Annotated in this window: 95 protein-coding genes, 1 tRNA gene, 1 pseudogene and 1 riboswitch (1 of these 98 running past the window's edge); of the genes and pseudogenes, 48 read left to right on the plus strand and 49 right to left on the minus strand. The window is 59.5% G+C overall.

The annotated features are described in order from the left end of the window. From GE543_RS17020 to GE543_RS17035, 4 genes are all read right to left on the minus strand, one after another. On the minus strand, window positions 1-6,742 hold a 6,742-nt coding region (locus GE543_RS17020; protein WP_153221948.1), incomplete at its 3' end, for a hemagglutinin repeat-containing protein. Window positions 6,743-6,782: 40 nt separating this feature from the next. Next, window positions 6,783-7,322 carry a toxin-activating lysine-acyltransferase gene (locus tag GE543_RS17025; protein WP_153221949.1) on the minus strand — a complete coding sequence of 180 codons (540 nt, stop codon included), beginning with the start codon at window positions 7,320-7,322 and terminating at the stop codon, window positions 6,783-6,785. 9 nt (window positions 7,323-7,331) lie between these two features. Beyond that, the gene (locus GE543_RS17030; RefSeq protein ID WP_256664773.1) at window positions 7,332-9,110 is read right to left on the minus strand and encodes a ShlB/FhaC/HecB family hemolysin secretion/activation protein; all 1,779 of its coding nucleotides are present in this window, start codon (window positions 9,108-9,110) and stop codon (window positions 7,332-7,334) included. 320 nt (window positions 9,111-9,430) lie between these two features. After that, a complete protein-coding gene (locus GE543_RS17035; RefSeq protein ID WP_003405437.1) occupies window positions 9,431-9,724 on the minus strand; it encodes a hypothetical protein in 294 nt (97 codons plus the stop codon). 452 nt (window positions 9,725-10,176) lie between these two features. Between GE543_RS17035 and argF the strand changes: the two genes are divergently transcribed. Beyond that, complete coding sequence (argF, locus tag GE543_RS17040; protein ID WP_153221950.1) at window positions 10,177-11,097, plus strand: ornithine carbamoyltransferase; 921 nt, start codon at window positions 10,177-10,179, stop codon at window positions 11,095-11,097. After that, window positions 11,094-12,167, plus strand: coding sequence for an ABC transporter ATP-binding protein (locus GE543_RS17045; RefSeq protein WP_153221951.1), 1,074 nt, complete (start codon window positions 11,094-11,096; stop codon window positions 12,165-12,167). Before argF ends, GE543_RS17045 begins: the two co-directional genes overlap by 4 nt. A gap of 8 nt (window positions 12,168-12,175) precedes the next feature. Here GE543_RS17045 and ybaK read toward each other — a convergent pair whose 3' ends face one another. Beyond that, window positions 12,176-12,646, minus strand: coding sequence for a Cys-tRNA(Pro) deacylase (ybaK, locus tag GE543_RS17050; protein ID WP_153221952.1), 471 nt, complete (start codon window positions 12,644-12,646; stop codon window positions 12,176-12,178). 353 nt (window positions 12,647-12,999) lie between these two features. Here ybaK and GE543_RS17055 point away from each other — a divergent pair, with 353 nt between their 5' ends. From GE543_RS17055 to GE543_RS17105, 10 genes are all read left to right on the plus strand, one after another. Continuing rightward, on the plus strand, window positions 13,000-13,857 hold the full coding sequence (locus GE543_RS17055; RefSeq protein WP_003418519.1) for an MIP/aquaporin family protein: 858 nt from the start codon (window positions 13,000-13,002) through the stop codon (window positions 13,855-13,857). Between the two features lie 60 nt (window positions 13,858-13,917). After that, window positions 13,918-15,423, plus strand: a complete 1,506-nt coding sequence (gene glpK, locus GE543_RS17060) for a glycerol kinase GlpK (RefSeq protein WP_003405430.1) — start codon at window positions 13,918-13,920, stop codon at window positions 15,421-15,423. A 99-nt stretch (window positions 15,424-15,522) separates the two neighbouring features. Next, window positions 15,523-16,278 (plus strand): DeoR/GlpR family transcriptional regulator, encoded by a 756-nt coding sequence (locus GE543_RS17065; RefSeq protein WP_003363617.1) that lies wholly within the window; start codon window positions 15,523-15,525, stop codon window positions 16,276-16,278. Between the two features lie 492 nt (window positions 16,279-16,770). Continuing rightward, the gene (gene glpD / locus GE543_RS17075; RefSeq protein ID WP_003412931.1) at window positions 16,771-18,309 is read left to right on the plus strand and encodes a glycerol-3-phosphate dehydrogenase; all 1,539 of its coding nucleotides are present in this window, start codon (window positions 16,771-16,773) and stop codon (window positions 18,307-18,309) included. Between the two features lie 346 nt (window positions 18,310-18,655). Further along, the gene (locus GE543_RS17080) at window positions 18,656-19,582 is read left to right on the plus strand and encodes a glutamate/aspartate ABC transporter substrate-binding protein (protein ID WP_153221953.1); all 927 of its coding nucleotides are present in this window, start codon (window positions 18,656-18,658) and stop codon (window positions 19,580-19,582) included. A 130-nt stretch (window positions 19,583-19,712) separates the two neighbouring features. Continuing rightward, complete coding sequence (locus GE543_RS17085) at window positions 19,713-20,459, plus strand: amino acid ABC transporter permease (protein ID WP_003418523.1); 747 nt, start codon at window positions 19,713-19,715, stop codon at window positions 20,457-20,459. Next, the gene (locus tag GE543_RS17090) at window positions 20,460-21,125 is read left to right on the plus strand and encodes an amino acid ABC transporter permease (protein ID WP_002554865.1); all 666 of its coding nucleotides are present in this window, start codon (window positions 20,460-20,462) and stop codon (window positions 21,123-21,125) included. Continuing rightward, window positions 21,122-21,856: an amino acid ABC transporter ATP-binding protein gene (locus GE543_RS17095; RefSeq protein ID WP_003412939.1), complete on the plus strand. Its 735-nt coding sequence runs from the start codon at window positions 21,122-21,124 to the stop codon at window positions 21,854-21,856. The genes GE543_RS17090 and GE543_RS17095 overlap by 4 nt, the downstream gene beginning before the upstream one ends. A 60-nt stretch (window positions 21,857-21,916) precedes the next feature. Continuing rightward, complete coding sequence (locus GE543_RS17100; RefSeq protein ID WP_046234965.1) at window positions 21,917-23,824, plus strand: ATP-binding protein; 1,908 nt, start codon at window positions 21,917-21,919, stop codon at window positions 23,822-23,824. 10 nt (window positions 23,825-23,834) lie between these two features. Next, window positions 23,835-25,163: a sigma-54 dependent transcriptional regulator gene (locus tag GE543_RS17105; protein ID WP_153221954.1), complete on the plus strand. Its 1,329-nt coding sequence runs from the start codon at window positions 23,835-23,837 to the stop codon at window positions 25,161-25,163. A 154-nt stretch (window positions 25,164-25,317) separates the two neighbouring features. On the opposite strand, the gene GE543_RS17115 is transcribed toward GE543_RS17105, so the two are convergent. The 3 genes from GE543_RS17115 to GE543_RS17125 all read right to left on the minus strand — a co-directional run bounded on the left by GE543_RS17115 (window position 25,318) and on the right by GE543_RS17125 (window position 28,025). Then, a complete protein-coding gene (locus GE543_RS17115; protein ID WP_153221955.1) occupies window positions 25,318-25,965 on the minus strand; it encodes a DsbA family oxidoreductase in 648 nt (215 codons plus the stop codon). 209 nt (window positions 25,966-26,174) lie between these two features. Beyond that, complete coding sequence (locus GE543_RS17120; RefSeq protein ID WP_003412945.1) at window positions 26,175-27,167, minus strand: alpha/beta fold hydrolase; 993 nt, start codon at window positions 27,165-27,167, stop codon at window positions 26,175-26,177. A 123-nt stretch (window positions 27,168-27,290) separates the two neighbouring features. Beyond that, window positions 27,291-28,025, minus strand: coding sequence for a 5-methyltetrahydropteroyltriglutamate--homocysteine methyltransferase (locus GE543_RS17125; protein WP_371927191.1), 735 nt, complete (start codon window positions 28,023-28,025; stop codon window positions 27,291-27,293). Window positions 28,026-28,131: 106 nt separating this feature from the next. Here GE543_RS17125 and metR point away from each other — a divergent pair, with 106 nt between their 5' ends. Continuing rightward, window positions 28,132-29,049 carry a transcriptional regulator MetR gene (metR, locus tag GE543_RS17130; RefSeq protein WP_003431263.1) on the plus strand — a complete coding sequence of 306 codons (918 nt, stop codon included), beginning with the start codon at window positions 28,132-28,134 and terminating at the stop codon, window positions 29,047-29,049. Window positions 29,050-29,119: 70 nt separating this feature from the next. On the opposite strand, the gene GE543_RS17135 is transcribed toward metR, so the two are convergent. From GE543_RS17135 to GE543_RS17145, 3 genes are all read right to left on the minus strand, one after another. Beyond that, entirely contained in the window at window positions 29,120-29,530 is a 411-nt protein-coding gene (locus GE543_RS17135) for an NUDIX domain-containing protein (RefSeq protein WP_046234969.1), read from the minus strand. Then, the gene (gene ddlA, locus GE543_RS17140) at window positions 29,527-30,618 is read right to left on the minus strand and encodes a D-alanine--D-alanine ligase (protein ID WP_153221957.1); all 1,092 of its coding nucleotides are present in this window, start codon (window positions 30,616-30,618) and stop codon (window positions 29,527-29,529) included. Before ddlA ends, GE543_RS17135 begins: the two co-directional genes overlap by 4 nt. A gap of 152 nt (window positions 30,619-30,770) precedes the next feature. Continuing rightward, window positions 30,771-31,052, minus strand: coding sequence for a type B 50S ribosomal protein L31 (locus tag GE543_RS17145; RefSeq protein ID WP_153221958.1), 282 nt, complete (start codon window positions 31,050-31,052; stop codon window positions 30,771-30,773). A 294-nt stretch (window positions 31,053-31,346) separates the two neighbouring features. Here GE543_RS17145 and GE543_RS17150 point away from each other — a divergent pair, with 294 nt between their 5' ends. Both GE543_RS17150 and GE543_RS17155 read left to right on the plus strand, forming a co-directional pair. Then, window positions 31,347-32,477 carry an OpgC domain-containing protein gene (locus GE543_RS17150; RefSeq protein ID WP_153221959.1) on the plus strand — a complete coding sequence of 377 codons (1,131 nt, stop codon included), beginning with the start codon at window positions 31,347-31,349 and terminating at the stop codon, window positions 32,475-32,477. Between the two features lie 155 nt (window positions 32,478-32,632). After that, a complete protein-coding gene (locus tag GE543_RS17155) occupies window positions 32,633-33,253 on the plus strand; it encodes a hypothetical protein (RefSeq protein ID WP_178118630.1) in 621 nt (206 codons plus the stop codon). A gap of 46 nt (window positions 33,254-33,299) precedes the next feature. Here the strand turns inward: GE543_RS17155 and GE543_RS17160 are convergent, their stop codons facing one another. Further along, window positions 33,300-34,049: a hypothetical protein gene (locus GE543_RS17160; RefSeq protein WP_178118631.1), complete on the minus strand. Its 750-nt coding sequence runs from the start codon at window positions 34,047-34,049 to the stop codon at window positions 33,300-33,302. Between the two features lie 403 nt (window positions 34,050-34,452). Here GE543_RS17160 and GE543_RS17165 point away from each other — a divergent pair, with 403 nt between their 5' ends. From GE543_RS17165 to GE543_RS17180, 4 genes are all read left to right on the plus strand, one after another. Further along, window positions 34,453-35,166, plus strand: coding sequence for a hypothetical protein (locus GE543_RS17165; RefSeq protein ID WP_153221962.1), 714 nt, complete (start codon window positions 34,453-34,455; stop codon window positions 35,164-35,166). Between the two features lie 172 nt (window positions 35,167-35,338). Next, complete coding sequence (locus GE543_RS17170) at window positions 35,339-38,458, plus strand: transglycosylase domain-containing protein (protein WP_178118632.1); 3,120 nt, start codon at window positions 35,339-35,341, stop codon at window positions 38,456-38,458. Window positions 38,459-38,545: 87 nt separating this feature from the next. Next, window positions 38,546-39,136 carry a PadR family transcriptional regulator gene (locus tag GE543_RS17175; protein WP_003418550.1) on the plus strand — a complete coding sequence of 197 codons (591 nt, stop codon included), beginning with the start codon at window positions 38,546-38,548 and terminating at the stop codon, window positions 39,134-39,136. After that, a complete protein-coding gene (locus GE543_RS17180; RefSeq protein WP_153221964.1) occupies window positions 39,133-39,900 on the plus strand; it encodes a siderophore-interacting protein in 768 nt (255 codons plus the stop codon). The genes GE543_RS17175 and GE543_RS17180 overlap by 4 nt, the downstream gene beginning before the upstream one ends. A gap of 15 nt (window positions 39,901-39,915) precedes the next feature. Here GE543_RS17180 and GE543_RS17185 read toward each other — a convergent pair whose 3' ends face one another. Both GE543_RS17185 and GE543_RS17190 read right to left on the minus strand, forming a co-directional pair. Continuing rightward, on the minus strand, window positions 39,916-40,575 hold the full coding sequence (locus tag GE543_RS17185; protein ID WP_153221965.1) for a Pr6Pr family membrane protein: 660 nt from the start codon (window positions 40,573-40,575) through the stop codon (window positions 39,916-39,918). Between the two features lie 53 nt (window positions 40,576-40,628). Beyond that, window positions 40,629-40,856 (minus strand): VF530 family DNA-binding protein, encoded by a 228-nt coding sequence (locus tag GE543_RS17190; protein ID WP_003363662.1) that lies wholly within the window; start codon window positions 40,854-40,856, stop codon window positions 40,629-40,631. A gap of 441 nt (window positions 40,857-41,297) precedes the next feature. Here GE543_RS17190 and GE543_RS17195 point away from each other — a divergent pair, with 441 nt between their 5' ends. Further along, on the plus strand, window positions 41,298-43,721 hold the full coding sequence (locus GE543_RS17195) for a glucose/quinate/shikimate family membrane-bound PQQ-dependent dehydrogenase (protein WP_003418556.1): 2,424 nt from the start codon (window positions 41,298-41,300) through the stop codon (window positions 43,719-43,721). 401 nt (window positions 43,722-44,122) lie between these two features. Here the strand turns inward: GE543_RS17195 and GE543_RS17210 are convergent, their stop codons facing one another. The 8 genes from GE543_RS17210 to GE543_RS17245 all read right to left on the minus strand — a co-directional run bounded on the left by GE543_RS17210 (window position 44,123) and on the right by GE543_RS17245 (window position 51,990). Next, window positions 44,123-45,319 carry a PotD/PotF family extracellular solute-binding protein gene (locus GE543_RS17210; protein ID WP_003412964.1) on the minus strand — a complete coding sequence of 399 codons (1,197 nt, stop codon included), beginning with the start codon at window positions 45,317-45,319 and terminating at the stop codon, window positions 44,123-44,125. Further along, window positions 45,316-46,323, minus strand: a complete 1,008-nt coding sequence (locus GE543_RS17215) for a GTP-binding protein (protein ID WP_153221967.1) — start codon at window positions 46,321-46,323, stop codon at window positions 45,316-45,318. Before GE543_RS17215 ends, GE543_RS17210 begins: the two co-directional genes overlap by 4 nt. Continuing rightward, complete coding sequence (locus GE543_RS17220) at window positions 46,320-46,619, minus strand: hypothetical protein (protein ID WP_003405362.1); 300 nt, start codon at window positions 46,617-46,619, stop codon at window positions 46,320-46,322. The genes GE543_RS17215 and GE543_RS17220 overlap by 4 nt, the downstream gene beginning before the upstream one ends. A 22-nt stretch (window positions 46,620-46,641) precedes the next feature. After that, window positions 46,642-47,391 (minus strand): SDR family NAD(P)-dependent oxidoreductase, encoded by a 750-nt coding sequence (locus GE543_RS17225; protein WP_003412971.1) that lies wholly within the window; start codon window positions 47,389-47,391, stop codon window positions 46,642-46,644. Between the two features lie 127 nt (window positions 47,392-47,518). Further along, complete coding sequence (locus tag GE543_RS17230) at window positions 47,519-48,280, minus strand: SDR family NAD(P)-dependent oxidoreductase (RefSeq protein WP_153221968.1); 762 nt, start codon at window positions 48,278-48,280, stop codon at window positions 47,519-47,521. 10 nt (window positions 48,281-48,290) lie between these two features. Continuing rightward, a complete protein-coding gene (locus GE543_RS17235; protein WP_003412976.1) occupies window positions 48,291-49,631 on the minus strand; it encodes an MFS transporter in 1,341 nt (446 codons plus the stop codon). Window positions 49,632-49,658: 27 nt separating this feature from the next. Then, window positions 49,659-50,540, minus strand: a complete 882-nt coding sequence (locus GE543_RS17240) for a polysaccharide deacetylase (protein ID WP_002554892.1) — start codon at window positions 50,538-50,540, stop codon at window positions 49,659-49,661. Window positions 50,541-50,616: 76 nt separating this feature from the next. Further along, the gene (locus GE543_RS17245) at window positions 50,617-51,990 is read right to left on the minus strand and encodes an amidase (protein WP_153221969.1); all 1,374 of its coding nucleotides are present in this window, start codon (window positions 51,988-51,990) and stop codon (window positions 50,617-50,619) included. A gap of 348 nt (window positions 51,991-52,338) precedes the next feature. On the opposite strand from GE543_RS17245, the gene GE543_RS17250 reads away from it, so the two are divergent. Further along, window positions 52,339-53,331, plus strand: coding sequence for a GntR family transcriptional regulator (locus GE543_RS17250; protein WP_003412982.1), 993 nt, complete (start codon window positions 52,339-52,341; stop codon window positions 53,329-53,331). Between the two features lie 304 nt (window positions 53,332-53,635). On the opposite strand, the gene GE543_RS17265 is transcribed toward GE543_RS17250, so the two are convergent. The 4 genes from GE543_RS17265 to GE543_RS17280 are packed head-to-tail and all read right to left on the minus strand — an operon-like array spanning window position 53,636 to window position 57,968. Continuing rightward, window positions 53,636-54,064 (minus strand): group 1 truncated hemoglobin, encoded by a 429-nt coding sequence (locus GE543_RS17265; RefSeq protein ID WP_153221970.1) that lies wholly within the window; start codon window positions 54,062-54,064, stop codon window positions 53,636-53,638. After that, the gene (locus GE543_RS17270; RefSeq protein ID WP_153221971.1) at window positions 54,064-54,939 is read right to left on the minus strand and encodes a DUF3034 family protein; all 876 of its coding nucleotides are present in this window, start codon (window positions 54,937-54,939) and stop codon (window positions 54,064-54,066) included. Before GE543_RS17270 ends, GE543_RS17265 begins: the two co-directional genes overlap by 1 nt. Window positions 54,940-54,942: 3 nt before the next feature. Next, window positions 54,943-57,297: an EAL domain-containing protein gene (locus GE543_RS17275; RefSeq protein ID WP_003412991.1), complete on the minus strand. Its 2,355-nt coding sequence runs from the start codon at window positions 57,295-57,297 to the stop codon at window positions 54,943-54,945. Beyond that, window positions 57,294-57,968: a hypothetical protein gene (locus GE543_RS17280; protein WP_074907356.1), complete on the minus strand. Its 675-nt coding sequence runs from the start codon at window positions 57,966-57,968 to the stop codon at window positions 57,294-57,296. The genes GE543_RS17275 and GE543_RS17280 overlap by 4 nt, the downstream gene beginning before the upstream one ends. Before the next feature lie 182 nt (window positions 57,969-58,150). Here GE543_RS17280 and lon point away from each other — a divergent pair, with 182 nt between their 5' ends. The 4 genes from lon (at window position 58,151) to cmoB (ending at window position 63,178) form a co-directional block, all read left to right on the plus strand. After that, on the plus strand, window positions 58,151-60,568 hold the full coding sequence (lon, locus tag GE543_RS17285) for an endopeptidase La (RefSeq protein ID WP_003412995.1): 2,418 nt from the start codon (window positions 58,151-58,153) through the stop codon (window positions 60,566-60,568). 417 nt (window positions 60,569-60,985) lie between these two features. Further along, window positions 60,986-61,378 carry a protease inhibitor I42 family protein gene (locus GE543_RS17295; protein ID WP_046234984.1) on the plus strand — a complete coding sequence of 131 codons (393 nt, stop codon included), beginning with the start codon at window positions 60,986-60,988 and terminating at the stop codon, window positions 61,376-61,378. Window positions 61,379-61,478: 100 nt separating this feature from the next. Beyond that, window positions 61,479-62,222: a carboxy-S-adenosyl-L-methionine synthase CmoA gene (gene cmoA / locus GE543_RS17300; RefSeq protein ID WP_003413000.1), complete on the plus strand. Its 744-nt coding sequence runs from the start codon at window positions 61,479-61,481 to the stop codon at window positions 62,220-62,222. Beyond that, complete coding sequence (gene cmoB, locus GE543_RS17305) at window positions 62,219-63,178, plus strand: tRNA 5-methoxyuridine(34)/uridine 5-oxyacetic acid(34) synthase CmoB (RefSeq protein ID WP_003405349.1); 960 nt, start codon at window positions 62,219-62,221, stop codon at window positions 63,176-63,178. Before cmoA ends, cmoB begins: the two co-directional genes overlap by 4 nt. A gap of 8 nt (window positions 63,179-63,186) precedes the next feature. On the opposite strand, the gene pdxJ is transcribed toward cmoB, so the two are convergent. The 11 genes from pdxJ to rpoE form a co-directional block, all read right to left on the minus strand. After that, window positions 63,187-63,927: a pyridoxine 5'-phosphate synthase gene (pdxJ, locus tag GE543_RS17310; protein WP_003425294.1), complete on the minus strand. Its 741-nt coding sequence runs from the start codon at window positions 63,925-63,927 to the stop codon at window positions 63,187-63,189. Window positions 63,928-63,987: 60 nt separating this feature from the next. Next, the gene (recO, locus tag GE543_RS17315) at window positions 63,988-64,671 is read right to left on the minus strand and encodes a DNA repair protein RecO (protein WP_003413003.1); all 684 of its coding nucleotides are present in this window, start codon (window positions 64,669-64,671) and stop codon (window positions 63,988-63,990) included. Between the two features lie 60 nt (window positions 64,672-64,731). Continuing rightward, the gene (gene era, locus GE543_RS17320; RefSeq protein WP_153221974.1) at window positions 64,732-65,634 is read right to left on the minus strand and encodes a GTPase Era; all 903 of its coding nucleotides are present in this window, start codon (window positions 65,632-65,634) and stop codon (window positions 64,732-64,734) included. Then, window positions 65,627-66,316 (minus strand): ribonuclease III, encoded by a 690-nt coding sequence (gene rnc, locus GE543_RS17325; RefSeq protein ID WP_002554906.1) that lies wholly within the window; start codon window positions 66,314-66,316, stop codon window positions 65,627-65,629. The genes era and rnc overlap by 8 nt, the downstream gene beginning before the upstream one ends. Next, window positions 66,313-66,690 carry a DUF4845 domain-containing protein gene (locus GE543_RS17330; protein WP_003363709.1) on the minus strand — a complete coding sequence of 126 codons (378 nt, stop codon included), beginning with the start codon at window positions 66,688-66,690 and terminating at the stop codon, window positions 66,313-66,315. Before GE543_RS17330 ends, rnc begins: the two co-directional genes overlap by 4 nt. A 114-nt stretch (window positions 66,691-66,804) precedes the next feature. After that, window positions 66,805-67,659, minus strand: coding sequence for a signal peptidase I (lepB, locus tag GE543_RS17335; protein ID WP_003363711.1), 855 nt, complete (start codon window positions 67,657-67,659; stop codon window positions 66,805-66,807). A 9-nt stretch (window positions 67,660-67,668) separates the two neighbouring features. Then, window positions 67,669-69,465: a translation elongation factor 4 gene (gene lepA, locus GE543_RS17340; RefSeq protein WP_003413009.1), complete on the minus strand. Its 1,797-nt coding sequence runs from the start codon at window positions 69,463-69,465 to the stop codon at window positions 67,669-67,671. A 171-nt stretch (window positions 69,466-69,636) separates the two neighbouring features. After that, window positions 69,637-71,067, minus strand: coding sequence for a DegQ family serine endoprotease (locus tag GE543_RS17345; RefSeq protein ID WP_226487942.1), 1,431 nt, complete (start codon window positions 71,065-71,067; stop codon window positions 69,637-69,639). A gap of 299 nt (window positions 71,068-71,366) precedes the next feature. Beyond that, window positions 71,367-72,326, minus strand: a complete 960-nt coding sequence (locus tag GE543_RS17350) for a MucB/RseB C-terminal domain-containing protein (RefSeq protein ID WP_046234987.1) — start codon at window positions 72,324-72,326, stop codon at window positions 71,367-71,369. Between the two features lie 8 nt (window positions 72,327-72,334). Then, a complete protein-coding gene (locus GE543_RS17355; protein WP_153221975.1) occupies window positions 72,335-72,925 on the minus strand; it encodes an anti sigma-E factor RseA C-terminal domain-containing protein in 591 nt (196 codons plus the stop codon). 33 nt (window positions 72,926-72,958) lie between these two features. Beyond that, on the minus strand, window positions 72,959-73,540 hold the full coding sequence (gene rpoE, locus GE543_RS17360; RefSeq protein WP_002554912.1) for an RNA polymerase sigma factor RpoE: 582 nt from the start codon (window positions 73,538-73,540) through the stop codon (window positions 72,959-72,961). A 497-nt stretch (window positions 73,541-74,037) separates the two neighbouring features. Here rpoE and nadB point away from each other — a divergent pair, with 497 nt between their 5' ends. Continuing rightward, window positions 74,038-75,654: an L-aspartate oxidase gene (gene nadB / locus GE543_RS17365; protein ID WP_153221976.1), complete on the plus strand. Its 1,617-nt coding sequence runs from the start codon at window positions 74,038-74,040 to the stop codon at window positions 75,652-75,654. On the opposite strand, the gene GE543_RS17370 is transcribed toward nadB, so the two are convergent. Continuing rightward, window positions 75,623-76,087, minus strand: coding sequence for a protein YgfX (locus tag GE543_RS17370; RefSeq protein ID WP_371927192.1), 465 nt, complete (start codon window positions 76,085-76,087; stop codon window positions 75,623-75,625). The genes nadB and GE543_RS17370 overlap by 32 nt on opposite strands. After that, window positions 76,071-76,325, minus strand: coding sequence for a succinate dehydrogenase assembly factor 2 (locus GE543_RS17375; RefSeq protein WP_153221977.1), 255 nt, complete (start codon window positions 76,323-76,325; stop codon window positions 76,071-76,073). Before GE543_RS17375 ends, GE543_RS17370 begins: the two co-directional genes overlap by 17 nt. A gap of 152 nt (window positions 76,326-76,477) precedes the next feature. Between GE543_RS17375 and GE543_RS17380 the strand changes: the two genes are divergently transcribed. Both GE543_RS17380 and GE543_RS17385 read left to right on the plus strand, forming a co-directional pair. Then, window positions 76,478-77,419, plus strand: coding sequence for a folate-binding protein YgfZ (locus GE543_RS17380; protein WP_178118626.1), 942 nt, complete (start codon window positions 76,478-76,480; stop codon window positions 77,417-77,419). Window positions 77,420-77,530: 111 nt separating this feature from the next. Then, complete coding sequence (locus tag GE543_RS17385; protein ID WP_032703140.1) at window positions 77,531-78,352, plus strand: HDOD domain-containing protein; 822 nt, start codon at window positions 77,531-77,533, stop codon at window positions 78,350-78,352. A 10-nt stretch (window positions 78,353-78,362) separates the two neighbouring features. On the opposite strand, the gene GE543_RS17390 is transcribed toward GE543_RS17385, so the two are convergent. Further along, window positions 78,363-79,745 (minus strand): sensor histidine kinase, encoded by a 1,383-nt coding sequence (locus tag GE543_RS17390; protein ID WP_003413020.1) that lies wholly within the window; start codon window positions 79,743-79,745, stop codon window positions 78,363-78,365. Then, the gene (locus GE543_RS17395) at window positions 79,738-80,409 is read right to left on the minus strand and encodes a response regulator (RefSeq protein ID WP_003363740.1); all 672 of its coding nucleotides are present in this window, start codon (window positions 80,407-80,409) and stop codon (window positions 79,738-79,740) included. The genes GE543_RS17390 and GE543_RS17395 overlap by 8 nt, the downstream gene beginning before the upstream one ends. Window positions 80,410-80,872: 463 nt before the next feature. Between GE543_RS17395 and GE543_RS17400 the strand changes: the two genes are divergently transcribed. The 4 genes from GE543_RS17400 to GE543_RS17415 all read left to right on the plus strand — a co-directional run bounded on the left by GE543_RS17400 (window position 80,873) and on the right by GE543_RS17415 (window position 84,920). Continuing rightward, entirely contained in the window at window positions 80,873-81,856 is a 984-nt protein-coding gene (locus tag GE543_RS17400) for a tripartite tricarboxylate transporter substrate binding protein (RefSeq protein ID WP_170963816.1), read from the plus strand. A gap of 62 nt (window positions 81,857-81,918) precedes the next feature. After that, complete coding sequence (locus GE543_RS17405; RefSeq protein WP_003413025.1) at window positions 81,919-82,377, plus strand: tripartite tricarboxylate transporter TctB family protein; 459 nt, start codon at window positions 81,919-81,921, stop codon at window positions 82,375-82,377. A gap of 1 nt (window position 82,378) precedes the next feature. Continuing rightward, window positions 82,379-83,893, plus strand: coding sequence for a tripartite tricarboxylate transporter permease (locus GE543_RS17410; RefSeq protein ID WP_153221979.1), 1,515 nt, complete (start codon window positions 82,379-82,381; stop codon window positions 83,891-83,893). Beyond that, complete coding sequence (locus GE543_RS17415; RefSeq protein ID WP_153221980.1) at window positions 83,886-84,920, plus strand: AbrB family transcriptional regulator; 1,035 nt, start codon at window positions 83,886-83,888, stop codon at window positions 84,918-84,920. The genes GE543_RS17410 and GE543_RS17415 overlap by 8 nt, the downstream gene beginning before the upstream one ends. Window positions 84,921-84,944: 24 nt before the next feature. Here GE543_RS17415 and ung read toward each other — a convergent pair whose 3' ends face one another. Further along, complete coding sequence (ung, locus tag GE543_RS17420; protein WP_153221981.1) at window positions 84,945-85,637, minus strand: uracil-DNA glycosylase; 693 nt, start codon at window positions 85,635-85,637, stop codon at window positions 84,945-84,947. A gap of 222 nt (window positions 85,638-85,859) precedes the next feature. Then, complete coding sequence (locus GE543_RS17425) at window positions 85,860-86,246, minus strand: hypothetical protein (protein ID WP_161632673.1); 387 nt, start codon at window positions 86,244-86,246, stop codon at window positions 85,860-85,862. A 478-nt stretch (window positions 86,247-86,724) separates the two neighbouring features. Beyond that, window positions 86,725-86,827: riboswitch (guanidine-I (ykkC/yxkD leader) on the plus strand. A 63-nt stretch (window positions 86,828-86,890) separates the two neighbouring features. Between GE543_RS17425 and GE543_RS17430 the strand changes: the two genes are divergently transcribed. From GE543_RS17430 to GE543_RS17485, 12 genes are all read left to right on the plus strand, one after another. Then, window positions 86,891-87,958 (plus strand): putative urea ABC transporter substrate-binding protein, encoded by a 1,068-nt coding sequence (locus GE543_RS17430; RefSeq protein ID WP_153221982.1) that lies wholly within the window; start codon window positions 86,891-86,893, stop codon window positions 87,956-87,958. A 27-nt stretch (window positions 87,959-87,985) separates the two neighbouring features. Next, window positions 87,986-88,801, plus strand: a complete 816-nt coding sequence (locus GE543_RS17435; RefSeq protein WP_153221983.1) for an ABC transporter permease — start codon at window positions 87,986-87,988, stop codon at window positions 88,799-88,801. Next, complete coding sequence (locus GE543_RS17440; protein ID WP_024660702.1) at window positions 88,798-89,580, plus strand: ABC transporter ATP-binding protein; 783 nt, start codon at window positions 88,798-88,800, stop codon at window positions 89,578-89,580. The genes GE543_RS17435 and GE543_RS17440 overlap by 4 nt, the downstream gene beginning before the upstream one ends. Beyond that, window positions 89,577-90,302: an urea amidolyase associated protein UAAP1 gene (locus tag GE543_RS17445; RefSeq protein WP_153221984.1), complete on the plus strand. Its 726-nt coding sequence runs from the start codon at window positions 89,577-89,579 to the stop codon at window positions 90,300-90,302. The genes GE543_RS17440 and GE543_RS17445 overlap by 4 nt, the downstream gene beginning before the upstream one ends. A gap of 11 nt (window positions 90,303-90,313) precedes the next feature. Further along, window positions 90,314-90,931 carry an urea amidolyase associated protein UAAP2 gene (locus GE543_RS17450; protein WP_003413046.1) on the plus strand — a complete coding sequence of 206 codons (618 nt, stop codon included), beginning with the start codon at window positions 90,314-90,316 and terminating at the stop codon, window positions 90,929-90,931. Between the two features lie 109 nt (window positions 90,932-91,040). Then, a complete protein-coding gene (locus GE543_RS17455) occupies window positions 91,041-95,363 on the plus strand; it encodes a 5-oxoprolinase/urea amidolyase family protein (RefSeq protein WP_153221985.1) in 4,323 nt (1,440 codons plus the stop codon). Between the two features lie 35 nt (window positions 95,364-95,398). After that, window positions 95,399-97,213: an allophanate hydrolase gene (gene atzF, locus GE543_RS17460; protein ID WP_153221986.1), complete on the plus strand. Its 1,815-nt coding sequence runs from the start codon at window positions 95,399-95,401 to the stop codon at window positions 97,211-97,213. 129 nt (window positions 97,214-97,342) lie between these two features. Beyond that, window positions 97,343-100,678 carry a dermonecrotic toxin domain-containing protein gene (locus GE543_RS17465; protein WP_153221987.1) on the plus strand — a complete coding sequence of 1,112 codons (3,336 nt, stop codon included), beginning with the start codon at window positions 97,343-97,345 and terminating at the stop codon, window positions 100,676-100,678. Window positions 100,679-100,718: 40 nt separating this feature from the next. Beyond that, on the plus strand, window positions 100,719-100,955 hold the full coding sequence (locus tag GE543_RS17470) for a cysteine-rich CWC family protein (protein ID WP_153221988.1): 237 nt from the start codon (window positions 100,719-100,721) through the stop codon (window positions 100,953-100,955). A gap of 35 nt (window positions 100,956-100,990) precedes the next feature. Then, on the plus strand, window positions 100,991-101,683 hold the full coding sequence (locus GE543_RS17475) for a pseudouridine synthase (protein WP_153221989.1): 693 nt from the start codon (window positions 100,991-100,993) through the stop codon (window positions 101,681-101,683). A 126-nt stretch (window positions 101,684-101,809) separates the two neighbouring features. Continuing rightward, window positions 101,810-102,691: an alpha/beta fold hydrolase gene (locus tag GE543_RS17480; protein WP_153221990.1), complete on the plus strand. Its 882-nt coding sequence runs from the start codon at window positions 101,810-101,812 to the stop codon at window positions 102,689-102,691. A gap of 158 nt (window positions 102,692-102,849) precedes the next feature. Next, window positions 102,850-102,923, plus strand: a tRNA-Gly gene (locus tag GE543_RS17485). Window positions 102,924-103,284: 361 nt separating this feature from the next. Here the strand turns inward: GE543_RS17485 and GE543_RS17490 are convergent. Further along, window positions 103,285-105,630, minus strand: a complete 2,346-nt coding sequence (locus GE543_RS17490; protein WP_178118627.1) for a DUF4214 domain-containing protein — start codon at window positions 105,628-105,630, stop codon at window positions 103,285-103,287. 357 nt (window positions 105,631-105,987) lie between these two features. On the opposite strand from GE543_RS17490, the pseudogene GE543_RS17495 reads away from it, so the two are divergent. Further along, window positions 105,988-106,119 (plus strand): annotated as a pseudogene (locus tag GE543_RS17495) (drug/metabolite exporter YedA); the annotation flags it as partial. A 779-nt stretch (window positions 106,120-106,898) separates the two neighbouring features. Here GE543_RS17495 and GE543_RS17500 read toward each other — a convergent pair. The 3 genes from GE543_RS17500 to GE543_RS17510 form a co-directional block, all read right to left on the minus strand. Beyond that, window positions 106,899-108,164 (minus strand): right-handed parallel beta-helix repeat-containing protein, encoded by a 1,266-nt coding sequence (locus GE543_RS17500; RefSeq protein ID WP_153221991.1) that lies wholly within the window; start codon window positions 108,162-108,164, stop codon window positions 106,899-106,901. A 234-nt stretch (window positions 108,165-108,398) separates the two neighbouring features. Next, window positions 108,399-109,547 carry an L-threonine dehydrogenase gene (gene yiaY / locus GE543_RS17505; protein WP_153221992.1) on the minus strand — a complete coding sequence of 383 codons (1,149 nt, stop codon included), beginning with the start codon at window positions 109,545-109,547 and terminating at the stop codon, window positions 108,399-108,401. A 151-nt stretch (window positions 109,548-109,698) separates the two neighbouring features. Beyond that, on the minus strand, window positions 109,699-110,919 hold the full coding sequence (locus tag GE543_RS17510) for an SAM-dependent methyltransferase (RefSeq protein WP_153221993.1): 1,221 nt from the start codon (window positions 110,917-110,919) through the stop codon (window positions 109,699-109,701). 295 nt (window positions 110,920-111,214) lie between these two features. Here GE543_RS17510 and GE543_RS17515 point away from each other — a divergent pair, with 295 nt between their 5' ends. Together GE543_RS17515 and GE543_RS17520 are read left to right on the plus strand one after the other, a co-directional pair. Continuing rightward, a complete protein-coding gene (locus tag GE543_RS17515) occupies window positions 111,215-112,426 on the plus strand; it encodes an alpha-xenorhabdolysin family binary toxin subunit A (RefSeq protein ID WP_153221994.1) in 1,212 nt (403 codons plus the stop codon). Between the two features lie 4 nt (window positions 112,427-112,430). Next, a complete protein-coding gene (locus tag GE543_RS17520) occupies window positions 112,431-113,447 on the plus strand; it encodes an alpha-xenorhabdolysin family binary toxin subunit B (protein ID WP_371927195.1) in 1,017 nt (338 codons plus the stop codon). A gap of 55 nt (window positions 113,448-113,502) precedes the next feature. Here the strand turns inward: GE543_RS17520 and GE543_RS17525 are convergent, their stop codons facing one another. Together GE543_RS17525 and GE543_RS17530 are read right to left on the minus strand one after the other, a co-directional pair. Next, window positions 113,503-114,120: a TPM domain-containing protein gene (locus GE543_RS17525; protein ID WP_003413191.1), complete on the minus strand. Its 618-nt coding sequence runs from the start codon at window positions 114,118-114,120 to the stop codon at window positions 113,503-113,505. Between the two features lie 25 nt (window positions 114,121-114,145). After that, window positions 114,146-114,838 carry a YgcG family protein gene (locus GE543_RS17530; RefSeq protein ID WP_046237510.1) on the minus strand — a complete coding sequence of 231 codons (693 nt, stop codon included), beginning with the start codon at window positions 114,836-114,838 and terminating at the stop codon, window positions 114,146-114,148. 320 nt (window positions 114,839-115,158) lie between these two features. On the opposite strand from GE543_RS17530, the gene bglX reads away from it, so the two are divergent. Beyond that, on the plus strand, window positions 115,159-115,343 hold the start of the coding sequence (gene bglX, locus GE543_RS17535; RefSeq protein ID WP_003418637.1) for a beta-glucosidase BglX. It continues 2,113 nt past the right edge of the window; the window shows 185 of its 2,298 coding nt (coding positions 1-185); the start codon lies at window positions 115,159-115,161; the stop codon falls past the right edge of the window.

Below are 115,343 nucleotides of genomic sequence, written 5' to 3' on the forward strand. Positions count from 1 at the left end.
TCGCCACCGCGCCTTTGATCTGCGTGTCCCCGCCAGACGCCAGCAGCAACTGGTTGCCAGCTTCCACTTTGGTGTTGGTATGGGTCAGCTCGTCACCGTCGGCCTGGCCCTTATTGCCGGTGACACCCAAGTCCAGGGTAAAGCCGTTTTTGGTGCCGCCCAGCGAGAAGCCGATACCCACGCTGGCGCTGCTGCCTTTGCTGTCGGTGTTTTGTTGGCTGGTGTTGTTGGCGGCCAGCAGGTTGATGTCGCCGTCGGCCATCAGGCTGGCGTCACGCCCGGCCTTGATCTGGCTGCCTTGTACCGTGATGTCGCTGTCTGCACCTGCGCCGGTCGCGCGCAGACGCACATCTTGACCGGCGGTGATGGTCGATCCGGCGGCGCTGTCGCTGGTCTGGGTGGTTTTGCTTTCATTCTTTTTGGTGCCCAGTGACAGGCTGATGTTGAGGCCGCCCGCCATGTCGGGGTTCATTGCCACCGCCGTGGCGGCGTTGTTACCGCCCAGCAGTACCGTTGCTGCCGCCAGCGCTTTCATGCGCCCGTCGTCGGTGTTCTCCGACGCATGCTTCATCTGTTGAGTGGTCTGGATGGCGCTGATGACCGGGTTGGTCACGGTCAGGGTAAAACCGGTCTGCTTGAACAGCGTTTCGCGTTCGCGCTTGCTGCTGTTACGTGCCTCGACGACATTGATGGTTTGCCCGGTGATGTCGACGCTGCCTTCAGGCGCGCTAACCTGGCTGCCCACCTGGCGGTAGCCTTTGCCCGCTTCGATCAGCACATCGCCCTTGGTCGAGCCCACCGTACTCGCCGCTGCCGTCTGGCTGGTGGTGAGGTCCTTGACGCTTTGCTGCTGAGTGCCGAGCGTCAGTGCAATGCCGCCACCGCTGAACAGGCCGCTTTTCTTCACCGACTTGTCATGACGTTCGCTGCTGCTCTCGGTCGCGGCTTCGATGTTGATGTTGTTGTCAGCCGCCAGAATGGTCTGGTTGGTAGACACCACGTTGCTGCCGCTGACGTTAATGTCGCGACCGGCCTGGACATAGGTTTGCTCGCCACTCAGCGTCGAGCCCTGCGCCTGAGTCTGGTTGACAGTGTCACGTGTGGTGGTGGTCTTGCTGGAGAACAGACCGTTGCTGCCCTTGAACTTGTGCGCCTCATCTGCAAACTGGGTGTTTTGCGCAGCAGTGAGATTCACGTCGCGCCCGGCGTCGGCAATGATCGCACCTTGCTGGCTGGTGACACTCGCGCCTCGGGCGTTGATGTCCTGCGCTGCGCTCAGGCGAACGTCGCCCTGCCCTTGAATGGTCGAGCCGACTTCGGTCTGACTGGCATCCTTGCGCCAGTTGCTGCCGTTCCAGTTAACCGATTGCTGATGGGCTTCGCCGACAGTCGTCAGGTTGATGTTATTGCCAGCCTGCAACGATGTGCTGCCGCCAGTACCTGCGTTGACCACCTGAGCGCCGGTCAGGTTGAGGTCTTTGCCCGCGTTGACGTCCATGGTGCCGCCAGCGCCGCTAACGAACAACCCGGCCACTCGCGACAGGTTGGTACGAGTGCCTTGAGCGCTACTGCTATCACGACTGCTGGAGATGACATTGACGTTCTGACCGGCATTGATCGCCAGGCTGTCTGTAGCGCCGATCAGCCCACCAAGATTGTCGAGGTTTTCCCGAGCGGTCAGCGAGACCTTGTCAGCCTGGATGCGACCACCGAGGTTTTCGATGTTCTGCGCGGTAATCGCCATCACACTGCGCCCGGCCAGGCTACCGCTGTTGACCAGGTCGCCTGCGATGTTCAGGTTCAGGCGTTGTCCGGCAATCAGCGAGCCAGAGCCGTTGAGGTCGCTTTCCTGCACGCGCACGTAGACCTGAGGCACCAGCACGTCGCGTGTTTCGCCATTGGCGAGGGTGACTTTCTTCTGCACCAGCCAGACGATATCGCTGGTCAGCTGCGCCATCTGCTCGGGGGACAGCTCGACGCCAGGCACCAGTTGCCATTGATTGGCGAGGGTCACAGCGTTGTCGATCAGCGCCCGGTACTGGGCTTCGTCATTCGCATAGCCATCAAGGAAGCGTCGACCGGTGAGTTGCGCGACCTGTTCGCGAATCAGCTTCTGCTCGTAGAAACCGTCACCGAGGCGTTGCTGGGTCAGGGCCGGGTCGACTTGCAGGCGCTCAAGCATGTAATCCGACGACAACCAGGTACGGTAACTGGCAAAGCGCGGATCGGTTTCGATCAGGTAGCTGCTGCTGGGCTGCGGGTTGGTGGTAAACAGACTGTTATTGGGCAACTCAAGAGACGGGCCACCGGTGCGGATCTGTTCGGCGACGCCTTGGGCGTTTTGCGTAGTTTGCGCAGCGACCTGCACGATAGGGGCGACCTGAAAGGTTCTGGCCGCTGGCGCATTCACCGCGCCGGTGGACGCAATCTGCTGGGCGACTGCCTGGGTCCCGCGCGCGCTGATCTGCGTGCCGGTGCCAGCGACGGCAGAGTTTTGTGCGAAGACAGTTGGTTGCAGGGATATCTCCTGGATCAACGGCGCAGGAGTGTAAGCCGCCGTATTCGAGCCTTGCCGGTCGCGACCCTTGCGCTGGATACGATAGAAGTTGGTCACCGTCCCGCTGTCGACCGTAGTGCGCTGGCCGGACAGTTCGGTGTTGGTCAGACTGGTAACGTCCGCCTGCAATAGCCCACCGGCAATGATGCGACTCTTGTCGTTGAGCACATCGCCAGCGCTGATCAGCATCGTTCCACCGGACAGTATCTGCGCGGGTGCCGAGGTGGCAATCTGGGTTTCATTGACTACGCGGGTGTAGTCGTAGCGATTCCAGTTGTCGCGCTGGCCCTCAGGGGTGACCAGATAATTGACCTCATCGTTACGCAGGGAAATCTCATTGGCCTGATAGCGATTGGTCGAGCCAGTGAGCTGAAATTCCTGCTCTGGCGTACGGCTGACTTCCACTTCACGAGTGCTGAAATGTTCGTTGGTGTTGCGCGCGCTTTGTACGTTCAGCGAGAGATTGCCGAGCGCTTCGATCGTTGCGCTGGCATTGGTCAGCAGTTGAGCACGACCCTGTGCAGTATCTGCGGCGCTCAAGCCGCCGCCGATGGCGAGGTCGCCAGCACTGAAAATCAGCGATTGCTCGCGGTTGTTAACGGTGCCTGCACCGATGTTCAACGACTCTCGTGCTGCGAGCGTGGCCGCAGTACCGTTTTCGTCGAGGTTGTTCAATGTGGTAGTGGCAATCGCCAGTTGGTCACCATACAGACGCGCAGTCCCAAGATTGTTGAGCGTCGTGGCCTGCACGCGCACCTGCTGGCCATCGATAAGGCCACGGTTGGTCAGCGTGTCAGCGACGTTCAGGCGAACCTGGCCTGCGCTGATTTCGGCATTGGCGCTGTTGTCGAGCGTCTGTGCGCTGACCAGCAGCGACTTGCCCGCCAGTAAACGCCCGGTGTTGTTGAGCGCCCCGGCGGTGCTCAGATCAACGTTATTGTTGGCCTGAATCTGCCCGCTTAAATCAAGGCCGCTCTGCAACCTGAACGTGATGTCACCCAGGCTCAAGGCTCGGCCAGTACCGCTGTAGTAAGCCGCGTTGAGCGACAACAGCTTGCCCGCAATCAAGGTGCCGTCGAGGTTGTTGACCGACAGCAGTTTGCCCGCCATCAGCGTACCGTCGAGGTTGTTTGCAGACTGGCGACGCTGTGCCGTACCGCGGTCGCTGATGGTCAGGTCGCCGGTCGAAGAGATCAGGCCATTCTGGTTATTCAGCGTCTGGCTCACGCCCAGCAACAGACCTTCATCGGTGCGTACGGCACCGCCCTGGTTGTTGAGGGTGTTGACCGCCAGGCTCGTGCTGCGGCCTTCAAGGCCTTGGTTGGTGCCCTGCGTGGCGCTGTTGTCGAGCACGTCGGTGCTCAGGCTCAACGCGCCCGCACTGCGGACCAGCCCACCCTGATTGTTGAGGGTCTGACCCAGCACCAGCTCGACGTCGCCGAGGCTTTGCAACTGGCCGCCACGGTTGTTCAGCTGTGAGCCTTCGATGTGTACGGTTTTCTCACCAATGATCTGGCCGCCGTCGGTGTTGGCCACGTCGCTGGCGTTGAGCAACAGGTTGCCCTTGGCGCTCAAAAAGCCTGCGCTGTTGTTGAGGCTGGCGCTACGGATTTCCACGGCATCCTGGCCGCTGATGCCTTTGGTAGTACCGGATTGCAGGTTGTTCAGCGCCTGGCTGCCGGTGTCGATGAACAGCTTGCCTTTGGCTTGAATCAAGCCGGCAGCGTTACGCAATTCGCCACTGCGCAGGTCCAGGGTGGCACGGGCGTCGAGTGTGCCGTCGCTGTTGTCGGCCAGATTACCGTTGCTGTTGAGGTCCAGTGCCTGACCGCTGATCACACCACTGCGGTTATCCAGACCCTTAGCTGCAACAGTGATGTCACCCTGGGCTTCCAGGCGTCCGCCATTGTTGTTCAGAGCGCCATTGCTTACGTTGACCGAAAGGCCGGACTGCACCGAACCCAGCACACCATTGGTGTTGTTGAACTGCCCGGCGATGATCGCCATGCGTTGGGTCGACGCCAGCGTGCCACCAATGTTGTTCAGTTGGCTGAACTGCGCTTGCAGCTCGCCACCGGCGCTGACCGTGCCTTTGGAATTTTCCAGACGTGCGCCGTTCAGTTGCGCGGTGCCGCTGGCCGCCAGCGTACCGCCGCTGTTGTCGATCAGATCGCCCGCAGTAACGGTCAGCAGGCCGCCGTCAGTGGCGATGACTTTGCCACTCTGGTTATTCAGCGTACCGACGTTGAGCGCCACAGCGCCCGGGCTGCTGACCTGTCCGTTCTGATTGTCGAACTGCTGGCTGGCGTTGATCTGCAAAGGCTGAGCACCGGTTTGCAGAATGCGACCACGCTGGTTGGACAGGTTGGTGGTGTCGAGCGTGATCTGCTGGCCCTGGGTCAGGCCATCATCAACCACCGCGTCAGCAGCCTTGATCGACAGACTGGCGTTGCTCGCGATCTTGCCTGCGTTGCCATCCAGCCGGTTGGCCTGGATATTCAGCGAGCCCTTGCCTGCGTGCTCGATAGTGCCACTGCGGTTATCGACATGGCTGGCGCTGAGCCGGGCATTGTCAGCGTTGGAGGCGATACGACCGCTACGGTTATCGAGGGTCCCTGCAGCCTTGATCGAGGTATCGGCAACGCCGGTCTGCACCAGTTCGCCACCGACGTTGGACAAGTCGCCTGCGTTCAGTTGCAGGTTGTCAGCGTTGACGGTGGCGCTGTCGGTGCGCAAGGTTTTCGTCGCGCTGGCCATGAGTGTCTGGCTGGCATCGACCTTGCTGCCGCTGAGATTGGCGTCGCCGTTGTTGGCGGTCAGGGTGACATTGCGACCTTGAGTCTGGCTGCCGCTGAGGTCCAGATCATCGGCCTGAAGATTGATGTCACCCGCCGCCAGATTCTGGCCTTGGGCCGTGACAGTAGCTGCCTGTACCGTGAGGTTGCCACTGCTACCCAATTTGCCGTCCGTAGCTGCGCCCGCCGCCAGTGCCGAGCCCTTGGTACTGCGAATTGCCTTGCCGGTGACAGTAGTGTTGTTCTGGCTGGCTATCGTCCCGCTGTTATCGATATCGCCGGAGGTGATGAGTCCAAGGTCGCCCTTGGCGTAAAGCGAGCCGCTGTTATCAACGCTGGTCGCATTGATAAGGGCCGTCGTTGCACTGCTGATAGCCCCCTGGTTTTGCAGCTTGCCATCGGCGCTGATCACGACTTCGCCGGCCATCGCACCGATCTGCCCGGCATTGCGCATGCCGACGCCTGATTCAGTACCCACCAGCATGATCTTCCCGGCATACATGCCACCCAGCTGCGCCACATCAATGGCAACGGTCGGCTTGTCGCCATCAGCTCCGGCCTGAGGTGTGGCCTGCGTGTTGTCGGCGTTGACCTGATTGCGTCCGGCAGTCACTTTCAGGTCATTGGCCCAGATGCCTGCATTAACCTGCACGGTGCGGGCGATCAGGTCTGTGTAGTCGGCGTCACGGGTATCAAGGCCTTTGCCCTGAATGTTGATAGCGCCGCGATTCACCGTGTAGCCGGTGATGCGGCCGTTCTCCAATTGCGCCTGACCGGTGCTCAGGGTTGCACGGTTGGCGTTGATGAAGCCACAACCGTCGCAGGTAATACCGGCCGGGTTGGCGATCACCACCTGGGCGCGCTGCCCGGCGACTTCGACATAACCGCGCAGCTGGCTGGGATTGCTGGCGTTGACTTCGTTGAGGATGACCCGCGCGTTGCCATTGGCCAGCGCCGCGTTGCCTTCGATCCAGCCACCCAGCTGAGTCTGAGAGTTCACCCCGCTGTTGTTGAGAATAACTCCACGGTTGTCGACATCGAACTGGTTGTACGTATTGCGCGAAACACCGGCGGCGCTCGGCGTCTGAATATTGACCTGTGGCGTGCCATTGGCGCTTTCAATCACGGTCGGACGCTGGCCGGCTGCGGCAGAGGGATCAGCGACTATGGTGCCAGCGGCCCAGACCGGTCCTGCGCTCAAGGACACCAATCCGATCGCAGTCATCAACGCGAAACGCAGCGCGCCCAGCGTCGCTACGCAGCCGGGCGCTACCGCCACTTGGCTGGCGCGAGTACCGGGTGCCTTGACCTGGCTGGCGACGTTCTCCGCCACGACCATCAACAAACCACGTGCCTTGTTGAAAACGATTCGGTAAAGGTGCTTGTTCATAGCAATTCCATCTGCGGAGCCAGCCCCGCGAAACTAACGTTTATAAAGGCGAAGTCTTGAATGCCATAGCGGTGGCGACCGGGTGCGCAGCGAACCAGGCTTTCGCCTGTTCAGGGATCACACCAATGCCCTGAAATGTCTTGATCCGTAGCCCGCGCTCTTCACCACGGTGATAGAGCGCGCGCCCGCATTTGTTGGCGAACAGCCGGCGGTGCAGTACACGTGACAACGCGGCGGTATGCCCAAAAGGCGCTACCCAGTCGTTAAGCCAGATTCGCTCGCCGCAGTTCCAGTCGGCTTCGCTCAGGGCCAAAGGTGATTGCTGGAGATAGCGCTGCTCCGCAGCCTCGTCGAGGTTAAGCCAGGACAGGTAGCACACCGGCTTACCGTCCTCGCTGCCAAGTACGAACTGACGATGCTTGAGCGCTGGCAGCAGCAGCGTGGGCAAAGTGTGCAGCGGTGCATCGCGATGAGCGTTGGAGTGCATCCACAGCCAGGTCACCGAACCGAGTACCGCGGCTTCGTTCCAGGGCTCGTCGATCAGGCCAGGGGCCGTTATGTCTAGCGATTCAAAGCGCATGGCATGACCTCAGAATGACCAGATAACGGTAAAAGCCGTGGTGACGTTGGCCGTCTCGAAACCATCGGGTTTCTTCAGAGGCGTGCCCACCGACCAGTCATAAGACAGGCCTTTGTAGCCACCACGGACACCGATCACAGCGCCGGCCAGGCGTTTACCGATCAGAAATTCGCTGGCCTGACCGCTGACTTCGCCGTAGTCGATCCCGGTGTAAAGCTCCTGGCCGGTTTGCCCCAGCGCCAGACCGAGTTCGTTGCGCAATGTCCAGCCGCGATCCGCAGACAGAATATTTTCCCCGTCAAAGCCGCGCACGCTGTAGCGTCCGCCGATCGAAAAGCGGTCCTGCGGCACTAGCGGCGTCCGGTTCCACTGCGACCGCCAGCTGCCGATGTAGCGCAGGCGCTGGTCACTGAGGGTGAATGGCACTTGCAACTGGGCGTCGGCGGTGATGATCTGCGAACGTGATGTGCCTGCACCCAGCGCGTCTTCAGGCGCCTCAAGCGAGTCATGGGCTCCGGTGCCACGACGATAGGCGACCCCCAGGTCAAGAATCGACGCGCCAATGAACTCGCGATGATCCAGACCGAACTGCCAGCCGGCCATGCGTCGGTCCTGGTTGCCGATCTCGGTATCATCAATGAAGTTTTCCGAAGAACGCGTCCACAGCCCGCCCCACGCCGTGGTCTTGCGCACCGCATCGCGATACAACAGGCGCGACAGGCGCAGGTCGTTATTACGACTTTCGCCGCGATACTGGTAGGTCTGCGTGGTGCCGGCTACCGACTGCTCGTAGTTGTACTCGCTGGTGGTGAACGCCAATTGCCAGTAACCGAATGGCAGTGAATAGTGAAACGTATTGCCGTCGGAGCCACGTCGGCCGGATTCACCACCGCCCAGATCGTGGTTGAGGCTCGCGTAGAACAGATCGTTAAGCGAAAGCAGGTTGTCCAGCGAAAGCGAGACGTTGCCTTGGTATTTGCCTGTGGTCTTGCTGCCTGAGTTATCCAGCGACAGGCTGACGCGGGCCGGGAACTGCTGGCTCCATTTGATCACCACGTCGCTTTCGCCAGGCTTGGCATCTGCTGCGCGGGCTGGCGTGATCTGAATATCGGCCTCGGCTGTAGGCACGCGCTTGAAGTTTTCCAGCGCCTGTTCGATGTCACGCAGGTTGAGCAGATCGCCAGGGTTGGCGGGCATCGCATTCCACAGGTTGGCGCGACGACTGGTGCCTTCCGCAAAACGAATTTCGCGAATGCGCCCGGGCACTATTGTCAGTACCAGAACACCACTGTTCAAATCCTGGGCTTCGGCGAGGACGCGCGTCGTGACGTAGCCTGCCTCGATGATCGCATTCTGCATGCGCTTCATCGTCATGTTGATACCCGCGCCCCCCAGGCAACGACCGACAGCAGGATCATCCTTGGGGTTGGCAGCCTTGAGTGCCCATTGAAACTGTTCCGACGCCTCGCCAATCAGGCGAATGTCCTCAATCGCAAAGCAGGGCGTCTCCTTGGCAGGGAGACGTGAGCCACCTTCGTCGAGCGTTGGCGACTGCAAGCGCACATCGGGGCGTGTTTCCAACTGATCACGCAACGCGCGCTCGCGATCCTGCTGGCGCAGCAGCTCTTCTTCGGGGCCTGCAGCGTGAGCGACTGTGCTCGCCAGCAAGCTCCAGACGGCCAGTGCCAGCGCGATATGCCTGGTATTCACGGATGACAAACGTATCACCTCCACAAAACGTCGAGCGGGGCTTGGCTTGAGCGACAGGCAACGAGCATCCGGGTGCATTTCACATCCTTGTGGACAGAATCAGAGGCGCAATAAGTGCCCCGCCTGGAACGGCAGTAGCACTGACAGAATTAGAAATACGTAATGATTTTGACGTGCAGAAAAAGAACTTTCCTACATGGCGTCGGAGATTTCAGATAGCGGAAGGTGGCAAAAGTTTCGCAGTGAGTAAGCAATTTGTTACAAAGTTCAAAGAATGTGACAACTTTCACACGTCCAGGCTGGCTGGAGCGCGCGTTCAAGGCAGATAGAGAGTGCGGCCCACGCCATGTTCCGTACCGCAGCGACCGGGGCTGAAGCTGTAGCAGCCCCTTGCCGAATCAACCGCCGATAGGCGTGACGACCTTGCGCTGTTGCTGGATTTCAGCCACGGTTTCGATCTGTTCCTGCGCCAGGTGGACGCCGGTCAGATCGCCGATCAGGCGCCAGTGCTCGTCGAGGCCTGAGCTGATGGTGGCCATGCGATCGATCATGCGCCGCCCCGCCGTACGCGTGACTTCGTCCTCGCTGCGCAGCAGCTCGAAAGACATCGAGGTCATCGAAGCTGTCAGATGGGTAAGCGTGCGGGCGGTGAGCCCGAGCAACTCCGTTAATTGATGCTCTTTTGAGTCCATTCCCCCACCCCTTGATCAGTAATGTATCGGCAACGATTTATAACCCACGTCCGGGATTAAAGAAACGGTCCTTGTTTCAAGCCCGTGAAGCGCATCCCATCAGGCAACGCCCGCGCAAACGTGGACTGTTACAGGATTGGTACTAATTGCCAAGCGCTATTTGGGCAGTGTACAAATGCTGCCTTCGGAAAACGTGCAGATGGCTATCAACCTTCTCAGCGTAGCCAGTTTTTGCCCCGTCAACACAGAATAACGGCGTCCCCTCTATCCGGGACGCAGTCGTACACATGTTTCAGAAAAACGCATGCTATTGGTAAGACGCGACATTTTTTTATACTATCGCGCCTTTCTTATTCGTCGCCCCGTGCGGCTTCCGCCGCAGGTCTCGCCCGTTTTATCGATAAAAACCGGCTTTGATAACCTGCGGTCTGTTGCAGAAAAGGTAGTTAATCATGAACGCCAGGCACTTTCTCTCGATGATGGATTACACCCCGGATGAACTCTTGGGCTTGATCCGTCGTGGCGTAGAGCTTAAAGACCTGCGAAATCGCGGTGTACTTTTTGAACCGCTGAAGAACCGGGTATTGGGGATGATTTTCGAGAAATCCTCGACACGTACCCGTCTTTCTTTTGAAGCAGGGATGATTCAGCTCGGTGGCCAGGCCATCTTTTTGTCGCATCGAGACACCCAGTTGGGACGTGGAGAGCCGATTGCCGACAGTGCAAAAGTGATGTCGCGCATGCTGGATGCGGTCATGATCCGTACTTATGCGCACAGCAATCTGACCGAATTCGCCGCCAATTCACGCGTGCCGGTCATCAACGGCCTGTCCGATGATCTGCACCCGTGCCAGTTGCTCGCCGACATGCAGACCTTCCTGGAGCATCGCGGCTCGATCAAGGGCAAGACCGTCGCCTGGATCGGCGATGGCAACAACATGTGCAACAGCTATATAGAAGCGGCGATTCAATTCGACTTCCAGTTGCGTGTGGCCTGCCCTGCCGGCTACGAGCCAAACGCCGAGTTTCTGGCATTGGCTGGCGATCGTGTCACTGTGGTCCGCGATCCGAAAGCCGCAGTTGCCGGCGCCCATCTGGTCAGCACCGATGTGTGGACTTCCATGGGACAGGAAGAGGAAACCGCCCGGCGCAAGAAGTTGTTCGCGCCCTTTCAGGTCACGCGCGCCCTGCTCGACCTGGCTGACAAGGATGTTCTGTTCATGCACTGCCTGCCTGCTCATCGCGGCGAAGAAATCAGTGTCGACCTGCTGGATGATTCACGCTCGGTCGCCTGGGATCAGGCAGAAAATCGCCTGCACGCGCAGAAAGCGTTGCTGGAGTTTCTCGTCGCGCCGGCCTGCAAGCCCGCATGAACCCGTTGCTGCTGAATCTGCGCAACCTCGCTTGCGGCTATCAGAACCAGCGCGTGGTGCAGGATTTGAACCTGCACCTCAACGCGGGTGATATCGGCTGCCTGCTGGGCTCGTCGGGCTGCGGCAAGACCACCACACTGCGCGCCATTGCCGGTTTCGAACCGATCCATGCAGGCGAGATCACCCTGGCGGGAGAAGTGATCTCCCGTCCGGGCTGGAGCCTGCCGCCGGAGAAACGCCGCATCGGTATGGTGTTTCAGGATTACGCGCTATTCCCGCACCTGAGTGTCGCTGAAAACATCGCATTCGGCATTCGCAACCACCCGCGCCTGGATCAGGTGATCGCCGAGTTGCTTGAACTGGTCAACCTCGGCGCGCTGGGCAAGCGCTATCCTCACGAGCTGTCCGGTGGGCAGCAACAGCGAGTGGCGCTGGCCAGAGCCTTGGCACCCGAGCCACAACTGCTGTTGCTCGACGAGCCGTTCTCCAACCTGGACGGCGAGTTGCGTCGGCGCCTGAGCCATGAGGTGCGCGATATTCTCAAGGCGCGTGGCACCAGCGCGATTCTGGTGACTCATGATCAGGAAGAGGCTTTTGCCGTCAGCGATCACGTAGGCGTATTCAAGGAGGGACGCCTGGAACAGTGGGACACGCCTTACAATCTCTACCACGAGCCGCGCACGCCATTCGTTGCCAGCTTCATCGGCCAGGGCTATTTCATTCGCGGGCAGATGATGGACCCGCAATCGGTGCATACCGAACTCGGCGTACTGCGCGGCAACCGGGCATACCCGGGCGTCAGTGGCGCCGCCGTGGATGTCTTGCTACGTCCTGACGATATCGTCTACGCGCCGCACAGCGACCTGAAAGCACGGGTCATCGGCCGAACCTTTCAAGGCGCCTCGACGCTGTATCGCCTGCAACTGTCGACCGGCAGTCAGCTGGAAGCCATTTTCCCCAGCCATGCCGACCATGGCCAGGGTGAGGAAGTCGGTATTCGTGTGGCAGCAGACCATCTGGTGCTGTTCCCGGCGCCCGGCAGCGTGGCCTTGCATACGCTCAATAACTGAGGCGCAGGTTATTCCCTGCCGATCAGGGCGAACCTGGCCTGGGTATGTTCAGCCAGCACCGCTGGCGACAGCTCGACCTCAAGTCCCCTCCTCCCGGCACTGACATAAATGCTGTCAAAGCGCTGGGCAGTTTCGTCGATAAAGGTGCGCAGACGCTTTTTCTGGCCCAAGGGACTGATGCCACCCAACAGGTAACCCGTCGAACGTTGCGCCGCCGCAGGGTCAGCCATTTCGGTTTTTTTCGCCCCGGCAGCCTGCGCCAGCGCCTTTAGATCAAGTGTTCCGACGACCGGCACGACGGCGACCAGTAACTCGCCTTTTTCGGTACTGGCGAGCAGCGTCTTGAAAACCTGTGCAGGCTCCAGACCCAGCTTTTCCGCTGCCTCCAGTCCATATGACGGCGCTTTCGGATCATGTTCATAACTGTGAATGCGATGTTCGGCGCGATTTTTTTTCAGCAAATCCAGTGCGGGTGTCATGCAGCGCTCCAAAAGGTTCCGAATGCCCATCACTTTAAGCGAAGTAAAGTGAACATGCCTTGATTCACGCCACCTGCGACACTGATGGCCTTTTGGCAACAGCCTGAATTCCCCGGTATAAAGCGGTCTTGCCGGGTCCTTGCGGGGTCCTGGCGATTTACTGACCGTTCGGTTCCGACCTTTGACAGCGTTGTTTCTTGTCTATATTTTTTCGTTTACGAATATTATCGAAAGCGATTTTTCGGTATAACTCGCAACGGCGATCAGAAATGGGGTTTTTTCTGAGACGCACGAATAACGAGCACCCACACCTGTCTCAGGGTGCCGAGACAAAAACAAAAAATGAGGTATCCATGTCCATCGCACTGAAACAACCGACGCTCACCGGGCAATGTGTGGCTGAATTTCTTGGCACCGCCCTGATGATTTTTTTCGGCACAGGATGCGTTGCAGCGCTCAAGGTCGCGGGAGCCACCTTCGGCCTTTGGGAAATCAGCATCATCTGGGGCATTGCCGTCAGCATGGGGATCTACCTCAGCGCCGGCATTTCGGGTGCCCACCTCAACCCGGCCGTCAGCATCGCGCTGAGTCTGTTCGCCGGTTTTGAAAAACGTAAATTGCCCTTTTATATCTCGGCGCAAATCGCGGGCGCGTTCTGCGGAGCGGGTCTGGTGTACCTGCTGTACATCAGCCTTTTTTTCGACTTCGAACATGCTCACCACATCGTTCGCGGCAGCGAGCAGAGTCTTGAACTGGCCTCGGTGTTCTCGACGTATCCCAACCCGGCCATTTCGGTCGGTCAGGCCTTTCTGGTCGAAGTGGTCATCACCACCATTCTGATGGGTGTGATCATGGCCTTGGGCGATGACAGCAATGGTTTGCCGCGCGGCCCGCTGGCACCCTTGCTGATCGGCCTGCTGGTAGCCGTGATCGGCAGTTCGATGGGCCCGCTGACCGGTTTCGCCATGAACCCGGCGCGCGACTTCGGTCCGAAGCTGATGACGTTCTTCGCTGGCTGGGGTGAAATGGCCTTCACCGGCGGTCGCGACATTCCTTATTTCCTGGTTCCGATTTTTGCGCCCATTCTGGGTGCCTGCCTTGGTGCTGCTGGCTACCGCGCATTGATTGCGCGTCATCTGCCAAGCGCCGCTCCTGTTGAAAATGAAAAAGAGGCTCCTGTGGTTCGCGGCAAAGTTCAGGTTTCATCTTGAATGTCACTCAATTTGAAACTCACACAACTGAATCCCACCCAATAATGCAAGGCAATCGACATGACTGACACACAGAACAAGAACTACATCATTGCTCTTGACCAGGGCACCACCAGCTCGCGCGCCATCATCTTCGACCGCGACGCCAACGTGGTGAGCACTGCCCAAAGCGAATTCGTCCAGCATTACCCGCAGGCAGGCTGGGTCGAACACGACCCGATGGAAATCTTCGCCACCCAGACGGCGTGCATGACCAAGGCACTGGCACAAGCCGATCTGCACCACAACCAGATCGCCGCTATCGGCATCACCAACCAGCGTGAAACGACCGTCATCTGGGAACGCGACACCGGCCGCCCGATCTACAACGCCATCGTCTGGCAGTGCCGCCGCAGCACCGAGATCTGCCAGCAGCTCAAGCGCGATGGTCTTGAGGAGTACATCAAGGACACCACAGGTCTGGTGATTGACCCGTACTTCTCCGGCTCCAAGGTCAAGTGGATCCTGGACAACGTTGAAGGCAGCCGCGAGCGAGCACGCAAAGGCGAGCTGATGTTCGGCACCATCGATACCTGGCTGATCTGGAAATTCACCGGCGGCAAGGTGCACGTCACCGACTACACCAACGCCTCGCGGACCATGCTGTTCAACATCCATACGCTGGAATGGGATCAGCGCATGCTCGACGTGCTGGACATCCCGCGCGAGATGCTCCCAGAGGTCAAAGCCTCCTCCGAAGTTTACGGCCACAGCAAGAGCGGCATCCCGATCGCCGGTATCGCAGGCGACCAGCAGGCAGCGTTGTTCGGCCAGATGTGCGTCGAACCCGGCCAGGCCAAGAACACCTATGGCACTGGCTGCTTCCTGCTGATGAACACCGGCAAGAAAGCCGTGAAATCGGCGCACGGCATGCTCACCACCATCGGTTGCGGCCCGCGCGGTGAAGTGGCCTATGCGCTGGAAGGCGCGGTCTTCAACGGTGGCTCGACCGTGCAGTGGCTGCGCGACGAACTCAAGCTCATCAACGACGCGCTGGACACCGAATACTTCGCCGGCAAGGTCAAGGACAGCAACGGCGTGTACCTGGTGCCGGCGTTCACGGGTCTGGGCGCACCTTACTGGGACCCCTACGCACGAGGCGCATTGTTCGGTCTGACCCGTGGCGTGAAAGTCGATCACATCATTCGTGCAGCGCTGGAATCCATCGCCTATCAAACCCGCGACGTGCTCGACGCTATGCAACAGGACTCCGGCGAACGCCTCAAGTCGCTGCGTGTGGACGGTGGTGCAGTGGCCAACAACTTCCTAATGCAGTTCCAGGCAGACATTCTCGGCACCCACGTCGAACGCCCGCAAATGCGTGAAACTACGGCACTGGGTGCAGCCTTCCTGGCCGGTCTGGCGATTGGTTTCTGGAGCAGCCTGGACGAGTTGCGTAACAAGGCCGTGATAGAGCGTGTGTTCGAGCCGTCCTGTGAAGAAGCGCATCGCGAAAAACTTTACGCAGGCTGGCAGAAAGCAGTCGCGCGTACTCGTGACTGGGAACCGCACGAAAACGAAGAGTGACAGTGCTGTTGTAAGGAGGGGAGCAGGATTCCGGCTGACAGGTTGCACTTTCCTGCGGCATGATGGGCGCCATTTGTAGAGGGCGCCCAAGGAAAAACAATGAACCTGCCTCCCCGCCAACAACAGATCCTCGAACTGGTCCGTGACCGTGGTTATGTCAGCATCGAGGAGATGGCGACGCTGTTCGTCGTGACCCCACAAACCATTCGCCGTGATATCAATCAATTGGCGGAAATGAACCTGTTGCGCCGCTACCACGGCGGCGCAGCCTACGACTCCAGCATCGAAAATACCGCCTACGCCATGCGTGCGGACCAGATGCGCGACGAAAAACAACGGATCGCCGAGGCCATCGCCGCGCAGATCCCGGACAACGCCTCGTTGTTCATCAATATCGGTACCACCACCGAATCCATCGCACGTGCGTTGCTCAACCACAACAACCTGAAGATTATTACCAATAACCTGCATGTGGCGTCGATCCTGAGCACCAAGGATGATTTCGAGGTGTTGATAGCAGGCGGTAATGTGCGGCGTGATGGCGGCGTTGTGGGCCAGGGCAGCATCGACTTCATCACCCAGTTCAAAGTGGACTTTGCCTTGGTGGGCATCAGTGGCATCGACGAAGACGGCAGCCTGCTGGATTTCGATTACCAGGAAGTGCGGGTGTCCCAGGCGATCATCGCCAACGCTCGCAAAGTGCTGCTGGCGGCTGACTCCAGCAAGTTCGGACGCAACGCCATGGTCCGTCTGGGGCCGATCACCCTCATTGATTGCCTGGTCACCGACCAGCCCCCCGTCCCTGCCCTGCAGCAGTTGCTGAATCAGCACAAGATTCGTCTGGAAGTGGTGTGATTGTCAGGCGCGGGTTGTGTTCGCGCGGCGGCCCGCAGTGCTCATGAAGACGGTGCATCGAGCGCCCTATTTTCTGGAGTCTGTACCGGCCTCTTCGCGAGCAAGCTCGCTCCCACAAGACTCGTGGATGTATGGCGCGGCATGCATCTCCACGCTGGAGCGTGAGAAACGATAGGTGTACGCAAGAACACCATCGTACCCATGCTCCGCGTGGGTATGCCGTTCCGGACGCTCTGCGTCCTCTGCTGCCTCAGCGATGCAGCGCAGACCTGTGAGCCAGAGCAATTTCGTACAGGCTGTGCATCCCTCCTCCCGGCAATAAATCCCGCCCTACAATGTTCATATTTGTTCTTTTCCTGACTCAGTCATCAGTATTTTCAATCGATACGCGCTAGCAAGGGTCATTTTATTGAGCTATTATTTTCGAAAGTGAACATTAATGTTCAGATTCGCCTTTCGAGCACTGCTCACGAATTGTCCAGGAGGCCACCAATGCCCCACACCAACGTGCCAACCCCGCCCCTCTCAGAGGTCTACGACATTGCCGTTATTGGCGGTGGCATCAACGGTGTCGGTATCGCAGCGGATGCCTCCGGTCGCGGCCTTTCGGTTTTTCTGTGCGAAAAGGACGACCTGGCCAGCCACACGTCCTCGGCCAGCAGCAAGCTGATCCATGGTGGCCTGCGCTATCTGGAGCACTACGAGTTCCGCCTGGTGCGTGAAGCCCTGGCAGAACGCGAAGTGCTGCTTGCCAAAGCGCCGCACATCGTCAAGCCAATGCGCTTTGTGCTGCCTCATCGTCCGCACCTGCGTCCGGCCTGGATGATTCGTGCCGGGATGTTCCTTTATGACAACCTCGGCAAGCGCGAAAAACTGCCAGCATCCCGAACCATCCATTTCGGTGCAGACAGCCCGCTCAACTCAAGCATCACCCGCGGTTTCGAATATTCCGACTGCTGGGTCGACGACGCGCGTCTGGTCGTGCTCAACGCCATGTCCGCTCGTGAAAACGGTGCGCACATTCATACTCAGACCCGCTGTGTCAGCGCCCGTCGTATCAAGGGCATGTGGCATCTGCATCTGGAGCGCAGCGACGGCAGCCTGTTCTCGATCCATGCCAAGGCATTGGTCAATGCGGCAGGCCCATGGGTGGCCAAGTTCATCCGTGAAGACCTCAAGCTCGACTCGGCTTACGGCATCCGCCTGATTCAAGGCAGTCACCTGATCGTACCGAAACTGTACGAAGGTGAGCACGCGTTCATTCTGCAGAACGAAGACAAGCGCATCGTGTTCACGATTCCGTACCTGGAGCACTTCACCATCGTCGGCACCACCGACCGTGAGTATCAGGGCGATCCGAACAAGGTGGATATCACTGAAGGCGAGATGGATTACGTGCTGAAAGTGGCCAACGACCACTTCAAGAAACAGTTGAGTCGCGCAGACGTGCTCCACACGTTCTCGGGCGTGCGCCCGTTGTGCAATGACGAGTCCGATAATCCGTCTGCCATCACCCGTGACTACACGCTTTCGTTGTCAGGCGGTGCAGACGAAGCGCCGATTCTGTCGGTGTTCGGCGGCAAGCTGACCACCTATCGCAAACTGGCCGAGTCGGCGATGGCGCAGTTGGCACCGTTCTTCAAACAGATGAAGCCAAGCTGGACGGCCAAGGCTGCCCTGCCGGGTGGCGAAGACATGACCACCGCCGAAGCGCTGGCAACAGAAATGACCCGTCGCTGCAGCTGGCTGCCCGCGCCTATCGCCAAGCGCTGGTCGATTACCTACGGCAGCCGCAGCTGGCGCTTGCTGGAGGGCGCGCAAAGCCTGGAAGACCTTGGTCAGCATCTGGGGGCAGGCCTGTATACCCGCGAGGTCGACTACCTGTGCGACCAGGAATGGGCGACCAGCATCGAAGACATCCTGTGGCGCCGCACCAAGCTCGGCCTGTTCACGACGCCTGAGGAACAGGCCGCCGTGAGCAGCTACCTGGAAACAGTCGTGCGCAATAAAGCTTCTTTCGAAGCTGCCTGATAATACGCCTGCAACCTGTTCACCCATCGTGCGGTGAACAGGTTTCCCTCCTTGCTGCCCTCCTCCCGCGCACTCCATTCCATTCGGTTTTCCGAACAATCGACCCCGCCTTATTCGGCTTCCCGGACGCCTTGGTCCGCGACACTACAGCCAACCTCAAAAAATCCCTTTTAAATCAGCATGTTGAATTCTTAAAACTGCTTGGCACGACTCATGCTCTACATTCTGAACCGAGCGTTTCGACAAGAGCGTGTGTCTGGATGTGGACGCCGTTGAAGCATTCGCCAAGAAGCGGGCCGACTCTGATTACGGCCCCATCAATAAAAATGAAATCAAGGACTCAACCATGCGCATCGTTCCCCACCTGTTGGGCGCAGCCATCGCTGCCGCTCTGATCAGCACGCCGGTTTTCGCCGCCGAACTCACTGGCACTCTGAAGAAAATCAAGGAATCCGGCACCATCACGCTGGGCCATCGTGACGCCTCCATCCCGTTTTCCTACATCGCTGATGCCTCTGGCGTGCCGATGGGCTACTCCCACGATATCCAGCTGAAAATTGTCGAAGCTATCAAGAAAGACCTGGACATGCCTGACCTCAAGGTCAAGTACAACCTGGTGACTTCGCAGACCCGTATCCCGCTGGTTCAGAACGGCACCGTCGATGTGGAATGTGGCTCGACCACCAACAATGTCGAGCGTCAGCAGCAGGTCGATTTTTCCATCGGCATCTTTGAGGTCGGCACGCGCCTGCTGTCGAAAAAGGATTCCAGCTACAAGGATTTCGAAGACCTGAAAGGCAAAAACGTCGTCACCACGGCTGGCACCACTTCCGAGCGCATCCTCAAGGCGATGAACGCTGACGAGCAGATGGGCATGAACGTGATCTCCGCCAAAGACCACGGTGAATCCTTCCAGATGCTCGAGTCCGGCCGTGCAGTCGCCTTCATGATGGACGACGCGCTGCTGGCAGGCGAAATGGCCAAGGCCAAAAAGCCGGACGACTGGGCAGTGACCGGCAAAGCACAATCCTACGAGATCTACGGCTGCATGGTTCGCAAGGGCGATGCCCCGTTCAAGAAGGCAGTGGATGACGCAATTGCTGCCACCTTCAAATCCGGCGAAATCAACAAGATCTACACCAGGTGGTTCATGTCCCCTGTCCCGCCTAAAAATCTGAATCTGGAGTTCCCGATGAGCGCCGAACTCAAGAAGCTGATCGAGAACCCGACCGACAAAGCTGCTGACGACAAAGCTGACGACAAGAAAGCCTGAGTGCCCGGTTCAGCCAGCCTGAACTGATCGCATCCCGAGCAGGCAAAAACTGTTCGGGACCGGCCCATCACTCTCGAAGTCCGACAGTGCGTGCATCTCGATATAAATAGAAAAAGAGGGGGAGACCCTGATGAATTACAACTGGGACTGGGGCGTATTCTTCAAGTCCACCGGCGTCGGCAGCGAGACCTATCTGGACTGGTTCATCTCCGGTCTGGGCTGGACCATCGCCATTGCTGTCATTGCCTGGATCATTGCCCTGATACTGGGTTCGGTGCTGGGCGTCATGCGCACCGTGCCAAACCGTCTGGTGTCGGGCATCGCCACGGTATACGTGGAAATCTTCCGTAACGTGCCACTGCTGGTGCAGCTGTTCATCTGGTACTTCCTGGTGCCCGACCTGCTGCCGGAAAACCTGCAGGAGTGGTACAAGCAAGACCTGAACCCGACCACCTCCGCGTTCCTCAGCGTAGTGGTCTGCCTTGGCCTGTTCACCGCTGCACGGGTCTGCGAACAGGTGCGTACCGGCATCGAAGCACTGCCAAAGGGCCAGGAATCGGCCGCACGCGCCATGGGCTTCAAGCTGCCACAGATCTACTGGAACGTGCTGTTGCCGCAGGCTTACCGGATCATCATTCCGCCGCTCACCTCCGAATTCCTGAACGTGTTCAAGAACTCGTCGGTCGCGTCGCTGATCGGCCTGATGGAGCTGCTCGCGCAGACCAAACAAACCGCCGAGTTCTCCGCCAACCTGTTCGAGGCCTTCACCCTCGCGACGCTCATCTACTTCACGCTGAACATGAGCCTGATGCTGCTGATGCGTGCGATCGAGAAGAAAGTCGCCGTACCGGGACTCATCTCACTGGGGGGCAAATAAATGGACTTCACTGGAATCGTTCCGGCCATTCCCGGCCTGTGGAACGGCATGGTCATGACCCTCAAGCTGATGGCGATGGGTGTCGTCGGAGGCCTGGTGCTTGGTACGCTGCTGGCATTGATGCGCCTGTCATCGAACAAGCTGCTGGCCAATGTGGCCGGTGCCTATGTGAACTACTTTCGTTCGATCCCGCTGCTGCTGGTGATCACTTGGTTCTATCTGGCCGTACCGTTCGTGCTGCGCTGGATTACCGGTGAAGACACGCCCATCGGTGCGTTCGCCTCCTGCGTCGTGGCCTTCATGATGTTCGAAGCCGCGTACTTCTGCGAAATCGTCCGTGCCGGCGTGCAGTCGATCTCCAAGGGACAAATGGGCGCTGCTCAGGCGCTGGGCATGAACTACTCGCAGATGATGCGACTGATCATCCTGCCCCAGGCGTTTCGCAAGATGACCCCGCTGCTGCTGCAACAGAGCATCATTCTGTTTCAGGACACCTCTCTGGTGTACACCGTCGGCCTCGTCGATTTTCTCAACGCATCGCGCTCCAGTGGCGACATCATCGGGCGCGCCAACGAGTTCCTGATCATTGCCGGTCTGGTGTATTTCACGATCAGCTTTGCCGCCTCGCTGCTGGTGAAGCGTCTGCAAAAAAGGTTTGCCGTATGATTTCCATCAAAAACGTCAACAAGTGGTATGGGGACTTCCAGGTACTGACCGATTGCAGCACCGAGGTCAGCAAGGGCGAAGTAGTTGTGGTGTGCGGCCCGTCCGGCTCCGGCAAATCGACCCTGATCAAATGCGTGAACGCACTGGAGCCGTTTCAGAAAGGCGATATCGTCGTCGACGGCACATCGATCTCCGATTCGAAGACCAACCTGCCCAAGCTGCGCTCGCGGGTGGGCATGGTGTTTCAGCACTTCGAACTGTTCCCGCACCTGAGCATTGTCGAAAACCTGACCATCGCGCAGATCAAGGTGCTGGGCCGCAGCAAGGCCGAAGCCACCGAGAAGGGTCTGAAGCTGCTGGACCGCGTCGGGCTTTCCGAGCATGCGCACAAGCATCCCGGGCAGCTTTCCGGTGGGCAGCAACAGCGTGTCGCCATCGCGCGCGCACTGGCGATGGACCCGGTGGTCATGCTGTTCGATGAACCCACGTCCGCGCTCGACCCGGAAATGGTCAATGAAGTGTTGGATGTGATGGTGCAACTGGCCCATGAAGGCATGACCATGATGTGCGTGACCCACGAAATGGGTTTCGCCCGCAAAGTCGCCAACCGGGTGATTTTCATGGACAAGGGACAGATCGTCGAAGATTGCGCCAAGGAAGAGTTTTTCGGTGACGTCAGCGCACGCTCGGAACGCGCCCAGCAATTCCTCGCCAAGATCCTTCAGCACTAGGCAATAGCTTGACGGCTGTCCGCCTATCAGCGGGCAGCTGTTCGGTCCAGGACGACTGTGATGAAATGCGACCCCACTCTTTATCGCGCCGCGCCGCCATCACTCGCCGTGAAACCCCGCCTGATCCGTCAACTGTTTCTGCCACCGCTGATCCTCATGCTGATGATCGGGCTGGGCTATATCGCCTATCTGGTCAGTGAACACAGCGCCATCAAGGGCCTGCGCGAAACCGGCGAACGCCAGCTCGAGCTGCACGCCCGCACGGTCGAGAGTGAAATCAGCAAATACACCTACCTGCCCAGCGTGCTGGAGCTGGAATCCAGTGTGTCGCAGTTGCTGAACGAACCGGGACCGGAGCTTCAGCAGCAGGTCAACCGCTACCTCGAAGGGCTGAATCGACGCAGCCGCAGCCGTGCCATTTACGTGATGGACACCACCGGACGCGTGCTGGCCACCAGCAACTGGCGCGACTCCGACAGCTATCAGGGTGAAGACCTGTCTTTCCGTGCCTACTTTCAGGACGCCGTGCGCGGCCTGCCCGGGCGCTTTTACGGCATCGGCACCACCACCGGTGAGTCGGGCTATTACCTGGCCCATGGGCTGGAAGACAAAGGCCGCATCATCGGCGTTGCGGTGATCAAGGTACGCCTCGAAGCACTTGAAGAACGCTGGCAGCGGGCACGGCTGGAGGCATTTGTCAGCGACGAGAATGGCATCATCATCCTCTCCAGCGACCCGGCCCGGCGGCTGAAATCAGTGCGCCCGCTCACGGCTGAGGTCAAGGAGCGTCTGGCTCGCAGCCTGCAATATTACTGGTGGCCGCTCAACGAACTGGTGCCACTGGAACGGGAAACCTTGTCTGAAGGCGTCGAAACACTGGTTTTCCCCGCCAACATCAGTGTCGACCGCGAACACAAAAAGGTCAGCTATCTGGCCCAGAGCCGCCCGCTGAGTGACACCGCCTGGCACCTGACACTGCTTACCCCGCTGGAGGATCTGCGCCGTGAAGCGGCCAATCAGGGCATGCTGGTCGCCGTGGCCTGCGCGCTGGTGACCTTTCTGCTGATTGCCTGGAACGAGCGGCGCAAGGTGATCTCGACCCGGCTTGCTGCCAGGGAAGCGCTGCAGGCGGCCAACAACGAGCTGGAACGCAAGATCACCGAGCGCACCGAACACCTGCGCGCCAGCAACGAACGCCTCAAGGCGCAGATTCGTGAACGAAGGCAGGCTGAAGACACCTTGCGCAAAGCGCAGGACGAGCTGGTACAGGCCGGCAAGCTGGCAGCCATCGGCCAGATGTCGACCAGCATCGCGCATGAGCTGAACCAGCCTCTGGCCGCACTGCGCACCTTGTCCGGCAACACTGTGCGTTTTCTGGAACGAGGCGCGCTGGACACCGCGAGTACCAACCTGCGTACCATCAATGATCTGGTCGACCGCATGGGCCGCATCACCGCCAGCCTGCGCGCATTCGCCAGACGCGGCGACGATCAGGGCCAGGCGCAACTGAGCAAGGCTGTCGATGCGGCGGCGCAGTTGCTGGGCGTGCGTCTGGAGCAGTCCGGCCTGATAGTGCATCGAGACTTCGTCGACGCCACTCTGACCATCGACCAGACCCGCCTGGAACAGATTCTGGTCAACCTGATCGGCAACGCACTGGACGCCATGTTCGACCTGCCGCAACCGGAGTTATGGCTCACCGGATCGGTTGTCGACGGCCGATACCGTCTGCGGGTACGTGATAACGGGCACGGCGTCGATGCCGAGGCGCGCAAGCATCTGTTTGAACCTTTCTTCACCACCAAACCGGGCGAACAAGGCCTGGGGCTGGGCCTGACACTGTCGGCGAGCCTTGCCGCCGCAGCCGGAGGCAGCCTGAGCGCAGAGCATCCGCAGGACGGCGGTACGACGTTTGTCCTGAGCCTGCCGTTTATCCCCGATGCCCGCCACCCGGACAGCCCGACATGAGACGACACCCATGAGCATAAACAGCGACCTGACTGTCCTGATCGTCGAAGACGATCCGCATGTATTGCTCGGCTGTCAGCAGGCCCTCGCACTGGAAGACATCGCCAGCGAGAGCGTTTCCAGCGCCGAAGAGGCCTTGAAACGCATAGATGACAACTTCGCCGGTATCGTCATCAGCGATATTCGCTTGCCGGGTATCGACGGACTGGAGTTGCTGAGTCGTCTCAAGGCACGTGACAGCAGCCTGCCGGTGGTGCTCATCACCGGCCATGGCGACATCACCATGGCCGTCAACGCTATGCGCGATGGCGCTTACGATTTCATGGAGAAACCCTTTTCTCCAGAGCGTCTGGTGGACGTCACCCGGCGCGCACTGGAGCAACGCGGCCTGGCCCGTGAAGTGTGGGCCTTGCGCAAGCAACTGGCCGAGCGCGATTCGCTGGAGGGCCGGATCATCGGTCGCTCTCCGGCCATGCAAAACCTGCGTGCGTTGATTGCCAACGTCGCCGACACCTCGGCCAACGTATTGATAGAAGGCGAAACCGGCACGGGCAAGGAGCTGGTCGCGCGCTGCCTGCACGATTTCAGTCGGCGCAAGGACAGCCAGTTCGTGGCGCTCAACTGTGGCGGGCTGGCGGAAAGCCTGTTCGAGTCGGAAATATTCGGCCATGAAGCCAACGCCTTTACCGGCGCGGGCAAGCGGCGCATCGGCAAGATCGAACACGCGCACAATGGCACGCTGTTTCTCGATGAAGTGGAAAGCATGCCGGTCAATCTGCAGATCAAGCTGTTGCGCGTCCTGCAGGAGCGAACCCTCGAACGGCTGGGTTCCAACCAGAGCGTCGCCGTGGATTGTCGGGTCATTGCGGCGACCAAGTCCGACTTGAATGCCTTGGGCAAGACCAATCAGTTCCGCAGCGACCTGTATTACCGCCTGAACGTCGTCACGCTTGAACTGCCACCCCTGCGTGAACGCCGCGAAGACATTCTGCAGCTGTTCGAACACTTCCTGCAGTTGTCGTCGTTACGCTTCGACCGCGAACCGCCTGCGCTGGATCAACAGACCAGCTCGAACCTGATGAGCCACGACTGGCCGGGCAATGTACGCGAACTGCGCAACGTGGCAGAACGCTTTGCGCTGGGTCTGCCAGCGTTCAAGCAGTCGGGTACGGTCAGTGAAAACCAGAGTCTGGGGTTTGCCGAAGCGGTTGAAGCCTTTGAACGCTCATTGCTCGGCGACGCCTTGCAACGCAGCGGCGGCAACCTCAGCCAGGCCAGCCAGGAACTGGGCATGGCCAAGACCACACTGTTTGACAAGGTCAAGAAATACGGGCTTTGAGCACTGCGCCCGATCTTGAGCGTGCGGCGTAGCGCAGATCTGTGACGCAGAGCGTCACCCACTGCATTCCCACGCTGGAGCGTGAGGAACGATAGGCGTCTTCAAGACACCTATCGTGCCCATGCTCTTCGTCCTATCCTGCACAGGCAGTGCGTTACTGCGATTCACCGACAATCTGGCGGATTGCGCTGACGAATACCTCGACCGGCTGACCGCCCGAGACGGCGTACTGGTCGTTGAAGACCATGGTCGGCACGGACGTGATACCGCGAGACGTCCAGAGCTGCTCGGCCTCGCGAACCTCGGTGGTGTACTCGTCACTGTCCAGGATGGCCTGAGCACGCAGACGATCCAGGCCGACCTTCTGCGCCACAGCCGCCAGAGTCTGGTGATCGGACGGGTCTTTCAGGTCGCTGAAATACGCCTCGAACAGCGCCTGCTTCAACGCATGCTGCTTGCCTTGCTGCTCGGCCCAGTGCAGCAGGCGATGGGCATCGAACGTGTTGTAGATCCGTCGCTCGCCGCTGGCAAAGGTGAAGCCGAGTTCAGCACCGCGCTCACGGATGGTCTGGTGAATACCTTCGATCTGTTCCGGCGTGGAGCCGTACTTTTCGGCGATATGCTCTTTGATGTCCTGCCCTTCGTCAGGCATGTTCGGGTTCAGCTCGAAAGGCTGGAAGTGAATATGCGCTTGCACCTCATCCCCCAGCGCCTCCAGCGCCTGATCCAGTGCGCGCAAACCAATGACGCACCAGGGGCAGGAAACATCGGAGATGAAGTCGATCTTCAGTGCAGTTGTCATGTCGGCCCTTTTCGGTACAGAGTGTGTAAAAACGTCACGAGCGAAGGCAAGACAAGGCAAAAACAGGCGAAAAAGCGGAGTCTAGGTGTTCTAAATGAGCATTTTTCGCCTGTTTTTAACGCAGTATTGCCAAGCGTAGTAGTTTTTACACAGTTTGGAATCAAAGGTCACACGATACACCTCTGTCCATGCCTGACAACCAGGCCAGCTTACAACTGAGCCAGGTTGCGACCGTCTTCATGCTGGGCTTTCAGGTAGGGCAACACTGCACCGAGCAACGGCGCCTTGAAGGCTTCCTGAAAACGATGCGCCAACCCCGGAATCAGGCGCAGCTGGCTGCCCTGAATGTGCGCGGCCACATGTACACCGTGCATGACCGGCAACAGCGGGTCAGCCGTGCCATGAACCACCAGTACCGGCAGACGCAGACGGTTCAGCAGTTCCACGCGGCTGGGCTCGGCCAGAATCGCCATGATCTGGCGTTTCACACCTTCGGGATTGAACGCCCGGTCATAGGAAACAGCCGCCTGATGCAGCAGCTGCTGGCGATCGTCCTTGACCTGCGGGCTGCCCAGCGCCGCAAGCAAATCGGCCTGCTGCTCGATCGCCACTTCCCGATTGGGCGCGCCGCGACGCGCCAACAGTTGCATGAGCGCGGTACTGGGCATAGGCAAACCCTGCGCACCGGAACTGGTCATGATCAGCGTCAGGCTTTCGACCCGCGACGGCGCCAGATCAGCCAAGTGCTGGGCAATCATGCCGCCCATGCTCGCGCCCAACACGTGAAACTGGCGAATCTGCAATGCATCCATCAACCCCAGCGCATCGTCGGCCATATCAGTCAACGAATAGGGTGCCGAGACAGGCAGACCAAGTTTGTAACGCAGTACTTCGAATGTCAGATTGGCATCCGCTGGCTGCTGCACCCACGAAGACAGACCCACATCGCGATTGTCATAGCGAATGACCCGATAGCCCTGCTGACACAACGCGACCACGACCTCGTCCGGCCAGTGAATCAACTGCCCACCCAGCCCCATCACCAACAGCAAGGCAGGGTCGGACTCGCTACCAATACTCTGGTAGGCAATCCGCACTTCCTTGAGGTCAGCCATCTGTACAGGAACATCGGTATCACAACGATCGGCCGCAAAAGACGGCAAGCCGCACAGAAGCGCGGCCAGAAAAATTAAAACCCGCATGAAAAACACCAAAAAACAGAACCCCAGTAGGCCGCGAGTCTGATGATGTTTTTCCAAGCGCGCTGCCACACTTGCGTGACAGTTTGATGAATGGCGCTGAGCGGTCGTTAATCGGGGGTTGAGTTACGCAGCGACCTGATCCGCCACCATCAGGTTTTCCCCAAAACGGGCGCGCGCTTCGAGCAACGATTCCTGATGCCAGTTCGAATGCGTATCGCACTCGCCCAGGGACAGAACCTTGTAAACCGGTAGACGATCAAACACCGGGGCCAGCAGCTCCGGTTCGGTCACGCTGTCCAGGTGCAACCCTGCAACTGGCAGCAGGGCCGCGACACCCAGGTTGGGCCGCAGGTCACCGTGATAGAGGCCGATAAGCTTCTTCAACGGCGAATATTGAAGAATGTGATAGGCACGCTCGAAGGCGTTGCTCCATGCCAGCGGCAGATCAAGCGCGAGGATCGGTTCGTCGATCTGAATCCACTCGACACCGCGCGCGGCCAGCCGCCCGAAGATCTCGCCATACACCGGCAGCAAATGCTCCAGCAGGTCGAGGCGATCCACTTCATCACCCTGAACGTCACTTAGCCAGAGCAGTGTCAGCGGACCGATCAACGCAGGTTTGCGGCCTTGCTCGCAGGTTTCAGCGACGCTCGCCAGCAGTGGCGCCCAATCGGGCTGAAAACGCTGGCCGCGTTTCAGGTGTGGTACCTGCTGCGGATAACGCGCCATCAACCAGGTGCGCAGTTCGATGCCAATGGCCGTGACACCCTGATCCTGTTTCCAGAAAGCCTGCAGAGCGTGCCGCAGTTCACGGTCTGCGCCAATGTGAAAATAGTCAGGGTGCTGAGTCAGGGCCACGATGCGTCCTCCATAAAAGATGGGCCCATTGTCGACAGCTGACACAACATGAGACAAACTCATTTTTTTCGTGTTGATCACAAATACTGCTCATGGAGCACTGACCGTGCTTGAAATACGCCACCTCAAAACCCTGCATGCCCTGCGCGAGGCCGACAGCCTTGTGGAGGCAGCCGAGCGCCTGCATTTGACGCAGTCGGCGCTGTCCCATCAGTTCAAGGAGCTGGAAGAGCGCATGGGCATGCCGCTGTTTGTGCGCAAGACCAAACCGGTGCGCTTTACCAGCGCCGGTTTGCGCCTGCTGCAACTGGCCGACTCCATGCTGCCGCAACTGCGCAGTGCCGAGCGCGACATCGCCCGACTGGCGGGTGGTACGGCGGGCAGGCTGCACATGGCAATCGAGTGCCACAGCTGTTTTCAGTGGCTGATGCCGACCATCGACCAGTTCCGCGATGCCTGGCCCGAGGTCGAACTGGACCTGTCTTCCGGTTTCTCGTTCGCGCCCTTGCCTGCCCTGGCGCGCGGCGATCTGGACCTGGTGGTGACCTCCGACCCGCTGGAATTGCCGGGCATCACCTACGTGCCGCTATTCACCTATGAAGCAATGCTGGCGGTGGCCAATCAACACGCGCTGGCAAGCAGGCCCTACATCGTCCCGGAAGACTTGCTGACTGAAACGCTGATCACTTACCCGGTGGAACGCGACCGGCTGGATATCTTCACGCGCTTCCTGGAACCCGCCGACATCGAACCGGCACAGGTACGAACATCGGAACTGACGGTGATGATGATGCAACTGGTGGCCAGCGGGCGCGGGGTCTGCGGCATGCCGCACTGGGCGCTGCATGAATACAGCTCACGCGGCTATGTAAAGGCCAAGCGCCTGGGCGAGAAAGGACTGTTCGCGACGCTCTACGCCGGTATCCGCGCCGACATGCTCGACGCACCGTACATGCGTGACTTCCTGCTGACCGCCAAGGACACTTCGTTTTCGACGCTGGACGGAGTGAGTGTGGTTCGCTGACACCTGGTTCGCTGAAATAGGGTTCGCTGACAGTGCCGTCCTGCACCGCGATGCAGGACGACTGCGCCGTTCAGCTGCGTGCTGCCTGCCGCTTCAGATACAGCGGCAGGATCAGATCGCGGGTCAACGGCGCCAGTTGCAAACCCGCATGACTGTGCGCGTCAACCCACAGCACTTCTTCGATCTCGGCGGCAGGCACTGCCTGAGCGTCGGTCCTTACCTCATACAACTGACAGTTGACCTCGAAACCGGGCTCGTTGGCGGCGGGTGCCGTGAACTCACCGAGAAACACTGCCTGCGCCGGATCGACGATCAGCCCGAGCTCTTCTTCGAGCTCTCTGGCCAGCGCTTGAGGTGCCGGTTCACCGGGCTCGATCTTGCCGCCCGGCTGCATGAAGGCCTGGGTACCACGCTTGCGTACCAGCAGGGTCCGGCCGTCTGCGCCGATCAGCAGCGCCGCCGCGATGCGGATGATCTTCATGGGAAGATCTCCGTTTTCAGCAGCCGCGCCTGATCAGCCCGTTCCAGCGCCAGAACGATCAGGCGATGGATCAGTTCGGCATACGACAGACCGCTGGCCTGCCAGAGTTTGGGGTACATGCTGATCGAGGTGAAACCCGGCAGCGTGTTGACTTCGTTGATGATGATGTCGCGCCCTTCAGTGACGAAGAAATCGACCCGCGAAAGCCCCGCGCAGCCCAGCACCTTGTACGCTTGCAGCGCGACGTCACGCACCTGATCACTCAGATCGGCCGGCAGCTCGGCGGGGATGGCGATGCGTGCCTGATCGCCGTTCAGGTACTTGGTGTCGTAGGCATAGAATTCATCGTTGGCAATCACTTCGCCACAGACACTGACCTGCGCATCGAAGTTGCCCAGTACGGCGCACTCCACTTCCCGGCCGACGATGCCCTGCTCGATCAGCAGCTTGTGATCGAACTCGAAACCCAGCGCCAGTGCCGCCGCGAAACCAGCCTCGTCGGACACCTTGCTCACGCCCACCGATGAACCCTGGTTGGCCGGCTTGACGAACATCGGCAGCCCCAATTGGTCAGCAGTCTCCGTGAAAGAAAGGCTCTCTCCACGCGACAGGACCCTGAACGGCGCGACGGCAATGCCCGCATCGCGCAGCAGACGCTTGGTCACGTCCTTGTCCATACAGGCCGCAGAGGACAGCACATCGGCGCCGACAAAGGGCACGGCCAGCATGCGCAGCACACCCTGCAACGCACCGTCTTCACCAAAAGCGCCGTGGATCAGCGGGAATACTACATCGATGGCTGCCAGAGGCTGGCCTGACTCGACGTCAACGAACTGCCCACCGATGCTGCCCGGCAGCAAGGACAATGGCTTGCCTGATGCGCTCAGTTTGATCCGTGCAGGATCAGTGGCATTGAGCAGGTAATCGGCTTCGTCGAAATGCAGCCAGCGGCCCAGCTTGTCGACGCCGATCAGGGTCAGCGCATAGCGTTCACGATCAATCGCATTGATCACGTTGCGTGCCGACTGCAACGAAACCTCATGCTCGCTGGATTGCCCACCGAAAACGATGGCGACTGACTTTTTCAAAGCGATTACTCCTGTTTTTCAGGCCGCGAAGATAAAAGCAATGTCGGCTGTTAGTCCAGTAGATGATTGGCCGCAGGCCTGAAATTCAGACAAAAAAAATCCCGGTCGTGGGCAATCCATGCGAAGTGCCCACGACCGGGAGGTCAGACCGCTCATTGAGCGGCTGCGGTTTCTTTCTTGCCAGCGGAGCCAAAGGCGGCGAAACGCTTGTTGAAACCCGCGATCCGGCCTTCGGTGGTGGTTTTGCGCTGCTGCCCGGTGTACATCGGGTGCGAAGCACTGGAAACATCGAGCGCAACATAAGAATAGGCAGTGCCGTCGGTGTGCTGTTGCGTGCGGTCTGTGTCTACGGTGGAGCCGATCAGAAAGTAAGCATCGGCAGCGGTGTCGTGGAACAGCACGGTGCGGTATTGAGGATGGATATCGGGTTTCATCGTGATCTCTCCGGTGAGTTGACTGGAATAGTTATACAGTAACGTAACGGGAGATGAGAATGACTGCTGTTGATTGCCATCATTGGTGAGGTTGATCGAACACGGACACGGCGCCGCTGTCGGCGTGAAGCCGCCGCACCACGTGGTCCAGAGACATTCTGTAATAGCGCGCCTTTGCAATTGCCCTCGATTAGCGGCACCCTGCCGCGCCGCCGAATGTCACTGGTCGCTGGCCTGGAACCTGAGCCTCTGTGGCCTATCTTTACTCATTAGCACTTTCAAGAGTCCACCGTTATGAATAACGGACGCGATCATCGAATCGACTTCTTTCGCGGCCTGGCACTGATCTTCATCTTCTGGGATCACGTGCCGGACAATCCCCTGGCGCAACTGACCATACGCAACTTCGGCTTCAGCGACGCAGCGGAAATTTTCGTTTTCCTCGCCGGTTACGCCTCGATCCTGGCCTACGGGCGGATCGCTCGACGTGACGGCATGCTGGTTGCTGGCGTGCGGATCCTGCGCCGGACCTGGGTGCTGTATGTGGTGCATATCTTTCTGCTGACCCTGCTGATGGGCATCGTCTTCGTCGCCAACAATCACGTCGAGACGCGCGACATGGTCCAGCAGATGGGCCTTGAATACTTCGTCGGCAACCCGCAACAGGCATTGGCCGATGAACTGCTGCTGCGCTTCAAACCGAACCTCACCGACCCGTTGCCGCTGTATATCGTGCTGTTGCTGACCTTACCGCTGACCTTGCCAGTGATGCTGCGCAAACTCGAAGTGGCCGTCGGCCTGTCGATTGCCCTGTACCTGATGGTGCCGTTATTCGGCTGGAACCTGCGCGCCTACGAAGGCGGCGGTGTCTGGTACTTCAACCCGGTCGCCTGGCAGTTGCTGTTCGTGCTCGGCGGTGCGTGCGCGTTGCGCAGCGAAACAGCCACAGCAGCTGAGCACCCTCCGTTGCGCCAACAGCCCTTGTTCATGGTGGCTGCCGTCTACGTGCTGGTCGCAGGCATCCTGACCTTCAGCGAAAAATGGCCCGGCCTGCACGCCGCGCTGGTCTCCAGCCTGCACCTTGAAAGCCTTTACCCAATCAGCAAGACCGACCTTGCGCCCGTCCGGTTACTGCACTTCCTGGCCCTGGTCTATGTCGTCGCCCGACTGCTGCCAGCCTCAAGCACGTGGCTGGAAAACTGGCCTGCGCGCCAGACCTCCCGCATGGGGCGTTATTCACTGGAAGTCTTCTGCCTGGGCGTACTGCTCGCGCCACTGGCAGACATGGCCAATGCACTGGCAGGCGATACATGGCCCATGCAAGTGACCACGGCGATTGTCGGCTTGGGATTGATGATGTTGATGGCCAATGGGCTGGAGTTGAATAAACGCCTGGGGACATCGCCGCACCTATTGCCAACTTGAGAACAGCGTCACGTTTGCATGCCCTCTCGGAGATTTCCTACTGGTTTGTCAGGCCAAGTTTTTCAGGAACTGGCCGCTATTCGGTATGAGACTAAAGAGAGGGCAATGCTTTGAACATCAATGGAATTCCAAATCCGGCAAACATCCCGCAACAGATGGGGTTGGTAACCGGTGCTAAACCTGTTGATCCGACAGAAGACGTCAGCCTTCAAGAGGCCATTGAATTTGAAGTCAAAACGACAGAAAAAAATATATTTTACGAATATCAGAAAGAGCCGTGGCTGTTGGAGTCGATCAACGAACACATCACAAACAGGCTTGACTACGTAGCTCACAAAAAGAGACTCGACGTGCTGGAGCTTGCGCTGGTAAATGTCACCTATGATAGCTTTCGAAAAGAACTGCAAGAAACCCACCCCGACATTGCACGTAAAAACTTCGGTTTCACACTGACCGAAAGTGCATCCATCAAGATAATTGACTACGATAACAGCCTGACTGAAAACGACACATCAGTTCTTACCCACGCCATCAACGGGTTCAGAGAATTCAAAGAACAACTCCAACATCACGCAAAGACCATCATGACCCTGGTAGACCACGACCATGAAACATTTGGCGGCCGATATAAACTGACTATCAGCAATTTTCAGGACGTGATCGACTATGGCAAAATAATGAACACCAGCGTACAAAAAATGCAGGACGAATGGATACAGCAAGTCCAGAGTAATGCTGAGAAACGAGATTTTTCGTATATTTCGTTGGCGGTATGAAACATCAGCCTGGCGAGATAAATGATTCGCCAGGCTGAGTTAAATGTTAACCACGTGGGGCGACGGTTCGCAGAACGGTTTGTGTGCAGATGTGTCCCATGTAAAAAATATTAGGCATTGCCGTGATGGGCCCTAAAGAGAAATTACTTACGAAGTAGCGAGCCACTCTATAGTTACTTCTCCAAGTATTGAACCCCCTTTGCGCATGAACAAAATCTTGGGCCTCCGCACCTCCATAGCAACGTCCAAACTCAATGCGCTCAGAGGCGAATCCATCAGCACCGCTAACCAGAATATGCCTGATCGAGGCGTCTTTTTCACCAAAGCTCAGATCCAAAATAGCCATACCGCCTTCCAACGGCGTACCTTTAGTATCGCTGAACCTCACCTCAAGCAGAGCTTCTTTATAAATCTGCGTTGCCAACCAGCCAGGGTTAGTATACCCACTTGGAATCCTTATCACTCCCGGTTCATCGAGCAGCTCATAGCTTTTTAGAACAGGATAGGACCCAAATCTGACAGTGTATGGAAGCCTGCCACCTACCAGTGAGTTTCTTGGTGTGACCCTGATGATCACTTCAGCCCCAGGAGCCAGATCTTTAAACACCTTAGTATTGAGTGTTTGAGCAACCCATTCACCATTTTCGTAATACTCGGTCTTCCACTCGTTAGTGACCGGATCACCGACAGGGGTATAGAGCAATACATCTTGCCCACGATGCGAGACAAAGCCGTAGTAGTGGACGGGGTGTTTATCTGTCAACACATCGACCACCGAATGTAGTTTATCCAGCATGACGGTAAATCTTGGCTCGGAAATTTCTTGCACAGCGTCAGCCGCAACGGCTTCGTTGGTTTCATGACTTGATACACCGACCGGGTCCTCGGCACCTGTATTGGCATGAGCGCCGGAAGCCGATGCCATTATCACGAAAATGGACAACAAGCAAAAACCAACATATTTTCTTCCATAAGTATTCATAGGTAATCTCGCAGATTATGCAGAGGCAGGTTGCCACTGACAAAATTGACGCAATAGAAAGTTAAGCGTCGAGTCAACCCTCACATTAAAATCAAGGAAACTTCCTACAAAAAATAATCACCACTACAGCCTAGGAAAAATCCTACACACTTATCAGGCAAAGTTTTGCGAAGGTCTGCCGCTAGATAGTTATCATTGACACCAAAGAGCGCTTAGCATGCATATCAACCCTTTAGCTTCTGCATCACAAAATCAACAGCGCACTCTCTCGGGCTCGAGTTCCCTCACCTCACCTGCTGCTCCGCCAATCAAAATTCCTCAGGCGCATGATAACGTGCGTGATCCGAACGCTGAGTTCTATACCACCGAGGAAACACCCTGGTTATCCGACTACAAAACGTCGGCGGCAGGACGGGTTATGCTGGACAGTATGTCTGAAGAGATATCGAACCTACTCCGAAGTACATACCTGGGTGACTTAACTAAAGATTTTGATAAGACCCTATGCCGTATGTACGACAATTTTCACGATTTCAAGCAGCAGCTTTTTTACCTTAATACGGAGCTGTCAAATAAGCACTTCGGCTTCACGCTGGGTTTTAATCAGGAAATCCAGGTGACCGACCCAGACGATGTGCTCACCCCGGCAGAGTTCGCGTACCTGACCGAGAAGCTGAACGAACGTCAACAACTGAAGGAGGATCTGCGTGCGCACGCAAAAATTGTGATGACGTTACTCGATCACTACACAGAGAAATTCGGCAACCAGCACACACTCAACCTTGAGAATTACAGCAAGGTTATCGACTACGGGCAGGTCTTCAGTCGTAATCACATTGGCAACTTCATGGACACGATCATTTACCAGATCGAGCGCAATGCGCCGAAGCGTGAAGAAGAGCGCAAACCGTTGGTTGATCTTCACGTCTGATCAAGCCAGCGCCACTGCAGTTCATGTGTGACTGCAGTGGGATTAGTTCATGAGGCTCGTCCCCACTGCGCGCCTTCCGCCCTCGAAAACCTCCAGACAATTCCCTCCCACAATCCCATCCAGCGTCTAAGCTTGGGTCAGGTGCTTTGACAGGATGACCGGACAATCGACTATGGGCGCATTTCGGCATTCCGATAGCAAGCAAGAGACGCTATCCGCTGATCGTGAGGATGATCCTCGTACGCCCAAATATCCGCGTCGCACGCGATACGGATGGCGGGTCTTCTGGGTCGTGGTGGTGTTAGCCGGGGTTGCATTGGGCGTTGCTGTGGCCGTGGAGAGCAGAACCTCCAGGCTTCAGGCGCGCGAATTCAGCCGTTTTGCCGCGAGCCTGGGTTATTCGATGCAGCCTGGGCCGAGTCATGACGTGGTGTATCCCGGTGACGGGCCGTTCGACAGGCGCCTGGGCTATTCATCCATGGATGAATTCCTGTCGCGCCTGCTCAAGCGCGATTATGTGATTACGCGCCAGACCCGGTTTTCCCCGGAACTGCTGCGTTACGTCCGGCATGGTTTTTTCGTGCCTTACGAGGAAAAGACCCAGGCCGGGCTTTCGATCACCGATTGCCGGAACGAGCCGCTGTACGAGTTCAGATACCCACAGCAGTTTTACCCGACTTTTGCTGCCATTCCGCCGATGCTGGTGAACAGCCTGCTGTTTATCGAAAACCGTGACCTGCTCGATCCGCAGCAGCCCATGGCCAACCCTGCGGTGGACTGGCCACGTTTTGTCAAAGCCGCCTGGTCGCAACTGGCGAAGATGTTTGCCCTCCCCGGCCAGTCGGCTGGGGGCAGCACGCTGGCCACTCAGCTGGAAAAATACCGTCATTCCCCCGACGGGCTGACGCTGTCGGGTTCGGAAAAGTTGCGGCAGATGATTTCCGCCAGCGTTCGCGCCTATCAGCCGGGGACCGAGACGCTCGCCGTGCGCCAACGGGTGGTGCGTGACTACCTGAACAGCGTGCCGCTGTCTGCGGTGCCGGGGCATGGCGAGGTGCATGGTCTGGCTGAAGGACTGAGGGTATGGTTCGGCGCAGACTTCGGCAAAACCAACGAGATACTGGCGTCGAATCCAGGCAATAAACAGGCGCTGGCCGACAAGGCGCTGGCGCTGCGTGAGGTGCTCTCACTGGTAATCGCCCAACGTCGCCCGTCGCACTATCTGGCCAAGGGCCGCTCTGAACTCGCCGAGTTGACCGACAGCCACATTCGCTTGCTGGCCCAGGCCAACGTCATCGACCGACCGCTGGCCGAGGCCGCGCTGGCAGCCCAGGTCACCTACCGCGACTGGGCACAGCAACCGACCCTGCAGCCCATCGAAACCAACAAGGGCATCAGTGTCGCGCGCACTCGCCTGTCGAATCTGCTCAATCGCCCGCTTTACGACCTCGACCGTCTTGACCTGTCCGCCACCAGCACCCTGCATGGCGAGTTGCAGCGCAGCGTCAGCCAGTACCTGCATGACCTGGCCAACCCTGAGTTTGCGGCAAAGACCGGTTTGATGGGCGAGCGCCTGTTGACCCCGGCCAGCACGACACAGGTGCGCTACAGCTTCACGCTGTTTGAACGCGGCGTGGATGGCTCGCGGGTCAGGGTCCAGACCGACAGCACCGATCAGCCGTTCGATATCAACGAAGGCAGCAAGCTGGAGTTGGGCTCGACGGCGAAGATGCGCGTGCTGACGACGTATCTGGAGATCATCGCCGAGCTGCATGGGCGCTATTCGGGCTTGAGCCCTGCGCAATTGCGCAAAGTCCCTGTCGAGGAACCGGATCGGCTGACCCGCTGGGCGGTGGATTACCTGCTGATCAACAAGGACCGTGACCTGGCGAAGATGCTTTCGGCCGCACTCGACCGCACCTATTCGGCCAGCCCCGCAGAAGCGTTCTTCACCGGTGGCGGCATGCACCGTTTCAATAATTTCCGGCGCGAGGACAACGCGCGGATTCCAACCCTGCGCGAGTCGCTGCGTGAGTCGATCAACCTGCCGTTCATTCGCCTGATGCGCGATGTCGTGTGCTACAGCACCTATCAGGCGCCCAACAATAGCGCCGAGCTGCTCAAGGATGACGACAACCCGCGCCGTCAGGAATACCTGGCGCAGTTTGCCGACCGCGAAGGCACGGTATTCCTGCTGCGCTTCTGGAAACGCTACAGGGAAAAGACCACTCAGGAGCGGCTCGACACCTTCCTCGACGGCATTCACCCGACGGCGATCCGCCTGGCTGCGGTACACCGTTATCTGCTGCCGGGCGCTGATCAGGGCACATTCAACGCGTTCATCCGCGCCCACCTGGACGAGCCCAGGGCAAGCTCGAAACTCACCGACAAACGTCTTGCCGATCTGTACCAGAGTTACGGCCCGGGCACTTATGACCTGCCCGATCAAGGCTACATCGCCCGCGTTCACCCGCTGGAGCTGTGGCTGGTGGGCTACCTGCTCAAGCACCCGGAAGCACAGTTCAAGGACGCGGTGGCCGCCAGTCGTTTCGAGCGTCAGGAAGTCTATGGCTGGCTGTTCAAGAGTCGCCACAAAGGCGCTCGCGACAGCCGGGTGCGGACCATGATGGAGGTCGAAGCGTTTCTGGACATCGAGCAACGCTGGCAGCGTGTGGGTTATCCGTTCGACCACCTGGTGCCTTCGCTGGCGACGGCTATCGGCAGTTCGGGAGACCGTCCGGCGGCGCTTGCCGAGCTGATCGGCATCATCCAGAACGATGGGATCCGCCTGCCTGCGGTGCGCATCGACAGTCTGCACTTCGCCGCCGATACGCCTTATGACACCCAGCTGAGTATCAACCCGGAGCTGGGCAAGCGTGTGTTGCCATCGGAAGTCGCAGCGGCAATGCGCGAGGCCTTGTCGCAAGTGGTGGACGGCGGCACGGCGAAACGCGTGCAAGGCACGTTCAAGATGCAGGACGGCAGTGTGCTGGCGATGGGCGGCAAGACCGGCACCGGAGACAACAGGATCGAAAGCGTCGGTGCCGGCGGGCGCATTCTCAGCTCAAGGGCGATCAACCGCACGGCGACTTTCGTGTTTTATATCGGCGACAACCACTTTGGCGCGCTGACGGCGTTCGTGCCGGGACGCGCTGCCGAGGGCTTTCGTTTCACCTCGGCGTTGCCGGTGCAGGTGCTCAAAGGCATGGCGCCGATCCTGACGCCGTACCTGGAAAACCACGGACAGGCGATGTGCAACGCCCCGATTGCGGATCCGCCCAAGGGTGTCTGACCGGCGATGACCGCTCGTCTGCCAGCTCTGTGATTACAATAAGATATATCTTAAGGTATATCTAACTTGTAACCAGAGAGCAAAAACATGCGTGAAGATAAACACCCACCCCACCACCGTCCGCCGCATCTTCGTGAAGCAGGTGAAGATCGCGACGGTTTTGAAAAACGCCCAGGCCGCGAACGCGGTGGACGTGGCCCTCGGGTTTTCGCCCCTGGCGATCTGAAATTGCTGTTGCTGGCGTTGATCGCCGAACAGCCTGCCCACGGCTACGACCTGATCCGCAAGATCGAAGGTCTGTTCGAGGGTGCGTACTGCCCCAGCCCCGGCGTGATCTACCCCACCCTGACGTTCCTTGAAGAAAGCGAAATGGTGGTCGGCGATGCACAGGCCGGCAAGAAGCTCTACACCGTCACCGATGCGGGTCGCCAATCCCTGGAAGATCAGGCCGTGGCGCTGGAAGGTGTGCGCATGCGCATCGATGTCAGCAAGCGCTCACTGCGCGGCCACGATCGTCCGCCGGAAATCCATGAAGCGGTGCATAACCTGCGTCACGCGCTGCAGATGCACCATGGCCGCTGGAGCCCGGAAGAGATTCTGCGCGTCAGCGAACTGCTCAACAGCACGGCCAAGGCTGTCGTCGATGGGCCTCAACCTGCCTCGGAGGAGTCGGCATGAATTCGCCCCAGTCAATCCATCGCGTCATGCATGAAATCAAGCGACGCAAGCTACAGGTGGTGAGGGTCACGGAACTGACGCCCCTGATGCGCCGCATTACCTTGCAGGGGCCGGAGCTGGCAGGCTTCATCAGCCTGGGAACCGACGACCACGTCAAACTGTTCTTCCCGCAAACGGCAGAAGAGCAGGCAGCGCTGGAAAACCTCAACCCTGCCGGCGACAAGGACACACCGCGCCCGCCGATGCGCGATTACACGCCGCGTCGCTACGACGAAAAAACCGGGGAACTGGATATCGATTTCGTGCTGCATGGCGAAGGCCCGGCGGCCACCTGGGCCGCTCAGGCAGCGCCCGGGCAAGTGCTGCACATCGCAGGGCCAAAGGGTTCGATGGTGGTGCCGGACATGTTCGACAGCTATCTGCTGATCGGTGACGAAACCGCCATTCCCGCCATCGCCCGACGCTTGGAATCGCTGCCCGCCAACCGCGCTGCGCTGGTGGTGGTCGAAGTGGCCAACCCGCAGGAACAACAGGTGTTCGACAGCGCTGCGCAGGTCGACGTGATCTGGCTCGTACGCGGCGAACAGAATCTGCTGGACGTCACGCGTCGCCTGGAGATGCCCGAGGGCAAGCTGTACGCCTGGGTCGCGACTGAATCCGCGCTGTCACGCAAGCTACGTCGTGTGCTGCTCGACGAGTTCGGCCTGGAAGAGGACTTCGTCAAGGCCGCCGGTTACTGGAAGCTGGACAGCACTGCAGAATGAGCAGGACCGGGCGACTCACCGCGTACGACGAGACGCCCGTTTATCAACTCCCAGCAGCACCAATGCGATCAGCACAAAACCCAGCAGCACGCCCAGCGCGTTGATGAATGCAGCCGAGAAACCGAGCGTGCCGACATCGATGAACGGGTACAGGTAATCACCGAACATGTGGCCACGCAGCAGGACGTAGGCGAAGTAGACGAGCGGATAGATCGCCCAGAGCGGTATATGCCTCAGACGCAGCGCGCCCTTGGGCACGTACAGCCACCAATAAAGCACGAACGCCAGCGGCATTATGTCGTGCAGCAGTTCATCGGCCACCCACTGCCAGCCTTCCGGGTGCCACAAGTGGCGCAACAGGATGTTGTAGGCGATGCCCACCAGCGCAATGCTCACCGCAATGCCGCCACACACCACTGGATGGCGGAAGAACCGGTGGCCTGCCGACTGCTGTGTCGTCAGCGCGCAACTCAGTGCGACCGCTACAAGCATGTTGGTCAGTACGGTGAAGAAACTTGAAAAGCGTACCAGCCCACCCAGCAGACTGGCGTGATCGGCATAACGACCAATCAGGATCAGGTAAAGCTGAATCACCAGTCCAGACCAGCCGAGGCAGGCGGCCACGAGGGCGTAATAGCGCTGTCCCTGCGCAGGTTGTGGATGTTCGCTGAGCATCAATCGGTATCCTTGAGTGCCGGCTTCCGTGCCAAGCTATTCTGGCGGGCCTGTTACCAGCCCTTGCTGCGATGCAATTTCACATACAGCGCTTCGACCTTCTCCCGCGCCCAAGGGGTCTTGCGCAGGAAGGTCAGACTGGACTTGATGCTCGGATCGCTTTTGAAGCAGCGAATATCGATGCGCTCGGCAAGGCCGGACCATTCGTAATGTTCGACCAGCGCCCTGAGGATCTGCTCCAGCGTGACGCCGTGCAATGGGTCGGAGTTAGGTGTTGTCATGATGAGCCTTGCAACCGATGAAGAGGAGACGAACCTGAACGGATCTCTGGAGTACGCAGATGCTTCCCGAAAGTCTGCCATTGTAAGCGCCACGCCTTGATAAAACACCGTCGACCTGCAGCACTGTTGCCGGCTTCGCAATGATCCATGTCAGGTTTTTCGCTTTTAGAAAAATCGTTAGCGCCCTATCATTGCCGGGTTAAGGATTGAAGATTCCCCCTTCTGCAGATGTTCCTTCGGACAAAAGCCTATGCACGAATTCGGGCGGTGATGGTCTACGACTCAATGACCGCGCCGACCAAACGTGCAGCCGCGCTCTGCCCGACGGTTTAATTCCACCGTCGGCGATTCGTCTCAACAAGCAGCTTCAAGGAATGGCGCCAAGGCAGGCGATGCTTAAAACAAGATGTCAATTACTTACTTCTCGCGGAGATTCGCATTATGAGCACTGACGGTGCTTCAAATAGAAATCGCCTGTTACCGACCCTGCTCGGGCTGGTGATCCTGTTGATGGGGCTGGCCTTGCTGGTCGGTGGTGCCCGACTGCTGCAACTGGATGGCTCGTTGTATTACCTGCTGGCCGGTATCGGCTTCGCCGTGACTGGCGTGCTGCTGATCACGGGTCGTGCGGCTGCGCTGGGCCTTTATGCACTGCTGCTGTTCGCGAGCACCGTGTGGTCGTTGTGGGAAGTCGGCCTCGACTGGTGGCAATTGGTGCCACGCCTGGCGCTGTGGTTCGCCCTGGGTATCGTGTTGCTGCTGCCATGGTTCCGCAAGCCGCTGCTGCGCAACGGTCCGGCACGCATGGGCACCGGTGCATTGAGCATCGCTGTGGTGCTGGCCGGCCTGACCGCGCTGGCAAGCCAGTTCACCAATCCGGGTCGTATCGAAGGCCAGCTGGACCGCGAGACGGCTGGCACGACCAACACCGCCCCGGCCATGCCTGACGGCGACTGGCAGTCCTACGGCCGCACCGCCTTCGGTGACCGCTACTCGCCACTGGCGCAGATCACACCGGAAAACGTCAACAAGCTGGAGCCGGCCTGGACCTATCGCACCGGTGACATTCCGGGGCCGAATGACCCGGGTGAAACCACTGCCGAGAACACCCCGCTCAAGGTCAACGGCATGCTCTACGTGTGCACGCCGCACAGTCAGGTGATCGCGCTCGACCCGGATTCGGGCAAGGAAATCTGGCGCTTTGATCCGAAGCTCAGCACCCAGAACGCTGCCAACTTCAAGGGTTGGGCGCACATGACCTGCCGTGGCGTCACCTATCATGACGACGCTGCCTATGCCGCCAGCACCCCGGCGCAAAGCCCGACGGTCCCGGCTGCTGACGGCACGGCCACTGCCAGTGCTGCCTGCCCGCGCAGAATCTTCCTGCCGACTGCCGACACCCGTCTGATCGCGCTGAACGCCGATACTGGCAAGATGTGTGAAGACTTCGGCAACAAGGGTTCGGTTGACCTGACCGCCAACATGGGCACCTTCGCTCCGGGCGGCTACTACTCCACGTCGCCACCCGCGGTCACCAAGGACCTGGTGATTATCGGTGGCCACGTCACTGACAACGTCTCCATGGACGAGCCGTCCGGCGTGATCCGTGCCTATGACGTGCACACCGGCCGTCTGGTGTGGAACTGGGACAGCGGCAATCCGGAAGAGACTGCGCCGATTGCCGAAGGCAAGATCTACACGCGCAACTCGCCGAACATGTGGTCCATGTTCAGCGTCGATGAAAAGCTCGGCATGATCTACCTGCCGATGGGTAACCAGACCCCTGACCAGTGGGGCGGCGACCGTACGCCAGAGTCCGAGAAGTACAGCGCGGGCCTGGTTGCACTGGACATCGCTACCGGCCGCGTGCGCTGGGACTACCAGTTCACTCACCATGACCTGTGGGACATGGACGTCGGTGGTCAGCCGACCCTGCTGGACATGAAAACCGCTGACGGCGTCAAGCCTGCGGTATTGGCATCGACCAAGCAGGGCAGCATCTACGTGCTGGACCGTAGCACCGGCAAACCGATCGTGCCGATCAATGAAGTACCGGTTCCGCAAGGTGCTGTCGCTGGTGATCACACCTCGCCAACCCAGCCCAAGTCCGACCTGAACTTCATGCCGCCGCCGCTCAAGGAGCGCGACATGTGGGGCGTGACGCCGTTTGACCAGATGATGTGCCGCATCGACTTCAAGTCGCTGCGCTACGATGGTCCGTTCACGCCACCTTCGCTGCAAGGTTCGATCGTTTATCCGGGTAACTTCGGTGTGTTCGACTGGGGCGGTATTTCCGTCGACCCGGTGCGTCAGATCGCCTTCGTCAATCCTAACTACATGGCTTTCCGTTCGAAGCTGGTACCGTCTGCCGAAGTTGAAGGCGGCCCGGGTCGCAAGAGTGAAACCGAAGGCGTACAGCCGAACAAGGGTGCGCCTTATGGTGTGATCCTGGAAGCACTGCTGTCGCCGATGGGCCTGCCTTGCCAGGCGCCAGCATGGGGTTACGTGGCGGCGGTCGATCTGACCACGCAAAAAACCATCTGGATGCACAAGAACGGCACTGTACGCGACAGCTCGCCGATCCCGCTCCCGCTGACCATGGGTGTTCCAAGCCTGGGTGGTACGTTCACCACCGCCAGCGGCCTGGCCTTCATGAGCGCTACGCTTGACCAGTACCTGCGTGCTTATGACGTGCGTAACGGCAAGCAGTTGTGGGAAGCCCGCCTGCCAGCAGGCGCGCAAACCACCCCGATGACCTACACCGGCAAGGACGGTCAGCAATACGTGCTGGTCGTTGCAGGCGGTCACGGCTCACTGGGCACCAAACAGGGTGACTACGTGATGGCGTTCAAACTGCCGAAGTAATGCGTTGCTGAGGTCAATGAAAAGCGGCTACCGAGAGGCAGCCGCTTTTTTTTGGCGCCACTGAAACTTGATTTCAGTGGCGCCAGCTGCCGGGCAGGGCTGCGGATCTGTGACGCGGAGAGTCACGAAATGCATGCCAACGCGGAGCATTGGCACGATAGTGTTCACACGATCATCGTTCCTCACGCTCCATCGTGGGAATGCCGTTCTGGACGCTCTACGTCCTCTCGTGAATGTACGGCGCGGCGCGGATCTGTGACGCGGAGCGTCACGAAATGCATGCCAACGCGGAGCATTGGCACGATAGTGTTCAGACGATCATCGTTCCTCACGCTCCAGCGTGGGAATGCCGTTCTGGACGCTCTGCGTCCTCTCGTGAGGGCTTCTATCAGTGCGACTGACTAGCGCGCCTTGGCGCTGCTTTTATCACTGGCGCGCAGGATGTCGTTCCAGCGGCGGACCAGGTAGTTGTGCTCGTTCATGACCGAGTTCCACACGGCGATATGGCCCATGCGTTCTTCGTAGGAGCCGCCATCGCGGACTTCTCCGGCGTCGATCAGCGGCAAGCCGTCGCTGCCGAGCAGTTGTTCGCGGGCAGGCAGGCCGGCGTACCAGTAATCCCATTCGGCAGCGCTGAGGTGATCGCGGCTGCGTGCCGGATTGCCGATGTAATAGCCCTGCCGCGCCATCACTGCGCCGGGCCAGCCCGACAGCCACCAGTTCAGGTACGCATAGGCCGCATCCAGCACCGGGCCCTTGGCGTGACGTGACAGGGAAAGCCCTCCAAACCAGCCGCGATAACCTTCCTTCGGCACCGCGACGCGGTACTTCACACCCGCACGGTGCAGCCTGACCAAGGTCGGTGACCAGAGGCTCTGAATGTCGATGTTAGGGCTGAGCATCAGTTCGGCGGCTTCTTCATCGCCTGACCAGAACGCAGCAAAATGCCCTTGCTGCTGTTTGCGCACCAGCACATCAGCGAGCCGATCGATCTCTTCGATGCTCATGTTGCCGATGTCCTTGAAGCTCGCCAGCCCTGCCCCCTGCACCGCCAGCGCGGCATCCAGTGCGCCGATGGCCGCGTCGCTCTGCAAGGCGATGCGCCCGCCCCACACAGGGTCGAGCAACCAGCCCCAGCTTTCGTCCGCAGAGCTCAAGCCCTCCGGCAGGCGCTCGGGGCGATAGGCGAAGCTGTCGGCGTTATGGGTCAGCGGCAGCATGCTGATGCGCTCGGTCACCGCGCTGCCCAGGCTGCCGTCGTGTTGCACGAACAAACGCTCGCTGGGCACACTGCCGCTGCCAAGCTGGTCGGTAGGCCGCAGCCGGCCCTGCTTGGGCAAGTCGTTGATTTCGTGCCACAGCGCAATGCGCCGCGTGTCGATGGGTTGAATCGCCCGGGCTGGCCAGACGAAATCAACGTTATGAAACCATTGGTCGTAGAGGTCGTAGCTGTCTGGTTGCATGACCGCGATACGTTGCGCGGTTTGCACGTCATGAATCTGGTAGACCAGTTTGATCCCCAGTTCCTGCTCGGCCCGCTCACGCAAAGACTCCAGCAGGGTCACCGAGGTACCCAGCACGCGCAAGGTGATGGTCATACTGCCGACTCGTTGAGCGGCGGCGCGAAACTGCTGGAGAAGACTTCGAACGAACGACGCAGCAGATCGGGATCGAGACCGCGCAGGATGAACACCAGCCGCGAGGTGCGATCCTCGCCCGGCCAGGCGGCAAGGTGCACCGGCGCATGCAGGCAATGCTGCACACCATGAATCACGATGGGAGCCTGATTGTCGTTCACGTTGAGCAGCCCTTTGACGCGGAGGATTCGTTCACCGTGGCATCTTAACAGCATCGACAGCCACACCCCGAAGCCGACCCAGTCCAGAGGCCGCTCGAACGTCAGGCAACAGACCTGCGCATCACCATGCCGCGCGGAGGTCGACAGCACCCGATGCAGTTGCCAGCGCGTCACTTCAGCGGCCGGTTCTTCGCTGCGCATGCCCTCGCCCAGCAGCAACTGATCGCCGCTGTGGACATCCGCCGTATCCAGCAGCGGCGCAGAAAAATTCAACGCTTGCAGATGCTCGCGCAGGCCTTCCAGCACCGACTCGTCGACCAGATCGGTCTTGCTCAACAGCAGCCGGTCCGCCGCCGCGACCTGCGCCAGCCACTCCGGATGCAGTCGCTCCTGCAGCGTCGCGTGACAGGCATCCACCAGCGTGACGATCAGACCGATATGAAAACGCCCGCGCAGTTGCAGGTCGTTGCTCAGCGTGGTGAGAATCGGTGCCGGATCGGCCAGGCCGGTGGTCTCCAGAATGACCCGGCGAAACGCAGGAATTTCACCTCGACTACGCCGCTCCAGAAGACCGAGCAGCGCGTCTTTCAACTCACCGCGGACGGTGCAGCAGACACAACCGCTGGGCAGCAGCACGGTATCTGGTGCGACCTCTTCAACCAGCAGATGATCGATACCCACGTCGCCGAATTCGTTGATCAGCAGCGCGGTGTCGCCCATGTTTTCATCGGCCAGCAGGCGCTTGAGCAATGTAGTCTTGCCGCTGCCGAGGAAGCCGGTAATCACGTTCAGGGCAATACTCATGATGACCTCTGCAGATGATCGAGCAGACCTGAATCAAGCGGATCCAGCGGCCGGCCGATCAGCAACTCGGCTTTCTGCCAGAGCTGCTCCAGCCCGGTCGCAAGCTCCTGCTTGCCGGTGGCCCCGAGCAGGAGATAGGAAACGCCTTGAAAATCTTCGACCTTCAGACGAAACGGCGCGACCACCTTGTTGATGGCAGCAATACGCCGCAAGCGCTCACGCCGCCGGGGCAGTTCTGCAGCCAGCGGATCGCTCCAGTGCACGTCTTCACCCAACAGCCCGCACAATCCACACATCAAGTGTTCTCCAGCTGTTTGCTCATGGCATGACGTCGCCGGAATTGGGGCCCAGTGTCTGACCGACGAACAGGTTGCCGCCCGGCTCGCTGGCCAATAGCACCGCCACAGGGGCGACCTCCTCGGCCAGACCGAAGCGGCCGAGTGGCAACTCGGCGGCCTTGGCGGTTTTCCAGGCGCTGCTGATCCCGGCGACCAGTGGGGTTTCGATAGGACCGGGCGCAATGGCGTTGACCAGCACGTTGTCCTTGGCGACTTCCAGCGCCAGAGACTTGCTGAAACCGATCACCCCGGCCTTGGCGGCGGCATAATGGGTCAGTTCGGCACCGCCCTTGATACCCAGTTGCGAGGCGACATTGATGATGCGCCCCCAGCGCTGGGCAATCATGTGCGGCAATGCCCGCTGACTGGCCACGAAGACGCTGGTCAGATCAATGCGCAGCATGTCGTTCCACATATCGAGGGTCAGGTCGACGCAACGTGCCTGGGTCAGCATGCCCGCGTTGTTGACCAGAATGTCGATGCCACCGAACTGCTCGACACAGGCATCGACGCTGGCTTGCGCGCCGTCGACACTGCCGACATCGGCCACGCACTCCTGAACCTGCGCGCCCAGTTGGCGGCACTCTGCAGCGATCTTCGCCAGGCTGTCGGCGTCTCGGTCGCCCAACACCAGACGCGCGCCTTCAGCCGCATAGGCGCGGGCGATGGCTGCGCCGATACCACTGCCTGCTCCGGTGATCACTGCGCGCTTTTGTTTGAGTTGCTGCATGGGTCGGGTTCCTCGGTTGGTTTGGGGATCACGGCGTATGGCTCGCGAACGCTCAGTCACTGGCACGCCATTCCCAGCGTCTGTACTGAACGCTTCGCGAGCAAGCTCGCTGCCGATCCGAATCGATCTACTCGGGCCAGCGCACGGTCAGGCCGCCGTCGATCACGATGCTTTGTCCGGTCAGGTAACTGGCGTCATCGCTGCACAGAAAACGCACCAGCGCAGCGACTTCATTCGCTCGGCCGACCCGGCCCAGCGGGATGGCTTTGGCCGCCTGCGCCAAACCTTCCGGCCCCAGCGAGTTCTTGCTGTCCAGCGATTGCGGCGTCTCGATCAGGCCGGGAATCACCGCGTTGCAACGGATGCCCTTCGGGGCGAGCTCCACCGCCAGTGACCGACACAGCCCTGGTACGCCGGCCTTGGCCGCTGCGTAATGGGAATGGTCCTGCCAGCCATACACCCCCCCGGCAATCGAGGAAATCGCCACCAGCGCCCCGCCCTCGCCCATGTGCCGGACAGCGGCGCGGAAGGTGCGCATCACACCGGTCAGGTCGACGTCGAGCATCTCGTTCCAGCGCTCGTCGGTCATTTCCAGCAAGGGCGCGCGGCGCAGCAATCCGGCATTGGCGACCGCGTAGTCGATGCGGCCGAACGCCTTGACCGCCTGCGCGGCAAGGTCATCGACCGACTCGGTGAAGGTCACGTCCAGTGGCAGCATCAGGCATTCGCCGCCCGCCTCCGCCACCAGCCTGCGGGTTTCGTCCGGATCATGCGGGTCAGCCGGATAGAACCCGCCTGCCACCGCCACACCCTGGCGGGCAAAAGCCACTGCCAGGGCCTGACCGATGCCGCTGGCGGCACCGGTTATCACTGCAACTTTACGCGTCATGTGCTGCTCCTCATTTCACCGTTTCAGGTCGCACGTGTTTAGCGGCGAACATCAGCGCACCCGACAGGAAGCAAGGCACTGCGCCAAAGTACAACGCCGAGGTCTGCCAGTCGCCGCCTGCGCTCAGTACCGATGTGGCACCGAAGCCTGCGACCACTGCACCGAGCGGACCCATGGCATGGATGATTGCGCCGCCCGTGGCACGAATGCTGGTCGGGAAGCTTTCGCTGATGAAGAACAATGCCGCCGAGTACGGGCCGATCAGGAAGAACAGCCCCAGGCTGTACAAGCCGACCACCGTCACCATGTTGCTCGGCCCGTAAAGCATGCCGGCAAACGCCAGGCCGCCGAGCATCCAGCCAAGGCCGATAACATTGCGGCGACCGATCCGGTCACCCATCCAGCCGTGACACAGGTAGCCGCAATAGCCCACCAGGTTGGACAGCACCAGAATGATCAGCGAGTTCTCGAACGAGATGTGGTGGACGCTGACGATCACCGTCGTGCCCAGCACACTGAACACCTGAATGGCCGCCCAGTTGAGCAGGATCGCCGCACCGATCACCAGAGTCGCGCGGCGCGAAGAACCGCGAAAGGCAGCGCCGATACCGGCCTTGCTGTGTTCTTCGTAATCCACCCCGTACGTCTGCGCCACGGCCTTCGCCTGGCTGAGGTCGCCCTTCTTGCGCAACTGGGTGATGCGTTGATGGATCTGAAACTGCGGGCTCTCCTTGAGCTTGCGCGCCAGGATCGCGATGACGATGGCCGGGATGGCCGCAAACACGAAGCAACCCTGCCAGCCGATAACCGGCAACAGCACCGCCGTCAGACCAGCCGCGATCAGCGCACCAACCGGCCAGCCGCCCTGCACCAGGCTATAGATGAAGCCACGGCGCTTGGTCAGTCGCGGGTCGTCGGATGCAGCGTAGATTTCGCTCAGATAGGTCGCGTTGACCGTTTCCTCTGCATAACCCAGACCGCCCAGCGAACGAATGAGGATCAGGGGCGACTTGCCCCACGCTCCGCCGATGGCCGTGAGCGCCGAGCAGATCGCCGAGCCACTCACGGTGAAAATGATACCCACGCGCCGTCCCAGGCGATCTACCAGCGGGCCGATGGCCAGAGCCACCACCGCGGTGCCGACCGCGACCCAGGTCGCGATTTCGGCCTGTTCGACCTCACTCCAGCTGAAATGCCGACCGATTTCCGGTAACAGCGTGCCAAACAGAATGAAGTCATATACCGCAAACACCCACGCGAAAAACGCAATCCATGTGGCGAACCGTACTTGCTCCGGAGTCAGTTGCTCAGGTTTCCAGCCGGTCAGGTCGAGCTTATTGTAAATGGACATGAGTGACGCCTCGGACAGGGCAATGAATCAGCGGGTACGGGGGTTGCGACGCACGAAGTCGTCGGCAATCTCGTCGAAAGTGACGAACTTGACGCCAGCATGGCTTTGAATGTGCTCGATCAAGCGCTCCAGCATCAGCAGCACTTGCGGGCGACCAGACACGTCCGGGTGAATGGTCATGGTGAATACAGCGTGTTCATGTTCGCGATAGACCCAGTCGAACTGGTCGCGCCACATCTCTTCCAGGTGCCGAGGGTTGACGAAACCATGGCTGTTCGGCGCCTTCTTGATGAACATCATTGGCGGCAGATCGTCCAGGTACCAGTTGGCCGGGATTTCCACCAGATCGGTTTCTTCGCCACGTACCAGCGGCTTCATCCAGGTATCCGGATGCTGGCTGTAATCGATTTTGGTCCACTTGTCGCCCACCCGAACGTAGTAAGGATGGAAGTCGTTGTGCATCAGGCTGTGGTCGTACTTGATGCCTTTCTTGAGCAGCAGCTCGTTGGTGACGTTACTGAACTCCCACCATGGCGCGACATAGCCGGTCGGACGTTTGCCGGTCATTTGCGTGATCAGGTCGATGGATTTGTCGAGGACGATCTCCTCTTGCTCCGGGGTCATGGCAATCGGGTTTTCATGGCTGTAACCATGCACACCGATTTCATGCCCGGCATCCGCCACGGCTTTCATCTGCTCGGGGAAGGTCTCCATGGAGTGCCCCGGAATGAACCAGGTGGTGCGCAGACCGTAACGCTCGAACAACTTGAGCAGACGCGGCGCGCCGACTTCACCGGCGAACAGGCCGCGGGAAATATCGTCCGGCGAATCCTCGCCACCATAGGAGCCCAGCCAGCCGGCAACGGCATCCACATCCACACCAAACGCACACAGAATTTCTTTGGCCATCGTTGTTCTCCCACGGGTTAATCAGATCGGCTTCGCGCGGTACGGCACGCGGGCCGGTTGGCACTGCAAAACGTGTTCAAGGGGCTGCGATCAAGGACTCCACGGTCAACGCCGCCCGCAGCAGCCGTGCGTCTTCGCCTGCCGGTGCGCTGAGCAACAGCCCGGTGGGCAAGCCCGAGGCATCGCGGCCGCTGGGCAGTGACACACCGGGCATGTTCAGCAGGCTGCCGGGCATGGTCAGGCGCAGCGTGGCGAGGTTGGTTTGAACGAACAGATCGTCGTCCTTCAGCAGCGGTGCGAGCGGCGGCGCCACATGGGCCACGGTCGGGGTAATCAACAGCGCGCCGTCCAGTTCGAGGGTCAACTGCTCCTGCAAGCGTTCGCGCGCGGCGTAAAGATTGACCAGCAGGCTGGCCGGCATGGAACGGGCGGCCTCCAGGCGCTTGCGAACTCTGGGGTCGAGCTGGCTGGCGGCGTCGCTGTCGAGCAACGCCTGATGCAGCGCAAACGCCTCGGCGGCGCCAAGCCAGCCCTGTTGCTGGGTCAACAGCAACGTGGCCTGAAATGCCTGGCAAGGCTTGACCTCGATCAGCGCACCGCCTGTACGCAAGGCTTCGACGGCACGCAACAGGTTGTCGCGAACGGCCGGCGTGACGCGCTCGTCCTCCAGCACCGCCTGATCGAGCAGAAAACGCTGACCGGCCAGGCTGCGTGGTATCAACGATGAAGGTTTGCTGCGCGCACAGAGCAGATCGTCGATCACCAGAGCGTCGCGCACGCTGCGGGTCAGTGGCCCGACGCTGTCCAGCGTCAGTGCCAGCGGGAAAACGCCGTCGCGGCTGTAGCGGCGGCTGGTGCTGCGAAACCCCACCAGACCGTTGAGCGCTGCCGGCACACGAATAGAACCGGCGGTATCGGTGCCCATGGCGATCGGTACGGTTCCGTTGGCCACGGCGACTGCCGAACCCGAAGACGAACCGCCAGGAATACGCGGTGAGCTGTCGCTACTGGGGTTGATCGGCGTGCCGAAATGCGGGTTCAGGCCCAGCCCTGAATAAGCGAATTCACTGAGGTTGGTCTTGCCCAGGCTGACCATCCCGGACCGTGCCAGCAGCCCGACACTCGGCGCATCCAGCAGCGCGGGCGACAGGTTGGTGCGCACCGCGGCACCGGCGGTTGTGACGCTGCCTGCCACATCGAAAAGATCCTTCCAGGCGATGGGCACGCCGTCGAAGGGACTCAATGGCTGCCCTTGTTGCCAGCGGACCGCAGACGCTTCGGCTTCCCTGCGTGCCCGTTCGATACTCATGGAAATGAACACATGATCGGCGGTTTCTGCCTGTTGCAGAGCCTTGTCCAGAGCCTGCACAGGGTCACTGCGCCCCTGAGCAAAATCCTCGGCCAGTGCGCAGGCATCACGGGTAACGCTGTGACTCCCGGTATCGGTCATGGACATCACACCTTTAAAAAATGTACTTATTAATAAAATGTACATTTAACAAAGGCAGATTCCATGCCAATCTGCACGTCGCGACACCCTGACCCGATCGAGCTGATGGCCCTTTCGCGCTGGAACCGCCGTACTAGAAACCTTTTTGCAAAGGGATCAATCAGTTGCGATAGGGCATCGTCAGCGCACAGGATCGTCATAAAGAAATAATGTATCTTTTATAAAAGGTACATTTCAGTGCAAAAAAGTAACGGTGGCCCCATGAGCGAGCATAAGGACGTGTGCCAAGGTGACAACAGCGCTTCTGTGCGAGAATCGTCCGTCAACCGCCAGAAGTGTATGAAACCGATGTCAGAAGAGGACCCGCGCACCGCGTCGCGCTACGCCATGATTCGCGAGGTGTTGCGTAACGCCATCGTCTCGGGCGCGGCCGCCAATGGACTGGTGCTGCTTGAGGCACCGCTGGCAGAACTGTTCGGCACCAGCCGGGTGCCGGTGCGCAAGGCGCTCAATCTGCTGCACGAAGAAGGCTTGATCAGCCGCTTCGACGGCCGGGGTTATCTGGTCAATCCTGACGCGCAGGAAGTCGAGCCGCTGCGCCTGAGCCTGAGCCACAAGCAGTTCGGGCTGGACAGCAGTGAAGAACTGGTCGATACCCGCCCGCTCGGCGAACGCATTCATGATGAGATCGGTGCGGCACTGTCAGCCTGTATCGCGTTTGGTCACTACCGGCTGGATGAACAAAGCGCCGCGCAGCATTACGGAGTAAGCCGCGCAGTGGTTCGTGAGGCGCTGATGCGTCTGCGCGATCGCGGCCTGGTGGAAAAAGAGCCTTACTCGCAATGGCTCGCGGGGCCGCTGACGGCCCGGGAAATCACCGAAGACTACGAATTGCGCGCCTGCCTCGAGCCCGAAGCCTTGCGCCAGACGGCGCCACAGCTGAGCCGCGAAACCCTCGAAGCGATGCTGACTAGAGTCATCGAGGCGCAAAACGCCGAACAGTGCAGCCTTGAGGAAATCGAGCGCCTTGAAGATGATCTGCATCAGCAATGCCTGGGCGGCCTGCAAAACCGCAAGATCGCCATGCTGATCAGCCAGGCGCAAAGCCCGATGATCATAAACCGGATTTTCTACCGCTTGCTGAGCATTGGCGCCGATGAAGCGATGCTGGCCGAACACCGGCTGATCATCGAATTACTGCTGCACGGCGCCTTCGACGCCGCCGCCCTGAACCTCAAGGAACACCTGCTACGCGCCCGGCAGCGCATGCTGCAACGCCTGAAAGTCCTGTCGGTATTGCCGGAGCAGGAAGTGCCGGGGTATCTGACGCGGTTGAGTTGAGATGGGGCAAAGTTGGAGTTAAAGCGACAGAGACTATCGTTACCACGCTCCAGCGTGGCAACGCAGTTCTGGACGCTCTGCGTCCGATCCCCAACACGCGGCGCGGCGTCGATTTGTGACGCGGAGCGTCACGAACGGCATGCCAACGCGGAGCATTGGCACGATAGTGTTCTCGCGCAAGTGCTCTCCCTGAAGATTATCGTTCCGCACGCTCCAGCGTGGGAACGCTGTTCTGGACGCTCTGCGTCCGATCTTGGACGGGGAGCATTGGCACGATAGTCAGTGTGTGTTTCAGGGCTACAAATCACTTGCCGATCACTTCGCCGCGCATCGGTGCCAGACGGGCGATGAGGCGGTTTTGTACGGGGACCGAGACCTTTTCGGTGTCCATCGAGGCGATGAGGTCTTCGACCAGCGCGTTGAAATCGCTGGGCGTCAGGTTCTGGCCCTTGTGCGCCTCGGCCATGCTGTCGCCGCTATAGCGACACGGGCCGCCGGACTCGACGCAGAGTTGCTCGACCAGCTTGTCGCGCAGACGCACGATGTCGACTTTCTTGAAGTGCTCGACGATCCGCTGATCCTTGGCCACGTTTATCAGCATGCCTTCGACGATGCGCTGGATACCGGCACGCTGGCCCAGGCCCTGGTAGAGGCTGTCATCCCTGGGTGGCTGTTGCTGCTGCGCGCAACCGGCCAGTAGCGTCAGCATCATGGCGATCAGCAAGCGCCTCATCAAAAACTCCCCTGCACAGACAGATAGGTGCCGTTCTGGTTATCCAGCGTGGCGATTTCACCCAGGCGGGCGTAAGCCAGAACCACGGACACGTGCTTGTTGGGGAAATAGCCGAGAAACACATCGGCCCAGTCACTCTCGCCTGCAAACGACAGGTTGTCCGGCTTCTCGCGATATTCGACGCCCAGCGCCCAGCGCGGATTGAACAGCACGGCTACCGAACCCTCCTTGAGCAGGCTGCGGCTGTCGCGCCGATCGCCGCCGAACCCCAACAGTCCGGTTTCGTTGGCGCGGCTGTAACGCACGCCGCCGTTGACCACGACGTTGTAGCCGAACGCCGCACCCATGAACAACCGACTGGCCGTCAGGTAGCCTTCGACATCCGAGTCACGCCGGGCGCCGACCAGGCTGGGAATCAGGAAATCGTTCTGATGCTTGTACTGCACACCCAGAGAAACCTGCGGCAGGCTTTCGTAGATCAGGTCGCCGAACAGCCGCACTTTGACGCCGAACACGTCCTGACTGAGGTTATCGTCCGGCAGGCTGAGCCTGTGCTGCAGGTTGCTGATATCGAAACGCTGATGCGCGTAGGACAACTCCACGCGATTGCCATAGGCGAACGCCAAGCCTGCCACATCGAGGTTGTAGTCCGGCAGATTCACGTGCGTGGCGAAGGCGGTAGCGCCCCACTCGCCTTGCTCGCTGTACCCGGTGATCACCGCCCACGGGGTTATGCCGCCGCCGGCGCTGCCTTCAATGCTGGTCGCGCCGCCCGTGGCGATCAACCGGCCGTTGTCGCCCAGGGCGGACGTCGGAGCAACGCCCGCCATGCCCACCAGCAAAGACCCCAACAGCAGCGATGTTTTGTGCAACATGGATTAATTCACCATAAGACCGGGTGAGGCCTGATACGTAGCAATCCATGCCTCGAACGCCGACGCGGTCAGCGGTCGACTGATCAGGTAACCCTGGGCCGTATCGCAGTGCCAACGCCGGAGCAGGTCCAGGCTGTGTTGGTACTCGACACCCTCTGCCACCACCTTCAATCCGAGGTTGTGGCTCATTTCAATGGTCGATCGCACGATCACTGCGTCCTCACTGGTTTCATCCAGATTGCGCACGAAAGACTGATCGATTTTCAGCTCTTGTACGGGCAGACGTTTCAAGTGAGCCAGTGACGAGTAACCGGTGCCGAAATCATCGATCGACAGGCTGATGCCGCAATCGCGCAGGCGATGCAGGACGATCAGTGCCTTTTCCGGTTCGCTCATGACGGCGCTTTCGGTGATCTCGAATAACAGTTGTTCGGCAGGTATGGCGTATTGCTTGAGCAGTTTCACGACATAGCCGACCAGATCATCACCCAGCAGGTCATCGGCGGAAATGTTTACCGACACCTGCAGGACCAGCCCGCGCTTACGCCATTCGGCCAGCTGGCGCATCGCTTCTTCGATCACCCAGTTGGTCAGCAGGTAAATGCTTCCGGTACGCTCGGCGAGGACGATGAATTCAGCGGGCGAGACATTACCGAACTGCGGATGAGCCCAGCGCAGCAGCGCCTCGGCCTGACGCACATAGCCCTGACGAATATCCAGCTTGGGCTGGTAATGCAGCATCAATTCGCCATTCTGCGCGGCTTTGCGCAGATCACGAATGAGCGTGATCTGTCGCTGGTGGGCCAGGTCACGTCCATCCTGATAGATCTGCAGGCGACCGGGAAGGAACGCGGCGTCCTTGCGGGCAATGGCCGCACGGTTGAGCAATTCCTGGGCGGAATCACCGTGCTCCGGGTACACCGTGATACCAATGCAGCATTCAAGCGCGTACTCATGATTGTCGATACGCTGCGGCTCACTGAGCAGACGCTGCACAGCGTCAGCCATGCCCACCGCGCCAGCGCTGGACGTGTTGTCCAGCAACAGCAGAAACTCGTTGGCCCCCAGACGCGCCACGGTGTCGCCGGCGCGCAGATTGCCTTGCAGGCGCTGGCCCGCCTGCCGTAACAATTGGTCCACACCATCGGCGCTCACGCTTTCGCTGATCGTGGCAAGGTTCTCTATGCTCAGAGACAACAGAGCAACCCCGCGATCTGCCGCAATCGAACTGCCCAGACGCTCCATCACCAGCGCCCGGTTGGGCAGCCCGGTCAGGTTGTCGTGCAAAGCGTTGTGGGCCAATTGCCCCTCGCGCACCGCAATGCCTTGCTGCATGGTGTTGATCGCGTCGGCGAGCATGCCCAGTTCATCACTGCGGACCAGCGTGACCGGGGTTTTATAGTCGCCATCACCAATGCGTTTGGCCGCCGTGGCCAGGGCCTGAACCGGCAGCGAGACGCTTCGCGCCAGCGCCAGTGTGCCGATCAGCGAAGCCACCAGGGCAACCATGGAAATCCAGAAGATCTTTTGATTCAATGGCGCGAATGCCTGATAGGCCTTGTCCAGAGGGCTCTGCAACAGCGCGATGACCTGCCCGTCGCCGCCATTGCTGGTGTTGGCGAGCATCAGCGTCTGGCTGAGAAAGTTAAGATTCGATTGCTCGGTGAGCAACATCTGGCCTTCCGAGGAGCTGCGCATCAGCTCGATCAGGCCCGCGTGCAAGGCCTCTGGCTGAGTACTGATCAGTTCACCGTTCTTGCCGTCTTCTACGGTGAGAAAAGACACTTCCAGACCGCTGAGCGAGCGCAGTTCTTCGGCAATATCGCTGTCGATGGTAAAGCCCATGACCACGCGGCCGATCGGCAATGGCGCGAGAACGGTGGCCTCCACCAGCAAATGAGGGTCTCCGCCGCCGGGCACAATGAGCACTGACTGACCGGCACGTTTGGCGTTGCGCAGGGCCTGGTCATAGACAAACCTGGAACCCTCGGGGACTTTCGGTACGGTGCTGGCAATCACTACGCCATCCATGCCCAGCAGGAACATGTCGCTGGCATTGATGCGCTTGCCGTGGTTGAGCAGCACCGAGCGAATGGTCGAGGAATCGGCACTGGCCACGGCATCGCGAAAGCCAAAATCGGCTGCCACCAATTGCACGGTGTCACGCAAACGCTTGCCGCGCAGGTCGATCAGCCGTTCGAACACACGACTGCCCACCTCCAGTTGCGCCTGAGCCTGAGTGCGCACCGCCTCGCCTGTTGCAACCTTGACGGCGATGTAGACCGCACTCACGACAATCAGCAGCAGGACAATCAGAACCCCGGCGATGCGCGCCTGAAAGCTGGCTTTAAATTTCATTCATGCGTGGCCTTGTGGAAGGCGTCACCGAAGCCGCCTGGTGCGGGCTTGCCGGGTTTGTCCTCGGCTTGCATTTCGACCGCCAGGTTGAAACGCTGGGTGAGCCCGGCGGCAGGCACCTCGAACTCGCCGCCCGATACCGGCTGCATGTCCGCGATCTGCGGGTGCCAGAGGGTGGCGTTGTAGTGCCCGGCGGGCATCTGATCGAGCTTGAGCTGGCCGTTGCTGTCGGTCACGCCGAACCATGGCTCGTCGGTGACGTAGATGTAACCGACCATCCAGTCGTGGATGTTGCAGCCCAGCACCACCACGCCGGGTTTGTCGAACAACAGCGGATCCGAGGGCGTGCCCTCGTAAAGTCGCAATTCGAAGCGCTTGGCCGGAGAAAAGGAGTAGACCTGGTGGCGGATGTTGTCGCTGTTGGGAAACTTGACCTGAGTGCCGGTGTGGATGGCCAGTACATGTGGCGCAAACTCCTGATCACGCTGATCCATTGATGCCTTCAACGCAACGGGTGAAGGATCGGGCGGCCCTTTGAGGGTGACCACCGCATCTGCAAGGGGCTTGCCCTCCTTGTCCATCACCTGCGCGGTAAAGGTGGCAGCCGATGCGCTCGCAGCCGAGGCTACGCACAGTCCGGCCAGCAATGCCGATATAAATACGTTGGTCATACCTGATTCAACCCATAACGGCAGCGCCGTAAATGAAATAAGCCCGCTCTTTTCTACCCTGACAGGCCCCACCACTCATAAATAGCGGTTTTCCAATCGCTTTACAGACTATCGACCAAGACTATTGAAACCTGAGAGCCACCGCCCCATCTAAGAGCCATGTTCAACTTCTCAGGTGCCCCATGAACGACCAGCAGACAGACTCGCCAGATTTGCCCAACGACGCAGACGAGCACGATGTGTCTCTGAGTTCCGACAGCACCTCGCTTGCCTTGCCCGGCCAGAACCTGCCCGACAAGGTTTACATCATTCCGATCCACAACCGTCCGTTCTTTCCGGCGCAGGTCCTGCCTGTCATCGTCAATGAAGAGCCGTGGGCCGAAACGCTGGAGCTGGTCAGCAAGTCCGAGCATCATTCGCTGGCGCTGTTCTTCATGGACACTCCGCAGGAAGATCCACGCCACTTCAAGACTGACGCACTCCCCGAGTATGGCACTCTGGTCAAGGTTCACCACGCCAGTCGTGAAAATGGTCGTTTACAGTTCGTCGCGCAGGGCCTGAGCCGGGTGCGCATCCGTACCTGGCTCAAGCATCATCGCCCGCCGTATCTGGTAGAAGTCGAATACCCGCAGCAGCCCAATGAGCCGACCGATGAAGTGAAGGCCTACGGCATGGCCCTGATCAACGCGATCAAGGAACTGCTGCCGCTCAACCCCCTGTACAGCGAAGAGCTGAAGAATTATCTCAACCGTTTCAGCCCCAATGATCCCTCGCCGCTCACCGATTTTGCCGCTGCCCTGACGTCAGCCACCGGCGTCGAATTGCAGGAAGTACTCGATTGTGTGCCGATGCTCAGGCGCATGGAGAAAGTCCTGCCGATGCTGCGCAAGGAAGTCGAGGTTGCACGCCTGCAGAAGGAAATCTCTGCCGAGGTGAACCGCAAGATCGGCGAGCATCAGCGCCAGTTCTTCCTCAAGGAACAGCTCAAGGTCATCCAGCAGGAGTTGGGCCTGAGCAAGGACGATCGCAGCGCCGACATCGAACAGTTCGAGCAGCGTCTGGAAGGCAAGACCCTGCCGCCACAGGCGCGCAAGAAGTTCGACGAAGAAATCGGCAAGCTCAAGGTGCTGGAAACCGGCTCGCCCGAATACGCCGTGACTCGCAATTACCTGGATTGGACCAGCTCGCTGCCATGGGGCATCTACGGTGCCGACAAGCTGGACCTCAAGCACGCGCGCAAGGTACTCGATCAGCACCATGCCGGGCTTGACGACATCAAGGCGCGGATTCTGGAATTCCTTGCGGTGGGTGCCTACAAGGGCGAAATCAGCGGCTCGATCGTGCTGCTGGTCGGCCCGCCGGGGGTGGGCAAGACCAGCGTCGGACGCTCGATTGCCGAATCGCTGGGGCGGCCGTTCTATCGCCTGAGCGTGGGCGGCATGCGCGACGAGGCCGAAATCAAGGGCCACCGCCGTACCTATATCGGTGCGCAACCGGGCAAGCTGGTGCAGGCGTTGAAAGACGTTGAAGTCATGAACCCGGTCATCATGCTCGATGAAATCGACAAGATGGGCCAGAGCTATCAGGGCGATCCGGCATCCGCGCTGCTGGAAACCCTGGACCCGGAACAGAACGTCGAGTTTCTCGATCACTACCTGGACTTGCGTCTGGACCTCTCCAAGGTTCTGTTCGTGTGCACGGCCAACACGCTGGACTCGATCCCCGGCCCGCTGCTTGACCGGATGGAAGTGATTCGCCTGTCCGGCTATATCACCGAAGAGAAGCTGGCGATTGCCAAACGCCACTTGTGGCCCAAGCAGTTGGCGAAAGCCGGCGTTGCGAAAAACAAGCTGAGCATCAGTGACAGCGCCCTGCGCGCCGTCATCGAGGGCTACGCTCGCGAAGCCGGTGTGCGGCATCTGGAAAAACAGCTCGGCAAGCTGGTGCGCAAGGCGGTGGTCAAACTGCTGGATGCGCCTGATTCAGTGATCAAGATCGGGCCGAAAGACCTCGAAGCGTCGTTGGGCATGCCGGTGTTCCGCAGCGAACAGGTGCTGTCCGGCACTGGCGTGATCACCGGTCTGGCCTGGACCAGCATGGGCGGCGCCACCCTGCCGATCGAGGCGACGCGCATTCATACCCTTAACCGCGGCTTCAAGCTGACCGGTCAATTGGGCGATGTGATGAAGGAGTCGGCCGAAATTGCCTACAGCTACGTCAGCGCCAATCTGTCGAAGTTTGGTGGTGATGCGAAGTTCTTCGATGAGGCGTTCGTGCACGTACACGTCCCCGAAGGTGCCACCCCGAAAGACGGCCCGAGTGCGGGTGTGACCATGGCCAGCGCCTTGCTGTCCCTGGCCCGCAACCAGCCGCCGAAAAAAGGCGTCGCCATGACCGGCGAACTGACCCTGACAGGGCATGTACTGCCCATCGGCGGTGTCCGCGAAAAGGTTATTGCCGCGCGGCGCCAGAAGATCCACGAACTGATCCTGCCGGAGCCTAACCGTGGCAACTTCGAAGAACTGCCGGACTATCTGAAGGAAGGCATTACCGTGCACTTCGCCAAACGCTTTGCGGACGTGGTGAAGGTGTTGTTCTAGAGCTTGATACTGCGCATGCCCCCACGCTGAATTGGCACGAGAGGTGTTCTATCGGGCGCCTCTCATTCCGCACGCTCGCGTGCGGAACGATCATCGCAACTATCGTGCGACGCTCTGCGTCGTATGCCTTTCCGGACGCTCTGCGTCCTCTTGCGACGCAGAGCGTCGAGAACTGCGTTCCCACGCTGGAGCGTGCGGAACGATCATCTCAACTATCGTGCGGCGCTCCGCGTCGTATGCCTTTCCGGACGCTCTGCGTCCTCTTGCGACGCAGAGCGTCGAGAACTGCATTCCCACAGGATGGGAATGCAGTTCTGGACCCTCTGCGTCCGACCCAGAGCGTGACAGCTGTCGTACTCCCCCACAAAACTCCGATCAGTTATCCTTGAGCCTCGTATCGCGATACCGGAACTTGCCATGACCCCTGCCCGTTTCATTGCCCCGCTGAGCCTTGCGCTGCTGACGGCGTGCGCTCAGACGCCGAAAAACATTGTGTCCATCGACACGCAAAGCGACTGCCCGCTGACACTCACGTCCGGGCAGACGCTGATCCTGACTCTGCCCAGCAACCCTACCACCGGCTTTCGCTGGCTGACCCAGAACCCGGCCCAGAATATCCTGCGCAGCCTGGGGCCTGAGGTATATGCCAACGCCGAGAGCAAGGAGATGGTCGGCAACGGTGGGCAATCGGTCTGGCGCTTCAAGGCCACCGATGCCGGGACCAGCCGGCTGATGATGGTCTATCAGCAACCCTGGGCACCCGAAGTCGCCCCGGAGCAGACCTTCGAGTGCGCCATCAGCGTGAAGTGAGGCGTTGCGCGCGGCTTGTCCGACAGCACGTACTGCACCATGCATCCCGGCGGCAACTTGGCTAGAATGCCCGCCTTTCAAAGCCTTCGCCGGAACCGCCGTGAGCAAAGAAACCGACCGCATTTTCGCCCAGCCGCTGCCCCAGGTGCCTGACTTCGCTTTCAACGAAGACGTGGTGCGGGTATTCCCGGACATGATCAAACGCTCGGTGCCCGGCTATCCGACGATTGTCGAAAACCTCGGTGTGCTGGCCGCGCAATTTGCGCAACCCAACACTGTGCTCTATGACCTGGGCAGTTCTCTGGGCGCTGTTACCCAGGCCTTGCGCCGTCATGTACGCGGCGAGGGTTGTGAGGTCATCGCGATAGACAACTCCAGTGCCATGGTCGAGCGTTGCCGTGAATACCTCAACGCGCAGGACTCCATGTTTCAGGAGTTGTTGCCGGTGCAGGTCCTCGAAGGCGATATCCTCGCCCTGACGTTCAAACCCGCCTCGGTGGTGGCGCTGAACTTCACCCTGCAATTCATCGCCCCCGACCAGCGCCTGGCATTGCTCGGGCGCATTCGTGACGCACTGGTGCCCGGCGGCGCGCTGATCCTCTCGGAAAAACTGCGCTTCGACGACCCGCAGGAACATGCGCTGCTGACGGACCTGCACATCGCCTTCAAACGCGCCAACGGCTACAGCGACCTGGAAATTGCCCAGAAACGCAGCGCCATTGAAAACGTCATGAAACCCGACAGCCTCGAAGAACACCGCCAACGCCTGCTTGCGGCAGGTTTTTCCAAGGTGGTGCCGTGGTTTCAATGCCTTAACTTCACCTCGTTGATTGCCCTGCCATGATTGATCTCGCTCCCCTCGTCCGTCGTCTGGCGGGAACCCCTCTGGCCGATTGGGCCAATGGCCTGCAGGCTCAGCTCGACACCAAGATGGCCAAGGGTCATGGTGACCTGCAGCGCTGGCAAAGTGCGCTGGATGCCTTGCCCGACCTGCAGCCCGAGCGAATCGATCTGATCGACAGTTTTACCCTGGAAGCCGAGTGCAACGGCGAGACCCGCACCGTCCTGCGCAAGGCACTGCTGGGCCTGTCACCGTGGCGCAAGGGGCCGTTCAATGTGTTCGGCGTGCACATCGACACCGAATGGCGCTCGGACTGGAAGTGGTCGCGGGTTTCGCCACACCTGGACCTCAAGGGCAAACGCGTTCTGGATGTCGGCTGCGGTAACGGTTATTACCAATGGCGCATGCTTGGCGCCGGGGCCGACAGCGTGATCGGGGTCGACCCCAACTGGCTGTTCTTCTGTCAGTTTCAGGCCATGCAGCGCTATCTGCCTGACCTGCCCGCCTGGCACCTGCCGTTCGCGCTGGAAGACTTGCCCGCCAATCTGGAAGGTTTCGACACGGTGTTCTCGATGGGCGTGCTGTATCACCGCAAATCGCCCATCGACCACCTGCTGGCCTTGAAAGACTGCCTGGTAAAAGGCGGCGAGCTGGTGATGGAAACCCTGGTAGTGCCGGGCGATGTCCATCAGGTGCTGGTCCCGGAAGATCGTTATGCGCAGATGCGCAATGTCTGGTTCCTGCCTTCAGTGCCTGCTCTGGAGTTGTGGATGCGCCGTGCCGGCTTCACCGATGTGCGCTGCGTCGACGTCAGCCACACGACGGTCGACGAACAACGCAGCACCGAGTGGATGCGCTTCCAGTCCCTGAGCGACTATCTGGACCCCACCGATCACAGCAAGACAGTCGAGGGCCTGCCTGCCCCCATGCGTGCGGTGATCGTGGGGCGCAAGCCCTGAGGGACGAGTTATCTGGCTGCCGCCACGATCAACGCTTTCATCTCGGCCACTGCGGCCTTGAAGCCGACGAACAGAGCATGAGCCACCAGCGCGTGGCCGATGTTCAGTTCGTTGATGCCCTTGATCGCGGCGACCGCTTCGACGTTGTGATAATGCAGGCCGTGACCGGCATTGACGATCAGCCCTTGGGCGAGACCAAACGCGACGCCGTCGGCGACCCGCTGCAGTTCTTCGGCGACTTCAGTCGGGGTCTGAGCATCGGCATAGCGACCGGTATGCAGTTCGATGGCGGGGGCGCCGACGCGTTTTGAAGCGGCGATCTGACGCTCGTCGGCGTCGATGAACAGCGAAACCTCGCAGCCAATCTTCGCCAGTCGCTCGACCGCCGCCTTGATCCGCGCTTCCTGCCCTGCCACGTCCAGACCGCCTTCGGTAGTCAGCTCCTGCCGTGTCTCAGGCACCAGGCAGATGTGCGCCGGGCGAATGCGTTCGGCAAAGGCGAGCATTTCTTCGGTCACGCCCATCTCGAAATTCATGCGGGTCTGCAAAACGTCCTTGAGCAGCAGGACATCGCGCTCCTGAATGTGGCGGCGGTCTTCACGCAGGTGAACAGTGATGCCGTCGGCGCCTGCCTCTTCGGCGTCCAGAGCAGCCTTGACCGGGTCCGGGTAACGCGTGCCACGGGCCTGACGCAAGGTGGCTACGTGGTCGATGTTCACGCCGAGAAGGATACGAGTGCTGTGGGTCACGGTGGTCTCCAGAAAAAATGGGCGAGCTGGTCGAAGCAGGCTGTAGAGAATAAAGCCTGATCAAGGCTTGCGAAACAGTTCACGACTGACTAAAGGGCGACCGCCCAAGTGAACCGCCAGCGCCTGACGCATCAGGCGCTTGGCAGCGGACAATGCGCCAGGGACGCTCCAGTCCGCTTCGGACATGGCCAGCAATTCCGCGCCCTGAAACAGACCGGGCTGAAGCAGGTACACACGCTCGAGCCCGGCATCGACCTGCAGACGATACATGCCATCAATGGCCAGTGGTTCGCCGTTGATGTCGGCGTCCATCGCGAAGCCATAGCCCAGGTCATCCAGCAAGCGCCATTCGAACGAACGCAGCAACGGCTCCAGCGGACGCCCCAGGGAAAGGGCCAGCAGCGTGGCAGCGTAATGTTCGAACACGGCAGGATGAGGGTCTTCGGCAGGCAACAGGCGAATCAGCAGCTCGTTGAGGTACATGCCGCTGAACAGCGCCTCGCCGGTCATCCAGGTAGCGACGCCGGCGCTTTCCATGCGACCGACATTCTTCAGCTCGCCCCGCCCTCGAAACTCGACCTCGAGGGGCACGAACGGGCGTGCCAGCGAACCCGCCTTGCCCTTGGCACTGCGCAGCACGGCACGCAGACGCCCCTGAGGCGTGAGGAAGTCGACCAGCGCGCTGTTTTCGCGATACGCACGGCTGTGGAGCACATAAGCAGGTTGGCCGGTAGGCGTGCTCATCAGGCTGGCTCGAAAGGGAAGTGTTCGCCCGACCATAGCAAGGTCGGGCGAAAGGACAGCTTAGAGGTCGCCGTAGCCAAGGGAACGCAGTGCGCGCTCGTCATCGGACCAGCCACCTTTGACCTTGACCCACAGGTTGAGCATCACCTTGGAGTCGAACAGCAGTTCCATGTCACGACGCGCATCACTGCCGATGCGCTTGATGCGATCGCCCTTGTCGCCAATGATGATCTTCTTCTGTCCGTCGCGCTCGACGAGGATCAGCGCATGGATATGCAGGGTGCGGCCCTGCTGCTTGAACTCTTCGATCTCGACGGTGATCTGGTACGGAAGCTCGGCACCCAGCTGGCGCATGATCTTCTCGCGAACCAGTTCGGCAGCCAGAAAGCGGCTGCTGCGATCGGTGATCTGGTCTTCGGGGAAGAAGTGATCATTCTCGGGCAGGTGCAAGGCAATCAGGCTTTCCAGCGCTTCGAGGTTGTGGCCATGCTGCGCGGAGATCGGCACGATGGACGCATTCGGCAGCTGGCCCTGCAGCCACTCCAGATGCGGCATCAGGTCGCTCTTGTCCTCGATGCGATCAGTCTTGTTGATCGCCAGGATGACCGGACCCTGCACATACTGAACGCGCTCCAGCACCATCTGGTCTTCGTCTGTCCAGCGGGTGCGATCGACGACGAAGATGACCACGTCGACGTCCTTCAGCGCCGCCGAAGCCGTCTTGTTCATGTAACGGTTGAGCGCTTTCTCGCCATTCTTGTGCATGCCGGGCGTATCGACATAGATCGCCTGCACGGCGCCCTCGGTCTTGATGCCCAGCATGTTGTGGCGCGTGGTCTGCGGCTTGCGCGAGGTGATCGCGAGCTTCTGACCGAGAATGTGGTTGAGCAGCGTGGACTTGCCTACGTTGGGACGGCCGACAATGGCAACATAGCCACAGCGTGTTGCGGTTGTATCATTCATGACCGTTCTCCACGCCCAGGGCGATGAGTGCTGCTGCGGCGGCTACCTGTTCGGCGATCCGGCGGCTGACACCCTGTCCTCGGCTTTTTTCATTCAATAGGTTGATCTCGCATTCGACGAAAAACGTCCGGCAATGCGGTTCGCCCTGGATATCCACCACCTCGTAACGCGGCAGTTCGCAGGCCCGCGACTGGAGAAATTCCTGCAGTCGGGTCTTGGGGTCCTTGTTGGTGTCCACCAGCGTCAGGCTGTCAAACTCGGTTGTCAGCCAGGCCAGGACGCGCTCGCGCGCCGCCTCCATGCCTGCATCCAGGTAGATCGCCCCGATCAGCGCCTCGAGCGCGTCGGCGAGAATCGACTCACGACGGAAACCACCGCTTTTCAACTCGCCCGAGCCCAGGCGCAGGTATTCGCCCAGATCGAAACCACGGGCCAGCAGCGCCAGGGTCTCGCCCTTCACCAGCCGCGCCCGCAAGCGGGACAACTGGCCTTCGCGAGCCTGGGGGAAACGCTCGAACAGCGCCTCGCCAGCCACGAAGTTGAGAATGGCATCACCGAGAAACTCCAGACGCTCATTGTTGCGACCGGCAAAACTGCGATGGGTCAGGGCCAGGACCATCAGCTCCTGATCCTTGAAGGTGTAGCCGAGCTGACGCTCAAGGCGGCTCAAGGATACGCTCACGGTTTACCCACGCTGAATTGCTTGTCGAACTTCAACACCAGATCGATGTTCTGGAACCACGGTTCACGCTGCTCGTAATTCAAATGAGCCTGGAACGCATTGTTCTCCACCGTCACTTTCAACGCCTTGTTCAAATCTATATCCCGAATGCTGTTGACCTGCATGTTCTTACCGACATAACCGTAAAAATCGTCGACCGTGGTGATGTCCAGGGTCTTGTTGGTGTCGACCGCTTCGATGATTTTTTTCATCGTCATGTAGTCGAGGTAGTGCGGGACCAGCTTGAAGGCCGTGCTCGTCGCAAACGCGACCAGCGCCAGCACTAACAGCCAGCCCACGAAAGAAAAGCCTTTTTGAGAAGTAGAGAACGCCATGTTCGACTTCGACCTCAAGAGTGCAACGCCTCCTGACCGGGTCGACTCATGCTTCAGAGGCGTTTCCAGTCAGCCCAAATGACATACGGCGCTGCTCAGGCAGCGCCGCATCGATTACTTGATCAGCCCTACGCGCGCAAAGTTGGGGAAGTGGCTCAGTTTCGGCTCGGGCCAGCTCATCCACACCGCAAACGCCTTGCCTACGATGTTCTTGTCCGGGACCATGCCCAGCTCGTCCTTGGGAATGTTGGGATCATCCCAGTAACGACTGTCGTTGGAGTTGTCACGGTTGTCGCCCATCATGAAGTAGTGCGCGGCAGGCACGGTCCATTCACTGTCAGGCGGCGCGCGGTAGCGGCTCATTTCCTGACGGATCTGATGCTCGACTTCGCCCAGCTGCTCTTCATAGAGTTCAGCGCTGCCCAGTGTACCGGGCTCGGTGCCGATCAGCTTCTTGGCGACCAGCTCGCCATTGATGAACAGCCGCTTGTCGCTGGTGTAGCGAATACGATCACCCGGCAGACCGACGACACGCTTGATGTAATTGACGCTCGGGTCGCTCGGATAGCGGAACACCATCACGTCGCCACGCTGCGGATCACCGATCTGAATCACCTTCTGGTCCAGTACCGGCAGGCGAATGCCGTACGCGAACTTGTTGACCAGAATGAAATCACCCACATCCAGTGTCGGCTTCATCGAGCCCGAAGGAATCTGGAACGGCTCGACCAGAAACGAACGAAGCACCAGCACGATGAACAACACCGGGAAGAACGATTTGCCGTACTCGACCAGCAAAGGCTCTTTGTTCAAGCGCTCCACGACAGCAATGTCAGGTTCGCCCACGCTGCCCTGATAGTTGGAAATGGCAGCCCGGCGACGGGGCGCCAGGATGACCAGATCAATCAGTGCAAGCACGCCACAGACGAAGACAGCGATGACCAACAACAGCGGGAAATTTAGTGACATAGGACCTGACTATTCCAACCTGAGCACTGCAAGGAAGGCTTCCTGTGGAATTTCCACGTTGCCGACCTGCTTCATGCGTTTCTTACCGGCCTTTTGCTTCTCCAGCAATTTACGCTTGCGGCTGACGTCACCGCCGTAGCATTTGGCCAATACGTTCTTTCTAAGCGCCTTGACGGTTGTCCGGGCCACAATCTGACCGCCGATAGCCGCCTGAATTGCCACGTCGAACATCTGTCGAGGGATCAGCTCTTTCATCTTCTCGGTCAACGCACGCCCTTTGTAGTGTGCGTTGTCGCGGTGAACGATCAGGGCCAGGGCGTCGACCTTCTCGGCGTTGATCAGAACGTCGAGCTTGACCAGGTTGGCCGACTGGTAGCGATCAAAATGATAATCCAGCGAAGCATAACCGCGGCTGACAGACTTGAGACGATCGAAGAAGTCCAGAACCACTTCGTTCATCGGCAAATCGTAGCTCACCTGAACCTGCGTGCCGAGGAACAGCATGTCGTGCTGTACGCCACGTTTTTCGATGCACAACGTAATGACGTTGCCCAGGTGCTCCTGCGGCACAAGAATATTTGCGCGAACGATGGGCTCGCGCATGTCTTCGATGGCCGACAGGTCAGGCAGCTTGGAAGGGTTATCGACGTAAATCGTTTCGCCGGTCTTCAGTAACAGTTCGAAGATTACGGTTGGCGCGGTGGTGATCAGGTCGAGGTTGTACTCACGCTCCAGTCGTTCCTGGATGATCTCCATGTGCAGCATGCCGAGGAAGCCACAGCGGAAGCCGAAGCCCAGCGCGTCGGAGCTCTCGGGCAGGTATTGCAGTGAAGAGTCGTTAAGCGTCAGCTTTTGCAGCGCTTCACGGAAGTCTTCGAAGTCGTCCGAGCTGACCGGGAACAGGCCTGCGTAGACTTGTGGCTGAATACGCTTGAAGCCGGGCAGCACGTCGACGTCGGGGGTGGTGCTCAGGGTCAGGGTGTCACCCACCGGCGCACCATGAATGTCCTTGATGCCGGCGATGATGAAGCCTACTTCGCCCGCTTTCAGATCGACGGTCGCCGAGTGCTTGGGGTTGAACACGCCCACGCTGTCGACCAGATGCAGCTTGCCGGTCGACTTGACGAGAATCTTGTCGCCCTTCTTGACGCGGCCGTGGCGCACACGCACCAGAGACACGACGCCCAGGTAGTTGTCGAACCAGGAGTCGATGATCAACGCCTGCAGCGGATCTTCGATATTGCCGGTCGGTGCAGGAATGGTTGCGACCAAGCGCTCGAGGACCTCGTCAACGCCCATGCCGCTCTTGGCGCTGCACGCCACGGCATCGGTGGCGTCGATACCGATGATCTTCTCGATCTCTTCCTTGACGCGGTCCGGATCGGCCTGTGGCAAGTCCATCTTGTTCAGTACCGGCATGACCTCAAGGCCCTGCTCGATGGCGGTGTAGCAGTTGGCGACCGATTGCGCCTCGACGCCCTGCCCTGCATCGACGACCAGCAACGCACCTTCGCACGCGGCCAGAGAACGGCTGACTTCGTAGGTGAAGTCGACGTGCCCCGGGGTGTCAATGAAGTTCAGCTGGTAGGTGATACCGTCTTTGGCCTTGTAATACAGGGTAACGCTGTGGGCCTTGATGGTGATCCCGCGCTCGCGCTCAAGATCCATGGAGTCGAGCACCTGCGCTTCCATTTCGCGCTCGGTCAGGCCGCCGCACATTTGAATGAAGCGGTCGGCCAGCGTCGACTTGCCATGGTCAATGTGGGCGATGATGGAGAAATTGCGGATATGACTCAAATCACTCACGGATCAACACTCAAAAAGGTTGCAGGCAGATTGCCCGCCGAAAAATAGCCGGGAATTGTACCTGAACTAAGCAAGAGGCGTCACGCTTACAGGCACCCGGATCGGCGCACGGTAAACAAACGGGCACAAAAAAGGGTGGCCATGGCCACCCTTTCCGCTTAAACCGACCGGTTACTCGGACAGCTTGAAGGTGATGAAGGTCGCACGACCCTGACGCAGAACGCGCATCGAGACAGAGCGATCCTTGGGCAGGCTTTTCGCCACCTCGGTGAACTGCTTGCTGGACGTGATCGCCTGATTGTTCAAGTGAGTGATCACATCACCCGCCTGCAGACCGATCAGCGAAGCGGGGCCGCCTGTGACTTCCTTGATGGCAACGCCACCTTTGAGGTCCAGGGACTTCTTCTGCTCGGCGGTCAACTCGATCACCGATACGCCTAGACGATTACTGCTGCGCTCGGCACCCGTACCGCCAACATCGCCCATCTCCTGACCTTCATCAGGCAGTGCGCCGACGGTGACCGTCAGCTTCTGACGCTTGCCGTCACGAATCACTTCAAGTTCGGCCTTGCTGCCGTCCTTGAGGTTGCCGATCAGGTGCGGCAGGTCAGCCGACATGACGATTGGCTGGCCGTTGGCGCTCAGAATCACGTCACCCACCTGCACACCGCCCTTGGCAGCCGGGCCATCTTCAAGCACCTGCGCAACCAGCGCGCCGGCAGGCTTGTCCAGACCAAACGACTCGGCGAGGTCTTTGTTCACTTCCTGGATGACCACACCCAGCCAGCCGCGGCTGACTTTGCCATTGGCCTTGAGCTGGTTGGCGACATCCATGGCGACGTCGATCGGAATTGCGAACGACAGCCCCATGAAACCACCGGAGCGGGTGAAGATCTGCGAGTTGATCCCGACGACCTCGCCAGCCATGTTGAACAGCGGGCCACCGGAGTTACCCGGGTTGATGGCCACGTCGGTCTGAATGAACGGCACGTAGGTGTCGTTAGGCAGGCTGCGCCCCTTGGCACTGACGATACCCTTGGTCACGGAGTGATCGAAACCGAACGGCGAGCCGATCGCCAGAACCCATTCGCCGACCTTGAGCGTATTGGAATTGCCCAGTTTGGCGGTCGGCAGGTCCTTGCCATCAATTTTCAGCACGGCAACGTCGGTACGCGGATCGGTACCGACCAGCTTGGCCTTCAACTCGCTGCGATCGGACAGGCGTACGAGAATCTCGTCAGCACCATCGATTACGTGATTATTGGTCAGAACGTAGCCGTCAGGGGAGATGATGAAGCCCGAGCCGAGGGACTGGGCCTCACGCTGGCGATCACCCTTGCCTGCACCCGAGCCTGGCGGACGCGAACCCGGCGGCATGCTGCGCTCGAGAAACTCGCGGAGCATCGGCGGCAGGCCTTCCAGATCAGGCATCTGCTGATTGGCGACGGCACGGTCCGGCAACTTCTGGCGCGTGCTGATATTCACCACTGCGGGCGATGCCTGCTCGACCAGCCCGGTGAAGTCCGGCAGGTTTTCGGCCTGAGCCGTAGCCACCTGACCGAGCATCAGCACAGCGGCAATCAATGAAAAGTAGGATTTCATGCGTGGTATCGACATATGGCTCCCGTTTGTAACGAGGAAAAAATTAAGCAGTCCGAAGCAACCGACTCAAAGACCTCAAGCAGCGATGCTTATCTCTGGATCAGCGACATGACCTCTGAAAACGACAAAAGGCCAGAGCTGCGAGGCTCTGACCTATAGAAAAAAAACAGAGTTTTTGCAATCTGCAAACCTCACCAAACATTTCAGCGCCTTTGCTCAAGCCAGGTTGAGTGCGGCCTGGCGGCTTCTGTAACCCAGGATGAAAATTTTTACATCCGGGGAGCCGTGACTCCAAATGTTTATTTATTGGCTGAAGGTTCGTCGTTACGCATCGACAATGCTATGCGCTCTGCAGTACCCATCGGGACTTCTCCGACGACCGTCACCATCATGTCGCCCTGCGGCGTTGTCAGACGGCGGGAAACAGCCACTGTCGGGCCTAGCTGGGTGCGAATATCCGAAGACGCGCCACCTTTAACCGATTCGATGAACACCGAAAAACGCGCCAGACCGTCGCTGTACATGAGATGGGTCACCGGCGACTGCGTAGCAGGGTCTTTGCGTACACCGCTGCTGCTGACGTCAAAACCCGGCGGTAACCAGTCCGAATGCCATGCCACAGGGCTTATGGAAGCCTCAGGCTTGGTCTTCACCACAGAAACAGGCTTGCAGTCGGCACTGGTCTTGAGCATCTGCTCGGACAGCGCGCTGGCAGTATCGAGATCGGTAAACTGGAAACGCTCGAGCAACTGCCCCTTCTCGCTCAACAGAAGCGACTTGAGCACAAGACCGGTTTCGTTATCCAGGTGCAGTTCGAGACCGTATCGATGCTGGTCCTTGGGGGACAGCGCAACGATAGTCGCCTGACGACCGGCCACTCTGGATTTGCCGGCAATTTTCATGTCGTACCAGGCGGACAGTCTTTTAACATCGAATGCGCGGGCAGAAGAGTCGGCCGGATTGGCCACACCCGCTTCGAGCGTGCCGCTGACGCACTGAGTAAGCCCGTCAACACGCAACACTTCCTGAGCAGAACCATCAAGCTGCAGCAAGCGCTCCTGAATATGGCCGTCCGCTATGCGGTGCCAGATTCGGTGAGTAGAAAAACTACCGTTGCGCTCGTATACAAAGGTGCCTTGATAGCTTTGCTGCTGATCAACCTTGGCAAGACGATTGATTGCGTCTTGCGCATCATCAGCCTGTACCGGGAGGGCAAGCCATCCACCAAGCAGTAGTGGCAGTAGAGGGACGGCTCGCATGATCCTCCTTAACGGTTTTCCAGACTCGCAGCACGTGCGTATGGCAGCGCGCTTTCAGTACCCTTCAACGCTGCTTCCTGAGCGTGCTGGCGCAGATAGCCCGGCAGACGCTGGTCACCTTGGCCACCGCCCTGCAATACACCATTGGCCATAGGACCAGGCGCTTGCTCGGCGCTTTCAGTGTAGCCAGCCAGTACGGCCGGGCCTTTCACTTGCGGAACAGTCAGATTGGCAGGCTGTTGGGTCTGCTGTGCCAGTTGCGCACCGGCAATGTCGTCCTGGTTATACAGGCGGACACCGGCCAGAACGGCTACGGTAACCGACGCTGCAACGGCCAGACGACCCAGCGTACGCCAAGGACCGCGAGCTACCTTGAGCGGGCTGACTTCATCGGCGATCGCGGCAGATACAGCAGCCGAGATATCCAGATGAGGGACCAGCAGCTCTTTGTGCATCGCTGCACGAGCAACTTGGTAACGCGACCAGGTGGCGCGAGTATCGGCATCGTCAATGGCATTCAATACCCGACGTAATTCCAGTTCGTCCGCTTCATTATCAAGTACCGCGGACAGCGATTCCTGCAGGGCTTCACGACTCATGGCGGGTTCCTCTCTTGGGCTATCGCCGCTGTCTCAGGATTCCTGCAACAACGGCTGCAGGGCTTTATCGATGGCTTCCCGAGCGCGGAAGATCCGAGAGCGCACGGTACCAACAGGACACTGCATGACGCTCGCAATGTCTTCATAACTCAGACCATCGAATTCACGTAAAGTTAGTGCCGTACGTAAATCTTCCGGGAGAAGCTGGATGGTCCGATGGACGGTGCCCTCGATCTCATCCCTCAACAATGCACGCTCCGGCGACTCGATGTCCTTGAGGCCGTGGTCGCCGTCGTAGAACTCCGCGTCTTCAGACCTTACATCGCTATCCGGTGGTCGCCGACCTCGCGAAACCAGATAGTTCTTCGCCGTGTTAATGGCGATGCGGTACAGCCAAGTGTAGAAAGCACTGTCACCGCGAAAATTTCCGAGAGCACGGTAAGCCTTGATAAAGGCTTCCTGTGCAACGTCTTGAGCCTCATGGGTGTCGTGCACGAATCGCACGATCAACCCTAGAATTTTGTGCTGATACTTCAGCACCAACAGATCAAATGCTCGCGTATCGCCACGCTGTACGCGCTCGACAAGCTGCTGATCCTCTTCCTGGGTTAGCATGAACACTCCTCGTTAAGCATGAAGGAGTGTTGCAACTGATATTGTTCAGGCTCGCAAACATAGACTCGGGCTTTTCGCAAAAGTTCTCCCCCTTCAAGCAAGTTTCCTGCAAGCCATCATAAAGCGTGCACGAAAAACGCAGCTCGACACGGTCGGCTGCGCGAATAGTCTTGTCGCCAGTTTCGCAGTTGATGATCACTTATCTAACCCTGCGAAATAGACGCTGTTCCTGTGTAGGCAACCTGCTATTGAGCATGGTTCTTTACAAAAAGTTCCATTGACACAATCGCCGGCGTGAGCCTCAAACTGCATAAAGTTCCCTTGAATCAACGCGCTGGAGCATTTCCAGCAACCGAACAAAAGGAAAACAATAGGCATGCGGTCCGGGACTGGAGCACAATCCAGACCCGCCGTGGTCTCACATTGCCATGTAGGCGAGGCTATTGTGCCGTTACCCCAATACTTATACTAGTGGTCGCCAAGGGCAGAATTCGCAGATGAGCCAACATTTTCAGCATGACGTACTGGTAATCGGCAGCGGCGCTGCCGGGTTGAGCCTGGCACTGACCCTCCCCGACCACCTGCGGATTGCGGTCCTGAGCAAGGGTGATCTCGCCAACGGCTCGACCTTCTGGGCGCAGGGCGGTGTTGCGGCAGTGCTGGATGACACCGACACCGTGCAATCTCATGTTGAGGACACGCTGAACGCAGGTGGCGGCCTTTGCAACGAAGACGCTGTGCGTTTTACTGTCGAACATAGCCGCGAGGCGATTCAATGGCTGATCGATCAAGGCGTGCCTTTCACCCGTGGCGATGACGCAGACACCGACGAAAGCGGATTTGAATTTCACCTGACGCGTGAAGGCGGCCATAGCCATCGGCGGATCATTCATGCTGCAGACGCCACGGGTGCCGCCATTTTTCGCACCCTGCTGAAACAGGCAATCGAACGCCCCAATATCGAATTGCTCGAACAGCGCGCCGCCATCGACCTGATCACCGAACGCCGCCTTGGCCTGGACGGCCAGCGCTGCCTCGGTGCCTATGTGCTCAACCGCCACAGTGGCGAAGTGGATACTTACAGCGCGCGCTTCACAATCCTGGCGTCGGGCGGCGCCGCCAAGGTCTACCTGTACACCAGTAACCCTGACGGCGCGTGTGGCGACGGCATCGCCATGGCCTGGCGTTCCGGCTGCCGGGTGGCGAACCTTGAGTTCAACCAGTTTCACCCCACTTGCCTGTATCACCCGCAGGCCAAGAGCTTTCTGATCACCGAGGCACTGCGCGGTGAAGGGGCTTACCTCAAGCTGCCTAACGGCGAGCGCTTCATGCAACGCTTCGATGAACGGGCAGAACTGGCGCCGCGCGATATCGTTGCCCGCGCGATAGACCATGAGATGAAGCGGCTGGGCATCGACTGCGTGTATCTGGACATCAGCCACAAGCCGGAAGCCTTCATCAAGACGCACTTCCCAACCGTCTATGAACGCTGCCTGGAATTTTCCATCGACATCACGCGCGAACCGATCCCCGTAGTCCCCGCTGCGCATTACACCTGTGGTGGCGTGATGGTGGACAGCAAGGGGCATACCGATGTGCCGGGCCTGTACGCCATCGGCGAGACCAGCTTCACAGGCCTGCATGGCGCCAACCGCATGGCCAGCAACTCGCTGCTGGAATGCTTCGTCTATGCCCGATCGGCCGCCGCAGACATCGAGAAGCAACTAAATGATGTGCAGATGCCCGCCGATCTTCCGGCCTGGGATGCCAGCCAGGTCACCGACTCGGACGAGGACGTGATCATTGCGCACAACTGGGACGAGCTGAGGCGGTTCATGTGGGACTACGTCGGCATTGTGCGCACCAACAAACGCCTGCAGCGCGCTCAGCACCGCGTACGCCTGCTGCTGGACGAGATTGACGAGTTTTACAGCAACTACAAGGTCAGCCGCGACCTGATCGAGTTGCGCAACCTGGCGCAGGTGGCGGAACTGATGATCCGCTCGGCCATGCAGCGCAAGGAAAGCCGCGGTCTGCACTACACGCTGGACTATCCCGATATGTTGCCGGAGGCGCTGGACACTATTCTGGTGCCGCCCACCTATGCCGGCTGAATTTCAAATGCACGCGCAGACGTCGGTGAATGTCCGGCGTCAATGCGTCATGCGGGATACAACAACTGTTTATTGATCGTGCTGGCCGACCGGCGATAATCGGGCGAAAACGCAGAATCACCATCCACGGCAAGGCAAGACTGTCGGGGCATAACTGCACAGGCTGCCAGCCGGTACGTGCATTCCACAGCTGCCAGCCTTGATGATCGCGCTTGAGCGCAGTGAATGCCGCCGGATGCGTCAGCAGGATGGCGCGTGGTATCACCCAGGCAGCATGCGCCAGACATATCAGCGCACCCAGCGCCGCAGCCCACACAGCGATGTCCAGCCAGCACAACGCGACCAGTGCCAGACACTGGACCGCGAGATACGCCGTCACCAGCAGACGCGAAGCCTGCCAATGACATTCGAAGCGATCACTGGGGCTGGACACGGTCCAGAATCATGCGAACCATGCGCTGCAATTCAGCATCTTCGGATTCGGCACGCTGCATGAACCAGCCGAACATATCCTGATCCTCACAGGTCAGCAGACGGCGGTACAAATCGCGGTCCTCTTCATTCAAGTGGGGATAGACCTCACGGACAAACGGCACCAGCAGCACGTCCAGTTCAAGCATGCCGCGGCGGCTGTGCCAGTAAAGGCGGTTGAGTTCAACGTCTTCGACCATGGAGCGCTCCTCAAAGTAGGCGGCAAGTATACAGCCGTGAGCCGGGCGCGCGAATCTTGCAATGGTCGCAGCAGTTTTCATGTACCCGTATGCATAACCTCGACTCGGCACTATGATGTGCCCCCGGACTTTTTTCCCAATCTGCGATGACCATGGCCCACACAGCTTTTTTCTGCACGCTAACCCATGAGGGCGTTCTCGCCGTTCGCGGCGTGGATGCCAGCAAGTTTCTTCAGGGTCAGCTGACGTGCAACCTCAACTACCTGAATGAAGACAAATCCAGCCTGGGTGCCCGTTGCACGCAGAAAGGCCGGATGCAGTCGAGTTTTCGCATCGTGTTCGAAGGCGACGGCTGCCTGCTGGCGATGGCTGGCGAACTGATCGAGGCGCAATTGCTCGACCTGCGCAAATACGCAGTGTTCTCCAAATCGAAGCTCACGGACGAAAGCGCAGACTGGGTGCGCTTCGGCCTGCAGGATGGGGACGCTGCGCTGATCAGCCTGGGGCTGGATCTGCCACAGGAAACCGATAGCGTGGTGCGCGCCAATGATCTGATCGCGATCCGCGTCTCGCCAGGCCGGGCCGAGCTCTGGGTGCGCAGCGCACAGGCGGACAGCATCAAGTCGCGCCTGGCAGCGCAGTTGAGCGAAGCCCCGCTGAATGACTGGTTGCTGGGCCAGATACGTGTCGGCATCGGCCAGGTGTTCGGCAGCACCCGCGAAGAATTCATTCCGCAGATGATCAATCTGCAAGCGGTTGGCGGCGTCAGCTTCAAGAAAGGCTGCTACACCGGCCAGGAAATCGTTGCCAGAATGCAATATCTTGGCAAACTCAAGCGCAGGCTTTACCGCCTGACCCTGAGCGGCGAAGAGATCCCGCAGCCCGGTACGGCACTGTTCTCACCGGTGCATGCCAGCGCTGTGGGCAACGTCGTCATGGCCGCACAGGATGGGCAGAACATCGAACTGCTTGCGGTGTTGCAGGGTGATGCGGCGCAAGACGGTCGTATCAATCTTGGCTCGCCAGAAGGCGCAGCGCTGCAAATGAGTGAACTGCCCTACACACTGGACAGCAAACTCGAAACTCAGCGCTAGCCAGACGAACACATTCAGCTTCCTAGTGTCTTTAGAGCGTTCCAGTACAGCCTGGCGCTCTGAAGAGCGCGCGGATAACTCTGGACACCCCCAACAGCTGCGAGATGCAACATGAGCAAGATGGCTGACGAGGTGCAGAGAAACTTGATCAAGGCCATCGACAGAGATGCCTTGTTTCTCCCCACCCTGCCGGAAGTGGCACTGAGAATTCGCCTGGCTGCAGAGGACACCGAGATCAGTATCTCGGCCCTGAGCAAGGTCATCGGTAGCGATACAGCCCTTTCCGCGCGCCTGATCAAGGTCGCGAACAGCCCCTTGCTGCGCCCGAATTTTGAAGTCAGCGACGTCAACACCGCGATTCGGCGGCTGGGCGTCAACTACACCTGCAACCTGGCCATCGGCCTGGTGGTCGAGCAGATGTTCCACGCCAAGTCGCCGGTCATCGAGCAGAAGATGCGCGATATCTGGAAGCAAAGTCTGCAGGTGGCCGGTATCAGTTACACCCTGTGTCAGCACTACACCAATCTGAAACCCGATCAGGCCACGCTCGCCGGGCTGATCCATCTGATCGGGATCCTGCCGATCCTGACCTATGCCGAAGACCATTACGAGCTGCTGTCCGACCCGATCAGCCTCAACCACGTAATTGACAGCATTCATCCGGTCATCGGCGAGCGCCTGCTGCGCTCATGGGATTTTCCCGAGCCACTGGCCTGTGTGCCGGGCCAGTTCCAGAACTTCGCACGTGTCTCGAAAAGCCCTGACTACACCGATCTGGTGCAGATCGCCACGGTGCATATCCACAGGAATACCGAACACCCCTTCAGCCTAATTGAAATGGTCGACCTGCCTGCCTACAGCCAGTTGCGGCTCGCCAGAGGCGAAGGCGTGCTCAGCGCCCAGATGGACGAAGCCAAGAGCATGCTCTACTAGTTTCGACCCATCAGGTCGCGCTGAAACTGACCCTTACCTTCAGGCCGCGCTCGGCGCCCTCGTGCAACGTGATTCTGGCCAGATGTGCCCGGCAGATTTCGCCCACAATCGCCAGCCCGAGCCCGGCACCACTGCCCTGCTGACTGCGACGGTAAAAGCGCTCGAAGACCCGCTCACGCTCATCTGCAGGAATGCCGGGGCCATCATCCTCGACCTCCAGAACACCCGGCGCATAGACCCGCAACACCACGTTGCCGCCCGGTGAAGTGTGGGCCAGCGCGTTGTCGATCAGATTGCTCAGCAATTCGTTCAGCAAGGTCGGCTCGCCGCGCAACCAGACCGGCTCGTCAGCCTCCAGCGCCAGCGCAACGCCCCGGGAATGAGCCAACGGCGCCATGGCCATGCCCAGTTCCCTGGCCAGTTGACTGAGGTCCAGCTGTTGCGCTCCGCCCTCGGCGATGGCCCGCGCGCCGTTTTCGATGCGCGCCAGGGACAGCAGCTGGTTGGCCAGATGCGTGAGTCGATCGGTGCCGAGCGCCGCCGACTCCAGCGTGCTGCGCCAATGCTGCGGGTCGCGCTCGCGCAGCCCAAGCTCTACCCGCGCCTTCAAGGCGGCCAGCGGGGTGCGCAGTTCGTGGGCGGCATCGGCGATGAATTGCGCCTGACGCTCGAACTGCACGCGCAGTCGCTCGGTGAAGTGGTTCAGCGCCCCTACCAACGGACGCAGTTCGTGCTGCACTTCAACCATCGGTAACGCGCGCAGATCATCCAGCTGACGCTCCTCGACGGCGGTGCGCAGGCGCTCCAGCGGTCGCAATGCCGCGCTTACCGTGAACCAGACCAGCAGCAGCGCGCCTCCTCCGAGCATGCCCAGACGCAGCAATGTGTCAGCCATCAGGCTGCGCGCCATGCCCTTGCGCGCTTCCTGAGTTTCGGCAACGCGGATTTCAGCAGTGCCGTTCATGCCCGGATCGGTCACCGGTTTGAGCAGGCTGACAACCCGCACGTCCTGCCCCTGATAGATCCCGTTATAAAATTTTGCCAGGGCCGGATAATCGTCGGTACGCAATGTGCCGGGCGGCGGCGACGGCAGGTTTTCATAGCCGGAAATCAGCTTCTGATGAATGTCATTGACCTGATAGTAGATGCGCCCTTCGCTGTCGTAGGCGAAGGTGTCCAGCGCCACGTAGGGAATGTCGGCGCTCAGCGTGCCATCGCGCTGAGTCAGGCCGGCCGCGATGGTCCGTGCGGAAGCCAGCAATGTGCGGTCATAGGCGGTGTCGGCCACTTCGCGGCCATTCCAGTAAGCGCTCATGCCGCTGGCCAGCATCAACACCACCAGCAGCAGGGCCAGGTTCCACAATAACCGCCAGCGCAGGCTGTCGTTAATCATCACGGCTTTCCAGCAGATACCCCAGACCGCGAAAGGTCACGATGGCCACGGAATGCCCATCGAGCTTCTTGCGCAAACGATGGACATAGATCTCGATGGCGTCGGGGCTGGCTTCTTCATCGAGCCCGAACACTTGCGCCGCCAGTTGCTCCTTGCTCATCACCCGACCCGGCCGGGCGATAAGCGCTTCCAGCACCGCCTGTTCGCGAGAGGTCAGAGTCAGCAGTTCTTCGCCGAGCGTGAAACGTCGCGTGTCCAGATCGTAGGCCAAGACGCCGCAACGCTGTTGCCGCTCGCCACCCAGCACGCTGCGCCGCAGCAAGGCCTTGACCCTGGCCTCCAGCTCGGAAAGTTCGAAAGGCTTGGCCAGGTAGTCGTCGGCGCCCAGATTCAGGCCATGGACCCGGTCCTTGACGTCACTGCGCGCCGTCAGCATCAGCACCGGCAGGTTTTTGCTGCGCGCTCGCAGACGCGCCAGCACTTCAAAGCCGTCCATGCGCGGCAACCCGACATCGAGAATGGCGACCGCGTATTCTTCGCTGTTCAACGCCAGGTCGGCGGCCACGCCATCATGCAGCACATCAACGGTCAAACCCGCGCTTTTGAGCGCCTGCGCGACACTTTCAGCCAATTGCAGATGATCTTCCACAAGAAGAACACGCATCGCCGTCTCCTGATTGTCACTGTTGTTATCGATCTGGGTATCGAGGCTCGTGGCGGTGGAGTTTACAGGCCGGCCGCCGTCTGTGAAGGGCAGAAACGATTCGCGGCTCGCTAATCACGACGTGAAAGGCAACTGAAAGGTTTACGAAAGGTTTGTCGTTTAGCATCGCGAAACGACCCGGTAAAAGGGTACGTAAAAAACAGGCGCCCGGATGCGTCTGAACAATAAAAACAATAAATCGCTAAACGGAGTCACGTCATGTCTACGCCCGTCCAGGCTTGCCAGCCCATGGAGCACCTCCCGTCGAGGAATGCTCTGCGCGCTCCTCCCGCCACCCGCCGCAAAACAACACTTCAGCGCAAACGCCAGTACCTGTGAAACAGCACACAGGCTTCGCCGTGTGCGCGACAAAAGCGCCTGGCGAACAGCTTCTCTCTGCCAAAAACAACAATATCCCTGGAGACTGAACATGAAATTTTCCCTGCGTCACGTAGCCGCCACCGCTGGGTGCATGCTGATTGCCAGCCAGTTGCTTGCCGAACCCAAACGTCCGGAATGCATCGCCCCTGCCTCGCCAGGTGGCGGGTTCGACCTGACCTGCAAACTGGTACAGAGCGCGCTGATCAACGAGAAGATTCTGACTTCGCCGATGCGCGTCACCTACATGCCAGGCGGTGTCGGCGCGGTGGCCTACAACGCCGTCGTCGCGCAGCGCCCCGCCGATGCCGGCACACTGGTCGCGTGGTCCAGCGGTTCGCTGCTCAATCTGGCGCAGGGCAAATTCGGTCGTTTCGATGAGAACGCAGTGCGCTGGCTCGCCGCCGTGGGCACCAGCTATGGCGCCATCGCAGTGAAGAGCGACTCGCCCTACAAGAATCTCGACGATCTGGTCCAGGCGCTGAAAGCCGATCCCAGCAAAGTCGTGATCGGCTCAGGCGGCACCGTGGGCAGCCAGGACTGGATGCAGACCGCGCTGATCGCCAAGGCCGCAGGCATCAACCCGCGCGCACTGCGCTACGTGGCACTCGAAGGCGGCGGTGAAATCGCCACCGCGTTGCTTGGCGGCCACATCCAGGTGGGCAGTACCGATATTTCCGACTCCATGCCGCACATTCTGAGCGGCGATATGCGCCTGCTCGCGGTGTTCGCCGAAAAGCGTATCGACGAACCTGAAATGAAAGACATCCCCACCGCCAAGGAACAGGGCTACGACATCGTCTGGCCGGTGGTACGTGGCTTCTACCTCGGGCCGAAAGTCAGCGACGAAGACTACAACTGGTGGAAAGCCTCGTTCGACAAGATCCTGGCTTCCGAGGACTTCGCCAAACTGCGCGACCAGCGCGAGCTGTTCCCGTTCGCCATGACCGGCGCGGAACTGGACACCTACGTCAAGAAGCAGGTTGCCGACTACAAGTTGATGGCCAAGGAATTCGGCCTGATTCAGTAATTGAACTCAATTGACTGACATTCAGTTGCGCCCGCCGTACGGGCGCGACTCAGGAGCTTCTCATGGTCATACAACGCATCTTCGCTGGCGTGCTGTTACTGGCATGCATAGGCCTGGCACTCATGGCCTGGCCTTATCAGGCACCTTTTTCCTACGAACCGGTCGGACCGCGCGCTTTCCCGCTGCTGATGCTCGGGCTGATGGGCGCCGCCCTGCTGTACCTGCTGATCAGACCCACACCCATCGTGCACACCGAGGAAGACCCGGAGCTGGACCGCGAGACCCTGATCAAGATCGGCGTGTGCATCGTCCTGCTGCTGATATTCGCGGGGCTGTTCGAACCGCTGGGCTTCATCCTCAGCAGCATTCTGATCGGCATACCCATGGCCCGCCTGTATGGCGGCCGCTGGCTGCCGAGCGTGGTGGTGGTGATTCTGATGAGCGTCGGCCTGTACCTGCTGTTCGACAAGGCCATGGACGTCCCCTTGCCTTTGGGCCTGCTCAGCGTTCTGGAGAATTAAAATGGATACTTTCGGTTATCTGGGCCAGGGCTTCGGTGTCGCCCTGACGCCTTACAACCTGATCACGGCGCTGTGCGGAACACTGATCGGGACTGTCGTCGGCCTGCTGCCGGGGCTTGGACCGATCAACGGTGTAGCGCTGCTGATCCCGATCGCCTTCGCGCTGGGCCTGCCGCCCGAGTCGGCGCTGATTCTGCTGGCAGCCGTGTACCTGGGCTGCGAATACGGCGGACGCATCAGTTCGATCCTGCTGAACATTCCGGGTGAAGCCTCCACCGTGATGACCACCCTGGACGGTTACCCGATGGCCCGTCAGGGCCTGGCCGGGGTTGCACTGTCGCTGTCGGCATGGAGTTCGTTCATCGGCGCGTTCATCGCCACCTGCGGCATGGTGCTGTTCGCGCCCTTGCTCGCCAAATGGGCGATTGCCTTCGGTCCTGCGGAATACTTCGTGCTGATGGTGTTTGCGATCGTCTGTCTGGGCGGGATGGCCGGTGACCGGCCGCTGAAGACGTTCATTGCCGCGCTGATAGGGCTGTTCCTGTCTGCGGTCGGTATCGATGCCAACAGCGGGGTGTACCGTTTCACGGGTGACAACATTCACCTCACCGATGGCATTCAGTTCGTGGTGCTGGTGCTGGGCCTGTTTTCGATCAGCGAAATCCTCTTGCTGCTGGAGAAGACCCATCGCGGTCAGGAGGCCGTCAAGGCCACCGGACGCATGATGTTCAACGTCAAGGAAGCCGCTTCCGTGTTCGTGGTGAACATTCGCTGCGGTCTGCTGGGGTTCATCCTCGGCGTGCTGCCGGGTGCTGGTGCGACGCTGGCCAGTGCGGTCGCGTACATGACGGAAAAACGCATCGCCGGCGCCAGCGGAAAGTTCGGCCAAGGCGACATGCGCGGCCTGGCCGCACCCGAGACAGCCATCGGCGCGACGGCCTGCGGCGCCCTGGTGCCGATGCTGACGCTGGGCGTGCCCGGTTCAGGCACCACAGCGGTGATGATCGGCGCGTTGTCGCTGTACAACATCACGCCCGGGCCGATGCTGTTTCAACAGCAGCCGGACATTGTCTGGGGCCTGATCGCGTCGTTGTTCATCGCCAACATCATGCTGGTGATCCTCAACATCCCGATGATTCGCATCTTCACGCGCATCCTTGCCGTGCCGAACTGGGCGCTGGTGCCGGTGATTGCGATCATTACCGGCATCGGTGTGTATGCGGTGCACGCCACCACCTTCGACCTGTTCCTGATGGTCGGTATCGGTATCTTCGGTTACATCCTGCGCAAGCTGGACTTCCCGCTGTCGCCGATTCTGCTCGGGTTCATCCTCGGGGGTCTGATGGAGCAGAACCTGCGTCGTGCCCTGTCGATCTCCAACGGCGAACTGGGGATCCTCTGGTCGAGCCCGATTACCCTCGGGGTCTGGGTGGTGACCGTGTTCATGCTGCTGTTCCCGCTGCTGCGCATCTGGCGCAAGCGCGCCAAACAGCAGGCCGCTGCGACGCATGGCTGATTCGTCTCTGCGCCAATGGTGGGCAACGCCACTGGTCGGCCTGCTGGGCGGCTACCTCGCCAGCCAGGTCGGCTGGCCGTTGCCGTGGATGGTGGGCTCGTTGCTGGCAATCATCCTGGTGCGCTGCCTGACACCCTGGCAGTTGGCGCAGATTCCCGGCGGTCGCAAATGCGGTCAGTTGATCATCGGGATCGGCATCGGCCTGCACTTCACCCCGGTGGTCATCGAACAGGTACTGGCGCATTTCGGGCTGATTTTCATCGGTGCCCTGGTCACCAGCCTGTCGTGTCTGGTCGGCGTGTGGCTGATGCTGCGTACCGGCGAGGATCGCCCTACGGCGTTCTTCTCCAGCATGCCGGGCGGTTCCGGGGAGATGGTCAACCTCGGCGCGCGTAACGGTGCAACGCTGAGCAGTGTCGCGGCCGCACAAAGTCTGCGGGTACTCGCCGTCGTGCTGTGCGTGCCGGCGATCTTCAAATACCTATTGGGTGATGGCGCACCCGCCTTGCATGCCAGCGCCGTGGACTGGCGCTGGCTGGCCGTTCTGCTGCCGCTCGGGGCCGCGCTGGCCTGGCTGTGGCAACGCCTCAAGCAGCCCAATCCCTGGCTGTTCGGCCCGCTGTTGCTCAGCGCCGTGGCGAGCGTGGTCTGGGATCTGAAAATCGGCCTGCCCAACGGTGCCAGCCAGCTTGGCCAGTTGCTGATTGGCAGCGGGCTGGGTTGTCATTTCAATCGGGAGTTCTTTCGGCGTGCGCCATCGTTCCTGGCGCGCACGCTGCTGGGCACTGCGCTGACCATGCTGATCGCCGCGCTGGCGGCACTGGTGCTGAGCACCCTCACCCACCTGGACCTGCGTTCGCTGACGCTGGGCATGATGCCCGGCGGCATCGCAGAAATGAGCCTGACCGCCGAAGTGCTGCAACTGTCGGTGCCGCTGGTCACGGCCATGCAGGTCATGCGCCTGCTGTTCGTGCTGTTTCTCGCCGAGCCGCTGTACCGACGCTGGAACAAACGGCTCGCTGACTGAACAGGTCGCTGGAATCCTCTCAAATCAAAGCGCAGGCAAGCGCCAGTCGATCGGCGCGATGCCGTTTTGCTCAAGGTACTTGTTGGCCCGCCCGAAATGCCCGTTGCCCAGGAAGCCTTTGTAGGCTGACAACGGCGACGGATGGACGGAGGTCAGCACCAGATGCTTGGTCGCATCGACCAGTTTCTGCTTGCTCTGCGCATGAGCGCCCCACAGCAGGAACACCAGATGCGGCTGGTGCTCGCTGACCACTTGAATGATCCGGTCGGTGAAGTGCTGCCAGCCTTTTCCTGCATGGGAAGCCGCGTTGGCGCGCTCCACAGTGAGCGTGGTGTTCAGCAACAGCACGCCCTGATCAGCCCAGGATTGCAGACAACCGTGGTTCGGAATATCGATGTTCAGGTCGCGTTTCAGCTCTTTGTAGATGTTGACCAGCGATGGCGGCGTCGGCACACCCGGCTGCACCGAGAAGCACAGGCCATGCGCCTGATTCGGGCCGTGATAAGGGTCCTGGCCAAGGATGACCACTTTCACGTTATCCAGCGGCGTGGAGTTCAACGCATTGAAGATCAGTGGTCCGGGCGGATAGATTTCCTTGCCCGCCGCGTGCTCCTGAAGCAGAAACTCGCGCAATTGAGCCATGTAGGGTTGTTCGAATTCGTCACGCAGGGCTTCTTTCCAGCTCGGCTCAAGCTTGATGCGGTCGTCGCTAGTCATGGTTACATCCGGTAAAAACAATGCGCGGACACTAGGAAAGCCGGGCAGCAAAGTCAATGCCGGTTGCGCCATGCGCCTTCAAGATCGGATGTTGAGCGTCCAGAAAAGAGTGCCGACGCAGAACGTCGGCACGATAGTCAGTTTGCAACAGTCAGTTTGCAACAGTCAGTTCGCAGCTGTCGGTTCAAAGCGTTGGCAGGATAGCGAGCGCGTATATTTCAGCTATCGATGCCCACCGCGACCATCGCCGCGCCCGCCTCTTCCATGATCACGGCCATCTCGTCCGCCACGCCCACCGTGGTCATCCCAGCCACGGTTACCTCGATCGCCGCGGAAACCGTCGTTGCGGCCGAAGCCACCATTGCCGCGAAAGCCGTCATTGCGGCCAAAGCCATCGTTTCTCCACCCATAACCCGGCGGACGTCCCGGCTGGTAGTAGCGCGGCGGGGGCGGTGGCGCGTAATAACGGGGTGCCGGGGCGTAATAGCGGGGCTGGGTGTAATAGCGCGGTTGAGGCGCCACATAGATGCGTCGCTCCTGATAGTAGGTAGAGCGGTAGCCATTGTCATACGCGTAGGCACCGCCAACGACAGTCGGCTGCGTGTACACATCGGATTCGTAGTAACCGGGACCTGCGTAGCAACCAGAAAGGAAAAGGGTCAGCAACGTGATAAGCAAGGGTCTTCGATACATGGCGGCCTCCTGGACCGCGATTGGGCCAAACCAGCGACGCTGGTCGGCGTCCGTCAAAGCGGTTGGCGGACGAATTATCTGACACCGAAAAGGCCTTCTAGTGCCTTGGGGCTGCGTCGACGCCTCAATACAAACGATCGCCAGCAGATGCGCAAAGGCTCTGCAACCAAGGCCTGCAGGCCTGTTTCGGCCTTCTACAAACATGCTACAAAACATTTCATCCACCTTTGCCTCATCACGGTGCGGTCTCGCACCAGCACAAGGCAGTTCCTCCGGCAGCTGGCCGTCGAAGACTCGGCCAGCCCTTGAAAAACAAGGCGCAGCACGAGTTGGCACAACTCTCGCTTGATGAGCGGTGTGCAGGAGTCAACACAGGTTCGCGGCACCACAATTTGCAATAGCCGACTAGGGTTCCGGCTTGCCAACAGGCAAGTGGCTGGTCCGAGAGTTGGCGACCTCCAGTAGAGGTTACACGGCGGGACAAAAGCCCGGGAGACAGGGACACCAGTGGTGTCACGTTGCTCCTGGCCGCCTTTTTTCACTACTGGAGATTTCTCAACATGCAAAAGTCTCGTCTCTTCGGTCTGCTGACGGCAGGCCTGCTTGCTGCGTTGAGCCTCTCGGCGAATGCCGCCCAGAAAGATCACTTCAACGTCTGCTGGACCATCTACGCAGGCTGGATGCCGTGGGAATACGCAGGTAGCCAGGGCATCGTCGACAAGTGGGCGAAAAAGTACGGCATCAAGATCGATGTCACTCAGCTCAATGACTACGTCGAATCCATCAATCAGTACACCGCCGGCCAGTTCGATGGCTGCACCATGACCAACATGGACGCCCTGACCATCCCGGCCGCAGGTGGCGTGGAAAGCACGGCACTGATCGTCAGCGACTTCTCCAATGGCAATGACGGCATCGTGCTCAAGGGCGAAGGCAAGAAAGTCGCCGATCTGAAAGGCATGGACGTCAATCTGGTCGAACTGTCGGTGTCTCACTACCTGCTGGCCCGAGCGCTGGACAGCGTCAAGCTCAGTGAAAAAGACCTCAAGGTGGTCAACACCTCGGATGCCGATATCTCGGCAGCCTTCAATACCGACGATGTACAGGCGGTCACCACCTGGAACCCGATGCTCTCGGACATCAAGGCCAAGCCCGGCGTGACCGAGGTGTTCAACTCCAGCCAGATTCCCGGCGAGATCATGGACATGATGGTCGTCAACACCCAGACCCTGAAAGACAACCCGGCCCTGGGCAAAGCCCTGACCGGCGCCTGGTTTGAAGTGGTCGAACTGATGAACGCCAAAAACGCTCAGGGCAAGGCTGCGCTGGAACACATGGCCAAGGCATCGGGCACCGATCTGGCCGGCTTCCAGGCGCAACTGGACACCACCAAGCTGTTTGCCACACCCAGGGAAGCCCTTGAGTTCGCGACCAGCAAACAGCTGCCGGACACCCAGCGCAAAGTGGCTGACTTCTCGTTCGCCCACGGTTTGCTCGGCGAAGGCGCACGCGACGCCGATGCGGTCGGCATGTCGTTCGCCAATGGCGTGACGCTCGGCGACAAGGGCAATCTTAAGCTGCACTTTGACCCCAGCTACGTGCAGATGGCCGTCGACGGCAAGCTGTAAATCACGCTCAGTAGAAAGGTCATTGCCATGCGTTTGATAAACCGCCATCCGGATCGTGCCGGTCGCCTGATACTGGTGATCCTGCCGTTCGCCCTCTTGCTGTTCGCCTATTTCATGGGCTCGGCGACCCGGCTTGCGGAAAACCCCAGCGACAAACTGCTGCCCAGCGCGGTACAGATGGCCGATGCGGTCAAGCGCATGGCGTTCGTTGCCGATCCGCGCAGCGGTGACTACCTGCTGTGGCAGGACAGCGCATCGAGCCTGCAACGCCTGGCCATCGGCCTGGGGATCAGCGCGCTGTTGGGTCTGTGTCTGGGCATCGCAGCGGGCATCCTGCCGTTGTGCGGCGCACCGCTTTCGCCCTTGCTGACGGTGCTGTCGATGGTGCCGCCGCTGGCGATCCTGCCGATTCTGTTCATCGTGTTCGGTCTGGGCGAGTTATCGAAGGTGATGCTGATCGTGATCGGTATCACGCCGATTCTGGCCCGTGATCTGGAACAGCGCACCCGTGAAATCCCGGTCGAACTGCTGATCAAGGCGCAAACCCTCGGCGCCTCGACCTGGACACTGATCCTGCGGGTGATCCTGCCGCAATTGCTGCCACGCCTGTTGATCGCCCTGCGCCTGGTGCTGGGTTCGGCGTGGCTGTTCCTGATCGCCGCCGAGGCGATTGCTTCGACTGACGGCCTGGGCTACCGGATCTTCCTGGTGCGGCGCTATCTGGCGATGGACGTGATTCTGCCCTATGTGGTGTGGATCACCCTGCTTGCCTGGCTGATGGACTGGGGCCTGAAAGCCCTGACCCGACGTGCCTTTCCCTGGTACGAAGGAGCGCGAGCATGAGCTTTATCAGTGTGCGCAATGTCTGGCAGCAATACGCCGATCAAGTGGTGCTCGAGGGCCTCAACCTGGACGTGGCCGAAGGCGAGTTCTGCACGCTGGTCGGCGCGTCGGGCTGCGGCAAGTCGACCTTTCTGCGCCTGTTGCTGGGCCAGGAATCCCCCAGTCGCGGCCTGATCACGCTGGACGGCACGCCCCTGCGCAATGAGCCGGATGCCAGCCGTGGCGTGGTGTTTCAGCGCTATTCGGTGTTCCCGCACCTGTCGGTGCTCGACAACGTGGCGCTGGGTCTGGAGCTGCCCCGCTCGCCCTGGCTCGGCCGTCTGTTCGGCCAGGCCAAAAGCGAGGCGCGCGAGCACGCCGCACAGTTGCTCGGCAAGGTCGGCCTGGGGCATGCGCTGGACAAGTACCCGACGCAATTGTCGGGCGGCATGCAGCAGCGACTGGCCATCGCCCAGGCGCTGATCATGAAACCGCGCGTCCTGCTGCTGGACGAGCCGTTCGGCGCGCTCGACCCCGGTATCCGCAAGGACATGCACCACCTGCTGCTGGACCTGTGGCGCGAAACGAAACTGACCGTGTTCATGGTCACCCACGACTTGTCCGAAGGTTTCAACCTCGGCACCCGCCTGCTGGTTTTCGACAAGGTGCGCCACGACCCGCACGCGCCCGGCGCCTATGGCGCGCGCATCACTTACGACATCCCCCTCAACAGCGAACGCCGCGCCGAACGCGCCGCCATCGATTCGCTGCTCAACGTTTCAGAGGAGCCCGTTCAATGACTGACTCAACCACGCTGTACCCGGTTTTCGCCGAAGAGATGCTGCCCGGTGGCGGCCATCGTTCGTTCATCCTCAAGCGCGGCGAACTGCTGCGCCTGACCGACCTGCACGGCAACGCCAATGTCAGCCTGACCCTGCTCAACGCCCACGAAAAAACCGAGCGGCTGAACCTGCCCGACAGCCTCAAATGCCAGCACACCGCACGCCTGAGCAACGGTCATTGCCTGTATTCGGACATGGGCCGTGTACTGGCGGCCATTGTCACTGACACCTGCGGCTGGAGCGACAGCATCGGCGGCGTGCTCAATGCGCAGGAAGTCGCTGAAAAATACGGCCAGGGCCGGTATCAGGAATTGCGCAACGGCTTCTTTCGCAATGGCGTCGACAACCTGCTGGTCGAGCTGGGCAAATGGGGGCTGGGGCTGTCCGACCTGCTGATGACCCTCAACCTGTTCAGCCGTGTCGATGTCGACGAGGCAGGAACCCTGCACTTCGCGCCGAATAATTCCAAAGCCGGTGACTACATCGAACTCTACGCACCGATGGACACGCTGGTGGTGCTGACCGCGCTGCAACACCCGATGGACCCCAACCCCGAATACACCCCACAACCGCTGAAACTCAGCTGGATAAAAGCCGACGCCAGCGTCGCCGAGCACTGCCGCACCTCGCGTCCGGAAAACGAGCGCGGCTTCATCAATACCGACCGCCTGTTCGCCTGAGGAGCCTTGTCATGAATTCACCCACTCACCTTTGCTGCGACGCGACCATCCCGGCTGGCGAGCCGTTTCTGGCCGAGGTCAAGGCCGGGCAGACCGTACGCATCCTCGATCTGCAAGGCAATCAGGCCGTCGACACGCTGTTTTTCAGCCTGAGCAACCCACGTGAACGCTACGACGTGCAGCGCACCCTGCGCCGTCAGAACAGCGTGTACCTGACCACCGGCAGCGTGCTGTTTTCCAACCTCGGCCAGCCGATGCTGACCATTGTCGATGACACCTGCGGTCGCCACGACACGCTCGGTGGCGCGTGCGCGCAAGAGAGCAACACCGTGCGCTATGCCCTGGAAAAGCGCTACATGCACAGCTGCCGTGACAACTACCTGCGCGCCTGTATGCATGACGGTCGGCTGAGCAAGGCCGACATCGGCCCCAACATCAACTTCTTCATGAACGTACCCGTGACAGCCGAAGGCGGCCTGACCTTCGAAGACGGTATTTCCGCACCCGGCAAATACGTCGAGCTGCGCGCTGAAATGGACGTGATCGTGCTGATTTCCAACTGTCCGCAGCTCAACAACCCCTGCAACGGCTACAACCCGACGCCTGCGCAATTGTTGATTCGCAACTGACCCGGCACCTGCCCTCAGCAACGGACGACCGTTGCGTAGATTGATCAATAGCGGGACGGCCCGCTTCCCATCACGAAACCGAGCGCGACTGGGTTTCCGGGGTTATGCCATGTTCGACAAACTGCTGATCGCCAACCGTGGCGCCATTGCCTGCCGCATCCTGCGGACCCTGCGCACCTTGCAGGTCAAGGGCGTGGCGGTGTATTCCGAAGCCGACGCTGCCAGCCTGCACCTGATGCAGGCCGACGAAGCCCACAGCCTGGGCGAAGGCGGCGCAGCCGGAACGTATCTGGCGGTGGACAAGATCCTCGCCATCGCCAAAGCCAGCGGCGCCAAGGCTATTCATCCCGGCTACGGGTTTCTCTCCGAAAACGCTGCGTTCGCTCAGGCCTGCGAAGACGCCGGTATCGCCTTCGTCGGCCCGACGCCCGAGCAACTGCGCGTATTCGGCCTCAAGCACACCGCCCGAGCGTTGGCCAAGCAGCATGGCGTGCCCATGCTCGAAGGCACCGAACTGCTCGACAGTCTGGAGTCGGCCATCGCGGCAGCTCACAGCATCGGCTACCCGGTGATGCTCAAGAGCACTGCGGGCGGTGGTGGCATCGGCATGCGTGTGTGTCGCAGCGCCGAAGAGCTGGCCGACTCGTTCGAGGCGGTCAAACGCCTCGGTCAGAACAATTTCAGTGACGCGGGTGTGTTCATCGAGAAATACATCCAGCGCGCCCGCCACCTGGAAGTGCAGGTGTTCGGCGACGGGCAGGGCGAAGTGCTGGCGCTCGGCGTACGCGACTGCTCGGTACAGCGGCGCAATCAGAAAGTGCTGGAAGAGACCCCGGCCCCGAACCTGCCGCACGGCATGGCCGAAGAGCTGTGCGCAGCGGCTGTCAAACTTGCCAGGGCAGTCGATTATCGCAGCGCCGGGACGGTCGAGTTCGTCTTCGACAGTGAAGATCAGCGCTTCTATTTTCTGGAAGTGAACACACGCTTGCAGGTCGAGCACGGCGTCACCGAGCAGGTGTGGGGCGTGGATCTGGTCAGTTGGATGGTGCAACTGGCCGCCGGTGATCTGCCGCCGCTGGATCAGTTGCAGGCCGGCCTGAAACCGGTTGGCCATGCGATTCAGGCGCGGCTGTACGCGGAAGATCCGGGCCGTGACTTTCAGCCCTGCCCTGGCTTGCTGACAGCGGCTGATTTCCCGCCTGCGGATGGCCGGTCGCTGCGCATCGACACCTGGGTCGAGGCCGGTTGTGAGATACCGCCGTACTTCGACCCGATGATCGCCAAGCTGATCAGTTGGGCGCCGACCCGCGAGGACGCCAGCGCCGGGCTGATCGACGCGCTGAACGAAACACGCCTGTACGGTGTGGAAACCAATCGTGACTACCTGCGCCAGATCATTGTCGACGCGCCGTTCGCCAGTGGCCAGCCATGGACCCGCTGTCTGGAAGATCTGGTGTATCACGCTGACACCTTCGAGGTGTTGAGCGGCGGCACCCAGACCAGCGTTCAGGATTATCCGGGACGACTGGGCTACTGGGCGGTCGGTGTACCGCCATCCGGGCCGATGGACAGCCGCGCGTTGCGCCAGGGCAATGGCTTGCTGGGCAACCCTGAAGGATGCGCCGCGCTGGAAATAACCATGAGCGGGCCGCTACTGCGTTTCAACACTGATGCGGTGGTCGCAGTGACCGGTGCGCACATCCCGATCACCCTTGATGGCCAATCCTGTGCGATGAACACCGCGCTATTCGTGAGCGCCGGTTCGACGTTGTCGCTGGGCACCATCGCAGGCGCCGGTGTACGCAGCTATCTGTGCGTGCGCGGCGGGCTCGACGTGCCGGATTACCTGGGCAGCAAAAGTACCTTTACCCTCGGCCAGTTCGGCGGTCATGGCGGTCGCGCGCTGCGTGCCGGCGATGTGCTGCACATCGCGCCCCTGATGGAGCGCAGTGCGGGGCAGCGGATTGCCGATGAGGCACTTGAAGCGCTGACAGACGTGCGCCGGATGAGGGTCATTTACGGTCCGCATGCCGCCCCTGAATACTTCACCGAAGCGTACATCGAGAGGTTTTTCGCGACCGACTGGGAAGTGCATTTCAACTCCAGCCGCACCGGCGTGCGCCTGATCGGCCCCAAACCCGAATGGGTGCGTGCCGATGGCGGCGAGGCGGGGTTGCACCCTTCCAACATTCACGACAACCCGTATGCGATCGGCGCGGTGGATTTCACCGGCGACATGCCGGTAATCCTCGGGCCGGACGGCCCCAGCCTGGGCGGATTCGTCTGCCCGGTGACCATCATCGAAGCGGACCTGTGGCAGCTGGGGCAATTGAAGGCTGGCGACAGAGTCCGATTCACCCCGGTGAGCGTCGAGGCGTGTCATGCAGAACGATGTGGAGGCGCGCTTGCTAGCGAAGACCATATTCCTGACGCAGAAAACCCATCGACTGCAACGTCCTCTTCGCGAGCAAGCTCGCTCCCACAAGGCACCGCAAACTCCCGTAGGAGCGAACTTGTTCGCGAAGGCTATATTCCTGACGCAGCAAATCCATCGACTGCAACGCCCTCTTCGCGAGCAAGCTCGCTCCCACAAGGCACCGCAAACTCCAGTAGGAGCGAACTTGTTCGCGAAGGCTATAGTCCTGACGCAGAATATCCATCGACTGCACTGCCCTCTTCGCGGACAAGTCCGCTCCTACAGGACACCGCGAACTCCCGTGGGAGCGAGCTTGCTCGCGAAGACAGTATTCCTGACGCAGAAAATCCATCGACCGCAACGCCCTCTTCGCGAGCAAGCTCGCTCCCACAAGGCACCGCAAACTCCCGTAGGAGCGAACTTGTTCGCGAAGGCTATAGTCCAGACGCAGCAGATCAATCGACTGCACTGCCCTCTTCGCGGACAAGTCCGCTCCTACAGGGCACCGCAAACTCCCGTGGGAGCGAGCTTGCTCGCGAAGACAGTATTCCTGACGCAGAAAATCCATCGACTGCAACACCCTCTTCGCGGACAAGTCCGCTCCTAAAGGACACCGCGAACTCCCGTGGGAGCGAGCTTGCTCGCGAAGGCTATATTCCTGACGCAGAAAACCCATCGGCTGCAACGCCCTCTTCGCGGACAAGTCCGCTCCTACAGGGCACCGCAAACTCCCGTGACAGCGAAGTTGTCCGCATAGAAGATCTGCCCTCCCCGGTCATCCTCGACATTGGCCAGGACGATAAACGCCTGGTTGCGCGTCTGTCCGGGGATACCCATCTGCTGCTGGAAATCGGTGCGCCGGAGCTGGACCTGGTGCTGCGTCTGCGCGGCCATGCCTTGATGCTTGCGCTGGAGGCCAAGGCGCTGGCGGGGGTGATCGATCTGACGCCGGGCATTCGCTCGCTGCAAGTCCACTACCGCCCCGAGCAACTGCCGCTTCGGCAACTGCTCGACATCGTCGCCGGAGAATGGGACGCGGTGTGCGCCGCGAAAGACCTGCAAGTGGCCTCGCGCATCGTCCATCTGCCGCTGTCCTGGGACGACCCGGCCTGCCAGCTGGCCATCGAAAAGTACATGACCACAGTACGCAAGGACGCGCCCTGGTGCCCGAGCAACCTGGAGTTCATCCGCCGTATCAATGACCTGCCCAACCTCGACGAAGTGCAACGTACAGTGTTCGACGCCAGTTATCTGGTCATGGGGCTGGGCGATGTGTACCTCGGCGCACCGGTGGCCACGCCGCTGGACCCGCGCCATCGGCTGGTCACCACCAAGTACAACCCGGCACGCACCTGGACCGCCGAAAATTCGGTGGGCATCGGCGGCGCCTACATGTGCGTGTACGGCATGGAAGGCCCCGGCGGTTATCAGTTCGTCGGCCGCACGTTGCAGATGTGGAATCGCTATCGCGACGTCGCAGCCTTCGAGGGCAAACCATGGCTGTTGCGCTTCTTCGATCAGATCCGTTTCTACCCGGTCAGCGCCGACGAACTGTTGCGTATCCGCCGCGACTTCCCGCTGGGTCGCTTTGCCCTGAACATCGAACACAGCACCCTGAATCTGGCTGATTACCTGGCCTTCCTGAGCCGCGAAGCCGAAGGCATTACGGCGTTCCGCGCCCAGCAAAACGCCGCCTTCAACGCCGAGCGCGAACGCTGGATCGCCAACGGGCAGGCCGATTTCCAGAGCGATGAAGGCGTGGCGCCGAACACCGAAGAACAGCCTCTGCAACCCGGCCAGCAAGGCGTCGACAGCCACATCGCCGGCAATCTCTGGCAAGTCCAGGTGCAACCGGGCGACCGCGTTGAAGCAGGCGATGTGCTGGTGATTCTGGAGTCCATGAAAATGGAAATCCCCCTGCTCGCCCCGATCGCCGGCGTGGTGCAGGACGTCAGGGTGCAACCCGGCTCGGCAGTACGCGCAGGGCAACGGGTCGTGGTGCTGGCCGCAGACTGAATCGACCCACTTTTCACTTGCAAGGGAATCCCGTCATGAACGACACAGCATTGCCCAATGACCTGCGCCTGGACACCGTACGCGCGCTCTACCAGTCCGGCCGGACATCGCCGCGCCAGCTGATCCTGGCGCTGCGCGAAAAAGCCGCAAGGCTGAACAGCGATTATCACTTGTTCATCCACCTGCTCAGCGCGGCTGAACTCGAGCCTTACCTGGCCGCACTGGACGATCGCGCCCCCGGAGACCTGCCACTGTTCGGCGTGCCCTTCGCGATCAAGGACAATATTGATCTGGCGACCATTCCAACCACCGCGGCCTGCCCGGACTACGCCTACACACCCGAGCACTCGGCAAGCGTCGTCGCGCAACTGATCGCGCTGGGCGCAGTGCCCATGGGCAAGACCAATCTGGACCAGTTCGCCACAGGTTTGAACGGCAGCCGCTCGCCCTATGGCGCCTGCCCCAACAGCGTGTTGAACGAGTACCCGTCCGGCGGTTCGAGCGCTGGCTCGTCGCTGGCCGTGGCACTGGGCGTGAGCAGCTTCTCGCTGGGCACCGACACGGCGGGCTCGGGCAGGGTGCCCGCGGCACTGAATAACCTGGTGGGAATGAAAGCCAGCAAGGGACTGATTTCCACGGCGGGCGTGGTGCCCGCATGCCGCACGCAGGATTGTGTCTCGACCTTCACCGCCACGGCGCGGGAAGCCAGCGAGCTACTGGCACTGATCGCCGCATTTGATCCGCGCGATGAGTACAGCCGTCGCAACCCGCTGTGGAACGACGCCTCGGCTTTCGGCACGCCTCGCCCGTTTCGCTTCGGTGTACCCCGCGCCGAGGACCTGCAGTTCTTCGGCTGTACCGAGGGGCCGAGGCTGTTCAACGCAGCCATCGACCACCTTATCGCGCTGGGTGGCGAAGCGGTCACGGTGGACTTGTCACCGTTTCTCGAAGCCGCGCGGTTGCTGTACGAGGGGCCGTGGGTGGCCGAACGCTACAGCGTCGCCGGGCAGTTGATGGAAGAACACCCTGACGCCGTATTGCCGGTGATCCGCGACGTGCTGGCCAAGGCTCCCCAGGTCAGCGGGGTCGATACGTTTCGCGCGCAATACCGCCTGCAAGCGCTCAAGGCGACGTGCGATCGGGCACTTGAGGGGCTGGAGTGCGTGGTGACGCCAAGCATCGGCCGCCCGGTGACATCGGCAGAGCTGGCGGCCGAGCCGGTGTTGCGTAACTCGGAGCTGGGTTACTACACGAATTTCGTCAACCTGCTCGACTACGCCGCCGTCGCCGTGCCCAGCGCGTTCATGGGCAACGGTCTGCCGTGGGGCGTGACGCTGTTCGGACGCGCATTCACCGATCAGTACCTGCTCAGCCTGGCCGACGCCTTGCAACGGCAAACCGCCCTGCCCTTGATTGGCGGCGAAGCACCTCGGCTGCCTGTACCGCAAACCACTGCGCGCAACGATATGGCACGGTTGGTGGTCTGCGGTGCTCACCTGGACGGACTGGCATTGAACTGGCAGCTCAGGCAACGAGGGGCACGCCTGCTGGAAACCACGCAAAGCTCGGCCGACTATCGGCTGTATGCGCTGGCCGGTGGTCCGCCCTTCCGGCCTGGCATGGTGCGGGTGGCCGAACACGGCGTAGCCATCGACGTGGAGGTCTGGGAGTTGCCAAGTAACGAATTGGGGTCGTTTCTGACCGGCATTCCGGCACCGCTCGGGCTGGGCAAGGTGCAATTGGCCGACGGCCGCTGGGAGACCGGTTTCATCTGCGAAGCCTATGGCCTGGAAGGTGCCCGCGACATCAGCCATCTCGGCGGCTGGCGTGCGCACGTGCGACAGCAGTAAGCGCCAGGCGGCATGCTCGGGCGTGCCGCCTCACTCTTTCAGCGCGCCGAAGTGTCGCAATACATAGTTATGACCTTCCCCATCGCGCTTCCCGAAATAATGGGCATTCATTCATTTTGACCGCACGTCATGAACCCCATCTGGAGTCCGCTTCGCCAGGACACGCTGTTTCATCCGTCCTCTATGCTGCTGGAGCAAACCAGCGTTCTGCGTCCCGAGCACAGCATTAGCAGGCACGACACACTAAACGCACCAATGCCGTTTATCCTGCCGGACGGCTTTTCAGTGCCCGAGCCAACACCGTCGCCTGCAGTGGCCGAAGAAAGCGAGCCAAAAGACGCCTCGCCACACATCGAGCGACAACTCAGGGCCATGCGTAACAGCGCAGGTTTCCGGCTGATTGCCGACTCGACGTTACTCCTGAAAGCCTGCCAGCTGGACATGGACTTTCCACCGACCCGACAGGATTACGTTCGCCAGCAACTGACCACGCTGCTCACGCAGATGAGCGGCAAGGCACTCGACCCGGACGCCCTGCAGATCACCTTCAGCAACGATGACCGACCTGCTGTGGACGACAATGGACACGAGCATTACAGCGTCAGCCTGTCGCTGACCGATGTGGCGCTGGCCAGCTTCGAACCCGCGCATTTCCAGGCGCTGTCGCGTAGCACCCTTGCCGATCTTTCACTGCGCGAAGACACGCCTGCGCTGACAACCGCGCAGATGTTCAGGCTGATTGGCGAGCTGCCGCTCAAACGCGATTACAACGCCGTATTGCAGCTCTTCAGGACACGACACGAAGCAACCTGGCGCACCTTGTCGCGGCTGGCGTTCCTTGACAACCTGGCTCGGCAGCTCAACCACAGACACATCAGTCGGGACGGTTATTGGCTGGCGCGGGACGCCATGGGACTTGATCGGTCTCCCATCGACACCGACACGATCAGCATGAGCGGACGAGGTGAAAAATCCGAGGTCCGGGTCCTGACGCTGAATGGCAAACAGGTGCCGGGGATATTTCAGATCAGCTCGAAAACCACCTCGCACTGTTTCATTCACATTCTGGGTGCCAAGGGTAACGTCATCGAATACATCAGCGATGATCCACGCCAGATGAGCAGGCAGCTGCTGGCGGCCATGAACGCCTCAGGGCTCTACGGCCAGGTATTTCTTGCGCTTGAGCAGCATGCCGGCATCGTTGTCGAGGCGCCGCTGATCGAAGGCGACCTGTTCAGCGCACTGACCCAGGCTTCGTTCGCCGGGCTTCTTGCCGACAGCCACGCGCGCAGCACGCTCGACCTGCTCAGGCCAGTCGCTCGCGGCCTGGCGCTGGCAGGTGCCGCAGACCTGTGGCAGACACAGCCGAGCATTCTGGAGCAGATCCCGGTTGCGTCGAAAATGGCCGGCCAGGTCATGGCGAGCTATCTGCAGGAAAACCACGCGCTGACGCACAACCCCGAGCATGTGTTCATCGCTTATCAACCCGGCTATTCGAGCAAACCCCTGGGCAACCCCCGATTGCCGCCTACCTATGTTCACACCCCCGACCCGAGGCCGATCAGCCTGAGCGAGGCGCTGATAAGTAACTATCGAGTCGATCACCCTGCTGGCTATATCGATCACGGCGGCGGCACCGTGGTCTTCTTCGACCCCACCGGGCAGGGCGACAGTGAGCAGGGTCAGGTGCTTGATATCAGCCCGCAGGCGCTCGAGGACTACATCAGAGCCTTCGACTTTCTGACCTGGATGACTCAACGCATACACGACTTCTGGGATCAGCAGAGAACCGCCATAGAACAGGCGTTCAGAACCACGTTCATCAGCCAGGCGTTGATCAGCCTGAAGCGCGGCAGCCTCACGCGCGGCACATTCGATCTGCTCGTGGAAACCCTTGCGCCCGCTGCACCCGGTCAATGGCGGTCACTCGGTTTTTTCGTTCAGGGCGCGTTGACCGACGGCATGCAGGAGCAATACACCGGCCTGCTGGTACTTGAGCAGCCGGGCTTGCCGAACGTGCTTTATCAGGTAGGCCACGCCGATGCGTTCATCGAGTTTGCAGATGACACGGCGCTGAAGCAGCATCTGAATCGGGCAACGGCCAGTCCGGAATGGCGTGAGGCGGTCATGCGCTATGTTCCCCGCCGTCATCACCCGCGCCTGGACTACCTGCTCAAATTATGGGGCGGGACACAGGCGCCCAACCCGCCCGTTTCCATCCTTCGCCCCTGGACCGATGCGCTGTACAACCCGGACACGCGCCAGGCCATGAGCCACTCGTTGTGTGAGAAAAGACTGGAAGACACGCCATTCGCTTTTCTGCACCAACTGCTCAAACAGAACGCACTGGATGACGCAGAGGATCAGATCGTCACGTCAACGCAGGTAACGCTGGCGGACTGGACCGACCGGCTTCAGCAATTACAGCGACTGCTGGTGCCGATGTCCTTGTTGCTGACACCTGCGCTCATTGCCTCCCTGGCGACGGAGATTGGCATCACCTCGCTGGCCATTGCCGCAACGCATCTGCCGGGCAGCCGTTACGCAGAGAAAAACCAGGCGCTGCTGGCCACGCTGACGCTGGGCTTGCTGCAACTGGCTCCGCACACGCCAAGGATGCTGCGCTCCCTGAGCCGAATCGTAAAACCTGCCGTGAGCAGTTCCCAAACCGTAGCGATTACGCTCGACCGGGCGTTCGGCACCCGGCCATTGCGCAGGCAGTTTGTCACCCCGCGCCAGACCCGGCTGGAGAAATTCTTTCACACCGACGCCCTGCTCAAACGCTGGACTGTCAGCACTGCCGTCTCGTCAAACCTGTTGCAGGTGCATGCCTGGAAGCTGGGTAAAAGGTTCCTGTTGTGGACATCGGACAGAGGTCAGGCGCGCACTCTGGTGGTCAGCAGCCACGGGTACTACACGCCGTGGTCCCGAACCGTGAAGATCCCCAATGGCACCGAGATTCGCACCTACGCGCCGCATGGCTACGAACTGGTGGACCCGAAACTGCATCGGGTCGTCAACAAGAATGCCCGGCCATTCGCACGTTCCAACACGGCGGTGCACAGCGTGATGCAGCCCACGCCGCTTGAACCTCTACTTCTCACCGACAAGCTGATAGCAGGCACTTCGCTGCCCGGCAGACTGAAGAACTACAGCCTGTCCAAGTTTCAGACGACCACCAGCGAGAGCTATGACGAGATCGCAAGCGTGGTGGGCAATTCGCGGGCGTCGCCCTTGCGCGGCTGGTTGCCGCCGACGCCGATGGATGTTCTGACAGTGCGCAACCGCTTCGGCATGCCCCCGCCATCGTTGGCCGACCTGTTCGAAAGCCTGTCCATACAAGGCATCCATTACGACAGAATATTACTGGTGCACTGCCGGTGTGCCGCGATATCTGCGCTGATGAACCGCTCACCCGTCTATCATGCACCGGCAGCGAGCTCGGTGATTGCTAATATGGCCTGAACCGAACACCCCGATCATCCAGCACGGCGCTTACTCCGACATGACAACGGCCTCCCCTGACACCGCGCTGTGCCCCCTCTGCGGCTTCAGCAACCAATGCAGCCTGGCCGATCCGCGCACCGTGGACCGGCCCTGCTGGTGCTTTTCGCAAAGCATCGACCCGGCATTGCTGGCAGCGCTGCCGGATAACCTTCGCGACAAGGCCTGTCTGTGCCCGCGCTGCGCCGGGATCGAAGATGCAGCGCCAAATCCCCAGGCACGCCGGGCCACAGAGTAAGATGCGCGCCCCTTCCTCCGCTCGCCGTTATCGCCATGCGCCTTGATCGTTTCCTCAGCAACCTGCCACGCTTCAATCGTCAGCAAGTGCGCCTGGCACTGGCCAGCGGACGGGTGCAGGTAGACGGCCAGGCAACCCGCGACCCGCACCACGAAGTACGCGAATTCAGTTGTGTGGCGCTTGACGAAGAAATCCTCCAGGCAGGCAAAGCCCCCCGCTACTTCATGCTGCACAAACCTGAAGGCTGCGTCAGCGCGACAAGCGATGCGCAGCATCCGACCGTGCTCGATTTGCTGGACGAGCCTGACAAGCACGAACTGCACATCGCCGGACGGCTGGACTTCAACACCACCGGCCTGATGCTGATAACCAACGATGGTCAATGGTCGCGACGCCTGACTCAGCCACAGACCAAAATGCCCAAGGTGTATTACGTCGAGACCGAGCAACCGATCGACGAGCGCTACGCCATCAAGTTTGCCGAAGGCCTGTATTTCGCATTCGAAGGCCTCACCACGCAACCGGCGCAATTGACCTTGTTGGGGCCGCGCAGTGCGCGCTTGAGCATTGTCGAAGGCCGCTATCATCAGGTGAAAAGAATGTTCGGCCACTTCGACAACAAAGTGTTGCGCCTGCATCGGGAAAACATCGGCACGCTGGCGCTGGACCCCGACCTGGGCCCCGGCAGCTATCGCGCGCTGAACGCCGGAGAAATCGGCCTGTTTTGAACGTCATGGCCGCCTGGCAGACGCTCGTCGGATCGGCACAGGCCGTTGATCGACTATCGCATGTCTGTCACGAAACGCGGGCAATGTCATAGGCACGCCTACCTGTCTACGCCAGGAGTGAAACCTATGTCGCCAGAAAAAGCAGTGCTCGACATACAAGGACAGTTTCGGGTTTATACCGAACTCTATCGCACCGATGCCGCCGCCAAGACCATCATTCTGGTCAACGGCTCATTGGCCACCACCGCTTCATTTACCCAGACCGTCCGCAACCTCTACCCGACCTTCAACGTGGTGCTTTACGACCAGCCTTATTCAGGCAAATCCAAACCGCACAACCTGCGTGGCGCGCCACTGACCCGGGAAGAAGAAGGCCAGCTCCTGCTGGAATTGATCGACCACTTCAACGCCGAGCACGTGCTGTCGTTCTCATGGGGCGGCGCAGCCACGCTGGTTGCCCTGGCGCATCGGCCGAAACGCATCGAAAGCGCGGTGATCAGCTCGTTCTCCCCAGTGATCAACGAGAAGATGCATGACTACCTGTGTCACGGCATCACGCACCTGGGCGCGCACAACCGTTATGACATGGGCCACTTGATCAACAACACCGTCGGCAAGCATCTGCCTACGTTGTTCAAGCGCTTCAATTTCCGTCATATCAGCAGCCTGGATGCTCACGAGTATGACCAGATGCATTACCACTTCAGCCAGGTCCTGGAGCTCGACCCGGACAATTACCTGACCGCAGGCAAGAGCATCACCGTCCCCGTGCTGTTCATCAACGGAGCCCTGGACGAATACACCTGCGCAAACGACGCCGCCCACTTCTCCAGATACCTGCGCGACTGCAGCTTCAGCACCATCGACGCTACCGGCCACTTCCTGGACATGGAACACAAGGCCGCCTGCCGCGACTCGAAACAGGTACTGATGAATTTCCTGCAACCGGCACAGACGTCACGCAACGCCCATAACCGCGCTCAGGACTACCCGTCCCTGACCTTCTGAAAACCACACACCAAGCCACCGTCAGTTGCGGAGCATCGTCATCTGGCGGTTGGTTTTCAGGGTGAGTATCAGGAGGTAAAGCGCTGCGGGGTGAAATTAGCGCTTCAAATCAGGGCAGGGTTCTGGTACAAAGTCAGCCGCTCAGAGCAGCTATCAGAGCGGGTATAGTTTAGTGGTAAAACGAAAGCTTCCCAAGCTTTAGTTGAGGGTTCGATTCCCTCTACCCGCTCCATCTTCCAGCCAATGATCCCGGGCATTCCAGGCAATTTCGCCCTAGCGCCTAAGGCCATCAATACCTTCTCGCCGCCCCACCATTAGTTCTCCCGGAATCCCCAAAAAATTGATGCACAGTCGACTCCCTCGACACGGCGTCTTGTCTGACCCGCGTTTCCCCTTCGATCACTCAATAAACCCCTACCAGGAGGTCTGAGTTTTGAAGCTCAACGATCGCCCGGACAGCGTCAGAGTACAACTCAATCGACGAAATCTCCTTCTCCAATGCCTCGCTCAGCTCGACGTGTTTAGAAGCGGAGAGAGAAATCCCCAAGTGGTCTGCAACCCCGGCGAACGGAAGGTTTGCAGCCATCGCGAAGTCAAACCCAATCAGCATGCCCTACCAGGTGAATGAAGCCGGCATCGCCTTGAGTCAGTGCAGCAGACTCCGCGGAGTTGGCGATATTGAATGCGATCTGTCCACGACTTGTGCCTCCGTCCAGCGAGTGGACCCAATGGGCAAGGCCGTCAGCGTCGCTGCCTCTGCCCAGGACATTGTGATACAGCTTTTCGACAAAGACTGCATTGCTGGCGTCGGGCAGGCTTTGGGAAAATTCGGCAGATTGCACAAAACCACCCGCAACCTGGGCAACGGTTTCGCCTGCGGCGCCCTGGGACAGCCAGGACTTCAGGCCTTCGACATCGGGAGCACGACCCAGAATGGTATACAGACGACCAATGCTTGCCTGCGCCGAGTCGAGAACGAACAGTTCGCGATCTGCGAAATCAAGCACATTGAAGCCACTCAGTTCGAATTTCGCCGCAGCTCCCGTGGAACGACTGACTGATAGCGTGTCGGTATCGAGCGCACTGATCGTGTAGGCGGATGCAGCGTCGTTGAAAATAAAGGTGTCTATACCGGCCTTGCCGGCCAGATGCGAAACCGCATTGCTGTCAAGGTTGACTTCCTGCTCACTGATCTGATCATCACCAGCCGTGCCGGTGGCCACGCCCTTGCCCACTACCACATCCAGATTGTTCCAGGCGTTATGAGCCACGATCCTGATGAACCCCGTCTCGCCTTCCGAGAGGTCACGGCTCTCGCGCGAATTCAGGAAGCCATCAGCGACCGTTGCTCGACTCCCACCCGCCTGCAGCAGAGTATTCCAGAACGACACACCGGATTCTTCGCCTGTGCGATGCAATACGGTCTGATAGAGATCAAGGACAAAGTCCCGATCACCAAGCCCGCTGTAGCGCTGCATCCCTTCAATGGAATTCAGAAAACCATCGCGAATCTCTGCATCCGAACTGCCCATCGCCTGCTGCGTCAGCCAGTGATTCAAACCCTGATAATCGGGCGTCCGACCGAACAGTGAGTAGAGCCTGGCAACGTCAGCCTGATCCTCGGTGAGCGCGATGTGATGAAGATCGGTGCTAAAACTCAACAAAACAGTGGCGTCACTCTCGGCGTTGAAGGCGCCATAACGGCTGTGAAAAGCCATGAGCAGTTCGTCAAGATTGGCATTGCGATCGCTGAAAGACAGCCTTTCGACGCTTGAAAGTGTGTCCACATCGGACGTTTGCGCATCATGAACGCTGAGGGTGCCATTCCTGACCAGCGCGGTATCGTAGGTTGCAAAGTAGCGAGCACCTGCCTCGGTATACAAGGCGGTGTCGATGCCGTTGCCACCATTGAGCACGTCCGAGCCCGCCCCACCCATCAGCCGATCATTGCCATCGCCGCCTTGCAACTGGTCATTGCCCGCGTTTGCATTTAGAAAGTTGTCACTGGCGTTGCCTATCAGCGTATCTGCGCCTGCACCAGTTATGGCGTTCTCGATAACCGTACCGCGCGCGATTGCAATATTCGATAGACCGCCGTATAGGCTGGAAAAAGCTTCACTTCTCAGATCGACTGTCTGAGCGCCGACATAGGTGCTGACGTTGATCGTGTCGTTGCCGCCCGAATCATAGATCGTGGCCACCAGGCCGGGCACGAAGTCGGTTCCGGTGTTGATGGAAGTCTTGTTGAAACTGTAGGTATTGTCACCTGTGCGGGTAACGGCGGTGCCGTACATTGACTGGATGGCTACGATGTCCGCCAGCATGGGGGTAGCGACATAGCCGAAAGAGGCGTTGGAATACGTATTCTCGTCCTGACTGAAGTAGGACATCACCGAGTATTTCCAGCTGTCCTCTTGATAGAAGGCATTGTTGGGGAAGGTCGCGCTCCCGTTATAATCGCCCGCATGGCCCAACCCCAGCGCGTGGCCGATTTCATGAATGTAGGTTTGCTGATAATACAAACCGTATTTCACCCAATCGGAAGCGATGTTGACGCTGCTGTCCGAGATGATGCTGCCTGCATAATTGGAGTTGCTGTACGCACCGCTTTTTTGTTCGCTGAAATTGATCGCAGCGGCAGCGGTGGTTTCCACAAAGTTTAGGCCGCTGACATTGGTCCAGGTTTGCAGCGCATATCGAGCAACAACCTGAGCGCTTGCGCTCAAGCTTGCCAGGTTGACGGTGAGCGACCCTCCGGCGTGCACGTCAAAATGGTGCTGAGAACCGCCATAGGCGTCGTGCCAATAGCCATCAGTAAGGTAGTTGGCTTGCTGGTCAAGCGTCAGGTGCTCAAGCATCACTTGGCTGGTGACTGTCTGTTTGGCCGCACCCTGGCCGGTCGCGCCTTCGGCCCAAAGTTGGGTGAGCGCATCACACATTGAACACATGTAGAAACTCCGGGGCAAGGCATACCTGGCCAGGTCAATGACGCAAGAATCGGATACAGATCGGTGATGAGCTCAGGCCGCTGAGCCGGTTTTGAGAACTGGCGTCATGACCTTCACGCGCGTTTGCTCCGCCTTGATCTTGACGATCCTGTTGCTCTTCGGGAAGGTACGCCAGGACGCGGTCGAAGACCGTCAATCTCATTGCTGATGAGGTTGTCGGCATGCTTTCTTGCGACTTAAGGCGGTTTTTCCTTGAGGCCGATGAAATACAGCCGGAAGAGGCTGGAGGAAGCATTCTGGCTAGGCTGCATCGCTGGCTGTGTACAAAAATTGGCTGGGCTGGATGATGCTGTGGCGCCGCTGTTCACGTTGTTGTTCGGCCTGATCTGGGGCCATCGCAATGCCGGGCTGGAATGGGCCGGCATTTTGCTGAGCCTCGTCGGAATCTCCTTGCTCAACATGGGCTCGAACCTGCAGGCCCTTTCACGATGTAGGAAAAATCGCTGTAGAAACTTGTCCCTTTTAGCCAACCATGGGGGACGACAGGCTGGATATTTTGAAAGGTAGCTCTAAAGCCAGAACAGTGCTGGCTTACCATGCTGCGTTGTTCGAAATCTACCTAAGCGATCCGTCATTCCCAGTCAGAATGCTCATCTTGGATACACCAAAGCAGCAAGATATTCCAAATGAACACCTCAACTCTTATGTCCAAGCGCTGAGGACACTTGCAGCGGAAAATAATGGGCAAGTAATATTTACGACATCAAGTCATCGATATGTGGTCGACGGACAAACCGATGAGGAATGGTTACCCAGCTTGATCTCTCACGAATCGAATCCCGCGTCAATGTGCGCGGGATACGGCCCGGGAACGGATCATGCGATCCGGTGAGGTTAAGAAGAAATCGATGCTCCAGATATCCGAATCTCAGGCTTTCCTTCACATGTGAGCAAGTCAAGATTTGAAGGGTATGTTTACTACCGTAGGGACGAGCCCCAGCAAATCAGCCACCTCAGAACACACAACTACACGCTTTTCTCAGCGCTGCCTCGGGGCAATACCTACACACATACACAGATTCGAATAATTCTGTCCAATAAGAGTTCGATTCCCTCTACCCGTTCCATTTCAGTCCTTCACAAAATCTGCTCTGCACTCCTGAAATTAGCCCCCTTGCCGTTCAAAACTCCCCCTCTCCCCGCGTCCACTCTCAGATAGCAAAACCCAGAAACACGTCAATGCAACTCAAAAATCGAAGTCATTGCAGTAGACCGGCACTGGCCTTACCCACCCCCGCCTCTCCCGGCACCTGCGCCTTGGCTTCTTGTGCCGAAACCGGCACCACCAGGTACTGCCGATACTCGCGGAACGCCTGCAAGGCAGAGGCGTCCTGCGGGCGATAGTCGTCGCCGCTATCCTGTTGCCGATTCGCCACACAAGGCCTGCCGATCATGCTCATGCACACGTTGTCTGCAGCCGCTGAAACCGGATCGAACAAGGCGAACGCCGTGCCTGGCTGGTCCACATCGTTATACAGCGGGTGAGCCACGTTCTCGAAGTCGTTTCCCTCGACCAGCAGCTGTGACGATGAGGTACGCGACATGATTGCGCCTTGATAGGTCATGCGCTGGAAAACGTTATTGACCAGTTGGGCACGAACCTGCGCATTGTTCATGCCACCTGAATGGGGTGCTCTGCCAGAGGTATCGTGTACATAGTTTCTCGACAGCGTCAGCGTGTCCTGACTGCCGAGGAACAGCCATACCCAGTAATGATGGCCATCGCAGGTAGACGAGTAAGGCGTTCGGCCGTCGAACTCATTGCTGGAAATGGTGATGTGTGACGCAGTGCCCCAGCCCGTAACAATCATCTGTCTGCCGATCTGCGCAAAGGTGTTGTGATCGATCCACACGCCATCGGCCTTGTTCAAGGTCAGCGCATCGCCGCCCCATAAGACACGTGGATTGATATCCGAAAGCGTCAGGTTGCGAACGATCACGTTATGCGCGCCGTCGCCAATGAACAGCCCAGCGCCCTGAATGCCTGCCTTGTCGCCAAGCCCGATCAATGTCTTGTTGGAGCCGACTTTCAGTGGTTTCAGCCCCGCGTTGTCGTAGGTCACCATGACACGTGGCCTTGATTGGCAGAAGTTGTTGGCGCCATTCAGTGCAAGTTGCTCACCACCCCGCGGGCACGGTTTCACTACGCAGCCTGATTCGGTGGTTGTGGTATTGCCGTTGGCAATCACGCTCGCGCGGAAGTCGAATGTGTGGTCCAGGACAATCACTCGCGGTGTGTCATCGGTGCAGGCACCGTGCGAGTCATGCGACGCACAGAGTGCTGAACGAAGTTCATCCAGCGTGGAGGGATGCACGGCAGCCGCGGAGCCTCCGCCGGTCACATCCTTGGCGAAACCTTCAGGAATGTCTGCTGCCCGCAGGCATTGCGCGCCTGAAAAGAGCAGAACCAGAGTGGCGGCGATCTTCAGATAGCCGCTTTGCAAAAGAGATTGCAGGGGCGTCATCGGTTGAGCTTCCCGTCATGCTCGCGGGATTCGCGAGGACAATCTGGATGCTAAACGGACTGCGGCCTGGCCTGCTCCGCTTCCATGGTGCTGGTCAGCCTCCGTTCAGGCACCCACGCTCACGAAAACCTCTCGCTCCATCCTGACGCTGTCAATCCCGCGCCCACAACACTCATGATCTTCAAGGATGTACGGCCTAAGCACATCCATGGCGGGCCTGTTGTGCAGAAGTGATTAAAGTGCCTGGCGAAATATATCCTGAATTTGCTCAAGATCGGCAGGACGCGGGTTGGTCAGACCACAGGCATCTTTCAGGGCATTAGTGGCCAACAGCGGGAAGTCTTCCTCTTTGACGCCCAGCGTAGCAAGACCTGGCGGGATTTCCACGGCAGCCGACAGTGCACGAATGGCGTCGATGGCCGCTTGAGCGCCTTCTTCCGGAGAGAGCCCGCGGATATTGCTGCCCATGGCGTGCGCAACGTCGGTCAGGCGTGCAGCACTGACGCTGGCGTTGAAGCGCTGCACATGTGGCAGCAGTACGGCGTTGCACACACCGTGGGGCAAATCATAAAAGCCGCCCAGCTGGTGCGCCATGGCATGCACGTAGCCCAATGAGGCGTTATTGAACGCCATGCCGGCGAGGAACTGGGCATAGGCCATGTTCTCGCGGGCGGTGATGTTTGCCCCGTTGTTGAATGCGTCGCGCAAATTGTTGGCGATCAGCGCCATGGCCTGCAAGGCGCAGGCATCGGTGATCGGGTTGGCAGCCGTGGAGACATAGGCTTCGATTGCGTGAGTCAAGGCATCCATACCGGTGGCGGCGGTCAGCGACTTGGGCATGGGGACCATCATGTCGGGGTCATTCACCGACAATAGCGGCGTGACGTTGCGGTCGATGATCGCCATTTTTACGTGCCGGGCTTCATCGGTGATGATGCAGAAGCGGGTCATTTCACTCGCGGTTCCGGCGGTGGTGTTGATGGCGATCAGCGGCAACTGCGGCTTTGCCGAGCGGTCGACGCCCTCATAGTCACTGATGTGCCCGCCGTTGCTGGCACACAGGGCAATGCCTTTAGCGCAGTCGTGCGGCGAGCCACCGCCCAGCGATATGACGAAATCGCACTGGCGCTCCTGCAACAGGGCAAGACCGTTCTCGACGTTGGCGATGGTCGGGTTGGGGCGGGCACCGTCGTACACGACCGAGTCGATGCCCTGCTCCACCAGCAGCCCGGCGACCTGACTGGCTACTCCAGCCTTGGCGAGTCCCGCATCCGTGACGATCAGCGCCTTGCGAAATCCGTAGTTGCGTATGGCGAGCATGGCTTCATCAATGCAGCCAGTGCCGATGATGTTCACAGCGGGGATGAAAAAAGTGCTGATCATGACGGACCCTCGAGCGTAGCGTGGATGCTTGGGTGATGAGCCAAGCATCCATCTTGCGCGAGGTACAACCATTGACCCAGCGCAACGAAGCAGTCAAACACCAGACCGTTGATCGCAGACACTTCGGCCACTGCGCACAGAACAGCTATTTTCAGCCGATAAAGCCGTCGCTTTTGAGGAGCGTTTCCAGGCAATGCTCGCTGATGCCGTAGAACGTCTTGAGCTCCTGAATACGCGCCAGTAACTGAGCCGGATCGACCGGCTCGGCACGCTTGACCGCGAGGATCATCTTGTTCTTGTTGGTGTGCTCCAGCGAAATGAACTCGAACACTTTGGTCTCGTAACCGCATGCCTCCAGCAACAGCGCGCGCAGGCTGTCGGTGACCATCTCTGCCTGCTGGCCCATGTGCAGACCGTATTGCAGCATCGGTTTCAACAAGGCGGGGCTCTGGATCTGCAGACGAATCTGTTTGTGGCAGCACGGCGAGCACATGATGATCGAAGCGCCGGAGCGAATGCCCATATGAATGGCATAGTCTGTCGCGATGTCACAGGCGTGCAGCGCGATCATCACGTCCAGCGCGCTGGGCGCCACTGTACGCACGTCACCCTGAGCAAAGGTCAGCCCCGGATGATCGAGCTTCGCCGCAGCCTCGTTGCACAACGTGACCATGTCTTCGCGCAGCTCGACACCGGTCACCTGCCCTTGCGCCTGCAAGGTGTTGCACAGGTAGTCGTGGATGGCGAAGGTCAGATACCCCTTGCCTGAGCCGAAGTCCGCAACCTTGATCGGCTGATCGAGCTTGAGCGGCGATGAGCTCAGTGCATGGGAAAACACTTCGATGAACTTGTTGATCTGCTTCCATTTGCGCGACATGGCCGGAATCAGCTCATGCTGCCGATTGGTCACGCCAAGGTCGGTCAGGAATGGCCGGGTCAGCTCCAGATAGCGCTTCTTCTCGCGATCATGCCCTGCCGAAGGGGCCTGGCGCTCCTGCTGAGCCTTGCTTTTGAACAGCGTCGTCTTGCCCTTCTTGCTGAACTCCAGCTGCACCTCGTCGCTCAGCGACAACAGGTGTGCGTTCTTGAACGACGCGGGTATCAGGCCGGCAATGACCTCCACGGCTTCGGCAAGCGCGAAGTTTCTGGTGATATCGCGCGTCTTGTAGCGATACACAAAGCTCAGGCAGGGCTGCGCCTTGACGGTCAGCGGCTTAATGATAATGCGCTGCAGATCAGCCTCGCTGCCCACGTATTTGGCCAGGACCAGTTTGATCAGCGAGTTCTGCAACAGGCTGGTCTCCAGCAGACCGAGGAACTGCGCGAGGTGCTCAGGCGCAGCTGTGAGTGGCGCGGGAGTGTTGACTGACATTAAAGGGTGCCTCGAACGTCCCGAGCGGGACTTGAAAAAATCAGGCGCGCATTTTAGCCCGTGACGGGTTGCCGGGCACCCTTATTTTTGCGGGACCACAGAGGCCGTCCGCAATGGCCTACATCGAATATTGAACTGTACATAAACGGTAAAAGTATCGCTGCCAGGTTCCATTATTACACCTTGAACCGTAGGCACCTTTCTTTATATTGGCTCTCGGCTGAGAGAGACCGATCAGCCGATATAAAACAGGAGCATTGGCTCTACCGTACTCATTGCACAAGGACCGTGCATCATGATTAACCCAGTAAACACCCTTATAACCGAGGATATCGCACGCGTTACAACAAAACCCGTCGAATACCTGAGAGCGATACTTGAAGACGGCGATAAAGGAGGCCGGAGGCCTGGCCTGATTGTGACCGATGAAGACGTCATCAGCTTAAAACGCTATGAACGACAAGGTCTGAATCTGCCCACCACACTGGCGCGCACGGAACAGTACCTGGGGTTCGAAAAAAGCGGCATTCCCGGACTTGAGCCGAAAGATGTCATGGACACTTACATCACCATCAATCGGCATGCCCGAAGCTGGTCGCCAATAGAAAATGCTGTGAAGACCACTGGCTTCGATATCGGGATATTTGCCGCTCATTTTGTTAACCAGGGCGGTCTGATTATTACCCACATCGAAAGAATGGACGTCATCGAACAATTGACGCTGACGATTGCCGACTTGAAGCTCGAGGACATCAGCGGCCTGAAGCGCGTGCCGCTGAGTTCAACAGAAAAGCAAGTGTGTGGCGCACTGTCCGGTTTGCTGACGCGAATGGCCGAACGAATAGACATGCATCGCCACTCAGCGGAGCTTCTGACTGAGGAAATAAACACCTTCAGCAATACCCTGAACGCGGAGATCATGCCGAGCATTCAACACAAGGTAACGCTTTCGAACAACTCGGAGCTGGACCAGGAGATCCAAGACCTGGAAAGCGATATCGACCGGTTAACACGCGATATCGAACAAAAGATGAAGGAGTATACGACGGCCAAGAACAATATTGCCTGGGGGATCATTGGAGGCCCCATCGGTGTCGCCATTACCGGGGGCATATTCGGCAGCCTGGCAGAAAGGATACGCAAGGACAAGGATCGGTTGGTCCATATCAAAACTGCCAAAGTCCAGCAACTCAAGGAAAAGCGCCCTCTTGCGGCGGCCATCCTCAGCCTGCAGTTAATTTTCGAAGACATGAACCTGCGCATGCAGGATGCCCAACAGGGCGCCACTAACCTGAAAGACGTCTGGGCCTTGTTGTCGTCTTACATCAAGAGTTCCGCACGGGAACTGGCGACCATAGAGGACGATCAGGCACTGTTCATTTTCGCGTTACATTTCCAGGGAGTGGTCTCGCCGTGGCTGGAAATAAGAAATATTTCGACCGAATTACTGAACACCTTTGAACGTGCACTAGACCAGTTCAATTCCGGCAAATACATCACCCAATAAGGATATTACCGTGAACGCACACACCCTCTCTAACCGTCTGGAACTTACCCCGCCCGACACCCGAATCATGGAGTCCGCCCGGCAGAATATCTACGACCACGTCATGTCTTTGCAGCTGGACTTCCTGCCGGTCATGAAAGAAAAGTTGCAGCCTCTTCAAAGGGCGCTCAGTCATGCCGAGGCGCTGTGGGGTGAGCACCTGGCCGCTATCGTGGCGCAACTGCGTAGCGTTAATCTGGCACCGATTGACTTGAAACAGCAGCAGATCGAGGCGCACCCTGACTTGAGTGATCTGCAGAAACAGCTGGCCATTCGTATGCTGAACGTCGAGCGTACTCGTCAACTGACAGGGCTGACAGCCATCATCCTTAAAGCGGCCAACGCCATTGCTGAAAGCAGCGATCGCATGCAACAGATCAACCTGAAGCTGGACGGCAGCCGCGTTCAAAGTACGCTGCACAAGCACGTTGATCGCCTGACTCAGCGCAAGACCGATCTGGACATCCGGATGAGCGTGATTGCCGAAGATCGACGTCTGCTGGATGAAACGATCAAGGCATACGAAAAATACAACCTGGCCGATATTTTCAAAGACCTGCTCCCCAGCGCAGAAGAACTGGCGCTGATCAATGTACCGTCGCCAGAGATTGCCCTTCTACAAGCCGGGATTGCCCGACTCGGAAAGCTGCTGGGAAAAATCAGCGACGCCATCAATTATTCAGAGCTGACCGGAGAGCGCGACAAGTTGAGGCAGCGTTACAACACGCTGCTGGACGATTCGCGTGCCAACACTCAGGAAATCAAGGCCACGCTGTTCAAACTCGAAGAGTTGACACTGTTGTCGCAAGTCGAGCAGAGCAAAGAGGCCTGGGTTCAGGAGGTTAGACACGTGTATCGATCGCTGTATCGCTTTCTGGACAAGAGCGCACAGCAAAACGACTCAACGGTTTCGGCCAGCGAGCATGTTGCACAATTGAAGACTTACCTGAAATCGTTCCACGATATCAACCGCACGCTCTGACATACCCCCTATTCAGAAAGGCAGGTGTCGATAGAATCGACGCCTGCTTTCGCTTTTAGCCGAGCACCACCAACCTGTTCGGTAATTCATTCCTGCCGTGGGTCACGGGAACATGATCGGCAAGCAGCTCGCCACAGGCATGGATGCAGCCGAGAAACCCCTGCAAGGTCTGCCCGTCTCTGACCTGCTGAGTAAACACATCGACCATCGCCTTCCAGGTATCGTTGTGCAGACGACTGGCAATGCCATGGTCAACGAGGATTTCGACATACCGTTCGGCCTCGCTGACAAACACCAGAATGCCGGTGCCGTCGTGGGTCTTGTGCAGGTTCTGTTCGAGAAACTGCCGGCGCGCGAGGTTTCCGGCCCGCCAACGCCGCACCGAAAGCGGCACCAGCAACGCTGAGACCTTCGACAGGTGGCACACCAGCGCCACGATAATGAACGTGCTCATCTGCGCGAGCATCAACTCGTCCGCACTCAGCCATTGCAGGCAGTAATTGATCGTGCCCGGCACCAGCAGGCCGATCAGACCTGCCCAGATCAGCGGCATGTAGGCATAGTCGTCAGCGCGAGCGGCCAGCACCGTGACCAGCTCGGCGTCAGTGCGCTGCTCGACGCGGTCAATCGCTTCGGCAACCTGCCGCTGTTCGTCTTTGTTCAGTAAAGCCATGGTTCCCTCATTCCGAATCAATCAACTACCAGTTGCCTGAAGCACCGCCACCGCCGAAACGTCCGCCGCTGCGATCAGCGGCTCTTTCACGGGCGGGCCGGGTAGCGCCGCCGCGCCTGACGCTGATGATGACAATCCCCAGCACGATGAGGGTCAACACGATCCCGATCAGCCAGACCTGGTCGTCATTGGTCTGCTGGTCATCTTCGGACATCTGTCTTTTCGGCTCCGGATAATCAGGTATCTGCCCGCCCAATGCCGCAATGACCGCGCGCGTACCGCGCTCTATGCCGACGGCAAACCGGTTGTCGTCAAACTCGGGGGTCATCAGCATGTCGATGATCAGAGAGGCCTGGGCGTCATTGAGACGATCCTTCAGCGCGCCGCCGACCTCCATGAACACCTTGCGCTTGTCGCGATAGACCACCAGCAGAACACTGTCCTCCTTGCCGTGCAGCCCCAGGCCCCAGGTGTCACCGAGTCGAGAGCCGAATTCTTCGATGCTCGTGCCCTGCAGATCAGCGAGGGTCACCACCACCACACGCTCCCCGGTCGCCTTTTCATGGGCGCTCAGAAGTCTGGCCAGACGAACCGTAGTCTGGCTGTCGAGCATTTGTGCGGCATCCACCACACTGCCGGTCATCGGCGGAAAAACCAGTGCTGACGGCTCTGCCTCAGCACGCAATACCCCTCCCAACAGCATCACCACATACAACATCCACTGTGAAACAGACTTCAAAATCCAGACCTCCGGTGTTTTTTTGAATCCATTGAAACGACACGCCTTAGCCAAAACACAAGTTCCCCGGCATAATCCACCGCCAACACCTGATGCGGTCACTATTTGATCGACAGGGTCTGTACAAAAATCAATCAAACCGCCATTTTCGTACACACCTTGGGAAGACTTCGTACAGTGAAGCGGATGGCAACTATCCTTGCAGCCCGTACGAACCATAACGCCAAAGGTCCATAACCCAAAAACTGGCTGTCGGACATTAAACGCGAGTTACTGACAAAAGCCTTGAGAAATCATTCATGAATAAGCTGTGTTTATTAGGTTTGCTGGTCGGTATGGCCAGTCAGTCGGTGATGGCCCAGACCGCTGCCGCCACGGACAATACAACGCTTCAGGCCAAGAATGCCTTCATCGGCAAACTCATGAAACAAATGACTCTGGACGAAAAGATCGGTCAGTTACGACTCATCAGTATCAGTTCGGA

Source organism: Pseudomonas sp. SZ57 (assembly GCF_009495975.1).
GTDB lineage: Bacteria > Pseudomonadota > Gammaproteobacteria > Pseudomonadales > Pseudomonadaceae > Aquipseudomonas > Aquipseudomonas syringae.

Excerpts from the sequence above, each read along its gene's own strand:
- GE543_RS17220 (WP_003405362.1), bottom strand. The coding sequence starts at position 46,619 with ATGTGTGGATTGTGCGGGCTGTTGGGTGAAGACGTGCACTGGAGCGAT.
- GE543_RS17430 (WP_153221982.1), top strand. The coding sequence starts at position 86,891 with ATGCAAAAGTCTCGTCTCTTCGGTCTGCTGACGGCAGGCCTGCTTGCT.
- GE543_RS17145 (WP_153221958.1), bottom strand. The coding sequence starts at position 31,052 with ATGAAACCCGATATCCATCCTCAATACCGCACCGTGCTGTTCCACGAC.
- ybaK (WP_153221952.1), bottom strand. The coding sequence starts at position 12,646 with ATGACACCCGCACTGGATTTGCTGAAAAAAAATCGCGCCGAACATCGC.
- GE543_RS17210 (WP_003412964.1), bottom strand. The coding sequence starts at position 45,319 with ATGACCATCACCTTGCGCGTGCTGGGTACCTCGGTGACCCTGCTGGAG.
- GE543_RS17280 (WP_074907356.1), bottom strand. The coding sequence starts at position 57,968 with ATGACCAACGTATTTATATCGGCATTGCTGGCCGGACTGTGCGTAGCC.
- glpD (WP_003412931.1), top strand. The coding sequence starts at position 16,771 with ATGCCCCACACCAACGTGCCAACCCCGCCCCTCTCAGAGGTCTACGAC.
- lepB (WP_003363711.1), bottom strand. The coding sequence starts at position 67,659 with ATGTCACTAAATTTCCCGCTGTTGTTGGTCATCGCTGTCTTCGTCTGT.
- rpoE (WP_002554912.1), bottom strand. The coding sequence starts at position 73,540 with ATGCTAACCCAGGAAGAGGATCAGCAGCTTGTCGAGCGCGTACAGCGT.
- GE543_RS17090 (WP_002554865.1), top strand. The coding sequence starts at position 20,460 with ATGGACTTCACTGGAATCGTTCCGGCCATTCCCGGCCTGTGGAACGGC.
- GE543_RS17030 (WP_256664773.1), bottom strand. The coding sequence starts at position 9,110 with ATGCACCCGGATGCTCGTTGCCTGTCGCTCAAGCCAAGCCCCGCTCGA.
- GE543_RS17295 (WP_046234984.1), top strand. The coding sequence starts at position 60,986 with ATGACCCCTGCCCGTTTCATTGCCCCGCTGAGCCTTGCGCTGCTGACG.
- GE543_RS17055 (WP_003418519.1), top strand. The coding sequence starts at position 13,000 with ATGTCCATCGCACTGAAACAACCGACGCTCACCGGGCAATGTGTGGCT.
- GE543_RS17025 (WP_153221949.1), bottom strand. The coding sequence starts at position 7,322 with ATGCGCTTTGAATCGCTAGACATAACGGCCCCTGGCCTGATCGACGAG.
- GE543_RS17185 (WP_153221965.1), bottom strand. The coding sequence starts at position 40,575 with ATGCTCAGCGAACATCCACAACCTGCGCAGGGACAGCGCTATTACGCC.
- GE543_RS17265 (WP_153221970.1), bottom strand. The coding sequence starts at position 54,064 with ATGAGGCGCTTGCTGATCGCCATGATGCTGACGCTACTGGCCGGTTGC.
- glpK (WP_003405430.1), top strand. The coding sequence starts at position 13,918 with ATGACTGACACACAGAACAAGAACTACATCATTGCTCTTGACCAGGGC.
- GE543_RS17225 (WP_003412971.1), bottom strand. The coding sequence starts at position 47,391 with ATGCAGCAACTCAAACAAAAGCGCGCAGTGATCACCGGAGCAGGCAGT.
- GE543_RS17530 (WP_046237510.1), bottom strand. The coding sequence starts at position 114,838 with ATGTTGTATGTGGTGATGCTGTTGGGAGGGGTATTGCGTGCTGAGGCA.
- nadB (WP_153221976.1), top strand. The coding sequence starts at position 74,038 with ATGAGCCAACATTTTCAGCATGACGTACTGGTAATCGGCAGCGGCGCT.
- GE543_RS17195 (WP_003418556.1), top strand. The coding sequence starts at position 41,298 with ATGAGCACTGACGGTGCTTCAAATAGAAATCGCCTGTTACCGACCCTG.
- GE543_RS17235 (WP_003412976.1), bottom strand. The coding sequence starts at position 49,631 with ATGTCCATTTACAATAAGCTCGACCTGACCGGCTGGAAACCTGAGCAA.
- GE543_RS17375 (WP_153221977.1), bottom strand. The coding sequence starts at position 76,325 with ATGGTCGAAGACGTTGAACTCAACCGCCTTTACTGGCACAGCCGCCGC.
- GE543_RS17250 (WP_003412982.1), top strand. The coding sequence starts at position 52,339 with ATGTCAGAAGAGGACCCGCGCACCGCGTCGCGCTACGCCATGATTCGC.
- GE543_RS17440 (WP_024660702.1), top strand. The coding sequence starts at position 88,798 with ATGAGCTTTATCAGTGTGCGCAATGTCTGGCAGCAATACGCCGATCAA.
- GE543_RS17330 (WP_003363709.1), bottom strand. The coding sequence starts at position 66,690 with ATGGCGTTCTCTACTTCTCAAAAAGGCTTTTCTTTCGTGGGCTGGCTG.
- atzF (WP_153221986.1), top strand. The coding sequence starts at position 95,399 with ATGAACGACACAGCATTGCCCAATGACCTGCGCCTGGACACCGTACGC.
- GE543_RS17165 (WP_153221962.1), top strand. The coding sequence starts at position 34,453 with ATGCATATCAACCCTTTAGCTTCTGCATCACAAAATCAACAGCGCACT.
- GE543_RS17120 (WP_003412945.1), bottom strand. The coding sequence starts at position 27,167 with ATGCGGGTTTTAATTTTTCTGGCCGCGCTTCTGTGCGGCTTGCCGTCT.
- GE543_RS17465 (WP_153221987.1), top strand. The coding sequence starts at position 97,343 with ATGAACCCCATCTGGAGTCCGCTTCGCCAGGACACGCTGTTTCATCCG.
- GE543_RS17045 (WP_153221951.1), top strand. The coding sequence starts at position 11,094 with ATGAACCCGTTGCTGCTGAATCTGCGCAACCTCGCTTGCGGCTATCAG.
- GE543_RS17500 (WP_153221991.1), bottom strand. The coding sequence starts at position 108,164 with ATGACGCCCCTGCAATCTCTTTTGCAAAGCGGCTATCTGAAGATCGCC.
- GE543_RS17455 (WP_153221985.1), top strand. The coding sequence starts at position 91,041 with ATGTTCGACAAACTGCTGATCGCCAACCGTGGCGCCATTGCCTGCCGC.
- GE543_RS17190 (WP_003363662.1), bottom strand. The coding sequence starts at position 40,856 with ATGACAACACCTAACTCCGACCCATTGCACGGCGTCACGCTGGAGCAG.
- GE543_RS17390 (WP_003413020.1), bottom strand. The coding sequence starts at position 79,745 with ATGATTAACGACAGCCTGCGCTGGCGGTTATTGTGGAACCTGGCCCTG.
- GE543_RS17410 (WP_153221979.1), top strand. The coding sequence starts at position 82,379 with ATGGATACTTTCGGTTATCTGGGCCAGGGCTTCGGTGTCGCCCTGACG.
- GE543_RS17385 (WP_032703140.1), top strand. The coding sequence starts at position 77,531 with ATGAGCAAGATGGCTGACGAGGTGCAGAGAAACTTGATCAAGGCCATC.
- GE543_RS17270 (WP_153221971.1), bottom strand. The coding sequence starts at position 54,939 with ATGTTGCACAAAACATCGCTGCTGTTGGGGTCTTTGCTGGTGGGCATG.
- GE543_RS17095 (WP_003412939.1), top strand. The coding sequence starts at position 21,122 with ATGATTTCCATCAAAAACGTCAACAAGTGGTATGGGGACTTCCAGGTA.
- GE543_RS17355 (WP_153221975.1), bottom strand. The coding sequence starts at position 72,925 with ATGAGTCGTGAAGCCCTGCAGGAATCGCTGTCCGCGGTACTTGATAAT.
- GE543_RS17490 (WP_178118627.1), bottom strand. The coding sequence starts at position 105,630 with ATGTGTGATGCGCTCACCCAACTTTGGGCCGAAGGCGCGACCGGCCAG.
- GE543_RS17170 (WP_178118632.1), top strand. The coding sequence starts at position 35,339 with ATGGGCGCATTTCGGCATTCCGATAGCAAGCAAGAGACGCTATCCGCT.
- GE543_RS17135 (WP_046234969.1), bottom strand. The coding sequence starts at position 29,530 with ATGAAGATCATCCGCATCGCGGCGGCGCTGCTGATCGGCGCAGACGGC.
- cmoB (WP_003405349.1), top strand. The coding sequence starts at position 62,219 with ATGATTGATCTCGCTCCCCTCGTCCGTCGTCTGGCGGGAACCCCTCTG.
- GE543_RS17510 (WP_153221993.1), bottom strand. The coding sequence starts at position 110,919 with ATGTCAGTCAACACTCCCGCGCCACTCACAGCTGCGCCTGAGCACCTC.
- GE543_RS17450 (WP_003413046.1), top strand. The coding sequence starts at position 90,314 with ATGAATTCACCCACTCACCTTTGCTGCGACGCGACCATCCCGGCTGGC.
- GE543_RS17105 (WP_153221954.1), top strand. The coding sequence starts at position 23,835 with ATGAGCATAAACAGCGACCTGACTGTCCTGATCGTCGAAGACGATCCG.
- GE543_RS17415 (WP_153221980.1), top strand. The coding sequence starts at position 83,886 with ATGGCTGATTCGTCTCTGCGCCAATGGTGGGCAACGCCACTGGTCGGC.
- GE543_RS17160 (WP_178118631.1), bottom strand. The coding sequence starts at position 34,049 with ATGCTGGATAAACTACATTCGGTGGTCGATGTGTTGACAGATAAACAC.
- GE543_RS17475 (WP_153221989.1), top strand. The coding sequence starts at position 100,991 with ATGCGCCTTGATCGTTTCCTCAGCAACCTGCCACGCTTCAATCGTCAG.
- GE543_RS17035 (WP_003405437.1), bottom strand. The coding sequence starts at position 9,724 with ATGGACTCAAAAGAGCATCAATTAACGGAGTTGCTCGGGCTCACCGCC.
- GE543_RS17150 (WP_153221959.1), top strand. The coding sequence starts at position 31,347 with ATGAATAACGGACGCGATCATCGAATCGACTTCTTTCGCGGCCTGGCA.
- GE543_RS17345 (WP_226487942.1), bottom strand. The coding sequence starts at position 71,067 with ATGAAATCCTACTTTTCATTGATTGCCGCTGTGCTGATGCTCGGTCAG.
- era (WP_153221974.1), bottom strand. The coding sequence starts at position 65,634 with ATGAATGATACAACCGCAACACGCTGTGGCTATGTTGCCATTGTCGGC.
- GE543_RS17175 (WP_003418550.1), top strand. The coding sequence starts at position 38,546 with ATGCGTGAAGATAAACACCCACCCCACCACCGTCCGCCGCATCTTCGT.
- GE543_RS17480 (WP_153221990.1), top strand. The coding sequence starts at position 101,810 with ATGTCGCCAGAAAAAGCAGTGCTCGACATACAAGGACAGTTTCGGGTT.
- yiaY (WP_153221992.1), bottom strand. The coding sequence starts at position 109,547 with ATGATCAGCACTTTTTTCATCCCCGCTGTGAACATCATCGGCACTGGC.
- GE543_RS17230 (WP_153221968.1), bottom strand. The coding sequence starts at position 48,280 with ATGACGCGTAAAGTTGCAGTGATAACCGGTGCCGCCAGCGGCATCGGT.
- GE543_RS17405 (WP_003413025.1), top strand. The coding sequence starts at position 81,919 with ATGGTCATACAACGCATCTTCGCTGGCGTGCTGTTACTGGCATGCATA.
- GE543_RS17180 (WP_153221964.1), top strand. The coding sequence starts at position 39,133 with ATGAATTCGCCCCAGTCAATCCATCGCGTCATGCATGAAATCAAGCGA.
- GE543_RS17215 (WP_153221967.1), bottom strand. The coding sequence starts at position 46,323 with ATGAGTATTGCCCTGAACGTGATTACCGGCTTCCTCGGCAGCGGCAAG.
- GE543_RS17240 (WP_002554892.1), bottom strand. The coding sequence starts at position 50,540 with ATGGCCAAAGAAATTCTGTGTGCGTTTGGTGTGGATGTGGATGCCGTT.
- GE543_RS17515 (WP_153221994.1), top strand. The coding sequence starts at position 111,215 with ATGATTAACCCAGTAAACACCCTTATAACCGAGGATATCGCACGCGTT.
- GE543_RS17395 (WP_003363740.1), bottom strand. The coding sequence starts at position 80,409 with ATGCGTGTTCTTCTTGTGGAAGATCATCTGCAATTGGCTGAAAGTGTC.
- GE543_RS17435 (WP_153221983.1), top strand. The coding sequence starts at position 87,986 with ATGCGTTTGATAAACCGCCATCCGGATCGTGCCGGTCGCCTGATACTG.
- lon (WP_003412995.1), top strand. The coding sequence starts at position 58,151 with ATGAACGACCAGCAGACAGACTCGCCAGATTTGCCCAACGACGCAGAC.
- argF (WP_153221950.1), top strand. The coding sequence starts at position 10,177 with ATGAACGCCAGGCACTTTCTCTCGATGATGGATTACACCCCGGATGAA.
- GE543_RS17085 (WP_003418523.1), top strand. The coding sequence starts at position 19,713 with ATGAATTACAACTGGGACTGGGGCGTATTCTTCAAGTCCACCGGCGTC.
- GE543_RS17275 (WP_003412991.1), bottom strand. The coding sequence starts at position 57,297 with ATGAAATTTAAAGCCAGCTTTCAGGCGCGCATCGCCGGGGTTCTGATT.
- GE543_RS17080 (WP_153221953.1), top strand. The coding sequence starts at position 18,656 with ATGCGCATCGTTCCCCACCTGTTGGGCGCAGCCATCGCTGCCGCTCTG.
- GE543_RS17445 (WP_153221984.1), top strand. The coding sequence starts at position 89,577 with ATGACTGACTCAACCACGCTGTACCCGGTTTTCGCCGAAGAGATGCTG.
- ung (WP_153221981.1), bottom strand. The coding sequence starts at position 85,637 with ATGACTAGCGACGACCGCATCAAGCTTGAGCCGAGCTGGAAAGAAGCC.
- GE543_RS17525 (WP_003413191.1), bottom strand. The coding sequence starts at position 114,120 with ATGGCTTTACTGAACAAAGACGAACAGCGGCAGGTTGCCGAAGCGATT.
- GE543_RS17115 (WP_153221955.1), bottom strand. The coding sequence starts at position 25,965 with ATGACAACTGCACTGAAGATCGACTTCATCTCCGATGTTTCCTGCCCC.
- GE543_RS17155 (WP_178118630.1), top strand. The coding sequence starts at position 32,633 with ATGGGGTTGGTAACCGGTGCTAAACCTGTTGATCCGACAGAAGACGTC.
- GE543_RS17470 (WP_153221988.1), top strand. The coding sequence starts at position 100,719 with ATGACAACGGCCTCCCCTGACACCGCGCTGTGCCCCCTCTGCGGCTTC.
- GE543_RS17100 (WP_046234965.1), top strand. The coding sequence starts at position 21,917 with ATGAAATGCGACCCCACTCTTTATCGCGCCGCGCCGCCATCACTCGCC.
- GE543_RS17350 (WP_046234987.1), bottom strand. The coding sequence starts at position 72,326 with ATGCGAGCCGTCCCTCTACTGCCACTACTGCTTGGTGGATGGCTTGCC.
- GE543_RS17245 (WP_153221969.1), bottom strand. The coding sequence starts at position 51,990 with ATGACCGATACCGGGAGTCACAGCGTTACCCGTGATGCCTGCGCACTG.
- GE543_RS17380 (WP_178118626.1), top strand. The coding sequence starts at position 76,478 with ATGGCCCACACAGCTTTTTTCTGCACGCTAACCCATGAGGGCGTTCTC.
- GE543_RS17065 (WP_003363617.1), top strand. The coding sequence starts at position 15,523 with ATGAACCTGCCTCCCCGCCAACAACAGATCCTCGAACTGGTCCGTGAC.
- recO (WP_003413003.1), bottom strand. The coding sequence starts at position 64,671 with ATGAGCACGCCTACCGGCCAACCTGCTTATGTGCTCCACAGCCGTGCG.